General features: G+C 48.0%; 104 protein-coding genes, 1 pseudogene, 1 riboswitch and 2 other annotated features (2 of these 108 cut by a window edge). Of the genes and pseudogenes, 53 read left to right on the top strand and 52 right to left on the bottom strand.

The genetic code is table 11. The features are described from left to right. Window positions 1–711 carry the 3' portion of a murein tripeptide/oligopeptide ABC transporter ATP binding protein OppF gene (gene oppF / locus CEQ48_RS13280; protein WP_000110067.1) on the top strand. It extends 282 nt beyond the left edge of the window, so 711 of the gene's 993 nt are visible here — the last part of the coding sequence; the start codon falls outside the window, past its left edge; the stop codon is at window positions 709–711. Between the two features lie 150 nt (window positions 712–861). Continuing rightward, a complete protein-coding gene (locus CEQ48_RS13275) occupies window positions 862–1809 on the top strand; it encodes a glutathione S-transferase family protein (protein WP_089071576.1) in 948 nt (315 codons plus the stop codon). Between the two features lie 97 nt (window positions 1810–1906). On the opposite strand, the gene pta is transcribed toward CEQ48_RS13275, so the two are convergent. Both pta and CEQ48_RS13265 read right to left on the bottom strand, forming a co-directional pair. After that, window positions 1907–4054, bottom strand: a complete 2148-nt coding sequence (gene pta, locus CEQ48_RS13270; protein ID WP_089071575.1) for a phosphate acetyltransferase — start codon at window positions 4052–4054, stop codon at window positions 1907–1909. Window positions 4055–4189: 135 nt separating this feature from the next. Beyond that, window positions 4190–5386, bottom strand: a complete 1197-nt coding sequence (locus CEQ48_RS13265) for an acetate kinase (protein WP_089071574.1) — start codon at window positions 5384–5386, stop codon at window positions 4190–4192. A gap of 352 nt (window positions 5387–5738) precedes the next feature. Between CEQ48_RS13265 and yfbV the strand changes: the two genes are divergently transcribed. Continuing rightward, complete coding sequence (yfbV, locus tag CEQ48_RS13260) at window positions 5739–6191, top strand: terminus macrodomain insulation protein YfbV (RefSeq protein ID WP_089071573.1); 453 nt, start codon at window positions 5739–5741, stop codon at window positions 6189–6191. 120 nt (window positions 6192–6311) lie between these two features. On the opposite strand, the gene CEQ48_RS13255 is transcribed toward yfbV, so the two are convergent. Then, window positions 6312–6722 carry a VF530 family protein gene (locus CEQ48_RS13255; RefSeq protein WP_089072379.1) on the bottom strand — a complete coding sequence of 137 codons (411 nt, stop codon included), beginning with the start codon at window positions 6720–6722 and terminating at the stop codon, window positions 6312–6314. A gap of 432 nt (window positions 6723–7154) precedes the next feature. Here CEQ48_RS13255 and CEQ48_RS13250 point away from each other — a divergent pair, with 432 nt between their 5' ends. From CEQ48_RS13250 to CEQ48_RS13235, 4 genes are all read left to right on the top strand, one after another. After that, window positions 7155–8120: an ABC transporter substrate-binding protein gene (locus CEQ48_RS13250; protein WP_089071572.1), complete on the top strand. Its 966-nt coding sequence runs from the start codon at window positions 7155–7157 to the stop codon at window positions 8118–8120. Between the two features lie 114 nt (window positions 8121–8234). Continuing rightward, complete coding sequence (locus tag CEQ48_RS13245) at window positions 8235–9179, top strand: ABC transporter permease (RefSeq protein ID WP_181712621.1); 945 nt, start codon at window positions 8235–8237, stop codon at window positions 9177–9179. Then, window positions 9176–9970 (top strand): ABC transporter ATP-binding protein, encoded by a 795-nt coding sequence (locus CEQ48_RS13240; RefSeq protein ID WP_089071570.1) that lies wholly within the window; start codon window positions 9176–9178, stop codon window positions 9968–9970. Before CEQ48_RS13245 ends, CEQ48_RS13240 begins: the two co-directional genes overlap by 4 nt. Before the next feature lie 167 nt (window positions 9971–10137). Continuing rightward, window positions 10138–11607, top strand: a complete 1470-nt coding sequence (locus CEQ48_RS13235) for a GGDEF domain-containing protein (RefSeq protein WP_089072378.1) — start codon at window positions 10138–10140, stop codon at window positions 11605–11607. 3 nt (window positions 11608–11610) lie between these two features. Here CEQ48_RS13235 and dusC read toward each other — a convergent pair whose 3' ends face one another. Continuing rightward, window positions 11611–12573, bottom strand: a complete 963-nt coding sequence (gene dusC, locus CEQ48_RS13230; protein WP_089071569.1) for a tRNA dihydrouridine(16) synthase DusC — start codon at window positions 12571–12573, stop codon at window positions 11611–11613. A 165-nt stretch (window positions 12574–12738) separates the two neighbouring features. Here dusC and CEQ48_RS13225 point away from each other — a divergent pair, with 165 nt between their 5' ends. The 4 genes from CEQ48_RS13225 (at window position 12739) to serS (ending at window position 16836) form a co-directional block, all read left to right on the top strand. Further along, window positions 12739–13359, top strand: a complete 621-nt coding sequence (locus CEQ48_RS13225) for a YecA/YgfB family protein (RefSeq protein WP_089071568.1) — start codon at window positions 12739–12741, stop codon at window positions 13357–13359. A 95-nt stretch (window positions 13360–13454) separates the two neighbouring features. After that, window positions 13455–14051 (top strand): outer membrane lipoprotein periplasmic chaperone LolA, encoded by a 597-nt coding sequence (lolA, locus tag CEQ48_RS13220; RefSeq protein ID WP_089071567.1) that lies wholly within the window; start codon window positions 13455–13457, stop codon window positions 14049–14051. A 24-nt stretch (window positions 14052–14075) separates the two neighbouring features. Next, on the top strand, window positions 14076–15425 hold the full coding sequence (locus CEQ48_RS13215) for a replication-associated recombination protein A (RefSeq protein WP_000073977.1): 1350 nt from the start codon (window positions 14076–14078) through the stop codon (window positions 15423–15425). A gap of 103 nt (window positions 15426–15528) precedes the next feature. Beyond that, a complete protein-coding gene (gene serS / locus CEQ48_RS13210; protein WP_089071566.1) occupies window positions 15529–16836 on the top strand; it encodes a serine--tRNA ligase in 1308 nt (435 codons plus the stop codon). A 107-nt stretch (window positions 16837–16943) separates the two neighbouring features. On the opposite strand, the gene bioA is transcribed toward serS, so the two are convergent. After that, window positions 16944–18224: an adenosylmethionine--8-amino-7-oxononanoate transaminase gene (gene bioA / locus CEQ48_RS13205; protein WP_198301152.1), complete on the bottom strand. Its 1281-nt coding sequence runs from the start codon at window positions 18222–18224 to the stop codon at window positions 16944–16946. 132 nt (window positions 18225–18356) lie between these two features. Between bioA and bioB the strand changes: the two genes are divergently transcribed. From bioB to bioD, 4 genes are read left to right on the top strand one after another with little or no spacing between them, the layout of a single operon-like run. Then, a complete protein-coding gene (gene bioB, locus CEQ48_RS13200; protein ID WP_089071564.1) occupies window positions 18357–19409 on the top strand; it encodes a biotin synthase BioB in 1053 nt (350 codons plus the stop codon). Continuing rightward, complete coding sequence (gene bioF / locus CEQ48_RS13195; RefSeq protein WP_089071563.1) at window positions 19393–20547, top strand: 8-amino-7-oxononanoate synthase; 1155 nt, start codon at window positions 19393–19395, stop codon at window positions 20545–20547. Before bioB ends, bioF begins: the two co-directional genes overlap by 17 nt. Beyond that, window positions 20544–21347 (top strand): malonyl-ACP O-methyltransferase BioC, encoded by an 804-nt coding sequence (bioC, locus tag CEQ48_RS13190; protein ID WP_089071562.1) that lies wholly within the window; start codon window positions 20544–20546, stop codon window positions 21345–21347. The genes bioF and bioC overlap by 4 nt, the downstream gene beginning before the upstream one ends. Further along, on the top strand, window positions 21344–22039 hold the full coding sequence (gene bioD, locus CEQ48_RS13185; protein ID WP_181710752.1) for a dethiobiotin synthase: 696 nt from the start codon (window positions 21344–21346) through the stop codon (window positions 22037–22039). Before bioC ends, bioD begins: the two co-directional genes overlap by 4 nt. A gap of 66 nt (window positions 22040–22105) precedes the next feature. On the opposite strand, the gene CEQ48_RS13180 is transcribed toward bioD, so the two are convergent. Beyond that, window positions 22106–22276: a hypothetical protein gene (locus CEQ48_RS13180; protein ID WP_181710751.1), complete on the bottom strand. Its 171-nt coding sequence runs from the start codon at window positions 22274–22276 to the stop codon at window positions 22106–22108. Between the two features lie 264 nt (window positions 22277–22540). Between CEQ48_RS13180 and htpX the strand changes: the two genes are divergently transcribed. From htpX to CEQ48_RS13135, 9 genes are all read left to right on the top strand, one after another. Beyond that, window positions 22541–23404, top strand: coding sequence for a protease HtpX (gene htpX / locus CEQ48_RS13175; RefSeq protein WP_089071560.1), 864 nt, complete (start codon window positions 22541–22543; stop codon window positions 23402–23404). Window positions 23405–23622: 218 nt separating this feature from the next. After that, entirely contained in the window at window positions 23623–24042 is a 420-nt protein-coding gene (locus CEQ48_RS13170; RefSeq protein WP_198301151.1) for a nuclear transport factor 2 family protein, read from the top strand. Continuing rightward, window positions 24039–24764, top strand: coding sequence for an SDR family oxidoreductase (locus tag CEQ48_RS13165; RefSeq protein WP_089071558.1), 726 nt, complete (start codon window positions 24039–24041; stop codon window positions 24762–24764). The genes CEQ48_RS13170 and CEQ48_RS13165 overlap by 4 nt, the downstream gene beginning before the upstream one ends. Window positions 24765–24777: 13 nt before the next feature. Continuing rightward, the gene (locus CEQ48_RS13160; protein WP_181710750.1) at window positions 24778–26055 is read left to right on the top strand and encodes an NAD(P)/FAD-dependent oxidoreductase; all 1278 of its coding nucleotides are present in this window, start codon (window positions 24778–24780) and stop codon (window positions 26053–26055) included. After that, window positions 26055–26864 carry a DUF1365 domain-containing protein gene (locus CEQ48_RS13155; protein ID WP_089071556.1) on the top strand — a complete coding sequence of 270 codons (810 nt, stop codon included), beginning with the start codon at window positions 26055–26057 and terminating at the stop codon, window positions 26862–26864. Before CEQ48_RS13160 ends, CEQ48_RS13155 begins: the two co-directional genes overlap by 1 nt. Further along, window positions 26854–28095 carry an SAM-dependent methyltransferase gene (locus tag CEQ48_RS13150; RefSeq protein ID WP_198301150.1) on the top strand — a complete coding sequence of 414 codons (1242 nt, stop codon included), beginning with the start codon at window positions 26854–26856 and terminating at the stop codon, window positions 28093–28095. The genes CEQ48_RS13155 and CEQ48_RS13150 overlap by 11 nt, the downstream gene beginning before the upstream one ends. Before the next feature lie 2 nt (window positions 28096–28097). After that, window positions 28098–28637 (top strand): DUF2878 domain-containing protein, encoded by a 540-nt coding sequence (locus CEQ48_RS13145; protein ID WP_089071554.1) that lies wholly within the window; start codon window positions 28098–28100, stop codon window positions 28635–28637. Further along, window positions 28570–29136, top strand: a complete 567-nt coding sequence (locus tag CEQ48_RS13140) for a chalcone isomerase family protein (protein WP_089071553.1) — start codon at window positions 28570–28572, stop codon at window positions 29134–29136. Before CEQ48_RS13145 ends, CEQ48_RS13140 begins: the two co-directional genes overlap by 68 nt. Then, complete coding sequence (locus CEQ48_RS13135; RefSeq protein WP_089071552.1) at window positions 29133–29660, top strand: DUF3833 domain-containing protein; 528 nt, start codon at window positions 29133–29135, stop codon at window positions 29658–29660. Before CEQ48_RS13140 ends, CEQ48_RS13135 begins: the two co-directional genes overlap by 4 nt. A gap of 90 nt (window positions 29661–29750) precedes the next feature. Here the strand turns inward: CEQ48_RS13135 and purB are convergent, their stop codons facing one another. The 3 genes from purB to mnmA are packed head-to-tail and all read right to left on the bottom strand — an operon-like array spanning window position 29751 to window position 32934. Beyond that, on the bottom strand, window positions 29751–31121 hold the full coding sequence (gene purB, locus CEQ48_RS13130) for an adenylosuccinate lyase (RefSeq protein WP_089071551.1): 1371 nt from the start codon (window positions 31119–31121) through the stop codon (window positions 29751–29753). 57 nt (window positions 31122–31178) lie between these two features. Further along, window positions 31179–31796, bottom strand: a complete 618-nt coding sequence (gene hflD / locus CEQ48_RS13125; protein WP_089071550.1) for a high frequency lysogenization protein HflD — start codon at window positions 31794–31796, stop codon at window positions 31179–31181. A gap of 22 nt (window positions 31797–31818) precedes the next feature. Further along, entirely contained in the window at window positions 31819–32934 is a 1116-nt protein-coding gene (mnmA, locus tag CEQ48_RS13120) for a tRNA 2-thiouridine(34) synthase MnmA (RefSeq protein WP_000109995.1), read from the bottom strand. A 264-nt stretch (window positions 32935–33198) separates the two neighbouring features. Here mnmA and CEQ48_RS13115 point away from each other — a divergent pair, with 264 nt between their 5' ends. After that, entirely contained in the window at window positions 33199–34503 is a 1305-nt protein-coding gene (locus CEQ48_RS13115) for an inosine/guanosine kinase (RefSeq protein ID WP_089071549.1), read from the top strand. 50 nt (window positions 34504–34553) lie between these two features. Here the strand turns inward: CEQ48_RS13115 and CEQ48_RS13110 are convergent, their stop codons facing one another. Continuing rightward, entirely contained in the window at window positions 34554–34961 is a 408-nt protein-coding gene (locus CEQ48_RS13110) for an H-NS family histone-like protein (protein WP_001290200.1), read from the bottom strand. Between the two features lie 397 nt (window positions 34962–35358). Beyond that, window positions 35359–35541: riboswitch (Lysine riboswitch) on the top strand. A 115-nt stretch (window positions 35542–35656) separates the two neighbouring features. Here CEQ48_RS13110 and CEQ48_RS13105 point away from each other — a divergent pair. The 9 genes from CEQ48_RS13105 (at window position 35657) to hisIE (ending at window position 44806) form a co-directional block, all read left to right on the top strand. Then, window positions 35657–37258 (top strand): Na+/H+ antiporter NhaC family protein, encoded by a 1602-nt coding sequence (locus tag CEQ48_RS13105; protein ID WP_089071548.1) that lies wholly within the window; start codon window positions 35657–35659, stop codon window positions 37256–37258. A 218-nt stretch (window positions 37259–37476) separates the two neighbouring features. Continuing rightward, window positions 37477–37610 (top strand) — a sequence feature (His leader region). 55 nt (window positions 37611–37665) lie between these two features. Then, window positions 37666–38562 (top strand): ATP phosphoribosyltransferase, encoded by an 897-nt coding sequence (hisG, locus tag CEQ48_RS13100; RefSeq protein ID WP_001194701.1) that lies wholly within the window; start codon window positions 37666–37668, stop codon window positions 38560–38562. A 4-nt stretch (window positions 38563–38566) separates the two neighbouring features. Then, complete coding sequence (gene hisD / locus CEQ48_RS13095; protein WP_089071547.1) at window positions 38567–39862, top strand: histidinol dehydrogenase; 1296 nt, start codon at window positions 38567–38569, stop codon at window positions 39860–39862. A gap of 3 nt (window positions 39863–39865) precedes the next feature. After that, on the top strand, window positions 39866–40906 hold the full coding sequence (hisC, locus tag CEQ48_RS13090) for a histidinol-phosphate transaminase (protein ID WP_089071546.1): 1041 nt from the start codon (window positions 39866–39868) through the stop codon (window positions 40904–40906). A 51-nt stretch (window positions 40907–40957) separates the two neighbouring features. Continuing rightward, window positions 40958–42031, top strand: a complete 1074-nt coding sequence (gene hisB / locus CEQ48_RS13085; RefSeq protein WP_089071545.1) for a bifunctional histidinol-phosphatase/imidazoleglycerol-phosphate dehydratase HisB — start codon at window positions 40958–40960, stop codon at window positions 42029–42031. Beyond that, window positions 42031–42642: an imidazole glycerol phosphate synthase subunit HisH gene (hisH, locus tag CEQ48_RS13080; RefSeq protein ID WP_000193249.1), complete on the top strand. Its 612-nt coding sequence runs from the start codon at window positions 42031–42033 to the stop codon at window positions 42640–42642. The genes hisB and hisH overlap by 1 nt, the downstream gene beginning before the upstream one ends. Before the next feature lie 42 nt (window positions 42643–42684). Next, complete coding sequence (gene hisA / locus CEQ48_RS13075; RefSeq protein ID WP_089071544.1) at window positions 42685–43422, top strand: 1-(5-phosphoribosyl)-5-[(5-phosphoribosylamino)methylideneamino]imidazole-4-carboxamide isomerase; 738 nt, start codon at window positions 42685–42687, stop codon at window positions 43420–43422. Beyond that, a complete protein-coding gene (gene hisF / locus CEQ48_RS13070) occupies window positions 43404–44177 on the top strand; it encodes an imidazole glycerol phosphate synthase subunit HisF (RefSeq protein WP_089071543.1) in 774 nt (257 codons plus the stop codon). Before hisA ends, hisF begins: the two co-directional genes overlap by 19 nt. Next, complete coding sequence (hisIE, locus tag CEQ48_RS13065) at window positions 44174–44806, top strand: bifunctional phosphoribosyl-AMP cyclohydrolase/phosphoribosyl-ATP diphosphatase HisIE (protein WP_001067502.1); 633 nt, start codon at window positions 44174–44176, stop codon at window positions 44804–44806. Before hisF ends, hisIE begins: the two co-directional genes overlap by 4 nt. Before the next feature lie 133 nt (window positions 44807–44939). On the opposite strand, the gene rluE is transcribed toward hisIE, so the two are convergent. After that, the gene (rluE, locus tag CEQ48_RS13060) at window positions 44940–45665 is read right to left on the bottom strand and encodes a 23S rRNA pseudouridine(2457) synthase RluE (RefSeq protein WP_089071542.1); all 726 of its coding nucleotides are present in this window, start codon (window positions 45663–45665) and stop codon (window positions 44940–44942) included. 309 nt (window positions 45666–45974) lie between these two features. Between rluE and CEQ48_RS13055 the strand changes: the two genes are divergently transcribed. Next, window positions 45975–48200 (top strand): NADP-dependent isocitrate dehydrogenase, encoded by a 2226-nt coding sequence (locus tag CEQ48_RS13055; RefSeq protein WP_089071541.1) that lies wholly within the window; start codon window positions 45975–45977, stop codon window positions 48198–48200. A gap of 98 nt (window positions 48201–48298) precedes the next feature. Here CEQ48_RS13055 and cspD read toward each other — a convergent pair whose 3' ends face one another. Then, entirely contained in the window at window positions 48299–48520 is a 222-nt protein-coding gene (gene cspD, locus CEQ48_RS13050) for a cold shock domain-containing protein CspD (RefSeq protein WP_181710748.1), read from the bottom strand. A gap of 471 nt (window positions 48521–48991) precedes the next feature. Between cspD and clpS the strand changes: the two genes are divergently transcribed. Beyond that, window positions 48992–49312, top strand: a complete 321-nt coding sequence (clpS, locus tag CEQ48_RS13045; protein ID WP_000041728.1) for an ATP-dependent Clp protease adapter ClpS — start codon at window positions 48992–48994, stop codon at window positions 49310–49312. A gap of 38 nt (window positions 49313–49350) precedes the next feature. Beyond that, entirely contained in the window at window positions 49351–51621 is a 2271-nt protein-coding gene (gene clpA / locus CEQ48_RS13040) for an ATP-dependent Clp protease ATP-binding subunit ClpA (protein WP_089071539.1), read from the top strand. A 68-nt stretch (window positions 51622–51689) separates the two neighbouring features. Here clpA and CEQ48_RS13035 read toward each other — a convergent pair whose 3' ends face one another. Both CEQ48_RS13035 and CEQ48_RS13030 read right to left on the bottom strand, forming a co-directional pair. Next, window positions 51690–53366 (bottom strand): aspartate:alanine antiporter, encoded by a 1677-nt coding sequence (locus CEQ48_RS13035; RefSeq protein WP_089071538.1) that lies wholly within the window; start codon window positions 53364–53366, stop codon window positions 51690–51692. 201 nt (window positions 53367–53567) lie between these two features. Next, window positions 53568–53831 carry a GrxA family glutaredoxin gene (locus tag CEQ48_RS13030; protein WP_000498418.1) on the bottom strand — a complete coding sequence of 88 codons (264 nt, stop codon included), beginning with the start codon at window positions 53829–53831 and terminating at the stop codon, window positions 53568–53570. Window positions 53832–54138: 307 nt separating this feature from the next. Between CEQ48_RS13030 and CEQ48_RS13025 the strand changes: the two genes are divergently transcribed. Further along, entirely contained in the window at window positions 54139–55386 is a 1248-nt protein-coding gene (locus tag CEQ48_RS13025) for an iron-containing alcohol dehydrogenase (RefSeq protein ID WP_032473039.1), read from the top strand. A gap of 90 nt (window positions 55387–55476) precedes the next feature. On the opposite strand, the gene CEQ48_RS13020 is transcribed toward CEQ48_RS13025, so the two are convergent. From CEQ48_RS13020 to CEQ48_RS13000, 5 genes are all read right to left on the bottom strand, one after another. Next, window positions 55477–56331: a MurR/RpiR family transcriptional regulator gene (locus CEQ48_RS13020; protein ID WP_001093848.1), complete on the bottom strand. Its 855-nt coding sequence runs from the start codon at window positions 56329–56331 to the stop codon at window positions 55477–55479. Window positions 56332–56638: 307 nt separating this feature from the next. Further along, a complete protein-coding gene (gene panP / locus CEQ48_RS13015; RefSeq protein WP_000253193.1) occupies window positions 56639–58285 on the bottom strand; it encodes a pyridoxal-dependent aspartate 1-decarboxylase PanP in 1647 nt (548 codons plus the stop codon). Between the two features lie 109 nt (window positions 58286–58394). After that, a complete protein-coding gene (locus CEQ48_RS13010) occupies window positions 58395–58904 on the bottom strand; it encodes a hypothetical protein (RefSeq protein WP_000826868.1) in 510 nt (169 codons plus the stop codon). Between the two features lie 188 nt (window positions 58905–59092). Further along, window positions 59093–59998, bottom strand: a complete 906-nt coding sequence (locus CEQ48_RS13005) for a LysO family transporter (protein WP_044128134.1) — start codon at window positions 59996–59998, stop codon at window positions 59093–59095. Between the two features lie 20 nt (window positions 59999–60018). Next, window positions 60019–60939, bottom strand: coding sequence for an HDOD domain-containing protein (locus CEQ48_RS13000; protein WP_044128133.1), 921 nt, complete (start codon window positions 60937–60939; stop codon window positions 60019–60021). A 378-nt stretch (window positions 60940–61317) separates the two neighbouring features. Between CEQ48_RS13000 and CEQ48_RS12995 the strand changes: the two genes are divergently transcribed. Next, window positions 61318–61905: a TfoX/Sxy family DNA transformation protein gene (locus tag CEQ48_RS12995; protein ID WP_044128132.1), complete on the top strand. Its 588-nt coding sequence runs from the start codon at window positions 61318–61320 to the stop codon at window positions 61903–61905. A gap of 97 nt (window positions 61906–62002) precedes the next feature. Here the strand turns inward: CEQ48_RS12995 and CEQ48_RS12990 are convergent, their stop codons facing one another. The 3 genes from CEQ48_RS12990 to CEQ48_RS12980 all read right to left on the bottom strand — a co-directional run bounded on the left by CEQ48_RS12990 (window position 62003) and on the right by CEQ48_RS12980 (window position 65191). Further along, window positions 62003–62551 carry a hypothetical protein gene (locus tag CEQ48_RS12990; protein WP_044127304.1) on the bottom strand — a complete coding sequence of 183 codons (549 nt, stop codon included), beginning with the start codon at window positions 62549–62551 and terminating at the stop codon, window positions 62003–62005. A 190-nt stretch (window positions 62552–62741) separates the two neighbouring features. After that, the gene (locus CEQ48_RS12985; RefSeq protein WP_001031962.1) at window positions 62742–63239 is read right to left on the bottom strand and encodes a response regulator; all 498 of its coding nucleotides are present in this window, start codon (window positions 63237–63239) and stop codon (window positions 62742–62744) included. Further along, window positions 63236–65191 carry an ATP-binding protein gene (locus tag CEQ48_RS12980; protein ID WP_089071537.1) on the bottom strand — a complete coding sequence of 652 codons (1956 nt, stop codon included), beginning with the start codon at window positions 65189–65191 and terminating at the stop codon, window positions 63236–63238. Before CEQ48_RS12980 ends, CEQ48_RS12985 begins: the two co-directional genes overlap by 4 nt. A 222-nt stretch (window positions 65192–65413) precedes the next feature. Here CEQ48_RS12980 and CEQ48_RS12975 point away from each other — a divergent pair, with 222 nt between their 5' ends. Both CEQ48_RS12975 and serC read left to right on the top strand, forming a co-directional pair. Next, on the top strand, window positions 65414–66679 hold the full coding sequence (locus CEQ48_RS12975; protein WP_089071536.1) for a DUF945 family protein: 1266 nt from the start codon (window positions 65414–65416) through the stop codon (window positions 66677–66679). 121 nt (window positions 66680–66800) lie between these two features. Then, on the top strand, window positions 66801–67895 hold the full coding sequence (gene serC, locus CEQ48_RS12970) for a 3-phosphoserine/phosphohydroxythreonine transaminase (protein WP_198301149.1): 1095 nt from the start codon (window positions 66801–66803) through the stop codon (window positions 67893–67895). A gap of 80 nt (window positions 67896–67975) precedes the next feature. Here the strand turns inward: serC and CEQ48_RS12965 are convergent, their stop codons facing one another. From CEQ48_RS12965 to CEQ48_RS12940, 6 genes are all read right to left on the bottom strand, one after another. Beyond that, window positions 67976–68965 (bottom strand): alpha-L-glutamate ligase-like protein, encoded by a 990-nt coding sequence (locus tag CEQ48_RS12965; protein WP_000506956.1) that lies wholly within the window; start codon window positions 68963–68965, stop codon window positions 67976–67978. Further along, window positions 68965–70473, bottom strand: a complete 1509-nt coding sequence (locus CEQ48_RS12960) for an inactive transglutaminase family protein (RefSeq protein WP_089071534.1) — start codon at window positions 70471–70473, stop codon at window positions 68965–68967. The genes CEQ48_RS12965 and CEQ48_RS12960 overlap by 1 nt, the downstream gene beginning before the upstream one ends. Before the next feature lie 8 nt (window positions 70474–70481). After that, a complete protein-coding gene (locus CEQ48_RS12955; protein WP_089071533.1) occupies window positions 70482–71219 on the bottom strand; it encodes an ATP-dependent zinc protease family protein in 738 nt (245 codons plus the stop codon). A 119-nt stretch (window positions 71220–71338) separates the two neighbouring features. Next, window positions 71339–72310 (bottom strand): tRNA 5-methoxyuridine(34)/uridine 5-oxyacetic acid(34) synthase CmoB, encoded by a 972-nt coding sequence (gene cmoB / locus CEQ48_RS12950; RefSeq protein ID WP_089071532.1) that lies wholly within the window; start codon window positions 72308–72310, stop codon window positions 71339–71341. 111 nt (window positions 72311–72421) lie between these two features. Further along, entirely contained in the window at window positions 72422–73150 is a 729-nt protein-coding gene (gene cmoA / locus CEQ48_RS12945) for a carboxy-S-adenosyl-L-methionine synthase CmoA (protein ID WP_089071531.1), read from the bottom strand. A gap of 137 nt (window positions 73151–73287) precedes the next feature. Continuing rightward, window positions 73288–74157 (bottom strand): DUF72 domain-containing protein, encoded by an 870-nt coding sequence (locus tag CEQ48_RS12940; protein ID WP_089071530.1) that lies wholly within the window; start codon window positions 74155–74157, stop codon window positions 73288–73290. 288 nt (window positions 74158–74445) lie between these two features. Here CEQ48_RS12940 and aspS point away from each other — a divergent pair, with 288 nt between their 5' ends. Beyond that, window positions 74446–76221: an aspartate--tRNA ligase gene (aspS, locus tag CEQ48_RS12935; RefSeq protein WP_032477923.1), complete on the top strand. Its 1776-nt coding sequence runs from the start codon at window positions 74446–74448 to the stop codon at window positions 76219–76221. A 96-nt stretch (window positions 76222–76317) separates the two neighbouring features. Further along, on the top strand, window positions 76318–76896 hold the full coding sequence (locus CEQ48_RS12930; RefSeq protein WP_089071529.1) for a thymidine kinase: 579 nt from the start codon (window positions 76318–76320) through the stop codon (window positions 76894–76896). Between the two features lie 100 nt (window positions 76897–76996). On the opposite strand, the gene CEQ48_RS12925 is transcribed toward CEQ48_RS12930, so the two are convergent. The 8 genes from CEQ48_RS12925 to trpL2 form a co-directional block, all read right to left on the bottom strand. Beyond that, window positions 76997–78253, bottom strand: a complete 1257-nt coding sequence (locus CEQ48_RS12925; RefSeq protein WP_089071528.1) for a dicarboxylate/amino acid:cation symporter — start codon at window positions 78251–78253, stop codon at window positions 76997–76999. A 306-nt stretch (window positions 78254–78559) separates the two neighbouring features. Next, window positions 78560–79366 carry a tryptophan synthase subunit alpha gene (gene trpA / locus CEQ48_RS12920; RefSeq protein ID WP_089071527.1) on the bottom strand — a complete coding sequence of 269 codons (807 nt, stop codon included), beginning with the start codon at window positions 79364–79366 and terminating at the stop codon, window positions 78560–78562. Beyond that, window positions 79366–80556, bottom strand: a complete 1191-nt coding sequence (trpB, locus tag CEQ48_RS12915; RefSeq protein WP_055027193.1) for a tryptophan synthase subunit beta — start codon at window positions 80554–80556, stop codon at window positions 79366–79368. The genes trpA and trpB overlap by 1 nt, the downstream gene beginning before the upstream one ends. Before the next feature lie 40 nt (window positions 80557–80596). Continuing rightward, window positions 80597–82006 carry a bifunctional indole-3-glycerol-phosphate synthase TrpC/phosphoribosylanthranilate isomerase TrpF gene (gene trpCF / locus CEQ48_RS12910; protein WP_089071526.1) on the bottom strand — a complete coding sequence of 470 codons (1410 nt, stop codon included), beginning with the start codon at window positions 82004–82006 and terminating at the stop codon, window positions 80597–80599. Window positions 82007–82011: 5 nt separating this feature from the next. Continuing rightward, window positions 82012–83010 carry an anthranilate phosphoribosyltransferase gene (trpD, locus tag CEQ48_RS12905; protein WP_089071525.1) on the bottom strand — a complete coding sequence of 333 codons (999 nt, stop codon included), beginning with the start codon at window positions 83008–83010 and terminating at the stop codon, window positions 82012–82014. Between the two features lie 20 nt (window positions 83011–83030). Continuing rightward, window positions 83031–83636, bottom strand: a complete 606-nt coding sequence (locus CEQ48_RS12900) for an aminodeoxychorismate/anthranilate synthase component II (RefSeq protein ID WP_198301148.1) — start codon at window positions 83634–83636, stop codon at window positions 83031–83033. Window positions 83637–83638: 2 nt separating this feature from the next. After that, window positions 83639–85210 carry an anthranilate synthase component 1 gene (locus CEQ48_RS12895; RefSeq protein ID WP_033929579.1) on the bottom strand — a complete coding sequence of 524 codons (1572 nt, stop codon included), beginning with the start codon at window positions 85208–85210 and terminating at the stop codon, window positions 83639–83641. Window positions 85211–85294: 84 nt separating this feature from the next. Beyond that, window positions 85295–85397 (bottom strand) — a sequence feature (Trp leader region). Beyond that, window positions 85344–85481: a tryptophan operon leader peptide gene (gene trpL2, locus CEQ48_RS12890; protein ID WP_001880954.1), complete on the bottom strand. Its 138-nt coding sequence runs from the start codon at window positions 85479–85481 to the stop codon at window positions 85344–85346. It overlaps the preceding feature by 54 nt. 64 nt (window positions 85482–85545) lie before the next feature. Here trpL2 and rnm point away from each other — a divergent pair, with 64 nt between their 5' ends. The 3 genes from rnm to rluB all read left to right on the top strand — a co-directional run bounded on the left by rnm (window position 85546) and on the right by rluB (window position 88139). Continuing rightward, window positions 85546–86418 carry an RNase RNM gene (rnm, locus tag CEQ48_RS12885; protein WP_089071523.1) on the top strand — a complete coding sequence of 291 codons (873 nt, stop codon included), beginning with the start codon at window positions 85546–85548 and terminating at the stop codon, window positions 86416–86418. Between the two features lie 2 nt (window positions 86419–86420). Beyond that, window positions 86421–87041, top strand: a complete 621-nt coding sequence (locus tag CEQ48_RS12880) for an L-threonylcarbamoyladenylate synthase (protein ID WP_000077263.1) — start codon at window positions 86421–86423, stop codon at window positions 87039–87041. 132 nt (window positions 87042–87173) lie between these two features. Continuing rightward, window positions 87174–88139, top strand: a complete 966-nt coding sequence (rluB, locus tag CEQ48_RS12875; protein WP_089071522.1) for a 23S rRNA pseudouridine(2605) synthase RluB — start codon at window positions 87174–87176, stop codon at window positions 88137–88139. A 149-nt stretch (window positions 88140–88288) separates the two neighbouring features. Here rluB and cydC read toward each other — a convergent pair whose 3' ends face one another. The 3 genes from cydC to trxB form a co-directional block, all read right to left on the bottom strand. Beyond that, window positions 88289–90010: a heme ABC transporter ATP-binding protein/permease CydC gene (cydC, locus tag CEQ48_RS12870; RefSeq protein WP_089071521.1), complete on the bottom strand. Its 1722-nt coding sequence runs from the start codon at window positions 90008–90010 to the stop codon at window positions 88289–88291. Further along, window positions 90003–91790 (bottom strand): heme ABC transporter permease/ATP-binding protein CydD, encoded by a 1788-nt coding sequence (gene cydD, locus CEQ48_RS12865; protein ID WP_089071520.1) that lies wholly within the window; start codon window positions 91788–91790, stop codon window positions 90003–90005. The genes cydC and cydD overlap by 8 nt, the downstream gene beginning before the upstream one ends. A 119-nt stretch (window positions 91791–91909) precedes the next feature. Then, window positions 91910–92866, bottom strand: coding sequence for a thioredoxin-disulfide reductase (trxB, locus tag CEQ48_RS12860; RefSeq protein WP_000073135.1), 957 nt, complete (start codon window positions 92864–92866; stop codon window positions 91910–91912). Between the two features lie 614 nt (window positions 92867–93480). Between trxB and CEQ48_RS12855 the strand changes: the two genes are divergently transcribed. The 3 genes from CEQ48_RS12855 to CEQ48_RS12845 all read left to right on the top strand — a co-directional run bounded on the left by CEQ48_RS12855 (window position 93481) and on the right by CEQ48_RS12845 (window position 97000). Then, window positions 93481–94137: a 2OG-Fe dioxygenase family protein gene (locus tag CEQ48_RS12855; RefSeq protein ID WP_181710742.1), complete on the top strand. Its 657-nt coding sequence runs from the start codon at window positions 93481–93483 to the stop codon at window positions 94135–94137. Further along, window positions 94121–95374, top strand: a complete 1254-nt coding sequence (locus CEQ48_RS12850) for a cysteine desulfurase-like protein (protein ID WP_181710741.1) — start codon at window positions 94121–94123, stop codon at window positions 95372–95374. The genes CEQ48_RS12855 and CEQ48_RS12850 overlap by 17 nt, the downstream gene beginning before the upstream one ends. Before the next feature lie 294 nt (window positions 95375–95668). Further along, window positions 95669–97000, top strand: coding sequence for a GGDEF domain-containing protein (locus CEQ48_RS12845; RefSeq protein WP_089071517.1), 1332 nt, complete (start codon window positions 95669–95671; stop codon window positions 96998–97000). A gap of 104 nt (window positions 97001–97104) precedes the next feature. On the opposite strand, the gene CEQ48_RS12840 is transcribed toward CEQ48_RS12845, so the two are convergent. The 3 genes from CEQ48_RS12840 to CEQ48_RS12830 are packed head-to-tail and all read right to left on the bottom strand — an operon-like array spanning window position 97105 to window position 99905. After that, window positions 97105–97872, bottom strand: coding sequence for a SanA/YdcF family protein (locus tag CEQ48_RS12840; RefSeq protein WP_089071516.1), 768 nt, complete (start codon window positions 97870–97872; stop codon window positions 97105–97107). Beyond that, window positions 97845–98174 (bottom strand): DUF3392 domain-containing protein, encoded by a 330-nt coding sequence (locus tag CEQ48_RS12835; protein WP_181710740.1) that lies wholly within the window; start codon window positions 98172–98174, stop codon window positions 97845–97847. Before CEQ48_RS12835 ends, CEQ48_RS12840 begins: the two co-directional genes overlap by 28 nt. A 42-nt stretch (window positions 98175–98216) precedes the next feature. After that, entirely contained in the window at window positions 98217–99905 is a 1689-nt protein-coding gene (locus tag CEQ48_RS12830) for an NAD-dependent malic enzyme (protein WP_089071514.1), read from the bottom strand. A gap of 466 nt (window positions 99906–100371) precedes the next feature. Here CEQ48_RS12830 and CEQ48_RS12825 point away from each other — a divergent pair, with 466 nt between their 5' ends. Beyond that, window positions 100372–100722: a transporter gene (locus CEQ48_RS12825; protein ID WP_113597973.1), complete on the top strand. Its 351-nt coding sequence runs from the start codon at window positions 100372–100374 to the stop codon at window positions 100720–100722. A 277-nt stretch (window positions 100723–100999) separates the two neighbouring features. Here CEQ48_RS12825 and CEQ48_RS12820 read toward each other — a convergent pair whose 3' ends face one another. The 7 genes and pseudogenes from CEQ48_RS12820 to CEQ48_RS12790 form a co-directional block, all read right to left on the bottom strand. Next, complete coding sequence (locus tag CEQ48_RS12820) at window positions 101000–102106, bottom strand: phosphoribosylaminoimidazolesuccinocarboxamide synthase (RefSeq protein WP_089071512.1); 1107 nt, start codon at window positions 102104–102106, stop codon at window positions 101000–101002. 165 nt (window positions 102107–102271) lie between these two features. Beyond that, entirely contained in the window at window positions 102272–102670 is a 399-nt protein-coding gene (locus tag CEQ48_RS12815; RefSeq protein ID WP_089071511.1) for a helicase, read from the bottom strand. A 291-nt stretch (window positions 102671–102961) separates the two neighbouring features. Beyond that, window positions 102962–103145, bottom strand: a pseudogene (locus CEQ48_RS20625) (hypothetical protein). Between the two features lie 149 nt (window positions 103146–103294). Then, window positions 103295–104311 carry a J domain-containing protein gene (locus CEQ48_RS12805; protein ID WP_198301147.1) on the bottom strand — a complete coding sequence of 339 codons (1017 nt, stop codon included), beginning with the start codon at window positions 104309–104311 and terminating at the stop codon, window positions 103295–103297. Window positions 104312–104411: 100 nt separating this feature from the next. Further along, a complete protein-coding gene (locus CEQ48_RS12800; RefSeq protein ID WP_001927630.1) occupies window positions 104412–105080 on the bottom strand; it encodes a YiaD family glycine zipper/OmpA-like lipoprotein in 669 nt (222 codons plus the stop codon). Window positions 105081–105182: 102 nt separating this feature from the next. Then, window positions 105183–105866, bottom strand: a complete 684-nt coding sequence (locus CEQ48_RS12795; protein WP_181710738.1) for a DUF2786 domain-containing protein — start codon at window positions 105864–105866, stop codon at window positions 105183–105185. A gap of 130 nt (window positions 105867–105996) precedes the next feature. Beyond that, window positions 105997–106680 carry a DUF3334 family protein gene (locus CEQ48_RS12790; protein WP_181710737.1) on the bottom strand — a complete coding sequence of 228 codons (684 nt, stop codon included), beginning with the start codon at window positions 106678–106680 and terminating at the stop codon, window positions 105997–105999. Window positions 106681–106893: 213 nt separating this feature from the next. Here CEQ48_RS12790 and ydiJ point away from each other — a divergent pair, with 213 nt between their 5' ends. The 3 genes from ydiJ to CEQ48_RS12770 all read left to right on the top strand — a co-directional run bounded on the left by ydiJ (window position 106894) and on the right by CEQ48_RS12770 (window position 112265). Continuing rightward, window positions 106894–109929: a D-2-hydroxyglutarate dehydrogenase YdiJ gene (gene ydiJ, locus CEQ48_RS12780; protein ID WP_198301146.1), complete on the top strand. Its 3036-nt coding sequence runs from the start codon at window positions 106894–106896 to the stop codon at window positions 109927–109929. 56 nt (window positions 109930–109985) lie between these two features. Beyond that, on the top strand, window positions 109986–110447 hold the full coding sequence (locus CEQ48_RS12775) for a methyltransferase family protein (RefSeq protein ID WP_089071507.1): 462 nt from the start codon (window positions 109986–109988) through the stop codon (window positions 110445–110447). Between the two features lie 171 nt (window positions 110448–110618). Beyond that, complete coding sequence (locus CEQ48_RS12770) at window positions 110619–112265, top strand: trypsin-like serine protease (RefSeq protein ID WP_089071506.1); 1647 nt, start codon at window positions 110619–110621, stop codon at window positions 112263–112265. Window positions 112266–112339: 74 nt separating this feature from the next. On the opposite strand, the gene CEQ48_RS12765 is transcribed toward CEQ48_RS12770, so the two are convergent. The 3 genes from CEQ48_RS12765 to hutU all read right to left on the bottom strand — a co-directional run. Further along, window positions 112340–113065: a DUF3581 domain-containing protein gene (locus CEQ48_RS12765; RefSeq protein ID WP_089071505.1), complete on the bottom strand. Its 726-nt coding sequence runs from the start codon at window positions 113063–113065 to the stop codon at window positions 112340–112342. Window positions 113066–113213: 148 nt separating this feature from the next. Continuing rightward, complete coding sequence (hutH, locus tag CEQ48_RS12760) at window positions 113214–114749, bottom strand: histidine ammonia-lyase (RefSeq protein WP_089071504.1); 1536 nt, start codon at window positions 114747–114749, stop codon at window positions 113214–113216. A gap of 11 nt (window positions 114750–114760) precedes the next feature. Next, on the bottom strand, window positions 114761–115343 hold the 3' portion of the coding sequence (gene hutU, locus CEQ48_RS12755) for a urocanate hydratase (protein WP_089071503.1). The gene runs 1115 nt beyond the window's last position; 583 of the gene's 1698 nt are visible here — the last part of the coding sequence; its start codon lies beyond the right edge, outside the window — the gene reads right to left on this strand; its stop codon occupies window positions 114761–114763.

Below are 115343 nucleotides of genomic sequence, written 5' to 3'. Positions count from 1 at the left end.
GCAACGCGTAAGCAAATCCAAATGATTTTCCAAGACCCACTGGCGTCATTGAACCCACGTATGACGGTCGGAGATATCATTGCCGAGCCACTGCAAACCTTCTATCCCGAGCTTTCCAAGCAAGAAGTGAAAGATCGGGTAAAAGAGATGATGTCCAAGGTAGGTTTGCTGCCTAACGTGATCAACCGTTATCCGCACGAGTTTTCAGGCGGTCAGTGTCAGCGTATCGGTATTGCTCGCGCGCTGATCCTCAAACCTAAGATGATCATCTGTGATGAACCGGTTTCCGCTCTGGATGTGTCGATTCAGGCTCAGGTCGTTAACCTTCTCAAAGAGCTGCAAAAAGAGCTCGGTTTAAGTCTGGTGTTCATCGCGCACGATCTCTCGGTGGTAAAGCACATCTCAGATCGCGTGTTGGTCATGTATTTGGGCAATGCGGTAGAGTTGGGCGTTTCTAAAGAACTGTTTGCTAACCCTAAACACCCTTATACCAAGGCATTAATGTCTGCCGTGCCTATTCCTGACCCCAATATCGAGCGCAATAAGACCATTCAGATGTTGGAAGGGGATCTGCCTTCACCGATGAACCCGCCATCGGGTTGTGTGTTCCGCACTCGTTGCCCGCAAGCTACGGCAGAGTGTGCGAAGACAAAGCCAGTGATTAAAGGTTCGGATATTCACTCAGTATCTTGTTTGTACGCTGAGGCATAAATTCAGCCTGTGACGGGCCAAGCGCGATTCCTCGTTCGGATCGCGCTTTTTTTTGTATTCGAATATTTTGAACAACACGACCAATCGCCTTGGGTTAAGTGGCGTGCCCAGTTGCTTATAATGCCTAAAAGATGAGAATTTGGGGGCAAGATGGGCAAGCTAATTAAAGGCAAATGGCACGATGTTTGGTACGACACTAAACAACATGATGGCGAATTTATACGCGAAGATGCAGGGTTTCGTGACTGGGTGAAAGCGACGCCTGATGCGCAATTTGCAGCTGAATCTGGCCGTTATCATCTCTATGTCTCTTTGGCGTGTCCGTGGGCACATCGCACCTTGATTTTTCGTGCTCTCAAAGGACTGCAAGCGCATATTGATGTGACGATTGTCTGTCCGGATATGCTCTCACATGGTTGGCAGTTTGGCATACCAGAGCCGCTGTATGGCTACACTCAACTACATCAACTCTATACCCATGCTAAAGCCGATTACACCGGACGAGTCACAGTGCCTGTGTTGTGGGATAAAAAGCGGCACACTATTGTGAGCAATGAATCTTCCGAAATCATCCGCATGTTCAACAGTGCATTTAATGAGTTAACGGGCAATCAAACCGATTATTATCCTCAAGCGCTGCGCACAGCGATTGATGAGTGGAATGAATTCATCTATCCCCACATCAACAATGGGGTATATCGTTGTGGTTTTGCGACCACGCAAAAAGCCTATGAAGAAGCGTTTGAAGCGCTGTTTGCGGCGTTGGATAAAGTTGATCAGCATCTGGCAACGCATCGTTATTTAGCGGGAAACCAAATCACCGAAGCGGACTGGCGTTTGTTTACCACCTTAGTGCGTTTTGATGCGGTGTATGTCGGGCATTTCAAATGTAACCGTCAGCGTATTGCGGATTACTCACATCTGAGCGGTTATTTAAGGGAGTTGTATCAAGTCCCCAGCATCCAAGAGACGGTTGATTTTTACCACATTAAACGCCACTACTATTTCAGTCATACCACAATCAACCCCACTCAAGTTGTGCCAGTCGGGCCGCAAGTGGATCTACTCAGTCCACACCAGCGTGAACGAATTGGTTGAAAAGGGTAGATAGCAATCTATAAAGCGCATAAAAAAGCCCCCGAATTTCGGGGGCTTTTGCCTATCTGTCACCAGAAAAGATGACTGTGACTAGCGCTTATTTCTGCTCTTGACCCGCTTGGATAGCCGTCAGAGCGATGGTGTAGACGATATCGTCAACCAATGCGCCACGAGACAGGTCGTTAACTGGCTTACGCATACCTTGCAGCATAGGACCGATAGACACCAGATCCGCTGAACGTTGTACCGCTTTGTAAGTGGTGTTACCGGTGTTCAGATCTGGGAATACGAATACGGTCGCTTTGCCCGCGACTGGCGAGTTAGGCGCTTTAGAAGCCGCTACGTTTTCCATGATCGCCGCATCGTACTGCAGAGGGCCGTCAATGATGAGATCAGGACGTTTCTCTTTAGCAATGCGGGTTGCTTCGCGCACTTTATCAACGTCTGCACCTTGACCAGAAGTACCGGTCGAGTAAGAGATCATCGCTACGCGAGGCTCAATACCGAAGGCGGCTGCTGAGTCCGCAGACTGGATAGCAATCTCAGCCAGTTGCTCTGCGTTTGGATCTGGGTTGATCGCGCAGTCACCGTATACCAGTACCTGATCAGGCAGCAGCATGAAGAAGATTGACGAAACCAGAGACGCATTGGGCGCGGTCTTGATGATTTGGAGTGGTGGACGAATGGTGTTCGCCGTGGTGTGAACCGCACCTGAAACCAGACCATCAACTTCGTTACGCTCAAGCATCATAGTGCCGAGAACAACGGTGTCTTCCAGTTGCTCGCGCGCCACCACTTCGGTCATGCCTTTGCTCTTACGCAGTTCAACCAGACGTGCCACGTATTTCTCTTGCGCCACTTTTGGATCGATGATTTCGATGCCAGAGCCGAGTTCAACACCTTGCTGCGCGGCAACGCGTTTGATCTCTTCTGGGTTACCCAAAAGCACACAATGTGCAATACCGCGCTCAGCACAGATGGCTGCTGCTTTCACAGTACGTGGCTCATCACCTTCTGGCAGTACGATACGCTTGTTCGCGCTACGAGCCAATTCAGTTAGCTGGTAACGGAAAGCAGGTGGGCTCAAGCGACGAGACGCTTGCGCACCTTCAGTCAGAGAGTCTACCCATGGGCCATCAATGTGGCTTGCCACGTGCTCGCTGATGAATTCGATACGCTCTTTGTCATCGGCTGGCACTTCAAGGCTGAAGCTTTGTAGGTTCAGCGACGTTTGCCACGTGTTGCCTTGCGCTTTGAAAATGGGCAGACCCGTGTCAAAAGCGGGCTTACATAGATTCACCAGTTCACGCGGAATATCGTAACCGCCGGTCAGAAGTACTGCGCCGATTTCCACACCGTTCATCGCTGCGAGTGCCGCAGCTACAATCACGTCAGGACGATCAGCTGAGGTTACCAGTAGTGAGCCCGGTTTGAAGTGCTCAATCATGTTCGGGATAGAGCGAGCACAGAAAGTGATGCTCTTGATACGACGAGTATTGATCTCACCTGGGTTGATGATTTCAGCTTTCAGGTGCTTCGCCATATCGATAGCACGAGTCGCAATCAGGTCGATGCTCCATGGCACACAGCCCAGCACACGAATTGGGCTGGTGTTGAAGATCTGCATCACTTCAAGGTTAGCTTGTTTCGCATGGTCAGCAGCATCATCAAAGATCTCTGACAAGTCAGGACGAGTACGGCCCGCGTCATCAACCGGTGCATTCAGTTTATTGATGATAACGCCTGAAATGCTCTTGTTCTTGGTGCCACCAAAGTTAGAGCACGCCACTTCAATGCGCTCTTTCAGTTGCGTCGGGTTATCCGTACCTGGAGTGGCAACGAACACAATTTCCGCACCAAGAGTGTTGGCGATTTCCGCGTTCACTTGGTTAGCAAAAGGGTGTTTACGTGTTGGAACCAGACCTTCGATCAGCGTCACTTCTGCATCTTTGTTGATCTGGTTGTAACGCTCAACCACGGTTTCCAGCAGAACGTCCATCTTCTCGCTACCGATCAGCGTCTCTGCGGCAGACATGCTCATCGGCTGGCCGATCTTGATGTCGCTGTTGCGGCTCATGACAGTAGAAGTCAGGTCAGGTTGATCATCGCCAGTACGTGGCTGTGCGATAGGCTTATAGAAAGAAACGCTAACCCCTTTACGCTCCATTGAACGCAAGAGACCCATGCTCACGCTGGTCAGACCGACGCCAGCGCTGATTGGGATAAGCATAATAGTACGGGACATGGGTAAAGTACCTCAACACTATTGATACCAATCTAAGGTGCTTAGATTGAAAGTGACAAAGCTCAAACGCAGATTAGGCTTACGCTGAGCCCCTAAATGACACTGGCTAACCTGAGTTAGCCAGTGTAAGGCGTATTAGATGTTCGTTAAACGAGCAGTATCTTCTGCAATCACTAACTCTTCGTTAGTGGCGATAACCATCGCTGGGATACGGCTGTCAGCCGTCGTGATCACACCTTCGCCACCGAAACGGGCTTTCAGGTTTGCTGCGCTGTCAACCGTGATACCGAAGATCGCTAGGCGGTTCAGAACCATTTCACGGATTGGCGCAGAGTTTTCACCGATACCACCAGTGAAGGTGATCGCATCCAGACGGCCGTCTAGGCTTGCAGTGTAGCCAGCCACGTATTTCGCTAGGCGGTGGCAGAACACGTCCATTGCGCGAGTTGCTTCTTCCTTTTGACCGTAGTTGTCTTCAACGAAACGGCAGTCAGAAGTCACTTCAGTCAGACCTAACAGACCTGATTCTTTGGTCAGCATGGTGTTGATTTTCTCGACTGAGTAACCCAGCGTGTCGTGCAGGTGGAAGATGATCGCAGGATCGATATCACCACAACGAGTACCCATCACCAGACCTTCCAGTGGAGTCAGACCCATAGAGGTGTCAACCGATTGGCCGTTTTTGATCGCACAAACAGAAGCACCGTTGCCTAGGTGGCAGTTGATGATGTTCAGTTCGTTTGCAGGTTTGCCAAGACGCTCAGCCGCTTCACGTGCGATGAACAGGTGAGACGTACCGTGCATGCCGTAACGACGAATACCGTGCTCTTTGTACAGGTTGTATGGCAGAGCGTACAGGTACGCTTCTTCTGGCATCGTTTGGTGGAACGCAGTGTCGAATACCGCAACGTTTTTCAGCTCAGGGAACGCTTTTTGCGCCGCTTTGATACCGATGATGTGAGCTGGGTTGTGCAGTGGAGCCAATGCGGCACAGTCTTCGATACCTTTTAGTACAGCGTTGTCAATCAGTGCAGATTGAGTGAACTGCTCACCACCGTGTACCACGCGGTGACCGATCGCTTTCAGTTGAGCGGCCAGTTCTGGTTTAGAAGCAAGAATAGTTTCAACGATGAAAGACAGAGCTTCATCGTGTGCTGCGCCTTCGCCCAGTTGAGCTTCGTGCTTGCCGTCCAATTTCCACTTGATACGAGCTTCAGGAAGGTGTAAACATTCAGCAAGACCTGAAAGATGTTGTTCACCGCTTTGAGCGTCAACAACTGCGAACTTAAGTGAAGAACTACCGCAGTTTAAAACTAAAACCAGCTTAGACATGAGTGACTACCTGTAATAATCGGTTGAGATAAAAAAATCAGTACCAAGAGTAGATGACGCATCGATGAACGCGCCCTAATCTCGGTCAATAAAACGTCAATTTCCGTATCGTGGAGACGTGACAAAGTCAGTATAAATCGTCGATGCAATCCGTGCAGGAATCGTCCCAACGTTGCCTAAATTGTAAATAAGGGCAACAATGAGATTGAGAGTCCGCAGAGCATAGCGATAATGGGCAAATATAACAAAAAAAATTTGAATCAATATTAGCTTTTGTCAAATTTTTGCGTCTTTTTTTGAATCATTCAACTAGATTTTAGTGGCTTGAGCAAAGAGCAGCGAGGAAGTGGATATGAATAATAAAGTCGGCATAGTGCATAGCCTAAAAGATGGCCAGAAGTACATGGATATTTGGCCGATGCGCAAAGAGTTAAATCCACTGTTCCCTGAGCAACGCGTGATTAAAGCGACACGCTTTGCGATTAAAGTGATGCCAGCCGTTGCCGCGATCAGCGTACTGACACAAATGGTGTTTACGAATACCCAAGCCATGCCTCAAGCGATTGTGGTCGCTTTATTTGCCATGAGTTTGCCACTGCAAGGTATTTGGTGGCTGGGCAATCGTGCCAATACCCAATTGCCGCCGGCGCTTGCAAGTTGGTATCGCGAACTCTATATGAAGATCGTCGAAACCGGTTTTGCACTGGAGCCGATCAAAAGCAAACCACGTTACAAAGAGCTCGCGCAAGTGTTGAATCGCGCGTTTCGGCAACTGGATGATACAGCGCTAGAACGCTGGTTTTAAGGCCGCTGTGTAGACTGTTGTCCATCAGTGTGACCAACGAATATCGAATAGCATATCGAATAGTTGGTCACAGAAACTTGCCGTGTGCCAAGTCAACCTATCCCATTAGATCAAGATCAGTTAGCGCTGAGTGTAGCGATTGCGAGACGTTCTTTCTTTATGAGCAGAGGCCGCTTTCGCCTGAGATTTCAAAATAGAGTCTACCGTTAATGGCATCGGCTCTTTGGGCTGTAGGCCGTGAGGGAAAGTTCGTGCGCGTGGCGGGAGAGTAAACTCTTCACTGGAAGCGCGAGGCATTCGTTTAAAGCGATAGAGATAAAAATTTTCTAGTTTTTCTCGTGCCCACTCGGTCTTGTTTAAATATTTGACACTGCTGGCAATCGAAGGCTTGGTATGAAAGCAGTTAAAGCGCATTGCGGTATCTAAAATATCCCAGCCATAAAAATCCACCAGCTCTTGCAGTAAGGTTTCTAACTTAAGGCCGTGTAATGGGTTGTTTTTTTGTAGTTCGATTCTTTCTTGAACGGTCATCATCATCGGCTCCTAAGGATAAACGGTAGATAGGGTCGGTATATTAAGATTTGGCACCTGCACTTGTTGAATCCTGCAGAGGGGGCGCATTCTAGCAGAGTTGATCTTACATCCCTATGGTTATCTGTTATGGGGATCATCTTTTATGGGGTCACCTTAGTCACAGAGTCTATCTGGGCTCATGGGAGTGAACTGACCTACCATCCTCTGTCGCTCCACGTCGTTTGGGGAGATAGTTAACTTCACTTCCATTTTCGACATTGACCAAATTCTGCACTTTTTCTTGTTATTTAACTGTTAAATCCTACTTCCCTTTGCCTAAAGTTACTGGTAATAATGTTGTCAGAGACACCTTGAGTGTCCAATAACAACTATTAAAGCTACACCCACACACAACATCATAAAAACTATGCTTTATATCAAGGAGTTAAGATGAGAGCAGGCAAAGTTATTGCTACCGCCGTTCTAGCCGGAGCTGCACTACTGTCTTCCCAGAGTATCATGGCCAAAACAGCCAAAGTCGCGGTATCACAAATTGTGGAACACCCCGCTTTAGATGCGACACGTCAAGGGCTACTCGATGGATTGAAAGCCAAAGGCTATGAAGAGGGCAAAAATCTAGAATTTGATTACAAAACCGCGCAAGGTAATCCTGCGATTGCGGTCCAAATTGCCCGTCAATTTGTCGGTGAAAACCCAGATGTCTTAGTCGGTATTGCGACACCTACCGCCCAAGCACTGGTTTCTGCCACAAAAACCATTCCTATTGTGTTTACCGCAGTGACTGACCCTGTTGGTGCTAAGTTGGTGAAACAACTTGAACAACCGGGAAAAAACGTGACAGGTTTGTCAGATTTGTCTCCGGTTGAACAACATGTTGAACTGATTAAAGAGATCCTACCTAACGTCAAATCGATTGGCGTGGTGTACAATCCAGGTGAAGCCAATGCGGTCAGCTTAATGGAGTTACTCAAACTCTCGGCTGCAAAGCATGGTATTAAGCTGGTCGAAGCTACTGCGCTGAAAAGTGCTGATGTTCAATCAGCCACCCAAGCGATTGCTGAAAAATCCGATGTGATTTATGCCCTGATCGACAACACGGTCGCCAGCGCGATTGAAGGCATGATTGTGGCAGCTAATCAAGCCAAAACCCCAGTCTTTGGCGCAGCCACTTCTTATGTAGAACGCGGCGCGATTGCCAGCCTAGGTTTTGACTATTACCAAATCGGCGTGCAAACCGCTGACTACGTGGCGGCTATTTTAGAAGGTAAAGAGCCGGGTTCGCTTGATGTTCAAGTGGCAAAAGGTTCGGATCTTGTGATCAACAAAACCGCCGCAGAACAGTTAGGAGTCACCATTCCTGAAGCCGTACTTGCGCGTGCAACCAGTACCAAATAAGTAAGCTCTATCCAAATGACGAGGGGGTAACGCTTTACGCGCTAGCCCCTCGTCGGAAGCGTATATCCCAAGGAGTTGGGGTATTTCAACTTCTGTAAGCAGAAAGGAGTATGTATGTCTGCTTTTGCCTTTTTTGGCGCTTTGGAGCTTGGCTTGTTGTATGGCTTAGTAGCTTTGGGCGTGTATTTAACTTTCCGAGTGCTGGATTTCCCTGATTTGAGCGTCGACGGCAGTTTCCCAATGGGCGCTGCTGTGGCGGCTACTGCGATTGTGGCAGGAATTAACCCATGGGTGGCGACAGGCTTGGCCATTCTTGCTGGCGCCGCTACCGGTTGGGTCACGGCTTTTCTCAGTGTGCGATGTGGTATCTTGCATCTCTTGGCCTCGATTTTGACCATGATTGCTGCATTTTCCATCAATATCCGCATTATGGGACGTCCTAATCTGGCCTTATTAGGTGAAGATACTATTTTGACCCCGTTTGAAACCCTCGGTGATCCAGTGTTAATCCGTCCACTGGTGGTGGGTGTATTGGTTGTGATCTCTGCGTTGTTAGTGGTTCGGCTCTTAAACAGCGATTTCGGTTTAGGGTTGCGAGCCACAGGCGTCAACGCTCGTATGGTGGCAGCCCAAGGGGCAAGCACCGCGTTTTACACGTATTTCTGTTTGGCTCTGTCTAATGGATTTGTCGGTTTTGCAGGGGCTCTATTTGCGCAAACCAACAGCTTTGCGGATGTCACTTCTGGTGTTGGTACGATTGTGGTGGGGCTTGCTGCGGTCATTTTAGGGCAAACCCTGATCCCCGGTCGCAAAATCTGGGTCGCTGTTGTGGCGGTGATTGTCGGTTCTGTGCTGTACCGCTTAGCCGTTGCCTTCGCACTTAGTTCAGGCATGTTTGGCTTACAAGCTTCAGACCTTAACTTGGTGACTGCCGTGTTGGTGGCTCTGGCTCTGATCATGCCGAAGATTAAAAGGAATTTAAAATCAAAAAAGCGTAACGCACCTGCTCAGAAGATTGAAGTCTCTCAGCAGGGAAGCGTGTCAGGAGATGCAGCATGATCCGTTTACAAGATATTCAGGTGACCTTTAACCCCGGCACGATTTTGGAAAATCGCGCATTGCGCGGCGTATCGCTAGAAGTTCCGGAGCACCAATTTTTAACTGTGATCGGCTCTAATGGGGCTGGGAAATCGACCCTACTCGGCGCGGTTACAGGTGAAACTCCCATCGTGGGTGGTCAGGTGTTAATTGATGAGATTGATGTGACTAAACAGAGTGTGGATCAGCGTGCGAATCTGTGCGCGCGTGTGTTTCAAGATCCGTTAGCCGGAACGTGCGGTGCACTCACGATTGAAGAGAACATGGCACTCGCCTACATGCGTGGTAAGAAACGTGGCTGGAACTTGGCGCTTTCCAATCAGCGCCGCAAGTTGTTTCAAGAACGTATCAGCATCCTCGGTTTGGGGTTAGAAGATCGCCTCGGTGACAATATTGGTCTGCTCTCTGGCGGCCAGCGCCAAGCAGTAAGTTTGGTAATGGCGACACTGTCAGAAAGTAAACTTTTGCTACTCGATGAACATACCGCAGCACTTGACCCGCGCATGGCCGCATTCATCATCGATCTCACGAAAAAAATCGTTAAAGAATTCAATCTGACGGTGATGATGGTGACGCACTCGATGAAAGATGCTCTGGCTTGTGGTGATCGTACCGTCATGCTGCATCAAGGTCAGATTGTATTGGATGTCACGGGTGAACAACGGGCAAACATGGGAGTACCGGAGCTGCTTGAGATGTTCTCGAAAGTACGCGGAGAAGAGTTGGCGGATGACAGCCTTTTGCTGAGTTGATCGCTTTTTTTAACCGAAAACGGTGAAAACGGGGCTTGTTATTACCATCAAGCACTAGCACTTTTTAGTGTTTTTTGGGCATAATCGTCGCAACGCAATATCCTTACCCATCATAAGCGTTATCTGTTTATGGTGGGTTTTTCATTTCTAGAGGTTAGCAGGCAATGATGAATCAGCGCATGAGTTTAACTTGGATTATCTGCGCGCCACTGCTTGTCGTTTTTGTGCTGGTCGCTTCGTTCTCTCAGCAATATCTGGAGGATCTTAACCAAGAGATTGATGATGCATATGCGGATATGCAGCAGCAACTTGTTCGAGCAGAAAAAGTGGTGACAGCACTGGATTATACTTTTACGCATAATCAACGTCCCGCGGAGAATATATTGTTCAAACACTCCGCTCGTGTGGTCAATAATGTTTGTCAAATCAAACCAATAGATGGGCTGGTTCTTGCTCAAGGCTTTAGCTCCAATTTTGCCGTACCCAAATTAAATCTGAGTTATATGTTGATTGGGGATGCCTCATTATGTGACACCAAACCAAGCCACGATCCAAGTTTACAAACCAGGCTTTCTATGGCTCCCATGCTTTCATTTTTGCACGACATGGATGAGTACATTTATGGTGTGCACTATGTGGATACCAGCGGCTATATCATTTCATCGCCCGATACGTTAGGTGCAAATGTGACTTTTCAGCAAATTAGAGATTTTATCGAAGAGAGTCCTTTGTGGAGTCATGCGATTGCTGCACCAAATATGATCGCGGTGGATGGGCCTTATCGTTCGGTGATTAGAGAGGAGCATGAGTGGTTATTAACTTTGATTTTGCCCGTCTATTTACAATCGAACTATCAAGGGTTGGTCGCAGTCGATATTGGCATACGTGAGCTATTGGGGCGAATGCCACATTTAGCATCCGGTTTTGGGATTATCGACCTTGAAGAGCAGCCACTTCCCACTGAAGCTTACCGACCTTATCGATTAGTCAGCAATTACGTTGATTACCATCAAGTGATATTTTATCAACTGGATTTCAAAGCTGAGCTATACAGTTTCTTGCAACACAAAAGAGGCAATTTGCTCGTCGTGGCTTTAGTTTACTTATTCTTGACGGGGGGGCTGATTTATCTCAATACCCGTTGGGATCGTCAACACTATGCCGAGCTTGCGTCACGCGATCCGATGACAGGGTTGCTTAATCGCCGAGGTATGGAAAGCTTTCTGAAAGGTAAACGGCACAGCCAATATTTAGCCATTGCCGTGTTGGACATCGATGATTTCAAACAAGTCAATGACACCTATGGCCATGATGTAGGCGATAAAGTGATCTGCTACATTGGTGAGCAGATTGAAAACCATATCCGCAGCTCAGATGCCGTGGCGCGCTTTGGTGGCGAAGAGTTTGTGGTTTATGTGACGGCGAAAGAAAAAGAGCAGATTACGAGAATTATGCAGCGCATTTTTGATGCCGTTTGCCACGATTCGCCTTTGATAATTGAACCAGGCTTTACCATATCGGGTGGGATAGAGGTGGTTGAAAGTACAGCAGAGCGCAGTTTTGAAGATTTGTTTAAAGCCGCTGATGAGAAGTTGTATATCGCGAAGACCAGCGGCAAAAGTCAGTTGGTGTATTGATGATTAAGCTAGGGTGGTGCGATGCAATTGATCGCTATAACGCTGCAATTGATCAACGATCGGCTCGACTTGAGTCAAAGTACGTAATTCACCAAACAGATCATTAGCCTGAGGGTATGCGTGGCGCAGATAAGCAAACCACTGCTTAATACGGTTTGGGTAGTATTTGCCTTTGTCACCACGCACTTCAAATTGCGTGTAGCTCAGTAGCAAATCCACCACTTCATGCCAAGGCATGGCGACGTGATTGTGTTTGACCACATTGCCTAAATTCGGCACGTTGAGCGCGCCGCGGCACACCATGAGTGAATCGACACCTGTGGTTTGGATGCAAGCTTGACCATCGGCGTAATTCCACACTTCACCATTAGCAATCAATGGAATACTGCATTTTTGGCGGATCTGGTCAATGTAATGCCATTTGATTTCGCTGGCCTTGTAGCCTCCGGCTTTGGTGCGCGCGTGCACAGTGAGCTCATCGGCTTTAGCTTGCGCAACGGCATCGACAATCTCAAAACAATCTTCCGGATCTTCCCAACCTAAGCGGATTTTCGCCGAAACAGGAATGTGCGCAGGCACCGCGTCACGACACGCTTTGACTACCTGATAAATTAGCTCGGGATGCTGCAAAAGAGCCGCGCCGCCTTTGCTTTGATTGACCATTTTGGCAGGGCAACCGAAATTAAGATCGATGCCATAAGCCCCAAGCTCAGCAGCGCGGATCGCGTTTTCGGCCATCCAGTGTGGGTCTTGCCCAAGCAGTTGCACCTTGACTGGAACACCGGACGGGGTTTTAGAACCCTGTCGTAATTCAGGACAGAGGCGATAAAACACATGATCAGGCAGCAGCAGATTCACTACGCGCACAAATTCGGTGACGCAGAAGTCGTAGTCATTGATTTGCGTGAGCATGTCACGCATCAAATGATCTAACACGCCCTCCATCGGGCCTAAAATAACTCGCATAGTGATGAATACCGGCTAGCGCTGAAGAAAAGGGAGCGAGATTGTAGTAGTAGCATCAATAAATGTCACCCATCCTTTCTGATTCAAGTTCAGTGTGACGACCTGCCACTTCTTTAGCTTTGAGTATATAATGCGGCGCAACTTTCCTTGTATTAAGCGTTTTCTATGAATTATTCCCTGATCGATCTCAGCGCGATTGAATGCCCTGAGTCGGATCTGTTTATTGAAGGTGTGGTGCTCGCTGCTAATTTTGCGACTCGTCCGCTCGATCCTGAGCAGTGGCTCCCCGAGCTGTTTGTCGAGCAACATCAAGCGCTATTACAACCGGTGACCGAGCAAATTCATCAGCAATACCAGAAGCTTAAAGGCAACGGTTATGATTTGTTGGCATTGTTGGCCGAGCATGCACCCTCGCGTGAGCAAGGTTTGGCAGATTTTGCGGAAGGCTTTATGCAATTATGGCCACAGGTAGAACCCATGTGGCAGCAAGGCGCATTTGCAGATGGCTCGATTCGTATGCTGCAAGCATTATTGACCACCTTGATGTTGGCGATTGATGAAGCGCAAACCCAAGCGCAAATGCGCGAAGCGGGCTATGAACAAGTTCCAGCGCTCGCCGATTTGATCGAGCAACTGAATTTCATGGTGCATGAAGTCGCGCTTGCGGCGGATGAAGCCATGCTCGGCGCTAAAGCACAAAGTGTGAATCCGTTTAAAGGCATTGGCCGCAATGATGCTTGCCCTTGCGACAGCGGTAAAAAATTCAAACAGTGTTGTGGGCAATAGTTTATTACACATCACTGACACGTTAGAGAAGGCAAACGCTTAGGCTTTTGCTTTATTATCTTCCTCATCGCTAAATTTCTTGGAGCAGAGTCAGCATGAACAAATGGTTAGCCCTGTTATTTTGTAGTTTCTCGGCCATTGCGGCCCCTAAAGATACCTTAAGTGAGCGTTTAGCCATGAGTGAAGGCTTCAGCGCGACCTTTAATCAGCAAGTATTAAGCCCAGAGGGAAAAGTGATCCTGACCGGAAATGGTAAGGTGGATATTGCTCGTCCGAGCCTATTTCGTTGGGAAACCGAAACGCCGGATGAAAACTTACTGGTCTCTGACGGTACAACTTTATGGCATTTCGATCCTTTCGTGGAGCAGGTCACCTTGTACCGCGCCGAAGAAGCTTTAGAGCAGACGCCTTTTGTGCTGCTGACTCGTAATAAAGCCAGCGATTGGGATACCTATCATGTGGAAGAAAAGGGTGATGTATTTACCCTGACGCCTACTGCGCTGGATTCAAACCAAGGCCGTTTCCAAATCACCATCAGTGAGAAAGGGGTGGTGCAAGGTTTTAAAGTGATTGAGCAAGATGGTCAGCAGAGCGAATTTACCTTTAGTAAGGTGAAACAGCAGAAACCAAACGCTAGCGTATTTAACTACAAAGTGCCGAAAGGCGTGGAAGTTGACGATCAGCGTAACTAAATCAGCACCAAGGAAGCGAGTCGAGTGAGTAATTACAGCTTAGATTTTTCCGGCGACGAAGATTTTCGTCCGTTAGCTGCCCGTATGCGTCCGCAAACCGTGGAGCAGTATATTGGTCAGCAACACATCTTAGGGCCGGGAAAACCGCTGCGCCGCGCATTAGAAGCGGGGCATATTCACTCGATGATTCTTTGGGGGCCTCCGGGCACCGGAAAAACCACTTTAGCCGAAGTGGCAGCCAACTACGCGAATGCGGAAGTGGAACGCGTATCGGCAGTGACGTCTGGAGTCAAAGAGATCCGTGCCGCGATCGAAAAAGCGCGTGAGAACAAACTCAGTGGTCGCCGCACCATTTTGTTTGTCGACGAAGTCCATCGTTTTAATAAATCGCAGCAAGATGCATTTTTGCCGCATATTGAAGATGGTACGGTCACTTTTATTGGCGCAACCACGGAAAACCCTTCTTTTGAGCTTAATAACGCGCTGCTTTCCCGCGCGCGGGTTTATAAGCTTACCTCGCTCAATCAACAAGAAATTCTGCAAGCTTTGCATCAAGCGATTGCGGATACTGAACGCGGGCTTGGCAAAGTGGCGGCGGTATTTGCTGATAACGTGTTGGATCGCCTAGCCGAACTGGTCAATGGCGATGCGCGCATGTCGCTCAACTATCTTGAACTGCTGTACGATATGGCTCGCGAAGATGATCAGGGACGCAAGCAGATTGATCTGCCTTTATTGGCCGAAGTCGCTGGTGAAAAGGTGTCGCGCTTTGATAACAAGGGCGATATTTGGTATGACCTGATTTCCGCTGTACACAAATCGATTCGAGGCTCCGATCCCGATGCAGCGCTGTACTGGGCGGCGCGGATGATTTCCGCAGGCTGTGACCCTTTGTATATCGCGCGCCGTCTGCTCGCGATTGCCTCTGAAGATGTTGGTAATGCCGACCCGCGGGGCATGCAAGTGGCGCTTTCTGCTTGGGATTGCTTTACCCGTGTGGGGCCTGCAGAAGGCGAGCGCGCGATTGCTCAAGCGATTGTCTATTTGGCGTGCGCGCCGAAAAGCAATGCGGTGTACACCGCGTGGAAACAAGCGCTGTCGGATGCGCATAATCTGCCTGAGTTTGAAGTGCCGCCGCATCTGCGTAATGCCCCAACGCGATTGATGAAAGATCTCGGTTATGGCGAGGAATACCGTTACGCCCATGATGAACCGGGCGCTTATGCTGCAGGGGAGTGCTACTTCCCACCAGAAATGAGTGGAACTCGCTACTATCAGCCTACTCAACGCGGGCTAGAAACTAAGATTGCTGAAAAGTTAGCGTATCTGGCGGATTTGAACGCAAAAAGCCCACAAAAGCGCTATGAAAAGTAGTGCCTTTTGGTTATCTTTGGCAGGGTAAATTTCAATACGCGTGGCTTTGGCTAAAAAGGAAGCACACGCGCTTTCTCGCAACTCTTAAAGCATAGGATTAGCAATGCTGGATTCTAAATTACTTCGTACTGAGCTGGACGAAACAGCTGCAAAATTGGCACGTCGCGGTTTTAAACTCGACGTGGAGACTATCCGTACTCTTGAAGAACAACGTAAGTCCATTCAAGTAGAAGTTGAGAATTTACAATCCACGCGTAACTCCATCTCCAAGCAAATCGGTCAACTGATGGCGTCTGGCGACAAAGCGGGCGCAGAAGCGGTTAAGCAACAAATCGGCACCTTGGGTGACGATCTGGATGCGAAAAAAGTTGAACTGGATGCGGTTATGGCGCAATTGGATGCGATCACCCAAACCGTGCCTAACATTCCAGACGATGCAGTGCCAAACGGTAAAGACGACAGCGAAAACGTAGAAGTTTCTCGTTGGGGAACACCAAAAACTTATGATTTTGAAGTGAAAGATCATGTGGATTTGGGCGAAATGGGCGACGGTCTGGATTTCGCTAGCGCAACCAAGATCACGGGTGCGCGTTTTGTGGTGATGAAAGGTCAATTTGCTCGTTTGCACCGTGCTATCGCACAGTTCATGTTGGATCTGCACACCGATCAACACGGTTACACTGAGCTGTATGTACCTTACCTAGTGAACGCGGAAACGCTGTTCGGTACAGGTCAATTACCAAAATTCGGTCAGGATCTATTCCACACTGAGCCTCTGACTGAGAAAGCCAGTGATGAAGAGCCACGCCGTCTGTCACTGATCCCAACCGCAGAAGTGCCAGTGACTAACTTAGTGCGTGACACCATTTTGGATGAAGCTGAACTGCCTCTGAAAATGACCGCACACACGCCTTGTTTCCGCTCTGAGGCGGGTTCTTATGGTCGTGATACTCGTGGTCTGATCCGTATGCACCAGTTTGACAAAGTGGAACTGGTACAAATCACTCGCCCTGAAGATTCCATGGCGGCATTGGAAGAGCTGACTGGCCATGCAGAAAAAGTTCTGCAACTGCTGGAGCTGCCTTACCGCAAAGTGATTCTGTGTACGGGCGACATGGGCTTTGGCTCGTGCAAAACTTACGACTTGGAAGTTTGGGTTCCAGCGCAGAAGACGTACCGTGAAATCTCTTCTTGTTCAAACATGTGGGATTTCCAAGCGCGTCGTATGCAAGCGCGTTTCCGCCGCAAAGGTGAGAAGAAGCCTGAATTGGTGCACACACTGAACGGTTCTGGTTTGGCAGTGGGTCGTACCATGGTCGCGATTTTGGAAAACTACCAAGAAGCCGATGGTCGTATTGTGATTCCTGCGGTACTGCAAAAGTACATGGGCGGTTTAACCCATATCGGTTAATCCTGTTTCCCATCAAGGGAAAATCAGCGCCCAAAGCACATAAGAATGAAAAAAGCCGACGTGATGTCGGCTTTTTTATGCTTGCCGTTTGTTGCGCAGCGTATTGTCTATTGTTTAAAGCAGTCTGGTTGGCTTAACGCGGCTGCAATGGCATCCACCAGTTTTTGCAGATGTTCAGGTTGACTAATATAGGGTGGCATTAGGTAAATCAACCGACCAAAGGGGCGGATCCAAACACCATACTCTACAAAGAGAGCCTGAATCACCTCCATATTGACCGGAAAATGTGTCTCCACCACCCCAATCGCACCTAGCCAACGAGTCTGTTTCACCAGTGGAAAATTATTGAGTTTAGGTAGATGTTCGGCAAAAAACGCTTCAATGTTCGCGACTTGCTGTTGCCAATCGCCTTGCTCAATCAGCGATAAACTCGCACTCGCCACCGCGCAAGCCAGCGGATTGCCCATAAAAGTAGGGCCATGCATAAAACAACCCGCTTCTCCTGCGCAGACGGTATCGGCCACTTGTTGGGTAGTGAGGGTAGCGGATAGCGTCATGTATCCGCCAGTGAGTGCCTTGCCCACACAGAGAATATCCGGTTGAATTCCCGCATGTTCACAGGCAAAGAGTTTGCCTGTGCGGCCAAAGCCGGTCGCAATCTCATCCAAAATCAGCAGCACACCAAATTCATCACACAAAGCGCGCACTTGGCGTAAAAACTCAGGGTGATAGATGCGCATACCCCCAGCGCCTTGCACGATAGGCTCAAGAATTACGGCGGCAATCTGGTGGTGGTGTTCAGCAAGTTTGTCACGAAAATCGGCAATATCACGATCATCCCATGCATCAAAAAATCCACCTTCTGGCGAGTTAGAGAAAATATGCTCGGGCAGAAAACCCTTGTACAGGCTGTGCATGGAGTTATCCGGATCGGTCACTGACATTGCGGCGAAGGTATCGCCGTGATAGCCGTGACGTAGGGTGAGAAACTTTGCTCTCGGCTGACCTTTACTGTGCCAATACTGCAACGCCATTTTCAGGCTCACTTCTACGGCGACCGAACCTGAATCGGCGAGAAACACTTGCTGTAAATTGTTGGGCGCGAGTTTGAGCAGCTTTTTGCAAAGCTCAATCGCGGGTTGATGAGTTAACCCACCAAACATGATGTGTGACATCCGCTCAATCTGCTGGTGCGCCGCTTGGTTGAGTGTGGGGTGATTATAACCGTGGATCGCCGCCCACCAAGAGGACATGCCGTCAACTAAGCTGCGTCCATCCTCAAGCGTGATCATTACGCCATCGGCTCGGCTTACCGGATAACAGGTCAGAGGTGTTAGAGTAGAGGTGTAGGGATGCCAGATATGGCAACGGTCGAAGGCTAAATCCATCATCATTCCAAAATTAATAAAAGATTAATTAGTAATCACATGTAAACCTTGTGATTTTCTTGTTGTTGACAGTCTAACGCCTGTCAGTAGACTAGCCAAGCATAAAACCAATAACCCCAATAAGGATTACACGTGGAAGTTCGTCATAACTGGACGGTCGCTGAGGTCAAAGCGTTACTGGATAAACCTTTTATGGATCTGCTGTTTGAAGCGCAGCAGGTGCATCGTCTTCATCATCCGCACAACCATGTGCAGGTCAGCACGCTGCTGTCGATCAAAACCGGCGCTTGTCCAGAAGATTGCAAATATTGCCCGCAAAGTGCTCACTATCGTACGGATGTAGATAAAGAGCGTTTGATGGAAGTCGAGCGCGTATTGGATGCGGCGCAAAAAGCCAAAAATTCAGGCTCGACCCGTTTTTGTATGGGCGCGGCGTGGAAGAATCCGAAAGAGCGTGATATGCCGCTGCTCAAAGAGATGATCCGCGGCGTCAAGGATATGGGGCTAGAAACCTGTATGACGCTGGGTATGCTGACGCCAGATCAAGCGCAGCAATTGGCGCAAGCGGGGCTGGATTATTACAACCACAACCTTGATACCTCGCCTGAATTTTACGGCAGCATCATCACTACACGCACATACCAAGACCGCTTAGATACCTTGTCGCACGTGCGTGATGCTGGGATGAAGATCTGCTCAGGGGGGATTATTGGTATGGGTGAAAGCACCAATGACCGCGCTGGGTTATTGGTTGAGCTGGCGAACTTATCGACCCATCCTGAAAGTGTACCGATCAACATGCTAGTCAAAGTGAAAGGTACGCCACTGGAACAAGTAGATGATGTGGAACCCTTCGATTTTGTGCGTTTGATTGCGGTAGCACGCATTATGATGCCGAAATCCGCGGTTCGTCTTTCAGCCGGACGTGAGAAGATGAATGAGCAGATGCAGGCACTGTGCTTTATGGCCGGAGCCAATTCGATTTTCTACGGTTGCAAACTGCTGACCACCCCCAACCCAGCAGAAGATAGCGATATGCTGCTGTTTAAAAAGCTAGGTATTAATCGTGAACAAGTGGCGCAAAAGCCCGATGAAATCACGGAAAATGAACTGCTGGATCGTGTCGTTGAACGCGTAGCAGCGCGCCCAACCGCCAGCGATTTATTCTATGACGCTGCGCTTTAAGTCGCGGATTGAGCAAGCTCTGAATGAGCGTGAACATTCAGGGCTGACGCGCCGTCTTCAGCTTTTAGAGCGAAGCGCACAAGGGGAACTGATTCAGCAAGATCGTACTTACCTGAACTTCTCAAGCAACGATTACCTTGGTTTAGCCAGTGATGCTGAGTTAGTGCAGGCTTGGCAAACAGGTCTGGCGCGCTTTGGCGCAGGCAGTGGCGCTTCGCCGATGGTGACTGGTTTTAGCTCCGCCCATGCTGAGTTAGAGCATGAGTTGTGTCAATGGCTTGGTTACGAGCGGGCGATCTTGTTCAGTTCAGGCTTTAGTGCCAATCAAGCCCTGTTGTTTACTTTGCTCGAAAAAGAAGACTTGCTGCTGCAAGACAAACTGAATCATGCCTCCTTGATGGAAGCGGGTATGTTAAGTCCTGCCACCATGAAACGCTTTAAGCACAATGATACAGATCATCTTCGCCAATTACTGAATGAGCAGAGCAACAGCTTAGTGGTGACGGAAGGGGTGTTTAGTATGGATGGCGATTGCGCACCCTTGGCGCAAATTGCAACTTTGGTGAAACAGCGCGCGTGGTTGATGGTGGATGATGCGCACGGCATTGGTGTGCTTGGAGAGGATGGGGCGGGGAGCTGTCAAGCAGCAGGGATTCATCCCGAGATTCTGGTCGTTACTTTTGGTAAAGCTTTTGGGTTAGCAGGTGCGGCGGTGTTGTGTGATGCACACGTTGGCGATTATCTGACGCAATTTGCACGCCACCATGTGTATTCCACCGCTATGCCTCCGGCACAAGCGCATGCTCTGACTCATGCTGCGCGGATGATCCAAAGTCAGTCTTGGCGTAGAGAAAAACTGGCTGAGCTGATGGCGTGTTTTGATGAATGGTGTAGTGACACGCCGGGTTATGTGTCGACGTCAACGCCAATCAAACCTTGGCTATTAGGCAGCAGCGAGCAAGCAATGGCGGCATCCCATCAACTGAAACAGCAAGGTATTTGGGTGAGTGCAATCCGCCCACCGACTGTGCCAGTCGGTAGCGCGCGATTACGCATTACCTTGACAGCAGCACACTCAAAGCAACAAGTCCGCTATCTGGCTGAACAGTTACAAAGAGTGATGGAGAAGCGCGCATGAGTATGACCGCTTGCGAACTTTATACAGAGCTGAAAGATAAAAGTGCTATTGCTCAAGCTTTCGGCAAAGCCGCCGAGCATTATGATCGACATGCGGCCTTTCAACGCGATGTTGGATTACGTTTGCTCGATAAAATGCCGAGTCGAATGGATGGCTTGTTGGTGCTCGATCTCGGTTGCGGAACGGGGTATTTTTCTGCGTTACTGCGTGAACGTGGTGCGCAGGTGGTATGCGCCGATATTTCTTTAGCCATGCTTGAGCAAGCAAGGCAACGCTGTGGCGATGAGGGTATGCATTACCAGTTAGCGGATGCCGAGCAACTGCCTTTAACACCAGCCAGTTTCGATTTGGTGTTTTCTAGCTTAGCGCTGCAATGGTGTGAAGATTTATCTTTGCCTTTGCGTGAGGTACGGCGAGTGCTCAAACCACAAGGTCAAGCCTTTGTTTCGACCTTGCTCGATGGCTCCTTGTTTGAGCTACAAGAGGCTTGGCGAAGTGTTGATCACCATCGTCATATCAATCAGTTCATTTCCATCAATCAGGTAAAAATTGCGTTAGCGCAAGCCGAGTGTGCGCAACATCACTTAGACTTAGCGCCAATCACCGTTTGGTATGAGACAGCCTTCGCACTGATGCGCGATCTAAAAGGGATCGGTGCCAATCATGTCAATGGGCGTTCAACGGGGCTGATCAGTCGCCGAACGTTGGCAAAAGTTGAGTTGGCCTACCAATCATTTCGTAACCAACAGGGTCTTGTGCCTGCCACATATCAAGTTTGTTTAGGGGTTATTCACCGATGAGAAATGCAATTTTTATCGCAGGGACGGATACCGACGTTGGGAAAACAGTCGCATCAAAAGCGATTCTTCAGGCGCTAGCGGCGCAGAATATTGCCACGATTGGTTACAAACCAGTGGCGGCGGGTAGTGATAAAACGGAATTTGGCTATCGCAATTCAGATGCTTTGCATCTCATGAAAGCAGCAACAGTGACAATGCCGTATGACGATGTGAATCCTTACGCTTTGGCTCTGCCGACATCTCCTCACATTGCAGCTAAACATGAAAATGTGGTGATTGATTATGCGTTGCTGAGTAATAAGCTAGCGAAACATAAACAAAATGCGGAGTTGGTGGTAGTTGAGGGGGCTGGTGGTTGGCGAGTACCCACATCGGATTCTGATTGTTTATCCACTTGGGTTAAACAAGAGCGCTTGCCCGTGATTTTAGTCGTTGGAATTAAGTTAGGTTGCTTGAGCCATGCAATTTTAACGGCGGAAGCGATTCGTGCCGATGGCCTTGAGTTGATCGGCTGGGTTGCTAACCGGATTAACCCAGGGACTGAGCATTATGCGGAGATCATTGAGCATCTAGAGGGGCGGCTCGGTGCACCGAAATTGGGGGAAATCCCTTATATGCCGAGCGCGAAGCGTCAGGAATTGGGTAAGTATATCAATCTCGAGTACGTGCTAGAAACGACGCCTACCGCGTAAGTGATAACAAATGATAATACAAAAAGGCAGCTCATACGTGAGCTGCCTTTTTAGTATCCGAAGTGCTTACTTTTCTGTACTCAGTCCCATCAGGGATTGCTGAGTTTCGACAATCTGCTTTTGCAGTGTCTGCTCTTTGGCTTCCAATCCGAGTTGAGTACGAGCTTCTTGTTCACTGATACCTAAATGACAACAAAGTAAATCAATCGCCATTTGGTAGCTATGTGCTTCAGCCATGTGTTTTCCTTTGTTTATGGTTAAATTCCTTTGACTCACGCACTCTATGCCTTCGTTCACACTATCTCAATACGACCAAAGTCTAACCCTTCCACCTTCTTGCTTCCTCAGCGTTGGCTGAACAGAATCTGGACATTAAATGTTGCAATTTACTGCTTAACCTTGTTTTTCAAATGGCAGAACATATGTTGTAAATAAGAACAAACGATGTGTGGTAAAGTCGCGCATCGCATCAGCTGAGAAGTTTCCTTCGGAGAGTAAGTCATGAAACGTATATTGTTATTCTTAGCAACTAACCTTGCTGTCGTATTGGTGCTTAGTGTTGTTTTGAATATTGTTTATGCCGTCACGGGTATGCAACCAGGGAGTTTGTCTGGTCTGTTAGTGATGGCGGCTGTGTTTGGCTTTGGCGGTGCATTTATTTCACTGTTGATGTCGAAAAGTATGGCCTTACGCTCAGTGGGTGGTGTTGTCATTGATACTCCACGCAATGAGATGGAACATTGGCTATTGGAAACGGTACGTCGCCAAGCAAGCCAAGCGGGTATCGGTATGCCAACGGTGGCGATTTATGATGCGCCAGATATGAATGCGTTTGCCACGGGGGCTAAGCGTGATGATTCTCTGGTCGCGGTCTCAACGGGTTTGCTGCACAACATGACGCGTGATGAAGCCGAAGCCGTGCTGGCTCATGAAGTTAGCCACATTGCTAACGGTGACATGGTCACCATGACGCTGATGCAAGGGGTGGTAAACACCTTCGTGATCTTCTTGTCACGCTTTATTGCCAATATCGTGGCTTCACGTGATTCGGAAGAAGGTGAAGGCAGCAACATGATGGTCTATTTCGGTGTCTCTATGGTTTTGGAGCTGGTATTTGGTTTGCTGGCAAGCTTTATCACCATGTGGTACAGCCGCCGTCGTGAATTCTACGCTGATGCGGGGGCCGCGCAGTTAGTCGGTAAACACAAGATGATTGCGGCGTTAGAACGTCTGAAAATGGGTCAGGAGTCGCATCTTGAAGGTTCGATGATGGCGTTTGGCATCACAGGTAAACGCTCTCTATCCGAATTAATGATGACTCACCCACCCCTTGAAAAACGTATCGCAGCACTGCGCAATATGTAATCTCTTCCAACCAGCCTTCGGGCTGGTTTTGTTTATCTTGATTTATAGTTTTCTTGAGCTCGTTTTCTTAACGCTCTTTAGTGATCCCTTACATTCTGAGTTTCGTAACATGAAGTATAAAGTTGTACAGAAAAAATCTTGTACAACTTTACAAACTCAACTATGGTTGTAATGCATTATACGAATCTTAAATTTGTATAACTTTAGGGATGAGCATTATGGACGTACAACACGTCGCGCAGTTTTATCAACAATTAGATAAGAGCCAATTACATAGGCTGATTGAAATCTATCATCCTGATGTGGTGTTTGAAGATGCCGCACATCACATCGAAGGGTTTGACGCCCTTTACCAGTATTTTTTGAATCTTTACCAAAACGTTCATACCTGTACTTTTACCATTCATGAGCAGTATGCGGTCAATGAGCGCGCGTTTTTGGTCTGGACCATGCATTTACGTCACCCAAAATTAGCCAAGGGCGAACAGGTGGATGTGAAAGGCGTGAGCCACTTGCGCTTTGCCGAGGGCAAAGTGACCTACCATCGCGATTATTTCGATATGGGGGAAATGCTTTATGAGCAATTGCCTGTGTTGGGGCAAGTTATCCGCGCGATTAAGCGGAGACTAGGACAATGACCGCGGTGTTCATTACCGGTGCGACCTCCGGAATTGGTAAACAACTGGCATTGGATTATGCCATACAGGGTTGGCAAGTTATTGCGTGTGGACGTAATCAGCCGGTGTTAGACAGCTTGCAGGCACAACACGCCAATATTTTTCCCTTGGCGTTTGATGTCACCGATCATCCCGGTACAAAAGCGGCATTAGCGCAGCTTCCATGTCAGCCAGAACTCTGGATTTTAAATGCGGGCGATTGTGAATACATCGATGATGGCAAGATGGATGTCACACTGATGGCACGTGTGTTCAATATCAATGTGCTTGGCGTAGCGGCGGTGATTGAAGGTATACAGCCACATTTGTCGCGTGGTCACCGTGTGGCGATTGTCGGCTCGATTGCCAGTGAGTTGGTCTTGCCGCGAGCAGAAGCTTATGGCGCTTCCAAAGCGGCCGTCGCTTATTTAGCACGAACGCTTCAACTCGATTGGCGTCCGCTTGGTATCGAAGTTACCACCATTTTTCCGGGCTTTGTCGCCACACCACTCACGGATCGCAATACTTTTGCCATGCCGATGATCATCACAGTAGAGCGTGCCGCCCAGGAGATCAAAGCTGGCTTGGCGCGCGGTGTGTCACAACTCTATTTCCCTAAACGATTTACTTGGCTGATTCGGCTACTCGGTGCTTTGCCTTATGCATGGCAAGGTCGCTTAGTTCGACGTCTGTTGAAGGCTTAATAAGGATTTTTTGATGAAAATTGCAATCATTGGCTCGGGCATTTCAGGTTTAACCTGTGGTTACTATCTGCACCGTTATCACGATATCACCCTATTCGAAGCCAATGACTACATTGGCGGGCACACTGCGACGGTGGATGTTGAGCTTGCGGGTAAGCCATACGCAGTGGATACGGGCTTTATCGTTTATAACGACAGAACCTATCCTAATTTCATCAAAATGATGGATGAGATTGGCGTACAAGGTAAACCGACGCAGATGAGCTTCAGTGTGCGCAATGATGCTAACGGTTTGGAGTACAACGGGCATACCCTGACTACCTTATTCGCTCAAAAGCGTAACTGGCTGAATCCAAAGTTTTATCGTTTTATCGCGGAGATTTTACGCTTTAACCGTTTAACGAAAGCGTGCGTCGATAATCAATTGGCGAATGAGCAAACCTTAGGTGATTTTCTGGCTCAGCATCAGTTTTCTGAATACTTCTGTGAAAACTACATTCTGCCCATGGGGGCGGCGATTTGGTCTTCCTCTCTGGCTGATATGCGAGCTTTCCCTCTGATGTTTTTCGCGCGCTTTTTCCTAAACCATGGCCTACTGGATGTTACTAATCGTCCGCAGTGGTATGTGATCCCCGGCGGTTCGCGCAGTTATATTGCACCTTTAACCCAAGGATTTGGTGATCGCATCCGCCTCAATAGCGCGGTCACTCAAGTGAAGCGTTTACCAACTGGGGTAGACGTTGTGGTCAATGGTCAGAGTGAGCGTTTTGATGAGGTGATTTTTGCTTGCCATAGCGACCAAGCTCTTGCCATGCTCAGTGATGCAAGTTCCACCGAACAACAACTGCTGTCTGCACTCGCTTATCAGGCGAATGAAGTGGTGCTCCATACGGATACTCGTTTGCTGCCCCAACGTAAAGCGGCTTGGGCGGCTTGGAATTACTGGTTGAAAGGTGAAGCCAATCAAGAAACGCGCTTGCCATCTTTGACCTACAACATGAATATTTTGCAGCATATTGAAGCGCCAGAGACGTTCTGCGTCACACTCAATAGTAGTGAGGACATTGACCCGAGCAAGATACTGCGCCGATTTACCTATCATCATCCGGTGTTTTCTCGTCCTGCGATTGAAGCGCAGCAGAAAAAAGCGCAGATCAGCGGTGTCAACCATACTTGGTTTTGTGGCGCATACTGGCATAACGGTTTTCATGAAGATGGGGTACGCAGTGCGCTGGATGTGGTAACCCAATTGGAAGCTTACGCACAGCGCAGTGAGCAAGGAGCGGCCTAATGCCTGTGCCCCAAGATAGCGCCGAGTGGCAAAGTTGTTTGATGGTTGGACACGTCAGACACCGACGTTTTACGCCGGTCGAGCACGCACTCAATTATCCGCTGTTTATGCCTTGTATTGATTTAGATGAATGGCCACAGTTGGCGGATAAAGTGTGGGGATTGGGTGAGCGTTGGTGGCATTGGGCGCGTTTTCGCCGTGAGGATTACCTCGGGCAAGGCCCGCTCAAACAAGCGGTGCTTGATAAGGTCGAGCAACTGACGGGAGAGCGAATAGAAGGCGGCAGAGTGGTGGCTTTGCTGCATCTGCGCTATCTCGAAATCTATTTTAGCCCAGTCAACTTTTACTACGTCTACGATAGCGAAAAGCGTTGGCGTTATTTGCTGGCTGAAGTCAGTAATACCCCGTGGAACGAGCGCCACTACTATGCGGTTCCAGCACAAGCAGCATTAACCTTTGAAGAGGCTGCCGTGATTAAGTGGCAGCATGCGAAAGCGTTTCATGTTTCGCCATTCAATCCCATCGAACAGAGATACCACTGGAAAATTAAACCCTTAACTCGCGCGCTGATGATCCATCTTGAGTGTCATCGTAGTGATAAAGAGTTTGATGCTACCTTAGCGATGCAGGCTGAACCCTTGAGCGCAAGCAATTTATTACCTCGATTGATCAAAACGCCGATCATGGCAGTAAAAGTGGTATTAGGCATTTATTGGCACGCTTTCAAATTGTGGCGCAAAGGTGCCCCGTTTTATGCGCACCCAGACCAAACTCAGAACAATAATAAGGAGCAACCTCATGTTAAATAGCTCGTCGATGGAAATATCCGGCTCTCTAACCAGCTGGCAGAAAGGTGCCCGCAGCGTAATTCACCGTGCATTACAGTATCTCGAAGGCAATTTAACGGTGATAGAACATTTCCCCGACCAAACCCAAACCAAGCATGAACAATTTGGCCAAAATAAGCCCGATGCCATTCATGCCGTGATCGAGGTTAAGCACCCGGATTTTTACAGCCGAGTATTGAAGGGCGGCAGTATTGCTGCCGCAGAAGCTTACATGGAAGGGTGGTGGGAAAGCCCTAATCTGACGGCTTTGATGCAGTTGATGGCTGCCAACCTCGGTACGCTGGATAAGCTAGAAAGTCAAAGTAGTCCTGTGACTCAATGGTTAAACCGTTTCACTCACTGGCTCAAACGCAACACCATAGATCAAGCCAAAGATAATATTCACCAGCACTATGATTTGGGGAATGAGCTTTACCAACTGTTCCTCGATGAAGAGATGCTTTACTCCAGCGCGCTGTTTACCCAACCTGAGCTCTCACTAGAGCAGGCGCAGCAAGCCAAAATGCAGCGTTTGTGTGAGCAACTACAACTGAAACCGACCGATCACGTGTTAGAAATTGGTACGGGGTGGGGCGCGATGGCGATTTACATGGCGCAGCACTATGGCTGTAAGGTCACCACCACCACCATTTCTGAAGAGCAGTATGCTTACGCACAGCAAAAAATTACGGCACTTGGGCTAAATAACCAAATTACCCTGCTCAAACAAGATTACCGTTTGCTGAGCGGTCAGTATGACAAGTTGGTATCGATTGAAATGATTGAAGCGGTGGGTAAGGCCTACTTGCCGACGTTTTTGAGCCAATGCTATGCGTTACTGAAGCCGCGCGGCAAAATGGCGATTCAGGCAATCACCATTGCCGATCAGCGTTATGAAAGCTACAGCAATAACGTGGACTTTATTCAGAAATACATTTTCCCCGGCGGTTTTTTGCCTTCGATCAGTGTGTTGACCGAATTAGCCACCAAACGTACTGGGTTGGTGTTGCGTAACTTGCATGACATCGGCATGGATTACGCACTGACGTTGCAACACTGGCGTGACCGCTTTGAGCAGCAACTGCCGAAAGTGCGTGATCTTGGGTATGACGAACGTTTCATCCGTATGTGGCGTTATTACTTTTGTTACTGCGAAGGTGGCTTTTTAGCCCGTAGCATCAGTACCGTGCACATGACTTTTGAACGAGATTAATCATGGCGTTAGTGGCGATATCATTATGGTTTGACCTGCTCTGGGCACTGGCTGTCTTGGGGCAGCAAACCTGGTTATGGCTCACCGCATTACTGGTGGTTGCCACCTATGGCTTAACGGCAATCCAGCGTCATCCATTGTTAGAAAAAATGGTGTGGATGGCGCTGGTGGGCATCATGATAGACAGCAGCAATATGCTGCTTGGATTACTCTCCTTTGCCGACGATCAATTTCCACTTTGGTTGGTGGCACTCTGGTTTGCCTTTACTTGGTATGCAGGCCACTTACTGCCGCAGCTTAACCAATATTCCCATACTCTTCTGTGTCTCGCAGGAGGCGTTCTGGGTAGTTTAAGTTATTGGTTTGGTTTCCGAATAGGTGCGGTTGGTTGGGAATACCCCACCTTTATCGTCATGTTGGCACTGTTTTTGGAATGGATAGGTATCACTTGGTTACTGTTGAAGGTAATGAGGCATGAAAAAAGGACTTATAACCCTATTCGTTTTGCTCGCGAGCGGACTTGGTTACGCCGCCGTCGCTAATGCGGCGCAAGCGGAGCATAAAACTTTCCAGCGATGGGCAGAATGGCCAGTCGTTGGACAGGCAACCCTTTCATGGCTGTGGTTGGACATCTACTCCTCGCAGTTGCGAGCGCCTGATGGCCAGTATCATGAGTCGCAAGATGTCTCGCCACATCCAGTGGCTCTTGAGATCCGTTATTTGCGCGATATCAGCAGTAAACAGTTGGTGGATGCCACTGAGTATCAGTGGCGAAAACTTGGATTCACCGCGCCGCAAACCCAAGCGTGGTTGAAGCAACTGCAGCAAATACTGCCGGATGTCGCGACGGGAGATCGCCTAGTGTATGTCTCTGATGGGCAGCGCGGAGAGTTTTTCTTTAGTCGCCAGCAACAGACGGAACGTTCGGTAGGCAGCATTGATGATGAAGCGTTTAATGATGCTTTTCTCTCCATTTGGCTGTCGCCGCAAACGGAATATTTAACCTTGCGTAATCAATTGATAGGAATGAATCGACCATGAGATTGGCTAAATGTTGGCTATTACTACTCTGTATCTGGCTTAGTGGATGCTCGGCAGAGATTGATGATTATCGTGCGATGACGCCTAAGTTTGATCTCTTCAATTACTTTGTCGGAACGACACATGCGTGGGGTATGGTGCAAGACTATACCGAGAAGCAGACGCGCCGTTTTGAGGTGGTAATTGAAGGTCGAATTGAGAATAACCAACTGATTTTAGTCGAAGACTTCGTGTTTGATGATGGGGAGAAGGATCAACGGATCTGGACGATTAACCGAACGGCTGATGATGAGTACGAAGGACGAGCGGATGACATTATTGGAACGGCTCGCGGTAAAGAAGTGGGAAATGCACTGCAGTGGCAATACGATTTTGTGTTGCAACGCGACAGCGGCGATGTGCAAGTACACTTCGATGACTGGTTGTATCGACAAGATGACAAGCGGGTATTTAATTTAACCAAAATTCGCAAATTTGGTCTTGAAGTCGGTCGGATTACTCTGTTTTTTGAAAAGCAGGAGTGAAACGGTCTGGTATAAACCAAGTCGATAAGTCGTCGATAAGTAAAAGGGGAGCCGTTGCTCCCCTTCGTCATTTGGTCTCTCTTGTCGAGATTACAGCTTGTCCGTCAGCTCAATCGCATAGCCAATGTAGCTGGCTGGTGTCATGGCTTTCAAGCGCGTTTTCTCTTCCGCTGGCAGTTCTAAACCATCAATGAATTGACGCATCGCTTCACCATCTACTCGCTTACCACGAGTCAGTTCTTTGAGCTTCTCATAAGGCTTTTCAATGCCGTAGCGGCGCATCACAGTTTGGATTGGCTCTGCCAGAACTTCCCAGTTGTGATCCAGTTCTGCAAGTAGTGCGTCGCGGTTCACTTCCAGCTTGCTGATGCCTTTCAAAGTTGAGGTATAAGCGATGATGGCATAGCCGACACCCACACCGAGGTTACGCAGTACGGTAGAATCCGTTAAATCACGTTGCCAACGAGAGATAGGCAGTTTTTGCGCTAAATGGGTAAATACCGCGTTCGCCAGACCCAAGTTACCTTCTGAGTTTTCAAAGTCGATTGGGTTGACTTTGTGTGGCATGGTAGAAGAGCCAATTTCACCCGCGATGGTTCTTTGTTTGAAGTGGCCCAGAGCAATGTAACCCCAAACATCACGATCAAAGTCGATCAAGATAGTGTTAAAACGTGCTACCGCTTCAAACAGCTCAGCAATGTAATCATGCGGCTCGATTTGCGTGGTGTACGGGTTCCAGTCTACGCCCAAAGATTCAGTGATGAACTCTTCGCTGAATTTATGCCAATCTACCGTTGGGTAAGCAGAAAGGTGCGCGTTGTAGTTACCCACCGCACCGTTGATTTTGGCTAGGATTTCTACGTTAGCGATCTGCTTGTATTGGCGCTCCATGCGGTAGGCCACGTTCGCCATCTCTTTACCCATGGTCGATGGAGAGGCTGGCTGACCGTGAGTACGAGAAAGCAGCGGAATATCGCGGTACTCTTTGGCCAGTTTGCGAATTGCGTCAATCACGTTACGAATTTCAGGCAGGATCACCGTGTCACGAGCTTCTTTGAGCATCAACGCATGTGAAGTGTTGTTGATGTCTTCGGAAGTACAAGCAAAGTGAATGAACTCGTTGACGGCATGCAGTTCAGGCATGGCCGCTACTTTCTCTTTCAGGAAGTATTCCACGGCTTTTACATCGTGGTTGGTAGTGCGTTCAATCTCTTTGATACGCAGTGCATCCGCCTCATTAAAGTTGGCGGCAATCGCATCAAGGAATTGATTCGCTTCGGCACTGAATGCAGGCACTTCTGCGATTTCAGTAGTGGCGGCTAGCTTTTGTAGCCAGCGAATTTCAACGATAGTGCGGTACTTTAGGAGACCAAACTCACTGAAGATACTGCGTAACGCAATCGTTTTACTTCCGTAGCGGCCATCTACCGGTGAAACAGCAGTCAATGCTGACAGTTCCATGTTCTTCTCCTGAATATTGAGTTAAAGGTGTGAGTAATTCGAGTGGGTAGCCATCACTTAGATTCGCGCTAACAAAATCTGCGCTTGTTCGATCATCTTTTTACGACCGAAAATCAGGTGACGACGGCGTCCACCAACCTGACGCCACAATACGGCGCAGCGGATCCCTGACAGGAGTAGGGCGCGCACTTTGTGCTGGTTAGCGGTTTGCTGTAATACGGCTGGTGTGCCAGTGACTTGAATGCGTGGGCCAATTGGGCTAATCACATCAAGGTAAATGCTGGCGAGGTTACTGATCATCTGATCATCAAATAAGTCAAAATGCTCAAGCTGACGCTCAATCATTTGAATGCGGTCACCGAGTTGGCTCATGGTATCGCGGCGACCACTTAATTTACGCTCAAGCGCCATTAGGCTGATCAGGTAACGGGTGATTTCGCTACCTGATGGCGTGCTGTCAATCCCTTTGACCAAGCACTCTAAGCCGAGCTTGAGCTGACTTTCGTGACCGAAAACTTCAAGCGTGTTACTTGGATTGGTACAAGTAATCGCTTTGAGCGACGTTTCAAACGCATCAGAATCACAGTACCCATTTTTGGCGACTTGCTGCACAAGTGCCACTGCCTGACAAATGCCAGCGAAAGCGATGGTACGGTCGTAAATTGCGTTAGCCACGTAAATCTCCTAAAAATTGACTTTAAATGCGCTCTTCAATAATGCCGCCACCAAGGCAGATTTCACCTTGATAAAAGACGGCGGATTGTCCCGGAGTCACGGCCACTTGTGGCTCGTCAAACATCACTTTGATGCGATCATCACTGAGCGGAATGATGGTACAAGCGATGTCACTTTGACGATAACGCGTCTTTACGCTGCAACGTACAGGTTCAGTGATGGGGGTGCGATCAACCCAATGTAACTGAGCCGCCACCAAACCATGCGATTTGAGGAGAGGATGATCCGCGCCTTGTACCGCGATGAGTACGTTGCGTTTGAGATCTTTATCCGCCACATACCATGGCTGTTCGCTGCTCTCTTTCATACCACCAATGTGCAGACCTTTACGCTGTCCGAGAGTGTGGTACATCAAGCCTTGGTGCTCACCAATCACTTTACCTTCCGGGGTCTCAATTTTACCCGGTTGGGCTGGCAAATAGCGAGATAAGAAGTCGGTAAATTTGCGCTCACCGATAAAACAAATACCGGTTGAATCTTTCTTCTTCGCGGTAATTAAGCCTTGTTCTTCGGCAATGCGGCGTACTTCAGGTTTTTCTAGTTCACCCACGGGGAATAGGCTACGCGCCACTTGCTCATGACTCAGAGTATAAAGGAAGTAGCTTTGGTCTTTATTACCGTCTAAACCGCGCAGCATTTGCGGTTTTTCGCCATTCTGCGGGAAGGTGCGACGCACATAGTGCCCCATGGCAATGTAGTCCGCATCCAGCACTTCATCAGCAAATTCTAAGAAGGCTTTAAATTTGATCTCTTTATTACACAAAATATCTGGGTTAGGAGTCCGTCCCGCTTTATATTCCGCGAGGAAGTATTCAAATACGTTATCCCAGTATTCTGCTGCGAAGTTAATGGTATGCAGTGGGATGCCGAGTTTGTCACACACCGCCTGAGCATCGGCGAGATCTTCTGCCGCAGTACAATACTCTTCGTTATCGTCTTCTTCCCAGTTTTTCATAAACAGGCCTTCCACTTGGTAACCCTGTTGCTTGAGAAGATAGGCTGAAACAGAGGAATCAACCCCTCCAGACATACCGACAATCACTTTCTTTTGGCTGTTTGCGCTGTGCTCTACAGACATCACTTATCTACCACTTGAGGAACTTGGACGGGGATTCTAACAGAAAGAATTTTTCGAGGACAGATCCGAGACGCTAATCACACTTCCCCGAACCTAAGCGCTATGTTGCTAACCTATTGAATCACTTGCGCTCCAAGCGCTAAGAGAAGAGCGCGAAATAAAATCCTCAGCGTGCAAACGTTTGCTTTTTTTTCCTTTATTGCTGCACTAAAAGGTGCGCGGTAGAATCGGCGCTCCTTTCATCCTTGAACCCAAGTAACCTTTATGAAATTTCCTGGCCAACGCAAATCTAAGCATTATTTTCCGGTTCACGCGCGTGATCCTCTGGTCATTCAAGCGCAAGAAAATAAGAAGATGTCGCGCACCCACATTATCGGTATTGATCAAACCCTAGTGGATATAGAGGCCAAAGTCGATTCAGATTTGATTGAACGTTATGGTTTAAGTAAAGGACACTCATTGGTCATTGATGATCAGGCTGCAGAAGCGTTATACAACGAATTAAAAGAGCAGCGTTTGATTACCAATGAATATGCAGGTGGAACTATAGGGAATACGCTGCATAATTACTCCGTGCTTGCGGATGATCGCTCCACGCTACTGGGTGTGATGAGCCAAGATATTAAAATTGGCAGTTACGGTTATCGCTATCTGTGTAACACTTCTAGCCGCATGGATCTCAACTATTTACAAGGTGTAGAGGGGGCGATTGGCCGCTGCTTTGCCTTGATTACCGAAGATGGTGAACGTACTTTCGCGATCAGCGAAGGTCAAATGAACCAATTACAACCAGACAGTATTCCTGAAAAAATATTTGCTAGTGCTTCTGCATTAGTGATCACGGCTTATTTAGTTCGTTGTAAAGAAGGCGATCCAATGCCGGAAGCAACAATGCGTGCCATTGAATATGCAAAAAAATATGATGTGCCTGTGGTATTAACCCTAGGTACTAAATTTGTTATTCAAGATGATCCGAAATTCTGGCAAGAATTTTTACGTGATCATGTCACTGTGGTGGCAATGAATGAAGATGAAGCATTAGCTTTAACAGGAGAAAGCGATCCGCTGGCAGCCTCAGATAAAGCGTTAGATTGGGTTGATTTAGTACTTTGTACCGCAGGCCCAGTGGGTTTATTTATGGCGGGTTACACCGAAGATTCCGCTAAACGTGAAACCACATTACCGTTATTACCGGGATCGGTCCCAGAATTTAACCGTTATGAATTTAGCCGTCCTGCGCGTAAAGAGAGTTGTATAAATCCTATTCGTGTTTATTCACATATTTCACCGTATATGGGCGGACCAGAGAAGATCAAAAATACCAATGGTGCGGGTGATGCAGCATTATCGGCCTTGTTACACGATATGGCAGCCAATAAATACCACAAAGAAAATGTACCTAACTCAAGTAAGCATCAACATGAGTTTTTAACCTATTCATCTTTTTCTCAAGTGTGTAAATATTCAAACCGCGCGAGTTATGAGGTGTTGGCCCAACATTCTCCACGTCTTTCACGTGGTCTTCCTGAGCGAGAAGATAGCCTTGAAGAGGCTTATTGGGAAAGATAATAAAAAAGGCTCCTTAGGGAGCCTTTTTTATTTTGGGATTTCTAGCAGAATTACAGAGCGAATTCTTCCAGAGATTTACCTTCATCCAGTGCTTTTTGGATCACTGAAGGAGTACGGCCTTGGCCTGTCCAAGTTTTTTCTTCACCGTTGGTGTCGATATACTTGTATTTTGCAGGGCGAGGTGCACGTTTGCCTTTTGCTTTAGTTTTAGTTTCGCCTGATAGCGCAGAAATAAGCGCTTCGAGGTCGATACCATCTTTAGCAATTTGTTCAGCAATTGCGGCTAATTTCGCTTCTTGCTCTGCACGAGCAGCAATTTCTTCTGCTTCTGCTTCTTTACGCTCTTGAACGACGGTAGTTAATTTATCTAACGCTTCTTCAAGTTGCTCAATAGTCAGTTCGCGTGCATAAGCACGTAGGCTACGAATATTTAATAAAGTCTTAGTGATTTCCGACATTACCATTTCCTGTTCACAATTTGGATAACGAGTTAATACTAAACCTAGCTTATTATACTGACAAGTTTTCGCTGCAAATATTAAGTCAAAATAGTAAGAAAGTAAAAATATAAAATGATATTTATTTAATGGATTTACTTTTTAGAATACTGCTGAAGCATATAAAAGCATCTGCAGGAAACTTATCATACAGATAAATAATATTAGTTCTATATATCAAGTATTGTGGTGTTTTTTATGAAATAAGTATCAATGAAATGATTGATTTGTGAGCGGCGGCACTTGTTTTTCGTACAGAAAGCTAGTTGCATTGATATTTTTGTTAAGTAAAATGTATCTCACCTAATGCGAAAAGCAGACTAAATGAGCTAAATGAATTGGCTGATTAGGATGAAGTTTTCGCCGTAGAGGAGCGGTTACGAAGAGTATCCACAATTCGGGTGATGCCAATGAATTATGGAAAAAGGCGTTGTCGCCGAAGTCAACTTGCCCATCAACGCAGTTGGCTGGGGTTACATTCAATAGGTGTAACACTGCCATAGTCTATATTGTTGTTAAACTATGGAGCGCTACTGTAGGGTTGGGTGAAGTGTTCGCTTCCCTTTCGCTTAGTTCAACATAAATTAAGCTGACATGATGTCGCTTGATTTGTCTGCAGTAGATCTCTAACCATTTTTTACTGGTTTTGGAAGATCATGAATTTAATCGATTTTGCTTCTTCGCCATTCTCTGTTTTACCACCTCTGGTGGCATTGAGCTTGGCTATTGTGACTCGCCGTGTACTCCTTTCTCTTGGCGTGGGGATATTTTTAGGTGCTTTACTGCTGGCTGATTATTCTATTGGTCAGTCGTTGCAATATATCGCAACACAAGTCGGTAGCGTGTTTGTCAAAGAGGGCGCGATCAATGCTTGGAATATGAGTATTGTCGGCTTTTTACTGTTACTGGGTATGATGACTGCGCTACTGACGTTGTCGGGCGGCACTCGCGCTTTTGCTCAGTGGGCACAAGTCCGGGTGAAAAGTAAACGTGGCTCTAAATTACTGGCGGCATTTTTAGGCGTATTCATTTTTGTTGACGACTATTTTAACAGCCTCGCTGTCGGTTCAATTTCTCGCCCAGTGACCGATCGTTTTTACGTTTCGCGTGCCAAACTGGCTTACATTCTGGATTCCACTGCTGCGCCTATGTGTGTGGTGATGCCCGCCTCAAGTTGGGGCGCGTATATCATGACCATCATCGGTGGCATTTTAGTTTCGCACGGTATTGAGGAGTATTCCGCATTAGGCGCTTATCTGCGTTTAGTGCCGATGAACTTCTATGCGATCTTTGCGTTGCTGATGGTATTTGCGGTGGTGTGGTTCCAAATGGATATCGGCCAGATGCGCAAGCATGAAATTGCCGCTTCTCAAGGGCGTGGTTTTGATGAAGATCCAAGTACAGACGCACAAGAGGCTCACGAGCTCAATGAAGAGCTTGATATTCGTGAAAGTGAACGCGGTACAGTACTCGATCTCGTGCTGCCGATTGTATTTTTAGTCGTTGCGACGATTGGCGCGATGATTTGGACTGGCACAACTGCATTAGCAGAAAGTGGAAAGTCATTTGATATTTTTGGGGCGTTTGAAAATACCAATGTCGGTACCTCATTGGTGTATGGCGGATTAGTCGGCCTAGCTATCGCATTTGTGACCGTTCTTCGCCAAAAATTGCCGGCGACTGAAATCGTAAAAACCTTGTGGATTGGCGCGAAATCCATGTTTGGTGCGATTCTGATCCTGATTTTTGCATGGACAATTGGTTCTGTGATTGGTGACATGAAGACGGGTGCTTACCTTTCATCGTTAGTGCAAGGGAATATTGATCCACATTGGCTTCCGGTCATTCTGTTCATCTTGTCAGGCGCGATGGCTTTCTCTACCGGCACATCATGGGGCACTTTTGGCATTATGCTGCCGATTGCAGGTGATATGGCGGGCGCTACCGATATCGCACTTATGCTGCCGATGCTCGGTGCGGTGCTTGCCGGTTCCGTATTTGGTGATCACTGCTCGCCAATTTCTGATACCACGATTCTCTCTTCGACGGGAGCACGTTGTCATCATATTGACCACGTTGCGACTCAACTGCCTTACGCGTTGGCGGTTGCGTTAGTGTCAGCGATTGGTTATGTGGTGCTGGGAATTTTTGCTTCACTCGGGCTGGCTTTAGCAGCCGCATCCGTGAGCTTTGTGGTGGTTTGCTTAATTTTTGCAGCTCTGTCAAAAGCCAAAGTGAGCAAACAAGTGTCTGCGTAATTCGCATCGCTATAGAGATAAGAGGCCAGTCGGCCTCTTTTTTTATCGCTACCCTAAATTGCAGCTTTGAGTGGTGGTATGGTTTCTTAAAGCCGTCATAAAAAAATAACCAGAAAAGTGTCAATTTGTGGTTGAAAAAAAAACTTAGCTTAGTTAGTGTGAAGGCAGTTCTCAAACAGACAGAAACCACTAAGTATGCGTAATTTCGTAATGAACATTCATCACCATCATCATCCCTAAGGTGTCTTTCGGGAGATGTACGCATACCCGGGGGACAGGAATCTCCCGGAGTTGAAATCAGAGCCATAAAAAGATTCTAACCCTCGGGAGACCAAACCTCCCGAGGGTTTTTCGTTTTAAGCTTTGGAAAAATTATTAAATTCAACAAATTGCAAAGGAAGAATGACATGCAAACACAACGACTAAGAATCGCGATACAGAAAAAAGGCCGCCTCAGCCAAGAGTGCCAAGAACTGCTGAAAAAATGCGGTGTGAAATTCAACATCATGGGCGAGCGCTTGGTAGTTCATTCACTGAATATGCCGATTGATCTGTTGTTGGTGCGTGACGATGATATTCCAGGGCTGATCATGGATGGGGTGGTGGATTTGGGTTTTGTTGGTGAAAACGTGCTTGAAGAAACACGTTTAGATCGCCTCGCACTCAACCAACGGAACGAATTTATCACTCTACGCCGTATGGATTTTGGTGGTTGCCGTTTGTCGATCGCGATTGAAAAAGATGCTGAGTATCGTGGACCTCAAGATCTGAATGGTAAGCGTATTGCCACCACTTACCCACAACTGCTCAAAGCTTACATGGATCGCCAAGGTGTGGATTTCAGCACCTGCATGTTAACGGGTTCGGTTGAAGTTGCACCGCGTGCAGGGTTAGCGGATGCGATTGCGGATCTGGTCTCCACTGGCGCGACTTTGGAAGCCAACGGTCTTAAAGAAGTGGAAGTGATTTTTGAATCCAAAGCGACGCTTATTCAGCGCCCAGGTGCTTTTGCTGCCGATAAAGCCGCACTGATCGATAAACTCCTCACGCGTATGCACGGCGTACAACAAGCCAAAGAATCGAAATACATCATGCTGCACGCTCCGGTTGAGAAGCTGGCGCAAATCAAAACCTTGTTGCCCGGAGCGGAAGACCCAACCGTACTGCCTTTGTCTGCCGACAAATCCAAAGTCGCGGTACACATGGTGAGTTCGGAAAATCTATTCTGGGAAACCATGGAACAACTGAAAGCCCTCGGAGCCAGCTCAATTCTGGTGTTACCGATTGAAAAAATGATGGAGTAAGGCGATGAGAACCGTTGTTTGGCAATCGTTGAGTGAAGCTCAGCAAGAATCGATTTTAGAACGTCCTGCGATTACCGAAGGAGCAAACATCACTGCCGCAGTTGCGCAGGTGATTGCGAAAGTGCGCAGTGAGGGTGATGCCGCACTGTTTGAATTAACTGAAAAATTTGATCGCGTAAAACCTGCTTCACTGCGTGTTTCTCGTGAAGAGATGGATGCCGCCGCCTCGCGTTTGTCGGAAACAATGAAACAGGCGTTGGAGCAGGCATACAACAACATCAGCAAATTCCACAAGGCGCAAAAAGCGCAGCCAATCAAAGTGGAAACCATGCCCGGAGTGGTGTGTGAGCAAGTGACTCGCCCGATCAATAAAGTGGGTCTGTATATTCCGGGTGGCAGCGCACCGCTACCATCAACCGTACTAATGCTCGGTGTGCCTGCGCAAATCGCCGGTTGCCGTAAAGTGGTGCTCTGCTCACCACCGCCGATTGCTGATGAAATTCTCTACGTCGCTAAGCTGTGTAACATTGATGAGGTGTACAACCTAGGCGGCGGTCAGGCAATCGCCGCAATGGCTTATGGCACGGAAACGGTGACTAAAGTCGACAAAATCTTTGGCCCCGGTAACGCCTATGTGACAGAAGCAAAACGCCAAGTGAGTAACGATTTCCGCGGCGCTGCGATTGATATGCCTGCAGGACCTTCAGAAGTATTGGTGATTGCTGATGAAACGGCGGATGCCGATTTTATTGCCGCTGATCTCCTCAGTCAGGCAGAGCACGGCCCAGATTCTCAGGTGGTGTTGGTGACGCCATCTCCGGTGTTAGCCGATCAGGTAACGGATGCAGTGCAAAAGCAGCTTAAAGTGCTTTTGCGCGCCAGTATTGCTGAAAAAGCCTTGGCTTCCAGTCTGATCATTATTGCTGAATCACTCACCCAAGCAGTGTCAATTTCTAACTACTACGGACCTGAGCACTTGATTGTGCAGACGCGCAACCCGCGTGAGTTAGTTCCACTGCTCGATAACGCAGGCTCCATTTTCCTTGGCGATTGGTCGCCAGAATCGGTAGGTGATTACGCTTCAGGTACTAACCATGTGCTACCCACTTACGGATACACCCGCACCTATTCCAGCTTAGGTTTGGCCGATTTCAGCAAACGCATGACAGTGCAAGAGCTGACCGCTGATGGTTTGCAATTGCTCGCGCCCACCGTAGTCACGATGGCGGAAGCGGAAGGCTTAGACGCGCACAAACGTGCGGTTACGATTCGAGTAGAAAAATTACAGAAGGCTCAATAAATTATGGAAAAACTGGCTCGTCAACAAATTCAGGCGTTAACCCCATACCTTTCTGCGCGTCGTATTGGTGGTAGTGGTGATGTTTGGCTCAATGCTAACGAATCGCCTTTTAATAACGAATACAAAACCGATTTTGCGCGCCTTAATCGTTACAGTGATTGCCAACCTAAGGCGATGATCCAAGCTTACGCTAATTATGCCGGAGTACAGCCGGAGCAAGTGCTGACTTCGCGCGGCGCGGATGAAGGGATTGAGCTTTTGATCCGTGCGTTTTGCGAACCCAATCAGGACGCGATTCTTTTTTGCCCTCCCACTTATGGTATGTATGCGATCAGTGCAGAAACCTTTGGTGTTGAGCGTAAAAAAGTGCCGTTGACTGCCGATTGGCAACTCGATTTACCGAGCATTGAAGCCAATCTGGATCGCGTTAAATTGGTATTTGTGTGTAGCCCGAATAACCCGACTGGCAACTTGGTCAAACGAGCTGACATCATCAAACTGCTGGAGATGACCCAAGATCGCGCGATTGTGGTGATGGATGAAGCCTACATCGATTTCTGCCCAGAAGCGTCGACTGTCGATTTGCTCGCCCAATATCCGAACTTGGCGATTCTACGCACACTCTCTAAAGCCTTTGCTTTGGCGGGACTACGCTGTGGCTTCACGCTTGCCAATGCTGAACTCATCAATGTGTTGCTCAAAGTGATTGCGCCTTATCCGGTGCCGATTCCTGTTGCTGAAATCGCGGTGCAAGCCTTATCACCTGGTGGTCTCGCGCGCGCCAAATACCAAGTGTTGGATCTCGGCGCGAATCGAGCTTACCTGCAAGTGGGGCTTTCTATGGTTCCGGGTGTGCATGTTTTTGAGGGCTGGGGTAACTATCTCTTAGTGAAATTCCCTGATGGTAATGCGCTATTTAAAGCGGCGTGGGAGCACGGCATTATTTTGCGCAATTCACCGATTGAAAACTGTGTGCGTATTAGTGTTGGCAATCGTGAAGAGTGTGAAAAAACCGTCGCGTTTATTCGCAACTACTACCAGTAATTTTGTTTACAGCAGCTCGCAGCGCGGGCTGCTGATGAAAAGGACATTCTTGTGAGCAAACAACAAAAACTTCTTTTTATCGACCGCGACGGCACCTTAATTGTTGAGCCGCCAGTGGATTTTCAAGTCGACCGTTTGGACAAACTCAAACTTGAGCCTTATGTGATCCCAAGCCTGCTCAAGCTACAAGAGGCGGGCTATCGCTTAGTGATGGTGACCAATCAGGATGGTTTAGGCACTTCAAGCTACCCGCAAGCGGATTTCGATGCGCCGCATAACATGATGATGGACATTTTTGAATCGCAAGGCGTGAAGTTTGATGATGTGCTGATTTGCCCGCACTTTGAGCGTGATAACTGCTCGTGCCGCAAACCGAAACTAGGCTTGGTCAAAGAGTATCTGCAAGGTGGCAAAGTTGATTTCAAATCGTCAGCTGTGATTGGCGATCGCATGACCGATCTGCAATTGGCGGAAAATATGGCGATTCGCGGTATTCAATACCACCCGCAAACTATGGGTTGGCTGGATATCGTTAAAGATCTCACCACCAAGCCGCGTGTTGCCCAAGTGGTGCGTAAAACCAAAGAGACCGATATTCAGGTTCTAGTCAATCTTGACCAAACTGGCGGTAATCAGATCGAAACGGGTTTGGGCTTTTTTGACCACATGCTGGATCAAATCGCAACCCACGGCGGTTTCCAACTGCAACTGAAAGTGGTGGGCGATCTGCACATTGATGATCACCACACAGTGGAAGATACCGCATTGGCACTTGGGCAAGCACTGCGTGAAGCACTGGGTGACAAACGTGGTATTGGACGCTTTGGTTTCACATTGCCGATGGATGAATGTTTGGCACAGTGCGCGTTGGATCTCTCGGGCCGCCCGTATCTGAAATTTGATGCGAGCTTTAGCCGCCCGCAAGTGGGCGATCTGTCGACCGAGATGGTGTATCACTTCTTCCGCTCATTGACCGATACCTTGGCGTGTACTCTGCACCTTTCATCCAGTGGCGACAATGATCACCACATCATTGAGAGTCTGTTTAAAGCGTTTGGCCGCACGCTGCGTCAAGCCATTACGGTGCAAGGTAACGATCTGCCGAGCAGTAAAGGGGTGCTCTGATGACTCAGAATGTGGTGATTATTGATACTGGCTGCGCCAATATTTCCTCGGTCAAATTTGCCATTGAGCGATTAGGTTATGCGGTGACGATTTCGCGCGATCCGCAAGTGGTACTCGCGGCAGATAAACTGTTTCTGCCCGGTGTTGGCACCGCGAGCGAAGCAATGAAAAACCTCACCGAACGTGATTTGATCGAGCTAGTGAAGCGGGTTGAAAAGCCATTGCTTGGCATCTGTCTTGGCATGCAACTGCTTGGCAAATTGTCGGAAGAGAAAGGTCAGAAAGCCGATGAGATTGTGCAGTGCTTAGGGTTAGTCGATGGTGAAGTCCGTTTGCTGCAAACCGGCGATCTGCCGTTGCCACACATGGGCTGGAACACGGTGCAAGTGAAAGAGGGGCATCCACTGTTTAACGGTATAGAACCTGATGCGTACTTCTACTTTGTGCACAGCTTTGCCATGCCCGTTGGCGATTACACCATTGCCCAGTGCGAGTATGGTCAGCCGTTTAGCGCAGCGATTCAAGCAGGGAACTATTACGGGGTGCAATTTCACCCTGAGCGCTCTTCAAAAGCGGGCGCACGCTTGATTCAAAATTTTCTTGAGCTTTAGGGACAAGCGCTGGTCAAAGCTGGCGCAATACAAGGAACCACAATGATTATTCCCGCATTAGATTTGATTGAAGGTCAGGTTGTGCGTCTGTATCAAGGTGATTACGGACAAGTGACCGAATATAAAGTAGACCCAGCGGAGCAGTTTAATTTGTACCACCAAGCTGGGGCAGGTTGGTTGCACTTAGTGGATTTAACTGGCGCGAAAAATACCGAGGCACGCCAACTGGATTTGATTGCTCGCCTGCTCGCGAGCACACCCGCTAACATCCAAATTGGTGGTGGAGTACGCAGCGAACAAGACGTGGTGGATCTGCTTGAAGCAGGTGCGCAGCGCGTGGTGGTGGGCTCAACCGCGGTTAAACAGCCGCAATTGGTCAAAAGCTGGATGGAAAAATACGGCGCTGAGAAAATTGTTTTAGCGTTGGACATCAACATTGATGAACAAGGTACGCGCAAAGTCGCGATTTCTGGCTGGCAGGAAGATTCCGGCGTGACGATTGAAGCTTTGATTGATGACTACTTAACGGTTGGCTTACAGCACGTTCTGTGTACCGATATTTCCCGAGATGGCACGTTGGCGGGCTCGAACGTTGAGTTGTATCGCGATCTCTGTCGTCAATACCCACAAGTGCAGTTTCAATCGTCCGGTGGCATTGGTTCACTCGCCGATATTGAGGCACTGAAAGGCACAGGCGTTGCGGGTGTGATTGTCGGTCGCGCGCTATTGGATGGCAAATTTACCGCGCAGGAGGCATTCGCATGTTGGCAAAACGGATAATTCCTTGTCTGGATGTACGTGATGGACAGGTAGTGAAAGGCGTTCAGTTTCGTAACCACGAAATCATTGGAGACATTGTGCCACTGGCCAAACGTTACGCCGAAGAAGGCGCGGATGAGCTGGTGTTTTACGATATTACCGCTTCTAGTGATGGCCGCGTGGTTGATAAAAGCTGGGTCGCGCGAGTCGCGGAAGTGATCGACATTCCTTTCTGTGTCGCGGGCGGGATCAAGTCGGCGCAAGATGCTGCGCGAATCTTGGAATTTGGTGCAGATAAAGTCTCGATTAACTCGCCTGCTTTGGCGAATCCACAACTCATCACCGATCTTGCGGATCGCTTTGGCGTGCAATGTATCGTGGTTGGCATCGACTCTTATTTTGATAAAGAAACAGGTCAATATCAGGTTTATCAGTTTACCGGTGATGAAAGCCGCACCCGAGCGACGCAGTGGCAAACTTGTGATTGGGTGCAAGAGGTGCAAAAGCGCGGCGCTGGGGAAATTGTACTGAACATGATGAACCAAGATGGTGTGCGCAATGGTTACGATCTTGAGCAGCTCAATTTAGTGCGCTCGGTGTGCCGAGTTCCGCTGATCGCCTCCGGTGGCGCAGGCGCGATGGAACATTTCGCGCAAGCTTTTACTCAACCGAACGTCGATGGCGCTTTAGCCGCTTCGGTGTTTCACAAGCAGATCATCAATATCGGTGAACTCAAGCAGTATCTAAAACAACAAGGAATTGAGGTGAGACGATGAATCCAGCAAGCCCATTTGCCACGCTAACCGACCGTATTGATTGGCAGAAAGTCGATGGACTTGTGCCCGCGATTGTGCAGGATTTTCAGTCCAGCCAAGTCTTAATGATGGGGTATATGAACCCTGAAGCGTTGCAAAAAACCCTCGATACTCAACAAGTAACCTTTTTCTCGCGCAGCAAACAGCGTTTGTGGACTAAGGGGGAAACCTCTGGTCATGTGTTGCAACTGAAAAACATCGCGCTGGATTGTGACCAAGATACGCTATTGGTGAAAGTGAACCCGATTGGCCCAACCTGCCATACAGGCACCGTGACCTGTTGGGATGGCGATGCACAAGAAGAGTCACAAATGGTTTGGCTTCATCAGCTTGAACAACTGTTGGCTGAGCGAAAAAATGCCGATCCCAGTTCTTCTTACACGGCCTCTTTGTATGCGCGTGGCACCAAACGCATTGCGCAGAAAGTGGGTGAAGAAGGGGTTGAAGTCGCGCTGGCGGCGACGGCAGGGGATAAGGAGGAGCTGATTTGCGAATCCGCCGACTTGATGTACCACTTACTGGTGCTGCTGCAAGAGCAAGGCTTAGCCATGAATGATGTGATTAATAAGCTGAAAGAACGCCATAAGTAATTGGTAGAAGAGTTTATCCAATCCAACAATAACGCCCCATTATTGGGGCGTTATTGTCTTCCTACTTCAAGCTGCAGCGGTGTTGGCTGCAACTCCAAGTAGTTTGGCTATATATCGTTGATTAATCAGAGTGTTAAAGCGTCACTTCCCGCCACTCACCGGGCTGCAAATCTCCCAAGTTCCAATCGCCCATGGAGTAACGAATTAAACGTAGAGTAGGGAAGCCGATGTGCGCCGTCATGCGTCGCACTTGGCGATTACGCCCTTCCATCAAGGTAATGGCTAACCATGTGGTAGGAATCGCAGCGCGAAAACGCACCGGCGGATTGCGTGGCCAAAGCGTGGGTTCGGGCATGATGTCGACTTTCGCCGGTAAAGTCGGACCATCTTTTAAGGTCACTCCGTGGCGCAATGCCTCAAGGTCGCTCTCTTGTGGCGCACCTTCAACTTGCACCCAGTAAGTTTTTGGCGCTTTGGATTGCGGCTGAGTCAATCTGGCCTGCAAAATCCCATCATTGGTTAAAATGAGCAGCCCTTCACTATCGCGATCCAAACGGCCTGCTGCGTAGACATCCTTAATTGGGATGTAGTCGGCCAAGGTTTTTCTTCCATCCCCATCGGTAAATTGGCTTAAAGTGTCATAAGGTTTATTAAACAGGATCACTTTACGCTCAGCAGGAGAAAGGGGGCGCTTAGGTGACAAAGCCGTTTGAGTGGCATTTTTTTTCTTGTTAGCAACACTCTTTCGATTTGATCTCGTTGGTGGATGGCCAGCGTTTTTCGCGGCTCTTTGTTTAAAATGCGACTTTCGTTGATCGGAAGAAGAGGAGGTGGCATCGCTGGACAAGCGAGATGACATGTTAAGCACCTTGCAAAAATGTAAATAAACTGTGTTTGAAAGTTTTCCGCAGAGGCGAGATCGGCTATCATTTGCGCGCCCTGGAAAAGGTTTAACGAACAAGATAATAGACTATTGTCTTCAATTTGTTTAATTATAAATACCTTCACTCAAGGACGAGCTCGAAGGCGGCTCAACGTCATTCGAACACAGGATTTGCAAGAGTGAGAAGATCGTACTCAGGTTGAGGGGATGTCGCCGACTTGAGTACGGACAGTCACACAGTGTCATTGCATCCAATGGTGCTGTTAGAACAGATAGGGAAAGTTCATGCCTACCAATAAACCTACAATTATTTATACCATTACTGATGAAGCCCCAGCGCTGGCAACGTATTCATTACTGCCGATTATTCAATCATTTACTGCTTCATCAGGCATTAACGTAGAAACACGCGATATTTCATTAGCTGGCCGTATTCTGGCTAATTTCCCTGAGCATTTGACCGAAGAACAACGTATCAGTGATGCGTTAACTGAACTCGGTGAGTTAGCAAAAACGCCTGAAGCGAACATCATCAAACTGCCGAATATTTCGGCCTCTGTTCCCCAGCTCAAAGCGGCAATCAAAGAGCTGCAAGATAAAGGCTACGCACTGCCTGATTACCCAGAAGAGCCGAGCAGCTACGAAGAGGAAGCGATCAAAGCGACCTATGACAAAATCAAGGGCAGTGCGGTAAACCCTGTATTACGTGAAGGTAACTCCGATCGCCGTGCGCCAGCCTCGGTGAAAAACTACGCCAAGAAAAACCCGCACTCAATGGGTGCCTGGAGTAAGGATTCTAAATCCCATGTCGCGAGCATGAGCGATAAAGATTTCTTTGGTAGTGAAAAGTCAGTCACGGTCAGTGGCGCAACCAAAGTTGCGATTGAGTTTGTCGGTAAAGATGGTGCAGTGAAGGTGCTGAAAAAACCATTCGCACTGCAAGATAAAGAGATCATCGATACCAGCGTGATGAGCAAAAAAGCGCTGATTGCTTTCTTTGAAAAAGAAATCGCTGATGCGAAAGCGCAAGATGTGCTGTTCTCACTGCACATGAAAGCGACCATGATGAAAGTCTCAGATCCCGTGATTTTCGGTCACGCGGTGAAAGTGTACTACAAAGCCGTTTTTGACCAATATGGCCAACTGTTCGACCAATTGGGTGTGGACGTCAATAACGGCTTAGGTGATGTTTACGCGAAAATTCAATCGTTACCAGAAGCGCAACGCGCAGAGATTGAGGCGGCGATTCAAGCGGTATATGCCACTCAACCCGCTCTGGCGATGGTTGACTCTGATCGCGGCATTACCAACCTGCATGTACCAAGTGATGTGATTGTTGATGCCTCCATGCCTGCAATGATCCGTACTTCTGGCCAAATGTGGGGGCCAGATGGTAAGCAGAAAGATACCAAAGCGACGATTCCCGATCGCTGCTACGCGGGTGTTTACCAAACCGTTATCGATTTCTGTAAACAGCACGGCGCGTTTGACCCAACCACTATGGGCAGTGTGCCAAACGTTGGTCTGATGGCACAAAAAGCAGAAGAATACGGTTCACACGATAAAACCTTTATTCTTGATGCTGAAGGTGTCGTGCGTGTGATTGATGAAGCGGGTAAAGTGCTTCTGGAGCAAATTGTCGAAGCTGGCGATATCTTCCGTATGTGTCAGGTGAAAGATGCCCCTATCCAAGATTGGGTAAAACTGGCGGTAACTCGTGCTCGTGCTTCAGGTACACCAGCCGTTTTCTGGCTTGATCCAGAGCGTGCACATGATGCTGAACTGATCAAAAAAGTGAATCAGTATCTACCAAATCACGATACATCAGGCTTGGAAATCAAGATCCTGTCTCCTGTTGATGCAACGCAATACTCACTAGTACGCATGAAAGCAGGACAAGATACCATTTCCGTAACGGGCAACGTATTGCGTGACTATCTAACTGACTTATTCCCAATCCTTGAACTGGGTACTTCAGCGAAAATGCTCTCTATCGTTCCGTTGATGAACGGCGGTGGCTTGTTTGAAACGGGCGCGGGCGGCTCTGCTCCGAAGCACGTACAACAAGTACAAAAAGAGAACCACTTGCGTTGGGATTCACTGGGTGAGTTTTTGGCGTTAGCCGCATCTCTGGAGCACTTGAGTGTGGTCACTGGCAATCGCAAAGCACAAGTGTTGGCGGATGCGCTTGATAAAGCGACGGGTAAGTTCCTCGATATGAACAAATCGCCTTCTCGTCGTGTCGGTGAAATTGATAACCGTGGTAGCCATTTCTATTTGGCAACTTACTGGGCACAAGCGCTGGCTGAACAAACGGCAGATGCGGATCTCGCGGCTGAATTTGCGCCAATTGCCAAACAGTTGGAAGAAAATGAAGCACAGATTGTGGCTGAACTGAATGGTGCGCAAGGGAAGCCAGCCGATTTGGGTGGCTATTACGCCCCTGAGTTTGCTAAGGCTGCTCCGCTTATGCGCCCTAGCTCGACCTTCAACGCGATCATTGACCGTTAATCTGGCCTAACCGCCAAAATAAAACCCGCCCAAGTTGGCGGGTTTCTATTTTTGTGCTTTGCAAATTGCCAAAGCACGCTAGTATGGCAATTAATCCACTACTTTGCTGATTGTCCCTCGACCGGCACAACGCAGCTTGCGTGGTATCCCTTAGGACCTTGCTCAACCTGATAAGAAACCTGTTGACCGGCTTTGAGTGTACGGTATCCGTCCATCTGAATGGTTGAGTAATGAGCGAAAATATCTCCGTCTTCACCTTCTGGGCAAATAAAACCGAAGCCTTTGGCATTATTAAACCATTTCACTGTACCTGTAGCCATGCTATACATCCCTCATGCATTTTATAACTGATGTTTTAAGAGTAACTTCATTACGTCTATGACTTTAATGAGATCTCAAAAGTGAATAGCGATTCAGCCTATGCTTAACGTTAGTCACTAATTGACCAATTTAGACGATGATTGAACGCAGTCAATAGGACGAACGTATAAAAGCACACAGTTTGATATGAAAAATCAATTTTGCAATTGCAATTATATAAATTTGTCATTTGCAAATCGCGAAGCAAATTATTAACAAGCTTGCATATTGGTGTCGGTAAAGTAAGCAATCGCACTATTCGTGATCGTCATTCGCAATGTTTTATTTGCAGCGTTACAATTGCTGCATTAGTCTCTAAGTAAGAGGCGAAGTCCATTAAAGTGCGAATTCAATCAGCGAGTAAAAATGGCTAGTTTTACAGCACTTTATAGTTGAATTCTCTGTAAGAAGCCCTCAAATATTGAAGTGTCATGAGTAAAAACTTTGAATGGATCTCTCCAGACTTTGATTTGCTGGAGAAAGAAAAAACGGCGGTTAAGCCACCATCTATGTATCACGTGGTATTAAACAACGATGATTACACACCGATGGACTTTGTAATTGAGATTCTTGAGCGCTTTTTCTCTATGGATATAGAGAGAGCGACACAAGTGATGCTCAAAGTGCATTACGAAGGAAAAGCAATATGTGGCACGTTTACTGCAGAAGTTGCAGAGACGAAAGTCGCTCAAGTTACGATGTACTCAAGGGAAAATGAGCATCCACTTTTGTGCACGATGGAGCAAGCGTAAGCTTGCCAGACAACGTGGTTGTTCCTTAAGGAGGCCTTATGCTTAACAAAGAATTAGAGTCTAGTCTAAACGGCGCGTTCGCTCGGGCACGAGACAAAAGACATGAGTTTATGACCGTCGAGCACCTCCTACTTGCATTGTTGGACAACGATGCAGCGCGGGAAGCCTTGTTAGCCTGCCAAGCTGATATCGATGTGTTACGCCGTGAGCTGGATACTTTTATCGACCAGACCACGCCCCTTATCCCCAAAAATGATGACACTCGCGAGACGCAACCGACGTTGAGTTTCCAACGCGTACTGCAACGTGCTGTGTTCCACGTACAATCTTCTGGTCGTAGCGAAGTGACCGGAGCAAACGTGCTGGTGGCGATTTTCAGTGAGCAAGAGTCGCACGCGGCCTATCTGCTCAAGAAAAATGACATCAGCCGCTTGGACATTGTTAACTTTATCTCGCACGGCATTACCAAAGCGTCTAACCATAGCGAAGACTCTTCTTCCGATTCGTTTGGCAGCAGTGACACTTCTGAAGAGGTGAGTGCTGACGAGCGTTTGGAAAGTTTTGCTACCAATCTTAATCAGTTAGCAAAACAAGGCCAGATCGACCCACTGATTGGCCGTGACAAAGAGTTGGAACGTACGATTCAAGTCCTGTGTCGCCGTCGTAAAAATAACCCACTGCTGGTGGGGGAAGCGGGTGTCGGCAAAACCGCGATTGCGGAAGGCTTGGCATGGCGAATTGTTGAAGGCAATGTGCCGGAAGTGATTCAGCGCAGTGTGATTTATTCACTGGATATTGGTTCGCTGTTAGCGGGCACGAAATATCGTGGTGATTTCGAAAAACGTTTCAAATCGATTTTGAAACAGCTTGAGAAAGAGAAAGACGCGATCCTGTTTATCGATGAAATTCACACCATCATAGGTGCGGGTGCCGCTTCTGGTGGTCAAGTCGATGCAGCCAACCTGATTAAGCCTCTGCTCAGTAGCGGTAAACTGCGTTGTATCGGCTCAACCACCTATCAAGAGTACAGCAATATTTTTGAAAAAGAGCGTGCACTGTCTCGCCGCTTCCAAAAGATTGATATTGTTGAGCCTTCATTGGACGATACCACCAAGATTTTGATGGGATTGAAAACCAAATACGAAGCTCACCATGATGTGCGCTATACCAATAAAGCACTGCGTGCTGCGGTTGAACTTTCAGCCAAATACATTAACGAACGTCATCTGCCTGACAAAGCGATTGATGTGATTGATGAAGCTGGCGCTCGGGCTCGTTTGATGCCAGCAAGCCGTCGTAAGAAAACGGTCGGTGTGGCGGAAATTGAATCCATGGTCGCCAAAATGGCGCGGATCCCAGAAAAATCCGTCTCCTCTTCTGATAAAGACATCCTGAAGAATCTGGATCAGAAGATGAAAATGTTGGTGTTTGGTCAAGATGCGGCGATTGATGTCCTGACAGAGGCGATCAAGCTGACCCGTGCTGGATTAGGCGCAGAACATAAGCCAGTCGGTTCTTTCCTGTTTGCAGGCCCAACTGGGGTTGGTAAAACAGAAGTGACTCTGCAGCTTTCTAAGCTGCTCGGTATCGAACTGCTACGTTTTGATATGTCGGAATACGGTGAGCGCCATTCGGTAAGCCGTTTGATTGGTGCTCCTCCGGGTTATGTGGGTTATGACCAAGGTGGTCTGCTGACTGATGCTGTCATCAAGCATCCTCACTCCGTTGTGCTTCTTGATGAGATCGAAAAAGCGCACCCCGATATTTTTAACTTGCTATTGCAGGTGATGGATAACGGTACGCTGACGGATAACAACGGTCGTAAAGCCGATTTCCGCAATGTGATTCTTGTGATGACCACCAACGCGGGTGTGGCCGAAACGGTGAAAAAATCGATTGGTTTGATCCAGCAAGACAATAGTCATGATGCGATGTCGGAAATTAAAAAGGTGTTCACACCCGAATTCCGTAACCGTCTTGATCACATTATCTGGTTCAATAGCTTAGATGAGCGTGTGATTCATCAAGTGGTCGATAAATTTATCGTGGAACTGCAAGCTCAGTTAGATGCGCGTGGCGTTTCTCTGGAAGTTTCGGAAGATGCCCGCCACTGGTTAGCAGTGAAAGGTTATGACCGTGAGATGGGCGCTCGTCCGATGGGACGTGTGATCCAAGAACAACTGAAGAAACCACTCGCCAATGAGCTGTTGTTTGGATCGTTAGTCGATGGTGGCACAGTGAAAGTGACGCTGAGTGATGACAGACTGGCTTTCGAGTATTTCGGCACTCGCGAAGAAGTGGTTCACTAGACGTCTCACAATACGCAAAAGGCACCGCAAGGTGCCTTTTTTGATCCACAGTATTGGATAACTCAAATTTAACTGAGCAAGATAAAGATGGTGCCCGTTAAGGTCATCAGAATATTGGCGATTGCATAGGTACCCGCGTAGCCCAGTGCTGGAATGGTAGACTTAGCGTATTCATTAACCACATCCATCGCCGGAGCACAGGTTCGCGCGCCAATAATCGCACCAAACAATAGAGCGCGGTTCATCTTTAGAATGTAGGCGCCAACCAAGTAAGCGAACACGACAGGTATGACGCTCACTAAAAAGGCTAAGCCGATCACTTGCACACCTACTTCGGAGAGGTGCTGGAACATTTTGCTACCTGCATTAAGACCGATCCCAACCATGAAGATGGCCAGACCAAGGTCTTTGACCATATTGAGTGCGCCTTGCGGAACATAACCGAAAGTCGGGTGGTTGGCTCGCAAAAAGCCCAAAGTGATACCAGAGAGCAGTAGCCCCACCGCATTACCTAAGCTAAATGAGACTTGGCCAAAGGTCATGGTGACCAAACCAAACAGAATGCCAAGAATAAAAAAGCTACAGAAGGCAAGCAGATCAGCCATTTGGCTGTGTACTGAGATAAAACCGATTTTATCTGCCAGCCCCTTTACTTTGCTTTTCTCGCCGCTGACTTGCAGGACATCGCCTTTGGCGAGCACGATATCCAGATCCATCGGCATTTCGATTTGCGCACGAACGACTCGGTTAAGGAAGCAGCCGTATTCCGAAAGATTAAGATCGGAGAGACGTTTTCCCGCAATGCTGTCACTTTTTACTACGATCTCTTCTTCTGAAATTCGTAGGTCGAGTAAGTTACGGTCAAACACTTCTTTGCCGTTGCGAAAGCTCGGGTCAAGACGAGCGTGACTATCTGGGAAACCTACGAGAGCAATTTCATCCCCTTCTTGCAAAATGGCATCACCATCAGGATGAGCCAAAATACCATGTCGGCGGATCCGCTCAATATAACAGCCTGTTTGACGATAGATACCCAGCTCGCGCAGATTACGGCCGTCGATCCAGTTAATCAGTTCAGGTCCGACTCGATAGGCGCGGATGATCGGCAGGTAGACTTTACGCTGACTGCCTAACCCTCGTTCTTGCGCGATCTGTTGAGCCGAATCGGACAGGTTTTGCTTTTGCAACTTAGGGAGTAATTTAGCAAACATGATCATGCTGATAAGGCCGATCAAGTAGGCCATCGCATAACCGACCGAGACATTATCTAGAATCAGTGACAAATCCATATGTCTTGGTACCGCGGCAAGTCCAGAATTGAGCGCATCCTGAGCACCTACCAGTACGGGCGTTGAGGTTAATGCGCCCGCCATCATCCCAGCGGCTAAACCGTAATCCAGATTAAGATAGTAACCACCAAAGTAGGCAATCCAAGTTGCTGTGGTCAACACCACCAAGCTTAGAATTAAGTAGTGCTTACCATCGCGGAAGAAAATACCAAAGAAGTTAGGGCCAGCTTCAATACCGACACAGTAGATAAAGAGCATAAAGCCGATGGTGAGTGCTTCTGGTGTAAAGGAAAAGCCAAGATGCCCCATGATTAGAGAGGTGATGAGTACTCCTATCGAATTACCCAACTGGAAGCTGCCAAAGCGAATTTTCCCGAAAGAAAGACCAATGGCGAGGACAACAAATATCAGCAAAATTGGATTTTGCTCTAGCAATAAAACGACGTCGATGTTCACGATTTAACTCAATTCACGCGTGACAAGAGGGGAAATAATAAAATTTTGGGAATTGTATCTGAATATTGCAAAAAGATAAGTGAATTTTTGTGCAAATGTGCATTCTTTGGAGCGAAATAGCTAAAAAATCCTGAATTAGCAGAATCTCGCACTAACAAAAAAGCCTGCGATATTCACAGGCTTTTTCGACTTATCATTTTATTAGTCAAATAGACCTAGATTTTCTTTTGCGTACGCTTCGAAGTCTGTGCAGCCGCCGATGTGTTGTTCATCGATGAAAATCTGTGGAACGGTTTCGACTGGCTTACCGATGGTTTTTTCTAGATCGGCTTTAGTGATGCCTTCGGCGTGGATATCAACATAGCGGTAGTTAAAATCATCACGCTTTGCTTTCAATGTTTCAGCATGCTCTTTGGCACGAACACAGTAAGGACAGCCAGGACGACCAAAAATGACCACAAACATATCTTTCTCCTTCATTTTGTTTGCGGGTACTATGCCCGATTCAAAGGGGGAAATAAAGCGTGATTTTCCCTCTTGATTTAATAGATAAAAACAATGGTTTTACTCTATGCCTCGCTTTTTCTCACCACTCTTCTTGGCTCGCAGTTATCATGGAAGAGATTGAAAATACTCAATTTCTATGTGAGGCTGTGCAAGAACTAGCAGATTTTTTGTGGTTAATTTCGGCAAGTTGCACTGGGTCAAACAAATTTCTCCCATTTGGGCGCAAGCTTAGCACTATCGGATGTGTAAAGGCCTTGGAGGGAGCATGTTCCAGTTTATGACCGCGACACGGATTATCTTTGGTGAGGGGTCGCTAGAGAGCTCCCTTTCGATAATCAGCCAGTACGGATACAGCGTGCTACTGGTCTCGGGGAAAAACGCTGAGCGCTATGCTCCTCTAACGGCCTATCTACAACAGCAGAACATGCGTTACCAACATGTTGCAGTTTCTGGCGAGCCCAATATCACAATGGTTGAAGAAGCCGCGATGCTCGGTCGTCGCTTTAAACCTGATATGGTGATTGCGATAGGCGGCGGTAGTGTGCTGGATATGGGAAAAGCGGTCGCGGCGATTATCCCCAATCAAGGTAATGTGTATGACTATGTTGAGGTGGTTGGGCGCAGTGTGCCACTCAAAGCCAAACCACTGCCATTTATCGCGATTCCGACTACTGCCAGCTCGGGATCTGAAGTGACGCGTAATGCGGTGCTGAAATCGGCGCAAGACAGAGTCAAAATTAGCTTGCGCAGTCCTGAGATGTTAGCAGACGTTGCAATCATTGACCCCACTTTGACTTACGGTACGGATCCTGTGACGTCCGGTCGAGGAGCCATGGATGCGTTTACTCATCTTATGGAAGCTTACGTGTGTGGAGAGCCCAATCCTCTAACCGATATGATTTGTGAGGAAGGGTTACGGCGTTTAAGCCGAGCGATGATCGCGGGCTGCTTGCGCGATGATAAAAAAGCACGGAGTGATCTATCCTTCGCTGCCATGCTGGGTGGGATGGCGACAACCAATGCCAAATTAGGGGCCGCCCATGGATTGGCTTCTGCTCTGGGCGGCAAATTGGATGCGCCACACAGTGTGATTACCGCGCGACTTGCGCCGATTGTGATGCGAGAAAATATTGATGTGGCTAAAGAGGCTGGGCGCAGTGATATTCTACAGCGCTACAAGATCGTTTCGCGCATTCTGACTGGCCGTAAAAATGCCTGTGTGGAAGATGGCATCTTATGGGTCAATATGATGCTAGAAAAATTATCGATTCCTAATTTGACCGATTTTGGTGTCTGCGCGACCTCTTTTGAACGCGTTGCTGCAGATGCACTGAAATCGACGGCGATTAAAGGTAACCCGATCCCTTTGACCATGGAGCGCTTGACTCACATTCTGCATCAAGTCTGCTCTTGTCAACCACTTGCGGCGATAGAGCCCCGAGCATCACAAGGTGAGGTGGAGATTCGCCATTTGCTAAAAGAGGAAGGGAGCCGGTTGAGCGGGCAACATTGAGCCTATTCCTCCTTATTGGAAGCCATCGCTATTCTGACTCAAAATGAAAACGGAGCCACTGGGCTCCGTTATTCTGTCTTTGTGTGTGGCCTAGTAAGGCGGTAGTTTGTCGTAGCGAGAATCTTTCAGCACTTCTTTCACGCGCTTAAGATTTTCTCTAAAGCCTGAACCTCGGCGCAAAGTAAAGCCGGTTGCCAATACATCGATCACTGTCATTTGCACTACGCGACTTGCCATTGGCATATACACGTCTGTGTCTTCAGGCACATCTAAACAGATCGATAATGAACTGGCTTTGTCCAGTGGTGAATCTTTAGCGGTAATCGCGATCACCGTTGCTCCGTTTTCACGAGCAAGATTAGCGATTTCAACCTGACTTTTGGTGCGGCCAGTATGAGAAATCAGCACAATCACATCATTATCGGTGCAGTTGATACAGCTCATTCGCTGCATCACAATATCTTCAAAGCAGCTGATCGGGATATTGAAGCGGATAAATTTATTCTGTGCATCGCGAGCGACCGCAGAGGACGCGCCTAAGCCAAAAAACGAAATACGTTTTGCTTGAGTGAGCAGGTCAACAGCACGGTTGATTTGCACGGGATCCAAACTGTTTTTCGCCACATCCAGACACGCCATGGTCGATTCGAAAATCTTGTGGGTGTAAGCATCTGGGCCATCATCCTCTTCTACGTTACGGTTAACGTAAGGCGTGCCGTTTGCAAGGCTTTGAGCTAAATGCAGTTTAAAGTCCGGAAAACCTTTGGTATCAAGGCGGCGACAGAAACGGTTCACCGTAGGTTCACTCACGTCCGCCATTTTCGCCAGCGTAGCAATGCTGGAATGAATAGCGGTTTGTGGTGATGCCATAATCACTTCGGCAACCTTACGCTCAGACTTGCTAAAATTTTCCAGGTTTTTTTGAATTTTTTCTAATGTATTCATAGTGTTCACGCAGGCTAGAGAACAACTCGTTGGTCTGGGCTTTGGAAACAATAGGGGAGAAATCAATGGCTTCCAAATGCTAAACCCACCAACGCCAATAAGCCGAGTATAAACCTAAGCGTGATGGATCCAGAAACGAAACTCTCAGAAAGACCGTGAGAATATGACAAGCCTCAATTAAATTTTATAAAAACTACACTTTTGAGGTGTGGTGTTGCCCATATCTGGTGCTTCTAGCCCATGATTGACGCAAGAGTTACAGCAAACTGAAATTTTATTTCTGTTTGCTGTAACTCTTAGCGAAGGATTATTGGTTCAGAATGCATTGGGTCAGATGTTCGATTTGACGCATCAACTTTGGCGCTTGTTGCGCGATTTCTCGTTGTTCATCCAGCACGTTATGCAAAATTTCTTTGGTTGTCAGCGGGTTGGCCAATACCACTCGGAAGACTATGGTTGCCAATTTATCCCATTGGTGTGGATTGAGCTGGGTACGTGATACAAAGGATTTACCCGTTTCCCTCTGTTTCTTCTGAATAAACTTAGTGAGTTCGTTCAGTAGCTCATTCAACTGGGCACGTTGTACCCCTTGCGATTTTTCTAGCGCCATGCGGACATGCGCGGGTAAATATCGATAAGTCAACAAGCAGAGTTCTGGTTGCGAAACCAACTCAAAGTCAGCTTGTGCGTCAATCAGGTCGGCAAAATAACGCGCTTTTTCAATACTTTGGTCGATAAGTAACTGATAGCCTGGGCGGCTAATGATGTGCATGCTGGCGTAAACCAACATCGCCATGCCTGAGCGTGATCCTTCTAGGGTATGGCTACCCAAATCTTTAGAGCCTTGACGCAAAATGTACTGGGCATGATGCTCTATTGAGCGCATCGCATTCGGGTCTTTAAACAAGACCATACCCGCACCCATAGGGATGTAGAGCTGCTTATGAGCATCAATGGTCACTGAATCGGCCAACTCGACACCATCAAGCAACCCACGATACCGGTTTGACATTAACGTCGCGCCGCCCCAAGCCGCATCGATATGGAAGTGGATCTGTTCACGCTGACAAATCTGAGCAATGGTGCGCAGTGGGTCAATATTGCCGGTTTCTGTGGTGCCGGCGACTCCGACAACGGCAAACACTTTGATCTTATTGGCTTTTAACTCGGTGATTTTCTGCTCTAGATCGTGTGGGCAGATACGGTTATGCGCATCGGTTTTGACCGCGACCAAGCCTTCTTGGCCTATACCCAGCACATCGGCCGCTTTTTTCAACGAGTAGTGGCCTCGTTCGGAAACCAAAATGGCTAAACCTTCATGACCGTAGTGGCGCATGGCTTTGAAGAGCCCCGCTTTTTCAACGCCGGGGAAATCGCCTTCTGCTTTAAGCGCATTATTGCGAGCAACCCAAAGTGCCGTAATGTTGGCGATGGTCCCGCCTGAGCAGAAAGCGCCGAGTGAGTGCTCAGCACTGTGCATCCACTGTTGATAGAAGTGATCCGTCTCGCCATAAATCAAGCGATGGATCATGCCTAGCACCTGACGCTCTAGCGGCGTGAATGCCTTCGAGGTTTCAATTTTGACCAGATTCTGGTTGAGAGCGATCATGATTTTTGACAGCGGCATCAGGAAGTAGGGCAGTGCCGATGTCATGTGGCCAATAAAACTGGGCGATGCCGTGTGCACCGAGTGTGACACCAGAGTATCCAGTAAATGTTGGGTATGATCGGAAACGAATTGAGGCTGTTCGGGGATGTGCGCGTTGGAAAAATCTTTCTCAATCTCTTTGAGCGGCTTTTCTTCTGCCACAATGTGTTTGCGCAAGAAGTGGTTTAAATTGCGAGAAAGCTCTTCATCGATTTTGGTTAATGTTGAGTCTGGACCTTCCGGTACGGTGAAGATCTTGAGCAGAGAATCGAAGTTGACTTGCGCGGATTTGTGTTCTGATACCATACAGCGTCGTTATTATTCTGATTGATGGGCTTCAAGCGGGACAATCTAATTCAAAACGGGAACAATGTCCCGTCTTAATTCGGAAAGCCTTGATTGCATTGGTGTGTGATTATTGGCACTTCATTGCTTCGACTTTTTCAATCGCCTGATTATAGCGATTCAGCGCCGATTCGATCTGCTTAGGGTGACTGAGCAGGTCTGCCAACGCGGAGCGCAGTTCATAATTTTTCGGGTGAGGTGTGGCTTGTCGGTCGGCAAAGGTGACGCTGGCTAACTTGCCAAGCTCATCGCTGCGTGTCGCCAATTGTTTGATTTCTGGCTGTTCTAGTTTTAACCATGATTCAACATGTTGGGTGGTTGCGACTTTACTTGGGTCATGTTGTAAGTAGTAATGAACAGCCGCGCGATTCAAGGCAAAGTGGTGCTGTCTTCCTTCTAAAAACCATTGGCTCACTTCGGCTAAATCTGGGTTACGTTCACTGGTCAGTTTGGTGAGATCGGCATACCAGTTCAATGAAGCATCGATGTAGGCATCGTATTTTTGGCTGAAGCAGGTGTTATCCGCATAGGCTGAAGCGGAGACGACCGACATCAGTAAAACAGTGCTCAGGCGTTTCATAATCTTTCCTTTTGAATTGTTATTTTTAGTCGTTCTTGATGGGACTTCATTGAGATAAACCTTAACCCCTAACTCGAAGAGACTTGTTCTACCCAATCATTTAGGGGCGTTAGGTTAAAATATTGTTTACTAAATTGTAAATCTCAAGGCGAAACATTGTAAACGAGCTCAGAGGGAAATCCTGCGATCTAGCTTGCAAGAGAAACAAAGAACAGGATCAAAACCGGCACCAATAGACTCAGAATAAAGCCGCTAACAATCGCCACCGGAACACATTTTACACCGCCAGTGGTTTGAATGACGGGCAGAGTAAAATCCATGGCTGTCGCTCCGGCATAACCAATCGCGGTACAGGGTTTGCGCCGGATCAGCATGGGAATTAACACCAGTGCGACTAGCTCGCGCAGTAGCTCAATCATAAAAGAGGCTCCGCCGAGTACCGGGCCAAAAGCATCGCCGACTAAGATGCCGGCTAATGAGTACCAGCCAAAACCGGAGGCCATCGCCAGTGCTTGGTAAATGGGCATGTCAAGTAGCCACGCAGCAATCACGCCACCTAGCCAACTGGTTAGGATGATCACTGTTGCAATAACCATTCCGTGCTTATTTAGCAAGATCTGTTTGAGCGATAAACCACTGTTACGCAGTTGAATACCAATAAAAAACAGCAAAAGGAAGAGAATCCAGCCGCTCGCGGATTCGACCCAATGTAAGTCTTGATTCAGTAACACACCCGCCACCAGGCCTGCACCGACCACCAAAATAAGCTTCGCAGACTCCAACATCATGCTTGAGAGCGGGACTTTTTTATGAGTGATATCGGTACTAAGTGGCAGATAGCGATCAACTAAAGGTAAGACTAAGAGGTTGCATGTCCCTAACACCACGAAAAAAACGGCCGTGTATTTGACAATGGTCTGTAAGTTACTTTGTAGGTTATCTAAGCCCGCGAGACTGAGACCCATCAAGAATAAGATGACGTAAACGAGATGCGAGGTTGCTCGACTCAAACGATGGAGATGAGATGGGTTACGAAGAGTAAATAGATAACCCACCACGAGTGGTGCAAAAACAAATATCATCCCTGACAGCATAACATCCTCACAGTAGTACTTCAGATGCCACTGGCACTGATCACATCACTTAGCTTATTTTTAAATTCCATTTCAGTTAAGTTGCTGAGTTGGTAAAGCACTTCAGCCCCTTCAGAGTTGATTTCCACATTGTGATCGTCAATCGCATCGTCTTTCTTTCTGAACATCAGTAAGTGATGAGCAATACGCGCAATATCGAGGTAGCTGACTTCTTTTCGCTCAGACACCAGTTCTGAGTTACAGGCGACTTCCAAAAAGTCATGATCAAATCCCCATTGACGCAATACTAATTGACTGATTGGCGAACACTGAGATTGGAAAATTTTCAGCGCGATCGTTGGATCCAGATAATTACCGTTTTGCAGGTATAAATGGTACTCATTGACCAGACAGAATATTCCAATATCTGCTAGTAATCCGACTAACAACGCCTTTTCTAGCTCAAGGTACTGGTACTTTTTGGCATCTACACACTTAAATGTCTGGGTCACCAGTAACATGGTGGCTCCCATTTCGCGAGAAATAGTTGCGCTTTTCAATAAGATGCGGTTGCAATCTTTACTGAGGTTGACCGAATACTTCAACTGCTCAATAGCTTGCGCTGTCACAATATCACGAACTCGCAATATACCCAGTCGCGAAACGGCCGTAACAATATCGGTACAGGTGATGTTGCGACGGTTAAAAACTACTGAGTTGGCAACGCGAATCACAATAGCGGCGAGACCAGGATCTTCAATTAGGGTGTCAGCGATATCAGAGATTGACGTCGATTCCGCTACACAAAGGCGCTGAATTTTTAAAACCACATCCGGAATAGGGGGAAGAGAAATTTTTCCGGTACTGATAGAAAGCTCGACCAATTGCGCAAATTCACTTTCCAATCCTTGGATGAGTTTATGTTTGGTTTCGGGTAACCAGTAAAAAGATAGGTGACTCATAAAATATACGATCAAGCAAAGTTGGTAGCATTTTAACTATCGCTAAACTAAATAAGCAAACGGTTCCATGCATTTTACGGGTTAAACTGGCTTTTTCGTTGAACTATTGAGCAATTTAATAAAAATGGTTTAAGTATGAAAGCGCAAGAAAAAACCTGACGATGTGATACTTATCTCATAATGTAGCGTAGATGCGTTACATTGATGTGAGATAAGTCCAGACTTATTTCTCTTCGTTAACTATCATTAGCTTCACAAAATAAGCAAGCTCATACGAACGATTGAACAGACTTGCTAAATACTTTCATTATTTTCGCTTTATTGCTGCTATCTGGTGATCTTCCTTAATCGGGGAACGTGATTAAAGGATCAATGGATATGAATGAGCAACAGTTTTTCGACTACGTAACTAAGTTTGGCACATACCAAAAACGCTCAATGTTTGGTGGAATAGGTCTGTTTCAACACGATGCGATGTATGTGTTGGTCAGTGAAGACCGCATTTTTGTGCGTGGCGGTGAAGAGCTCGACCCTGAGCTCATGGCTTTAGGGTGCGAGAAATATCGCCATGTTAAAAAACAGACAACGGCAACCGTAAACTATTACGACATCACTGAACTGTATGAGCAACATCACCCTGAGCTAGACTCGATCATTGAACGCTCGATTCAGTTTTCTGTGAATCAACGGGAGTTTCAACGTTCAGCAGCCAGTCGTCGTCTACGTGATTTACCCAATATGCAACTGACTTTAGAGCGTATGGTGAAAAAAGCGGGCATTGACGATGTGGAAACCTTTATGAGTTTAGGTGCGCCAGAAGTGTTTAATAAAGTGCGCCAAGCTTATGGAAGTGATGTCGATGTGAAACTACTTTGGAAGTTTGCTGGTGCGATTGAAGGCATTCACTGGAAACTACTGCAAGAGCCACGTAAGCGCCAGCTGTTAGAAAGTTGCGAGCAGCGTTAAGTTAAAGCGTTACCCACGTTCTCAATCAATCATAAAAAGCCATAAGCCAGATTTCTGGCTTATGGCTTTTTACTGTATCGCGATGAACGCTAACGGATCAGAAGTTAAAGCGAGCTGTGAACATCAACTGATCGTCGTAAAAGTCGTTTATGCGAGCTTCTGCACCGAGAGAGAATAGCTCGGTTGCGTGGAAGCGTGCATACACTGAGCCTAGCCAATCATCATTGTTGTCGATAGAGACGTAACCCGCCTTACCGCCCACCTCAAGTTGAGGTCCTAGCCACTGGCGAATACCGATATTTAGTTCCATGCCGGTATCGGTGCTAGAGCGTTTGCGATCATCGACTAAACGAAACAGCATTTCACCGGTAAGATCTGCCCAGTTATTGACCGGCGCGTGGAATCCAAATCCGGCCGCGACATCGTAGTCACTTTCAAATTCAGAGTCGATTCGACCAATCAGGTGAGCATTAGGGTGAACAGAGCGGCTCATCGCAGCACCAAAAGTCATAGGGCTGGCGCCGATGCGCGCTTCTACATAGTCATAGCTAAAGTTGCTCATTACGGTACGGCTATCACGCTCACCTTCAGCCAGTGCCGAGCCAGCGACGAGAAGTAGTGCAGTTGCAACGATTGTTTTACGCATAATTAAGATAAACCTTTATCTTCTGATTAATTCCAAGGCCACTACCTGAAAGTTGCAGTGACTGAAGCCTTAAAATCGACTCCGGGTTCATGGTTTGACATCATAAAGCATTGATGTATCAAGCTACTATCAAAAAATGTCAGAGTTTTGTCGTTCATATGAAATTTAAGCAATTAGAGTGCCAAATTCCCTATTCGCCAAAGCTCATTCTTTTAGCGGCGATCGCATTTAGAATTTTTTCTGCATCGAGAATTTGAATCCAAGGCATTAAGTCCTCTTCGTTCTCAATCACGTAATGAGTCAATTGCTCTTTTACGGCTTGGCGCAGTTGTTCGCCATGCCAAGGCTTAGCGATGTAAAAGTGTAAACTGGCATGGTTAACGGCTTGAACGGTATCTTCCAGCCCGGCTTGGCCTGTGAGTAACATCTTGCGTGTTTTGGTGGTATCGGCTTCTTGGTTGAGCTCAATAAGAAATTGAATGCCAGTCTGCTCCGGCATGATGTGATCACACAGGATCAGTGCGAGAGGGATCGCCTCTTGGCGATAATCCTCAATCACGGATTTCGCTTCCGCAACCGATTCGGCCGCTTCAATAATGAAATGCTCTTCAAAACAGTCGAGATCTTGCACCACACTGTCGAGCACTTCTCGTTCGTCATCCACACATAAAATCAAAAATTTGTTCATGGCTTGCTCCTTGCCAAGGTGGGTGCGGATGCCATTAAAGGCAGCCACACCGTCATGGTGGTGTAGTGGTTAGGTTGGGAGTCGACATCAATCCAACCTTGATGTTGCATAATGATCTGTTGACAGACAGATAGGCCAATCCCAAGACCAAAGTTGCCTTCTCGTTTGGTGGTGTAGTTGAGGGCAAAAATCTGCTGCTGTAACTCTTGTGGAATGCCACAACCATTGTCGGTGAAGCGAATCACGGCGTAGTCGATATCTTGACGACGTTGCTGCTCGGTTTCAATTCGCAATACGCCATGTTCAGGAAAAGCGTCAATCGCATTTGAGATGAGATTGGTCCACACTTGCTGTAGCGCAATCGGCAAACAATAGATTAATGGTAATTGTGCGTACTCTTTTTCGACACTATGCCGTTTTAGGCGATTTTCAAAAATGACCAAGGTATCTTCTATCCCTTCATGAATATCGGAGAGTCGATAAGTTTCATCGTCAGGGCGTGCATAGCCTTTAAGGCTTTTCACCATGTCAGCAATCCGCTGGGCACAGACTTGGATTGAACGCAGAGTACTGCCGGTGATGTGATAGCTTTCCAGCTGTTCAAGTTGTTTTTGCGCTATTTCCGGTCGACTTTTGGCAAGTTGGATCATGGCCTCATCGTCATCCAAGCCCAATTTGACCATTTTTTTGGCGATTAAACGGTGATGAATAAGCTCTTCTAACTGTTTGGCTTTGTGACGCTCTTCGGAAGTGGAGATCGGTTTAGCCTGCATGGCTTTTTGCAATAATTGCGCACCTAATTGTTCGGTTGGTGCTCGCTCTTCACCCTCAATCAAGTGTCCAATATGGCTGGATAAGGTTTCAGTACCGCGCAAAATGGCAGCGACCGGATTATTCAACTCGTGGGCAACGCCTGCCACCAGTTGTCCTAACATCGCCATTTTTTCACGCTCCATCAATTGTTGATGGGCAGACTCTAAAGACTCCAACGTTTTTTGGAGTTCAAGTTTCGTGGTAATGCTGCGTTGCAATCGACGATTAAAATGGCGCAGAAGTAAGTTGGTAAACAGTGGCAGTAGGCTGGTGTCGTTATGCATGACTTTGGCGAACACATCACGATCAAGTTTTATCACTTCAGTCTGGGTTAGGGTGATCGCAGTCGAAAAAGAGGGTTCGCCAGTCACAAATGACATACCGCCGATAATATTGCCTTTTTTATGGCGTACCACTTCACGCTGTTGGCCAAGATCGTCTCGCTTATATAAAGCCACTTCGCCTTCGGTGATAAACCATAAGAAACGGTTAGGCTCGCCCTCTTCGGTCAGTAAATGCTGCGCGGAATAGGTTCGGCACGCTTGAGTCTCGTCTTTCTCATCAAAAAACTGGTACAGCGCACCAATCACTTTTTCGGCTAATTCACTATCGGATAAGCGGTGATAATCCGTGATGAATCCTTCACGGTAGCTGCGCATCTTGTTATCGATGTGCGCGCGTAACAGACGCTGCTGATCCAACACCGTGCTGTAGCTCAAGATATTGTCTTTATCGTGTTCAAGAACAAAGGAGGTCAGTTCTTGTAAAGCTGTTTTGCGTAGCACGTTATCTTGCAGTGGTTTAGTCAAGCAGTAGTCTAAGCGACCTTCGTTGACCGCGCTCAGAATGGCTTGGATATCTTGTCCACCACTCACCAGAACTTTGCGAGCGTGTTTGGTGTGCGCCACTTTATCTAATCGAATCAAAAAATCCGCACCATTGAGCGCTTCGTGATGACTGGCGATAACTAACGCGGCGATCTGTTCACGTTGTTCAATAAATTCAAGCCACTGCTGAGCTTCATCAATGGATTCAGCGCTGCATAGGTCGAATTTACTGGCAAAACCAGACAGTTCTTGACGCCATTGTTCAATACTGACCGGATTGTTATCTAAAATGAGCAGGGCGTAGCGATTCACAACCTTTTCTCTGGCAAGGGTTCACGCTGTTACTTTAGCAGGGATGGCGCTGATGAAGTGGGAGCAGAGTTGGAGAATTTCCAATCAAGACTGTTGCAATTCAATACTCTGATTTGATTCATACTTTTCCCGTTGTTTGCACAAATGTTGACAATTATTTGTATCTTGTACGAGTTTCGTCACCTAAACTAAGGAAACTCAATCCCAAGGAAATATTCGACTATGAAATCAATAAAAATGATCGGTGCAGTGGGTGGGGCTGTTGCGCTAGGTTTGTGTTGGCCACTCGCGGTGGGTCAAATCGGTGAATCTGCAATCAAAGATGGCCTCAACAATTTTGAAAGCTCATCAACCAAGGCTGAACTGGTTAACTATCAGCGCGGTTATCTGTCATCACAAATGCAGACGCGTTACAAAATCACAGACCCGACGATTGTGGTGCAGTTAGAAGCGGAAGGTATTCCGACCGAAATTTTAGTCGACAGTACACTGACTCATGGCCTGATGGGGGTGTCAGCGGTATCAACACTGCCGCAATTCCCTGAGTTTCCACTGCAGATTCTTTCGAATACCAAATTAAACGGTAACACCGATTACACGGTGAAGCTGGAACAGTGGAACTACGTATTCCAAGGTGAAGAGCCGGTCGCGGTGACCATTGAACCGGCGCAAATGAGCGGTTCTTTAACGACATTGGGTGAAATGACGTTCCAACTGAACGTACCAAAGATCATTTTGGATTTTGAAAACCAAGCACAAATGGTACTCAGCCAGATCATCGGTGACGGTCAAGGTAAAGAGAGTGATGGTTTGTGGCTAGGCGCACAGAATTTCAAGCTGGATAAACTGAGTGTCAACCAAGCGGGGCAAACGGAGTTTGATATGGGTGGTTTTACTTACCATTTCACTTCAGGATTGGATACCACACAGACTCGTTTTACTACAGCTCACAAGATGAAGATTGCCGATGCGAAATACAGCGGTGGCGAGTTTAAAGAGTTCGCTTTAGATTTCACGTTGGGGGATTTGGATACCACGGCCACCAAAGCGCTGTCTAAACTTTATCAAGGTGCGCCAGAGATGACCGAGCAGGATGTTGAGCAGATCTTGCCACAAGTGGAAGCACTGTTCAGGAAAGGATTTTTCGTTTCAGTGGATAACTTCTCGGCCAATATTTCTGGTGGTGATTTTGCATCGAACTGGCGACTGAATGTGCCTGAAGGGACGGAAAATCTATTGCAAGATCCGATGGCGGTCATCCCAGCGCTGACTGGGCAGACTAAAACGTATATTTCCAACCAGTTGGTGACGGCTTTCCCATTTATTGCACAAGGGATTGACCAGCTCATGATGATGGAAATGATGACTCAAGATGATAAAGGCTACACCCTACAAGCGGAAATCAAAGAGGGTAATGTGGTATTCCCGAACGGAAAAACCATGCCACTCGTCATGTTGTTAATGCCGCTGATGATGTCGCAAGGCTAAAAACTCGCGCGGTCGTTCGTTGCTTGGGGAAAGAGGCGTTAAGGCCTCTTTTCTCGCTTTTTATCTGGCGTAAAAAGTGGTATTAATCACAACACTTTTCGTTAGCAGGAGCAATGAACACATGGAGCACAACACCGATACGGTTTATAACTTTAGTGCGGGTCCCGCCGCCTTGCCTAAGGCTGTGATGCTGCAAGCACAAGCGGAGTTTGTAAACTGGAATCATCTTGGCACTTCGGTGATGGAAATTAGCCACCGTAGTAAGCCATTCATTCAAGTAGCCGAGCAGGCTGAGCGCGATCTGCGCGATCTTCTGAATATCCCAGATAATTACAAAGTACTGTTTTGCCAAGGCGGAGCGCGTGCACAGTTTGCGGCTGTACCGCTTAACTTGCTCGGGGATGCAGAGACGGCAACCTACATTGATGCAGGTTACTGGGCGATGAGCGCAGTGAAAGAAGCGAAGAAATATTGCACTGTCGATGTTTTTGACGCCAAAACTGAAAAAGAAGGCAAAATCGCCGTATTGCCTGCGAGCGAATGGCGCATTGCGAACAACGCTGCCTATGTGCACTTCTGCCCGAATGAAACGATTGATGGCATCGAAATCAACGATTTGCCTGTCACAGACAAACCGATCGTTGCCGATATGTCTTCGACCATTTTATCTCGTGAAATTGATGTATCGAAATTCGGCGTGATTTACGCTGGCGCGCAGAAGAATATTGGACCTGCGGGGATCTGTATCGCCATCGTGCGCGATGATTTGCTGGATTTGGCTAGCGATCTGTTACCGGGAGTACTGAATTACAAAATTCTTGCTGAGCAAGAGTCGATGTTTAATACCCCACCTACCTTTGCTTGGTATCTCTCCGGCCTTGTTTTCCAATGGTTGAAAGCACAAGGTGGCGTCAAAGCGATTGAAGAAGTGAACCGCGCAAAAGCGGCGCTGCTTTATGGCTATATTGATTCATCCGATTTCTACCGTAACGAGATCCATCCAGACAACCGCTCGCTGATGAACGTCCCATTCCAACTGGCGAAACCCGAGTTGGACGATACCTTCTTGGAACTGGCTGAAGCGCGTGGCTTGGTGTCATTGAAAGGGCACCGCGTTGTGGGGGGGATGCGTGCCTCTATCTATAACGCGATGCCGCTAGAGGGTGTGCAAGCGCTGGTCGATTTTATGAAAGAGTTTGAAGCGCAATACGCTTAATGGTATGTGGTTGATAGCTCACGAAAAAGGCTTCCATTCGGAAGCCTTTTGTCATGTTGGCGCGGTAAATAAAATCAGGATTACTGCGCTATCGGTGAGTGAACCCCAAACTTACGCACTGCATAGGCTACACGCTCGGCGGGTGTTGGGTAGATCAGTGAAGAACCTAAACTTTCAATGTGCTGCAAACGAGGCAAGAGTCCTGCGCCATTAGCAATCTGAATCGCGAGTCCGGGGCGCGCATTGAGTTCTAACACCATCGGCCCTTCTTCTTTATCCAGTACCATATCAGTTCCGAGATAGCCTAATCCAGTCATCTCCCAAGCGCTGGCTGCTAATGTCAGCAGCCTTTCCCAGTGTGGGACAACTAAGGTGGCCAGCTCTTTGTCTGTATCGGGGTGATGAGTAACGGGTTTATTAAATTGCACGGCACGCACCGCTTTACCGGTGGCAATATCAATTCCCACGCCGACCGCACCTTGGTGTAAGTTGGCTTTACCATCCGAAGCGGAAGTGGAGAGGCGCATCATCGCCATGACCGGATAACCTTTGAACACGATAATCCGCACATCGGGTACGCCTTCATAGCTGAACCCCTCAAAACAGTCATCAAACTGAATTAAGTTTTCGACCACTGCCACATCGTTTTTGCCGCCAAGAGAGAAAAGTCCGGCGAGAGCATTGCTGATGTGGCGTTCCACATCCTCTTTATTCATGGTCGAACCTGAGGGTTTGGTATACACACCGGCTTGATGGGAGGTGACGACCAAAATGCCTTTACCACCACTGCCGCGCGCAGGCTTAATCACAAACCCCGGCCAGTCTTTGACCATCTCATGGATGTGTTTCACTTCGGCTTGATTGCTGATCACGCCGATGAGCTTTGGAACTGTACACCCAGCCCGTTGAGCGATCAGCTTGGTTTTGAGCTTGTCATCCACCAAAGGGTACTTGGAACGATCGTTGTAACGTCCGATATAAGCGTGGTTACGCTTATTCATCCCCATGATCCCTTTGCGGCGTAGCTTAAAAGGGGAGGTGTAATCCGAGAACGAAAAGGAGAACCCCATTACTTCTCCTCCACCAAAGGCTTGAAGCGACGCAGCTCAGAAATTCGATAACCGGTGTAAGTTCCCAACAGTAGGATTGCCGCGAGAACAACCAACTGTAACCCAATGAAATTAAAGGTTAAGTGTTGTACATACGTGTTGGTCATCGCCAGATAGATCAAAATAGCGGTAAACAGTGAGCCACCGCCTTGCAGCAGCACCTCTTTAGCGCCTTCTTCTTCCCACAGAATGGACATCCGCTCAATGGTCCACGACAAAATAATCATCGGGAAGAAAGTTATGGTTAAGCCTTCGGTTAAACCGACTTTAAACGCCACCACAGTAAACACCGAAATAATCAAAATCACGGTTATGATCACGGCTGAAATCCGTGCAACCAGTAAGAGATTGAGCTTGGAGAGGTAGCTACGAATGATTAAGCCAGTGCCCACAATCAGTAGAAAGCCGACAATACCGGTGGTGAGCTGGGTTTGTACAAAGGCAACCGCGATCAATACGGGCATGAAAGTACCCGAGGTTTTGAGTCCGACAATCACGCGCAAAAAAACCACGATCAGCGCGCCAATCGGGATCAACATGATGGTCTTGAACATGGCCTGTTCTTCAAGCGGCAAACTATGGATTGAGAGATTGAGTAAGCCATCAGCCGCGGCCTTACTGTCAGTAGCGTGTTGGGGTGTCACTTTTTGCGAAATCATGCTGAACATGACTTGGCTATTTTGCCCACCAACCACATCAAGCAGAGAGATATTAGATTCATCCCAAACAAGCAAGTTAGGACGGGTCGGCTGTTTACCTGTTTCTGGGTTAAATAGGATCCACGTGTTGCCATTCCACACTTCATTCATATGTTGAATCGACTGGCGGCGGCGACCATCTTCCAACTGGATCACGCCGACCACTTTATTAGGCACTTGTGCGTAAGAAAGCAGTTTTTGCATGGCATCCACTTTACTCATCTTATTCAGCAGCAGAGAGGCGTTTTGGCTTTCGCTATCGTTGAGCCCTTTAATCAGCTCGCGAGTAAAAGTGATGTGGTCGGCTGAGCGCTGAGAAGCTCTGTCGATCAAGGCGGCAGCGGCTGACTCTTCTGGGCCATCAAAGGCCGGCTTTACAATAGGTTGCGTTGGCGGAATTTGCACTGCTTTGGCTTGCGGGTCGACCAGAAATTGCGCTTTGTAGTAGATGATTTGCGGGCCACTCGCTTGACGAATCGACCACTCAATACGGCGACCAGATTCAGTATCTAAGTAAGAAATGCCGTAACCCGGTGAGGATGCAGTTTCGTTGATCAGGGTATAGCCTTCTTGCGTGAGCGGTGCGGCAAGAGAAACTTTGGCCTCTTTCCCTTGCGCTGCAAACTCGATCCTCGCTTCAATATCCCATACTTGACGAGTTTCGCCGGGTGTCCATGGCACACCATAATCTTGATGGCGCAAAACACTCAATGTGATACCTGTAGCAAAGAGCAGAAAGACAGAAATATAAAAAGGAATTTTCGAAGTCATCATCTTGCCTATTTTTGTTCGGTCTGAATGTATTTGCGACTGACATCGACCAGTGCGATATCACGGATAAATTCTCGGCCAAGCAGTACGGGATGTGTCATTTGCGAACGGTCGGCGAGGGTAAACTGCGCTTTCTCATGAATAGATCCCAGTTTTACCCACAGCTCGACAACGGCGCGGCGTTCGGTATTTTCGTTGGTTGATTGGCGAATACGCACATAACGCAAGACGGGCGCTTCAATCCAGTTAGCCTCTGTTTTAGGGTTTTTCTCATCAGCAAGGTGGAAGCGCACCCAGTTTTTGCCATTGCGTTCGAACTCTTCAATATCGACGGCGTTCAGTGATGAGGTGGCGGCACCCGTATCGATACGAGCATCGAAGGTTTGCTTAATCGCATCAATAGTGACACTTTCAATTTCGCCCAACACCACATCGTGGCGAGGTTTGGTTATGGCCGCGTTCTTATCATTGGACGGCTTAGCGGTAGAGGCTTGTTTCGGAACAGGCGGTGGCGGCATTTTAATTTGGCTAACTTGAGTTTTTAACTCAAGAATCTGCTTTTCAAGGCTTTCAATATAATCATTTTGTAGACCCATTTGTGATTCTACGTTCGTCATTTTTTGGGTCATATTGGCTTCAGAGCTTTGAATTGCGGCGAGCGTCGCTTGATGGTATTCATCGCCATTGGTGAGTGCGCAGCCCGAGAGCAAACTCAATGCGGCAAAGGGTGCAATTCGCTTAAACATTTGCGACCTTATTATTTTCTAATGAGTGGTTGTATAAAGAAGTTATAGCAAAGGATGCTTAGCGCATCCTTTGCCAAGGGTAACGTTATACCCAGATATACGAGTTAAAACTGTGTCAATTATGGTTTTTTGGCAATCAGAATGGCGCGGCGTGGCGCAGGATAACCTTCGATGGTTTTGCTTGGGTCTTGTGGGTCAACGTAATCGGGCAGTGAATTGTGTGTCATCCACTCGGTGGTGCGCTGCTCGCCTAATGTTGTGGTGTTTTCATCCACAATACGCACATCGACAAATCCAGTCTTCTCTAACCACACTTTAAGAGCCAGTGCAGAAGGGAAGAAATAGACGTTACGCATTTGGGCGTAGCGATCAAACGGCACCAGTACCGTATTTTCATCCCCTTCCACCACTAAGGTTTCTAAGATCAGTTCACCACCAGAAACCAACTGATTTTTCAGTTGCAGCAAATGATCGAGTGGTGAGCGACGATGATAAAGTACGCCCATGCTGAACACGGTATCAAAGGCGTTCAACTCCGGCATCTGTTCAATACCGAGTGGCAAGAGATGAACGCGTTGGTCATCGCCCAGCAGTTTACGTACCGCTTCAAACTGGATCAGAAACAGCTCGGAAGGGTCAATGCCGAACACTTGCTGCGCCCCTTCACCCAACATACGCCACATGTGATAGCCGTTGCCACAACCCACATCAAGTACCAAACGGTTTTTCAGTGGCGAGATGTGTGGCAGTAAGCGATCCCATTTCCAATCGGATCGCCATTCGGTATCAATATGAATGCCGTGCAGATGGTAAGGACCTTTACGCCAAGGGTGAAAGGTTTTGAGCACCGCTTCCAATTTCTTCTGTTCACCTTGCGCGAGTGGCTGATGATTGTGTGCCGCTACCGCATTTTTCAGATCAATCACCTCCGGTTGACCGACCGGAATTTTCTTGAGGTTACGCATCCAGCGATCGAGATCACCGTGCTGCTTAGCTTGCCAATCCGTCAATTGCTGAGGCAGGGTGTTGAGCCACAACTGTAACTGCGGATGTTGAGCGATCTGTTGGTAAACGTTGGCAAAGTTGAACATGGGGCTAAATACCTAAACTATGCTCTCTGCACATGACTTCAGGATCATGCGTGGCGCAGAGAGTCGCTAACATGAAGATAAATGACAAAAATAGTCAACAAAATAAGCGATTTACTTAATGGCGAACATAGAGCCAAAGTTAAAGCACTGGAACCAAACTTCAAAGCTTGAAAAGCCGAGCGTGGCAAAACGCTGTTTGTGGGTCTGGATGGAATCTGGGCGCATCACATTTTCAATCGCGCTGCGCTTTTGGCTGATCTCCAGCTCGCTGTATCCGTTGGCACGTTTGAAATCGTGGTGCAAATCGATCAGCAGTTCGTGTGCTTCTTGATCTGTAAACACAAATTTTTCCGATAAGATCAAAATGCCACCCGGGCGTAATCCGGCGTAGATTTTTTCTAGCAACGCGTAGCGATCATCCGGCGCGAGAAACTGCAAGGTAAAGTTGAGCACTACGACGGAGGCGTTTTCAATCGCGATATCGCGAATATCCGCTTCGATTACCTGCACTGGTGTGTCAGAGCGATAAGCGTTGAGGTGCAGCTTGCAGCGTTCCACCATGGCCGCTGAGTTATCGACGGCAATGATTTGGCAGCCTTCTTGTTTGATATGGCGGCGCATAGAAAGGGTTGCCGCACCCAGTGAACAGCCTAAATCGTAAATCTTGGAATGAGGCTTTACAAAGCGCTCCGCCAGCATGCCAATCGCGGAGATGATGTTGCTGTAACCCGGCACCGAACGTTGGATCATGTCTGGAAAAACTTCAGCCACGCGCTCGTCAAAGGTGAAATCACCGATTTTATCGATGGGTGCGGAAAAGAGAGTATCTTTTGGGTTCATAGCAGACCTCATGGCAGCGTCTTGTACCTGATCCCGATGAACAGGCGCAATAAAAGGCGCGTATTTTATGAAAAATCACAGCGTCTGTCATTAAACACATCACCTTTAGGGGAAATCAGCTGTGCCGGCTCGTGAGTTCAAAACATGCTCAGTTGTGGCTGTTCGGGCATTGCGGGAAACGGCGCCAGATCAGGCAGCGCGATAGCCTGTTGTAATTGTTGGTAAAGTTGCACCGCCAGCTGAGGCGCGAAATCATTATCCGGTGTATGAATCATTAGATAAGGCTGCTTACCTTGCGCAATCCACTCGGGCAGTTTATGTAGCCAAGCACCGAAAAAGGGTAGGTTGGCCTCAATCTCAGGATGGCCGATAAAACGGATCATCGGATGCTTGGCGGTGGCAATCGCATGAACCGGCACTTTCGGTTTTTTCTGCTGCGCATCAATCACCGCTTCGGTATTCGGCAGCGCCGCAAAAACAGGGCGACTGTCCATAATGATGCGATCAATGTTTTGCTCAATCAGCCATTGATTGAGCGCTTTTTCCGCTTCACCTTTGCTAAAAAAGGCCAGATGACGCACCTCCACGCCCAGTGGAAAATCCGTTGGAAACCAGTCTCGAAAGTTTTTCAATTGCGCCAGATGTTCAGGCCCAAAAGCGGCGGGCAGCTGAATCGTCCACATGCCAATTCGGTCGTGCAAGGGCCGCATTAAACGCAAAAAACTCAGCAGCTCTTCTTTGCAATCGCGCAGTAAATGCTGGTGGGTAATGCTTTTCGGCAGCTTAAAGGTGAAGCGAAAGTCGTCATGAGTGGCCGCGCGCCAGTTGAGCACAGTACTGGGAGAGGGTGATGCATAAAAAGTGGTATTGCCTTCAACCGTGTGAAAAACGCTGGCGTATTTGGCAAGGCGTTCAGAGGCTTGCGTGCCGCTACCATAAAATTCACTCTGCCATGCAGGGTGAGACCACAGGGTTAAACCGAGTCGCAAGGGAAGAGAGGGCGTCACTCTGCTCGGGCTCCTTAAATCATCACGAGAGTTTTGAAGAATACGAGATTTTAGCGCTATAATCAGCGCCTATTTTTCCCTTCTGGTTAGCCTTTAACCTCTACTTAAGAGGATTATTGCGTTAAAAAGCAGCAAGGGGTAAGAAAAGACAACAAATTGTACGTGGGAAGGTCGATCTTAAATCCCTTTCGGCGTATAAATGGAACTTTGCTGAAATGGCAGTCTGCTAAGCACACCACGACCTTTCAGCGTTAAATTTGATGACTAATTGAGATTGGGAAATTCACTATGCGTAGCCATTATTGTGGTCACCTGAACAAGTCCTTGGTAGGACAAACTGTAGAGCTGTGCGGCTGGGTTAATCGCCGTCGTGATTTAGGCGGTCTAATCTTCATTGATATGCGAGATCGTGAAGGTGTTGTTCAGGTAGTAGTGGATCCGGATATGGCAGATGTGTTCGCCGTGGCTAACCAACTGCGTAGCGAATTCTGTATCAAACTGACCGGTGAAGTGCGTGCGCGTCCAGAAAGCCAAATCAACAAAGAGATGGCGACTGGCGAAGTAGAGCTGTTGGCGCGTAGCCTTGAGATCATTAACCGTTCAGACGTTCTGCCGCTCGACTTCAACCAGAAGAACTCAGAAGAGCAACGCCTCAAATACCGTTACTTGGATCTGCGTCGTCCTGAGATGAGTGACCGCATCAAACTGCGTGCCAAAGCTTCCAGCTTTGTGCGCCGTTTCTTGGATACACACGGTTTCCTCGATATCGAAACCCCAGTGTTGACCAAAGCAACACCAGAAGGCGCGCGTGACTACCTAGTACCAAGCCGTGTCCACAAAGGTAGCTTCTACGCGCTGCCACAATCACCACAGCTGTTTAAACAGCTACTGATGATGTCTGGCTTTGACCGTTACTACCAAATCGTAAAATGTTTCCGTGACGAAGATTTGCGCGCAGACCGTCAACCTGAATTTACCCAGATCGATATTGAAACGTCTTTTATGACCGCAGAACAAGTGCGTGCTGTGACGGAGAAGATGATTCGTGAGATGTGGCTTGAACTGCTGAATGTGGATCTGGGCGATTTCCCAATCATGCCTTACAGCGAAGCGATGCGTCGTTTCGGCTCAGACAAGCCAGATCTGCGTAACCCAATGGAGTTGGTGGATGTAGCGGATCTGCTGAAAGACGTCGATTTCAAAGTCTTCTCTGGTCCAGCGAACGATCCAAAAGGCCGCGTGGCTGCACTGCGCATCCCAGGTGGCGCAGCGCTGACCCGTAAACAAATTGATGAGTACACCGCATTTGTGGCTATTTACGGCGCGAAAGGCTTGGCATGGCTGAAAGTGAATGATTTGGCCGCGGGTATGGAAGGTATCCAATCTCCAGTGGCGAAATTCCTCACTGAAGAGATCATCCAAGCCATCATCGAGCGTACTCAAGCACAAACTGGCGATATCATTCTGTTCGGTGCCGATTCTGCCAAAGTGGTGGCTGAAGCGCTGGGCGCACTGCGTCTGAAAGCGGGTAAAGAGTTAGGTATCACCAACGAATCCGCGTGGGCGCCACTGTGGGTCGTGGATTTCCCAATGTTCGAAGGTGATGACGAAGGTAACGTGGCGGCAATGCACCACCCATTCACATCCCCTCTGAACCTCTCTCCTGAGCAGTTGAAAGCCAACCCAGAAGAGGCGCTGTCAAACGCTTACGATATGGTGTTGAACGGCTACGAAGTCGGTGGTGGTTCAGTACGTATCCACAACGCGGAAATGCAATCTGCCGTATTTGACATTCTGGGTATCACGCCAGAAGAGCAACGTCTCAAGTTTGGCTTCCTGCTCGATGCGCTGAAGTTTGGTACACCACCACACGCCGGTCTGGCATTTGGTCTGGATCGTCTGGTGATGCTGCTGTGCGGCACGGAAAACATCCGTGATGTCATTGCCTTCCCGAAAACGACAGCCGCCGCGTGTCTAATGACCGATGCACCAAGTTTGGCGAACCCAGCCGCTCTCGAAGAGTTGGCGATTGCGGTCAAGCTTGCAACGAAAGATAAAGCGTAATCAACGCCTTGCAAAGGGTGGCATTAGCCACCCTTTTTTTTAACCTGCGCAGCACGAGAGCGCAGACAGTAAAATGATACAAACAGGATTTCTTCTTTGGCTCAGATGTACTTTTATTACTCGGCAATGAATGCGGGTAAGTCGACTACCTTATTGCAATCGGCGTTTAACTACCAAGAACGTGGCATGAACCCACTGATTTTTACCGCCGCGATCGACGATCGTTTTGGTGTTGGCAAAGTGAGTTCTCGGATTGGCCTTGAGGCCGAAGCACACCTTTTCCATGCTGATAGCAACCTGTTCCAAGTGATCGCAAAATTGCATGAGGCCGAACCTCGTCACTGTATTTTGATGGATGAGTGTCAGTTTCTCTCTAAAGAGCAGGTTTACCAACTGACCGAAGTGGTGGATAAACTGAATATCCCTGTGCTGTGTTACGGCTTACGTACCGATTTCCTTGGTGAGCTGTTTGAAGGCAGTAAATATCTGCTCTCATGGGCGGATAAACTGATTGAGCTGAAAACCATTTGCCACTGTGGACGCAAAGCCAATATGGTGATCCGTACCGATGAGCATGGCAACGCCATCAGCGAAGGGGATCAGGTCGCGATTGGCGGTAATGATAAGTATGTTTCAGTCTGTCGCCAGCACTATAAAGAGGCGTTGGGACGCTAAGTAAACCCATCTCTTTCGCGGGATAATTTGCCCGTGACTCAATAAAGAAAAAGCCAGACGGATAATGTCTGGCTTTTTTATGAACAATCCTAATCAGCGATTAAGCTTCACGCTTTTCCAGCTCAGTTGCTGCTTCTTCCGTGATCATCGAATCTACAATCACTGCACAAGCGGCATCACCAGTGATGTTCAGTGCAGTACGGATCATGTCGAAAATACGATCCAGTGCAAACAGCAGTGGTAGACCTTCAATAGGAATACCGGCAGAGAGCAGTACCGCCACCACAAGGAAAGATGGCCCCGGAACACCGGCTTGACCAACCGCACCGAGAGTAGCAGTCACGATGATCGCAATGTAGGCACCCATGCTCAGGTCAATATTGAACAACTGAGCAAAGAAGATAGCCACCAGACCGTAGTAGATCGCGTTACCTGACATGTTGATGGTCGCGCCCAAAGGCAGTACGAAAGACGCCGTTGAGTTGCGCACACCCAGATCGTTTTTCACCGTATCCATAGTGACAGGCAGTGTCGCCATTGAAGAAGCGGTAGACAGTGCAACCGCTTGTGGCTTCTTCATTGCTTGAATGAATTTCTTCGCCGATGTTTTGCTAAACAGTTGGATCATGACTGGGTAAACCACAAAGCCAAAAATTGCAATTGCCGCTACGTAAACGACGAACAGTTTAAACACCACCATCAGCGCGCTGAAACCAAATGTACCCACGGCATCAGCCATCAAGCCAAATACACCAATAGGCGCAATCAGCATCACTTTGTTGATCATCCATACCATGGCATCAACAATGGTGTTCACCGCGTTGATCACTGGGTCACGTTTTTCTTTGGCTTGCTTAGAAATCGCAATGCCTAAAAACAGACAGAAAACCAAGATCTGTAGAATGTTCGCTTCGTTCAGTGACTGGAAAACGTTGGTTGGGATCATACCGATGATGGTTGCCCAGAAAGTGGGGAGTTCACCTTGCGCTGCGTATTCCGCAGAGAACATGCTCTCTACACCAGAAACATCGACTCCGACACCCGGTTGGAACAGTTCACCCATGATCAATGCCAGAGCTACAGCGGCGGCAGAGGTAATAGCAAAGTAACTTAACGTCACTGCACCGACCTTACCAGCAGAATGGCTATCACCCAGACCAGCTGCACCAGAAATCAGTGCCACAGCCACCAGGGGAATCACCAGCATTTTGATCAGATTAATAAAAATCGCACCCAGTGGGGCAAATAGTGTCGCATCGTGCCCCATTGCTGCACCGACTGCGGTACCCGCGAGCATGGCGATCACCACTTGCACGCCGATGTTGTTTAGTAAACCCTTTGTCTTTAACACTTCCATAACCTCTGTGCTAATAAATTGTAAATTCCTAGTGTTAGCCACTAGTGTCATATCACTAAATGGGCAAAAATTTTGCTCCTGCTTTTTACACGGAATGTTTACATTTAGCAATAAGCACATCGAGCGTTTTCTCAATAGCGGAGTAAAACGAGAGTAATTTGGCGTTTTTAGCCACAAGGGAAACGTTTGCTATTGATGTGGTGAATGGGTTTGTGTTGTTGGTGTGAGTTTGTTGGTGTTTTTTGGGTTGTTAATAAAATGATGCGGCACACCAAAGGATGCGCCGCTGATTTAAGACAATGCAAGTTAAATTTTTGTTGCTTGTTTCATGGCTTGAGTGAAGTTTGCCAGCTCAGTCAGCTGCTTAGCTGGATTATCCAAATGCGTTTCGATGATTTTTACCACCGCCGATCCGGAAATGGCTCCCGCTGCGCCAGCTTCAATCGCTTGTTTAACTTGAGCGGGCTCTGAAATACCAAAACCTAGCAGTGCTGGTGGCGCATCAAATTGTTGCAGACGTTCAAGCAGGGCATGCACAGGCATGTTGGCTTTGGTTTCAGCCCCAGTCACCCCAGCGCGTGATAGCAGATAGGTGTAGCCTTTGCCTAGTTGAGCCACTGCTTGTAAGGTTGCATCGGTTGCCGTCGGCGGCGCAATAAAGATTGGTTGAATGCCAAACTTCTCTGCGGCCGCCACAAAAGGCTGGCTTTCGTTGGTGGGTACATCGGCAATCAGTACCGAATCCACTCCAGCTTTTTGGCAGCGTTGATAAAAATCTTCGATTCCGCGTGCGTAAACTAAGTTGGCGTACATCAGTAAACCAACCGGAGTTTCAGGGTTGCGTTCACGGATCTGCGCGATCAGCTCAAAACAGACATCTGGCGTGGTTTTCGCCGCTAATGCACGTAAGTTTGCGCCTTGAATCGTCGGGCCATCGGCCAATGGATCGGAGAAGGGCATGCCAAGTTCAAGCGCATCCGCTCCTGCATCAATCAGGGTTTGCATGATGGCGAGTGACTGCTCGGGGTTTGGGTCACCAATGGTCACGAAAGGAACGAAAGCGCCTTGCTGCGCGGCGCTTAGGCGTTGAAATAGGGCTTGATAACGGTTCATTACAACGCTCCTTTGTCTTCAAGTAATTTGTGTACGGTGAAGATATCCTTATCACCTCGGCCCGAAAGGTTAACCACTAACAACTGCTCTTTGTCTGGCTCGGCATACGCCATTTTGATTGCATGCGCGAGAGCGTGTGAAGACTCCAGCGCTGGGATGATGCCTTCGTTTCGTGCTAACGCTTGGAAGGCATCGAGTGCTTCATCATCGGTGATGCTTTCATATTCCGCACGGCCAATGGCATTCAGGTAAGCATGCTGTGGCCCCACCGATGGGAAATCTAACCCTGCCGAGACAGAGTAAGACTCTTCTACTTGACCATGCTCATCTTGCATCAACGGTGCTTTCATACCGAAGAAAATGCCGGTTTTACCGTGTTTAAGTGGTGCGCCATGTTGATGGGTATCAATGCCTTTACCAGCTGGCTCAATACCGATCAAACGTACCGATTCTTCTTCGATGAAATCAGCAAACATACCAATGGCGTTTGAGCCACCGCCAACACAGGCGATCACCGCATCGGGCAAACGACCTTCACGAGCAAGGATTTGGTTTTTGGTTTCTTCGCCAATAATACGTTGGAATTCACGCACAATGGTTGGGAATGGGTGAGGGCCTGCCGCAGTGCCAAGCAGATAATGCGCGGTCTCGTAGCTACCAGACCAGTCGCGCAGCGCTTCGTTACAGGCATCTTTTAGAGTTGCTGAACCAGAATGAACAGGGATCACGGTGGCGCCCATTAAGCGCATGCGGAACACGTTCGGGCTTTGGCGTTCAACATCTTTCGCACCCATGTACACGCGGCACTTTAAGCCAAGCAGCGCACAGGCTAATGCGGTTGCGACACCGTGTTGGCCTGCGCCAGTTTCGGCGATGATTTCATGTTTGCCCATGCGCTTGGCGAGCAGGGCTTGACCCAAAACTTGGTTGGTTTTGTGCGCGCCGCCGTGCAGTAGATCTTCACGTTTCAAATAGAGTTTAGTTTTAGTGCCTTTGGTGATGTTTTGCGTGAGCGTCAGCGCGGTTGGGCGACCTGCGTATTCTTGCAGTAGGCTCATAAATTCAGCGCGGAAAGCATCATCCTGCTGGGCATCAATAAAGGCTTGTTCCAGTTGATCTAGCGCTGGAACCAAAATTTGTGGCACAAACTGCCCACCAAATTCGCCAAAATAGGCGTTTAATTTAGCCATGCTTACATTCCTTTTCTATGCATGTTGCCATGCTGATAATCTAATAATTCCGTAATTGTTGGAAAACCTGTTGTAACTGGTTGGCGTCTTTTTTACCCGGAGCGCTTTCCACGCCAGAGTTGAAATCGAGTCCGCGGCAGCCAAGTTGCGCCGCTTGGGCGACATTTTCGGCGCTCAAGCCGCCGGCGAGCATCAAGTCGCTATGTTTGGGCAGCAAGCGCCAATCAAAACTGTGTCCTGTGCCACCACTTTGTTCGCCGACTTTGGCATCGAGCAGGTGCCTATCGATGTGCTCTGGTAGTAGCTCAGGTAAAGCATTACTGACGCCATACGCTTTCCAAATTTCAATGGATTCTGGAAGGGAAGCGCGCAGTTCGCGTACATACGCAAAATCTTCATCACCGTGCAGTTGCACCGCAAATAAGCCCAATTGGGTCGCGATATCGGCGACTTGCGCGGCTGGGTGGTTTTGAAACACGCCGACATACTGTAGCGGCGCGCCGCTCATGATCAGGCGAGCTTGTTCTACATCGACAAAGCGTTTGGATTTCTCAACAAAAATCAGGCCACCAAAAACGGAACCTGCTTGGTAGGCTTTAACCGCATCATCAGGATGAGTCAAACCGCACACCTTGTGTTCGCCGAGCACAATTTTTCGCACCGCCAGTTCAAGATTGCTTTGCGCCATCAGCGAGCTACCAATCAAGAAACCATTGGCAAACTGAGCTAAATCACGCACCTGCTGGTGGGTGTAAATGCCGGATTCGGAAATAATGATGGTACCTTGTGGAATAAGCGGCGCCAACTGCTTGGTGCGATTTAGGTCGGTGGTCAAATCACGCAGATTGCGGTTATTGATGCCGATGACTTTCGCTTGCAGATCAACTGCACGTTTCAGTTCTTGCTCGTTGCTGACTTCGGTGAGTACGCCCATACCAAGGTCGTGCGCCACAGCGGCCAGTTCACGATATTGATCATCATTGAGCACAGACAGCATCAGCAAAATCGCATCCGCTTGATAATGACGCGCCAGATAAACCTGATACGGGTCGACCATAAAATCTTTGCACAAGACAGGCTGAGTTACCTGAGCGCGCACTTGTGGCAAAAATTCAAAACGACCTTGGAAATACTTTTCATCGGTCAGTACCGAAATGGCATTGGCGTACTCGCCATACACGGAGGCGATGTAATCGAGATCAAACGCTTCGCGGATCAATCCTTTTGAAGGTGAGGCTTTTTTGCATTCGAGAATGAATACGGTGTTATCGCCGCTCAAGGCTTGATAGAAATCGCGCTCTGAGCGAGTCAGTAATGGATGAAAGCTCGCAAGAGGTTGCTTGGCTTTGCGCTCCTCAATCCATTGGTATTTATCGTTGACGATTTTGACCAGCACTTGCGCCATTTGCGCGGTTTGTACGGAAATATGCTCAGACAACTGCTCGGACATTCTGCTTAACCTCGTTGTGCTAACTGCTGAACCAATCCATAGGCTTGGCCCGATTTCATCACGGCGATCGCTTGTTGGGTGTTGGCTTTCAGATCTTCTTGACCAAATAGACGCAGAAGAAGTGCAACGTTGACGGCCACTGCCGCCATTTGTGCTGCTGTACCATTGCCCGTTAGGATCTGGGTGATGATGGCGCGATTCTTTTCTGGCTCTCCACCACGGATCGCATCCAGTGGGTAACGGCTAACACCAAAATCTTCCGGAGTGAGCGTGTACTCAATCAATTCGCCTTGGCGAATTTCCGCCACTTGCGTTTCGCCATGAATTGCGACTTCATCAAGACCTGAACCATGCACCACCGCCGCGCGTTTCAGACCCATTTGTAACATGGTTTGCGCAATAGGACGAACCAAATCCTTGCTGTAGACGCCCATCAATTCAATATTGGGACGAGCAGGGTTAATCAGGGGGCCTAAGATGTTGAAAATGGTGCGAGTTTTCATGGTTTGACGCACCGGCATCGCATGGCGCACACCGCTGTGATACTGAGGGGCAAACAAGAAAGCGACACCGAGATCATCCAAGGCTTGACGCGAATCTTGCGCGCTCATCGCAAGGTTGATCCCAAATGAGCTGAGCAGATCGGAAGAGCCGGATTTGCTCGATACCCCACGGTTGCCGTGTTTGGCGACTTTCACGCCACACGCTGCGGCGACAAATGCGGCGGTGGTTGAGATGTTGATGGTGTTTGAGCCATCGCCACCGGTACCGACGATATCGGCAAAGTCATAATCAGGACGCGGAAATGGATTGGCGTTGGCAAGCAGGGCTTTAGCCGCACCCGCGATTTCATCTGGCGTTTCGCCTTTGATTTTCAGTGCAGTCAGTACCGCCGCCATCAATACAGGATCCATTTCACCGCGAATAATTTGGTCGAAAAGCAGTTGGCTCTCGGCTTGCGTAAGCCCTTGCTGTTCATAGAGTTTATTAATAATGGTTTGCATAACATTCTCTCCCTGTGCGGTTACGCGAATTGAGTCTGTGCTGGCGTTGCAGACAATGCCCAATCAATGGCATTGGCCAGCAAGGTAGCGCCGTGGGTGGTCATGATCGATTCTGGGTGAAATTGAAAGCCGCACACCTTGTCAGTTTCATTAACCACCGACATTACCAAGCCATTCACTTCTGCCGTCACGGTCAGTGTTGCCGGTACTTGCGTTGCGACCAGTGAGTGGTAACGCGCAATCGCCAGTGGTGAAGGGAGGCCGCGATAAATCGCGTGGCTTTGGTGCTCCATCATCGACACTTTACCGTGGATGATTTCACCCGCGCCAGCAACTACACCGCCGTAAGCTTCAACGATGGCTTGATGCCCTAAGCAGATACCAATCATTGGCACCTTGCCTTTCAGACGTTGCAGCAACTCTGGCATGCAGCCCGCTTCAGACGGCGCACCTGGGCCGGGGGATAAGACAACCACAGGATTATCCAGTTGCTGCAGCGCTTGCTCGATAGCATCTGCAGAAAGGTTGTTGCGATAAATCGTTACCACATGACCGAGTGAGCGAAACTGATCCACCAAGTTGTAAGTAAAGGAATCAAAGTTATCGATAAACAGAATATTAGCCATGATCATTCCTTCCCTTGATGAGCATATAAAATGGCGGAGATTACCGCTTGCGCTTTGCCGCGCGTTTCATCGGCTTCGGCTTGTGGGTCAGAGTCGTAAACGACACCCGCGCCGGCTTGGACTTGGGCGATACCGTTTTCCACATAAGCAGAGCGGATCACGATACAGGTATCCAAATCGCCTTCACCCGTGAGATAGCCCACCGCGCCGCCGTAGCTGCCGCGACGCGCTTGTTCAACGTCGCGAATTAACTGCATCGCGCGAATTTTCGGTGCGCCAGTCAGCGTACCCATATTCATGCAAGCTTGATAAGCGTGTAGCGCATCCAGATCTTCACGTAACTGACCCACCACGCGTGACACCAAGTGCATCACATGGCTGTAGCGATCCACTTGCAGCAAGTCAGCGACATGGCGAGTACCGGCTTGGCTAATGCGCGCGACATCGTTGCGTGCTAAGTCAACTAGCATCATGTGCTCGGCGTTTTCTTTTTTATCCGTGCGCAGTTCAAGCTCAATGCGGCCATCGAGGTCAAAATCAATGCTTCCATCGGCGCGTTTACCGCGGCGGCGAGTCCCTGCAATCGGGTAGATTTCCACTTGGTTGGTGTGCATTTCATACTTGAGCGCGCTTTCGGGGGATGCGCCAAACAGGGTAAAGCGTTCATCTTGCATGTAGAACATGTAAGGGCTTGGGTTACTCTGTTTCAGCCGTTGATAAGCAGCGAGTGGTGAAGGACAAGGTAAGCGAAAACGGCGCGAAGGCACAACTTGGAACACATCGCCTTTGACCACGTACTGCTTGAGGTCACGCACGATATCGCAAAACGCTGCATCGCTAATATTGGTGGTCACTTCCACATCAGATAAAGATTGCGCACTCGGCAAAGGCAATTTTTGATTCACTTGCGCACGAATTTCACGCATCCGGCTTTTGAGTTGGCTGTGCAGCGCATCGCCCGGTTGGAATTGGGTCGCCTGCAGTTGGCAAGTTTCACGCTGATGATCAATCACCATCAGAGTTTCTGCTACATAAAACACGTAATCAGGGCATTGATTGTCGGCAGGTGCTTCACCCAGCGGCTCAAAGTTAGCCACTAAATCGTAGGCAAATAAGCCACCTAAAAACAGCGCAAATTTACCGTGGTCAGTGAGATCAAAACTGTGCTGCACTAAACGTAGCGCATCGAAAGAAGACGCTTCGCGCAATCGTGAGTCTTCATCCAACGTATCACAGGGTGTAGAGAAGGTGAGGGTAAGTTTCGCTTTCTCTACTTTGCAAGGAATCCGATCGGTGAGGTTGCCATGAATGATGTTGAGCAGCGCTTGGCCGTTTGCACTGAGCGCATGATAGGTCACTTGATGGCCTTCACACACAATGCGCACGGCAGCATCCACTAACAGAAGGCTCTTCAAATTTTGCTTGGAGTCGATTTCTGCAGATTCCAGTAGTAGGCAGTCGCTGCGCCCAGCGCAAAGAGCATGAAATAAAGCCGTAGGATCTTGCGTATAAGGCAGTTCACTGTGTAGCACCTCAAGCGGCGCGGTTTTCTTTATGTTGATGGCCTTATTCATAAGACCTCCTTAACCATGATTCGATTGTGCACTGATCACCGCGATGAGAAAGTAGCTAAACAGCAGTGATAGGTGGAAAAAACCAATAAAAAGCCCGCTCAAGTTGGCGGGCTAGGTGTGTGAGTATCTAAACTTAGAAATACACGTGAGCCCACCAAGAACTTGTCCAAGTGCGCCACCAAGCCAGTTCAGCATCTGCTGGACTGAAATTGGGTTTATGGTTTGGGTTAAATTCTTGTAACATAGTGAGCCCTAACAGAGAGTCTTGCATTTGCGTACTAGTTAACTAGTGCGACGATAAAAAGTCAAGCTTAAAAATCAGGCAAATAAAAAATATGAGAATTGACCTGCATAGTCATACGACCGCTTCTGATGGACGGTTTACTTATCAACAATTGATCGATCGCGCCGTCAGCTTTGAGATTGATGTTTTGGCGATCACAGACCACGATACCGTGGCTGCGTTGGCGGATGCTCGTGCTTACATTGCACAGCAGCAATATCCGCTACAATTAGTGAACGGCATTGAGATTTCAACGGTTTGGCAAAATAAAGACATTCATATTGTCGGTTTAAACATCGACCCAAACAGTGAGGCATTGGGGCAGCTGATTGCGCGGCAACAGCAACGTCGAGTTGAGCGTGCTGAACTGATCGCCCATCGTTTACAAAAAGCGACGCGTGAGGGAGTGTTAGAAGAGGTTCAACATATTGCCGATGGTGCGCCGATCACGCGTGCCCATTTTGCCAAATGGTTGGTGGATAATGGTTACGCAACCAACATGCAGCAAGTATTTAAGAAATACCTCACTCGTGATAATCCGGGTTATGTACCGCCTAACTGGTGTTCAATGAGTGAAGCGGTGAACGCGATTCACGCCGCAGGTGGACAAGCCGTATTAGCGCATCCGGGACGATATGACTTGACGGCGAAATGGCTTAAGCGCTTAATGACCGCGTTTGTTGAAGCGGGTGGCGATGCCATGGAAGTCGCCCAGCCGCAGCAATCACCACAGGAAAAACGAACCTTGGGTGATTACGCAATGGAATACCAACTACTCGCCTCCCAAGGCAGTGACTTTCACTATCCTTCTCCTTGGATGGAGTTGGGACGAAATCTTTGGTTACCTGCCGGAGTAGAACCTGTATGGAAAGATTGGGGCTTATCCCCAAGCAATAGAGTCGAGAGACTCGATGAAGAGGAATAACCATGAGCCAGTTTTTTTATGTTCATCCTGAGAACCCTCAAACCCGCCTGATCAATCAAGCGGTCGCGATTATTCGCAATGGTGGGGTAGTGGTTTATCCAACCGATTCTGGTTACGCCGTCGGTTGTCAGCTAGAAAATAAACACGGGATGGAGCGTATTTGTCAGATCCGTCGTCTGGACGATAAACACAACTTCACCCTGTTGTGCCGCGACTTATCTGAGATATCTCTGTATGCCCGAGTGGATAACACCGCGTTTCGCTTACTGAAAAACAACACCCCGGGACCTTACACTTTTATCTTTAAAGGAACCAAAGAGGTTCCCCGTCGTCTGATGAACGAAAAGCGTAAAACCATCGGGATCCGTGTACCAGATAACAAAATCGCGTTGGATCTTCTAGAAGCTTTGGGTGAACCGCTGATGTCTACATCACTGATTCTGCCGGGCAACGATTTTACAGAGTCTGATCCTGAAGCCATCCGCGATAGTTTAGAGCACGCGGTGGATGTTATCCTCAACGGTGGTTATTTAGGTCAGCAGCCGACCACAGTGATTGATTTCAGTGATGATGAGATTGTTGTGGCTCGTGTCGGAGCTGGTGATCCAACCCCCTTTCAGTAGTTGAATGAGGTGGTCGCGAATCGCTGACAAAACGGATGCTTTTATCCACAAAATTTGCGATACTACGCGGCCGCGATTTTAACATCGCAACCCGTCATTCGACGTCTGAGAAGACGACACATAGGTAGATAAATGAGCGAAAAGTTACAAAAAGTTTTAGCACGTGCTGGTCATGGTTCTCGTCGTGAGCTTGAAGCTCTGATCCGAGCTGGGCGTGTAAGTGTTAATGGCAAGGTAGCTGTACTGGGTGAACGCCTAGAAGATGATAACGCTGTCGTGCGCGTCGATGGACATGTTGTGTCTGTGAAAGCGCAAGAAGAGGTGATCTGCCGAGTTCTGGCTTATTACAAACCAGAAGGCGAGCTGTGTACCCGTCATGATCCAGAAGGTCGTCGTACGGTATTTGACCGTCTGCCGAAAATTCGTGGTTCACGCTGGATTTCTGTTGGCCGGTTGGACGCCAACACGTCAGGTTTGCTGCTGTTTACCACCGATGGTGAACTGGCTAACCGTTTAATGCACCCAAGCCGTCAGGTAGAACGTGAATATCTGGTTCGCGTCTTTGGTGACGTGACGGAAGAAAAAGTTCGCAATCTAGTGCGTGGTGTGCAGCTAGAAGATGGTATGGCGCGTTTTGAAGATGTGATGTACGCCGGTGGCGAAGGCATCAACCATACTTTCTACGTGGTAATCAATGAAGGTCGTAACCGTGAAGTGCGTCGTCTGTGGGAATCACAAGGTACGACAGTAAGCCGTCTGAAGCGCGTACGTTACGGTGATATTTTCCTCGACAAAAAACTGCCTCGCGGCGGTTGGATGGAGCTTGATCTCAAGCAAGTGAACTACCTGCGTGAGTTGGTAGAACTGCGTCCAGAGAAAGAAACGGTGCTGAACATGGCGCCTGATGCCGCAACGCGTAAGCGTGAGCGTACCCGTAGCCAGAAAATTCGTCGTGCAGTACGTCGTCACGAAGAGCGAATTTCAGCTACTCCGGGTCGTAGCGGAAAAGCCCCTGCGCGCCGTAAGCCGGGTGGTGAATCGAGCACGCGCAATAAAGTGGCTAACCAGCAACAAAGCTCGCGTAAGCCGCGCGGATAAGTGCCCGCCTTTCTTAGAGCGATGTCGCTTATAAAAAAGCCAGTCATGTTGACTGGCTTTTTGCTGTTTATTGTTTGATGCTGTTTATTGTTTGACATGGTGCTCTGCGCTGCATACTTACGCCCCTCAGCGAAGAGAGGCGGGAAGCGTTACAGCTTTTGTGTCAGCTTGTGATAACGACCGTGCTGGGCGAGGAGAGTATGGTGATGACCATATTCGACCAACTGGCCCTGTTCAATCAGCGCAATCGCATCCATCTCTTCAAGGTTGACCAGACGATGAGTGATAAACAGCACGGTTTTGTGACCGAAATGACCATGCAACAGTTGCATGATGTGCTGCTCGGTTTGCTTGTCCAACCCTTCGGTCGGTTCATCAAGCAGTAAGATTGGAGCGTTATGCAGTAGTGCTCGCGCAATGCCGATCCTACGTTTTTCTCCACCGGATAACTGACGGCCACCTTCGCCAAGCCAAGTATTGAGCGCGGCGTCTTGTAGCAATTTCTCTAGACCGACTTGCTGCAGAATATCACTGAGCGCTTCATCGGTTGCGTCCGGTTTCGCCAATTTCAGGTTATCGCGCAGCGTGCCATTGAGAATATCCACCCGTTGACTGACCACGCTGATGGCGGCACGAAGATCGCTCTCTCGCCATTCTCGAATGTCTGTTCCACCAATCGTGATCTGACCCTGCTGTACATCCCAATAACGGCAAAGGAGTTGAATTAAGGTCGATTTCCCTGAGCCGGTTTGGCCGACAATCGCCACTTTCTGCCCTTGAGCGAGAGCCAAAGTAAAGTCATCAATGGCCTTGGGTTTATTCGCTTGGTAAGCAAAGTGGACGCCGTTGAATTCAATGTTGTATTGGCCATTATGCGCGGTTGGTTGCGCGGTAAATTCGACCTCAGTTTTGGCTAGAATAATCTCATTTAAGCGGCGAGCCGAGGTGAGAGTCTGCCCCAAATGCTGGAATGCGCCGGCAATAGGCATCAATAACTCGACGCTGGCCATGGTTGCAAAAGCCACCAGTGCAATCAGCGGATCCGGAGTTTGCCCACCCACGCCATCGGCGGCCAGCCAGATCATCAGTACCAGTGTCCAACCATTGGCAAGTAACAGTAACGATTGAGCCAGTCCTGAGACTTGTGCGTTAACGTATTGGTTACGAAGCAGTTTGTCTTGCGCCGTTAAGATTGCCTGACGATAGGTTTGTTCTGCGCCGAAAATGGTTAGTTCACTGTAACCTTGTAACCAATCTAGCGTGCGAACGCGCAATTCCGCTTTATTCTGCGTTAAGTGTTGACCATTCTTTTTCCCCAAGCGGTAAAAAAGCGTGGGCCACACTAGCAGAACCAGTAGCAAGATAGCGCCTAAGGTCATGCCAAGCTGCAGATCAAACCAAGCAATCAGTGTGGTGAGAGCCGCAATACCCAGCACGCCGACCGTGACTGGATTGATTAAACGTAAATACACATGGTCCATGGCATCCACATCGGCCACGATGCGGTTGAGCATATCGGCATCGCGCACCGCGCTCAGACGTCCCGGGATAAGCGGTGTCAGTTTCTCAAAGAAAAACACTCGCAAATCAGTGAGCAGCTTGAAGGTGGCGTTGTGAGTAACGACACGCTCGCCCCAACGACCTGCGGTGCGTCCCATGGCAAAACCGCGCACAAAGGCGCCGGGTAGCATGTAGTTAAAGGTTTCTCGGGCAATACTGAGTCCGGCCACGGCGGCCGCAGACAAAAACCAGCCGGATAACGTCAGCAGTCCAATCGAAGCGAGAACGGTCAGCATCGCCAGCAGCATGCCAAGGGTAAGACCGAACCAGTGTTTTTTATACAGTTTTAGGTAAGGCAGCAGGTCACGCATCGAGATCCCCTTTGTTGGCAGCTTGTAGCGCTTGGTTAGCGGCTAACATAGTGGCAAATAAACCAGATTGCTGGCTTAAGTCTTCAAAATGTCCTGCTTGTACCAGCAAGCCATTTTCCATCACTAAGATCTGCTCGACCGATTGCAGCGGTTGCAACTGGTGAGTGACAAATAACGCAGTGCGTTGCTGAATGCTTTCGGTCAGTCCACGCATCACATATTGCTCACTGCGCGCATCTAAGCTTGCCGTGGGTTCATCGAGTAACCAAAAGCGGCCATTTTGCAAAATAGCGCGAGCGAGGGCGATGCGTTGGGCTTGACCCACGGAAAGCCCCGCAGAGCGATCACTGATCGGGTAATCCAAACCCTGCTGCTCAACAAACTCTTGGGCATAAGCTGCTTGCAGAGCCTGTGTGACTTGCTCATCGGCGATATTGTGTTTGCCTAGCGTCACGTTGTCGCGAATGGTGCCGTGCAGCAGCAGAGGATTTTGCCCAACCCAACTGATGGTTTGTCGCCACTGCGCATGATCTAACTCGCGCAATTCAATGCCGTTAATGGTTAAGCTGCCTTGGTAGGGCATAAAGCCTAATATGGTATTGATTAAGCTGGTTTTGCCTGCGCCACTTGGCCCGACGAGAGCGGTGGTTTTGCCGCTTTGCAACGTAAATGAGAGCGGGCCTGCTAAGCGTTTGCCTTGTGGACTAAGAATGACCAGATCATTGGCGATAATTTCAATATCGTCATTATCGGTGAGATGACGCTCGCCGCTGTGTAAGGTATCCACTTCGGTTTGCAGAAAATCGACGATCGATTCGGCTGCGCCCACCGCGAGTTGTTTCGCGTGGTAATAGGTTCCGAGATCGCGCAGCGGCTGATAAAACTCCGGAGCAAGGATTAACACAAATAGCCCAGCAAACAGAGTGACACTCGCGCCGTAATAACCGAAGTTGAGTTCACCAATGTAGCTAAAGCCAAAGTACACGGCGGTCAGTGCAATGGAGATCGAGGTGAAAAACTCTAATACTGCAGAAGAGAGGAACGCGATCCGCAGTACATCCATAGTGCGATGGCGAAACACTTCTGAAGCGCCGCGCATGTGCTCGGTTTCTGCTGTGGTGCGATCGAATAGACGAATGGTGGTCAGAGCTTGCAAGCGATCATAAAAATGACCGGATAAACGCTGCAGAGCTTTAAAGTTTTTCCGGCTGGCATCGGCGGCTTTAATGCCGACTAACGCCATAAAGAGTGGCACCAATGGCGCCGTGATCAAAAAAATCAGTCCTGCCGCCCAGTTCACTGGGAAGACGACTGCAAGGATCACAAACGGTACCAAAACCGAAAGAGACATCTGAGGGAGATAGCGAGCAAAGAAGTCGTGCATGTTTTCGACTTGCTCAAGCATTAAGGCTGCCCATGAGCCAGCCGGTTTGCCTTTGATATAGGCTGGCCCTAAGTCGCGTAACTTGTCTAGGATTAGCTGTCGAATATAACGGCGGATCTCTTCTCCACAACGAAAACCAGCGATTTCGCGTCCCCAAGAGCAGAACGCACGCACGGCAATGAGTGCACCCAAGCCAAGGAAGTGTGGAATGAGCAGATGTTTATCGACCTGTTCAATAATCAGCTGATGCAGAATTGATGCAAGGAGTGCGGCTTGCGCCACCAGAAATAGGCTTGATAACACACCCAACCCAACAGCTATTGCGAGCCAGCGCTTAGCCAGTTTGCTTTGCTGCTTGAGCCAGAGATTCAAGCTACGCTGTTTTTTCTTGTCCATTTTGAAAAGGCTTAATGAGAATAATAATTGTAATAGGCCGCCAGTATACAAAGAAAAGCCCGGCGGTTATACCCGTCGGGCTTGGCAAAAATAAAAACTGGCGTTACGCGAAGCGTAAGTTATTTACCCTGGCTATCTAGGTAACGTTCAGCATCGAGTGCTGCCATACACCCGGTTCCGGCAGAGGTAATCGCTTGACGGTAGTTATGATCCATCACATCACCTGCGGCAAACACACCTTCAATGCTGGTCTGGGTTGCATTACCTTCAAGGCCAGATTTGACGACTATGTAGCCGTTTTTCATTTCAAGCTGACCTTCGAAAATTTGCGAGTTTGGCTGATGGCCGATGGCAATGAATACCCCCATCACATCCAAGTTTTCCGTCATATCTGACTGGGTATCTTTCAAACGTACGCCTGTCACGCCCATCTCATCGCCCAGTACTTCATCCAAAGTGCGGTGCGTGTGCAGAACAATGTTGCCATTCGCCACTTTATCCATCAGACGATCGATCAGAATTTTTTCACTGCGGAAGCTGTCACGGCGGTGGATCAGATGCACTTCTGAGGCGATATTCGATAGGTAAAGAGCCTCTTCAACCGCAGTATTACCACCACCGACTACTGCCACTTTTTGGTTGCGATAGAAGAAACCATCACAGGTCGCACAAGCGGATACACCGCGACCTTTGAACGCTTCTTCTGATTCTAAACCGAGGTATTTAGCAGAGGCACCAGTAGAGATGATGAGGGCATCACAGGTGTACTCTTGGCTATCGCCTGTCAAACGAAATGGGCGAGAAGAGAGATCAACCGAGTTAATGTGATCAAAAACAATTTCAGTATCGAAACGCTCAGCGTGCTCTTTCATGCGCTCCATCAGTGCTGGGCCAGTTAAGCCTTCGGCATCGCCTGGCCAGTTCTCGACTTCTGTCGTCGTGGTGAGCTGACCACCTTGCTGCATTCCAGTGACCAGCACGGGTTTTAGGTTGGCGCGCGCAGCGTAAACCGCGGCTGTGTAACCCGCAGGGCCGGAGCCAAGGATAAGAAGTTTGCTGTGTTTCACGTTACTCATGAAGTACTCCGATAAGGACGAAAGGGAGTTAACTCATGGCTTGAATTCGGAACTAAGACGCAAGCCAATGAAAATAATTGGACTCGATTGTAGGGAATATGGATGGCGAATAAAAGTGGTTCGCTGAGCATAAATCGTAATTGTTTATGCTCTTACGACGTGAAGCTATCTCGGCATATATCCTTCCTACTTGAAGTTGCAGCGGTGTTGGCTACGTTCGTTCACCCCAATCACATAGTGTATCTATGCTCATGGGGATGAACTCACTTGCCACCTACCTGCAACTCCCAAGTTGTTTGGTTATAGCTCGTGTCGGTTCCACCTGATTCTCATGTTAGAGCGGGATCCATGATGCATGGTTTTATGCTAATAGGCTGTCAATCTTCCTTATTTTCCATAAGGTAGAGAAAGCCTCTGGTTTTGCCTATCTTCAGGTTGCGCTTTTGGATGTAGACACTGCTATTTTCAATTTATAAAGAATATAAAAACAAAATTTCAATCCTGATGGTTGATTGAGTCAAAAAATATTGTTTTTGCAAAATAATCGATTAGTCTTAATTGTAAATAAAATGTGAAATTTATGGTGGTATGACTAACCCATTAAGGAGTCGATGATGTTACGTTCTCACCACAATACCCTACATATCACTAAACTGAGTCATTCAGCGATTCATCAACTCGCTCCCTCTTTTGCGCAGTTACCGCATACCAATCATGCGGACGGGCAGTATCGGCTACGTCGTTACTCCGTGATCCGCTTTATTGATGGGCAAGTGGTTGAGTTGGACAAGCATGACTTTATGCAGACCGATCAAATTAACCATTTTCAAGGCAATGTGGTACGCCGTTTCGAACCGTTACTCAGTACTACTTTAAAAAGTGACGGTATGCGTGAGTTGTGCGCGCTGTTTATGGAAGCCAACACACTTCCCGATGGGCAGGAAATTGAGATCCATCAGATGCGGATCGCTGCGGTATTCGATGAAACCTTAGTGGCGCCGGAAGGGGTACATCAAGATGGGTTTGATCATATTGCGATTGTTGGCATTGATCGCCACAACATTGTGGGTGGCGAAATCATGCTCTATCTCAGTAGTCATGAAGCGCCATTTTTCCGTAAAGTATTGGAAAATGGCGAAGTTGCGATGTTGGCCGATAGCCAACTGTGGCACAACGCTTGCCCGATCCGCACAGTGGATCATCAACAAGAAGGGCATATGGATGTCTTTGTTTTGACTGCGAAGGATGGCCGCCATGCGCTTCACTCCTGAGTCAGTGCGTCAGCAGTTTCCTGCGCTGGCGCAAATCGTCAATGATAAGCCAGTGGTGTTTTTCGATGGACCAGGTGGTTCACAAGTGCCACAGTCGGTGCTGGATGCCATGGTGGCTTATTTAGGTCGTTACAATGCCAACCTTGGTGGGCACTATTTTTCGAGCCAGAAAACCGTGGAGTTAGTGCAAAGCGCCCGTGAGCATGTGCAAGCGCTGCTCAATGCCCCCACCCCTGAGTCGATTGTCTTTGGGGCAAACATGACGTCGCTGACTTTCCAGTTTAGCCGTGCGATCAGCCGTGATTGGCGAGTGGGCGATGAAATGATCGTCACGGCTTTAGATCACTATTCGAATGTCTCTAGCTGGCAACAAGCGGCTCAAGACAAAGGCGCAATAGTGCATCAGGCTCGCGTCAATACGGCGGACTGCACCTTAGATCAAGCGCATCTGCTTTCGTTGATTAATCCACGCACCCGTTTAGTAGCGGTGACTTTTGCTTCCAATACCACGGGATCATTGGTTGAACTTGAAGCTATTATTGAGGCGGCGCATCAGGTCGGGGCGATGGTGTATGTCGATGCGGTGCACTATCTGCCGCATCACCTGCCGGATGTGCAGGCGCTGGGCTGTGATTTTCTGGCCTGTTCGGCCTATAAATTTTTTGGCCCTCACGTCGGGATTGTGTATGTAGCGCCGCAGTGGCAAAACACGATTCTGCCTTATAAAGTCGAGCCAGCAACCAATCAAGGGCCGGGACGTTTTGAAACCGGAACGCTCAATTTTGAAGGACTGGCTGGCGTTATTGCTGCGGTGCAATATTTGGCGCAGTGGGGTGACCCGAATTCTCGATTACGTGAACGTTTGGTTGAGAGCTATCAGCAATATCAGCAGCATGAACAGCGCCTCAGTGAGTATTTCTTGCAAAAGCTCAGTGATATACCTGCGCTGAAACTGCATGGTTTGCAACTGGCAGATGCCGCGAAGCGAACACCGACATTTGCGCTGACGTGTACAGATTGTACGCCGCAGTCTATGGCTAAAATGCTCGGCGAACAGAATCTGTGCGTATGGAATGGGCATTTCTATGCACTTGGGGTGGTTCGTCAATTAGGGCTTGAGTCAAGCGGTGGAGTACTACGTATCGGTCTGATGCACTACAACACCACAGAAGAAATTGACCATCTATTTGCTCTTCTACGTGATGGTTTGCCACAGCTTGCTCATTCTTTTCAGTAAGTCGCAAGCCCCTTCTAGACATCCTTCACTTCTAGCGATATGCCTTTTCTACTGATGTTGATTCAGTAGGAAGGGCATCAGTCGTTTATTCCCTCTCTCTTTATATACCTATTTAGTGGTGTGCGGTCATTACTTTAGCAAAAGGTGAAATGCCTCTGAAAAAGAAACCTTGAAATACTCTAGTCGATGACAAAACCGCATCTAACCGCTATTTTTTGGAAGCAATCTCTCTTTATTGAGCATCTTGTATTAAGAGAGTGCTTGTTATGATGTGGTTTGACGCTGGAGTAGGTTGTGAAAGTGCTGCCAAGAGTGCTATTAGGATTAGTCGCGGTCACTATTGTGACTGTATTGCTTTATTGGCAGTTTGGCTCTGCGAAGCGAGTCTTGATTTCTCCCCAGCACTATGCCTATTTCACCACCAATGATCAAACCGCCGGTGGTACATCAACCAGCGCCTTATCCCTCAATGGCAATACCGTCAAAGTGGACTGTGAATTGAATGCCAGTCGTTACGCATGGCCATATTGTGGCATCTCTATTCACCTCAATCCCGATCCTCAATTTGGCCTCGATTTGAGTGATATCCATACCATACGTCTTAACGTGGACTTACAAGGTCCCGCTGCAGAGCCTGCGGCAATGCGTCTGTATTTACGTAATTTCAATCCGATCTACTCTCAGCTTGATGAGGAATATACTCATAAATACAACGGATTAGAGTTTGTGCCAGGCGTTGGGAAAGGTGTGATTGATATTCCCATTCGCAGCTTGCAAGTGATGACGTGGTGGTTGGTTGATAATCGTATTGCCATTGAACACTCCGCTCCTGAGTTTTCCAACGTCAACAAAATTGAATTTGCCACAGGCTCAGGAAGCCCATTAGGACAATATCAATTGACGCTGCATCAAGTGGAATTGATTGGGGATTACGTAGCAGGAGAAAAACTGTTTCTCGGCATGTTGATCATGTGGGCGGTGGCGGGGGCATGGCTCTCTGCGCTCGAAATTCGTCGTAATCGTCGTGAGGTTTTACGTGCGCGTATGCGCCAAGAGCACTTACAGCGTTTGAATCACTCACTGCATGAGCAAAACATAAAATTTGTTGAAATGGCGCATCGTGATGCATTGACGGGAGCCATTAATCGGCATGGAATTCGTGATTGGTTGCAAGATCAAGCGCGCTTAGTGCGCTGGCAACTCAATCACGTTAGCGTACTGTTTATCGACGTTGATTACTTCAAACAAGTGAACGATGTGTACGGACACACTCTAGGGGATGACCTATTACGTGAATTTGCTTTAGTGATCAGCCGTGAAATTCGGGAAAATGACAAATTAGTGCGTTGGGGTGGTGAAGAGTTTGTGGTGTTTTGTGCGCAGACAACGCTTGAGCAAGCGATTGAGCTCGCTGATCGCCTTCGGGCTAGAGTCGAAAGCCACCGTTGGATACATGGTGGAAAGATAACCTGCAGTATCGGCATTGCCCAGATGGGAGAAGAGCGGGTTACGGAAACCGTTTCACGCGCCGACGAAGCGTTATACCGGGCCAAACGGCTTGGTCGCAATCGAATTGAAGTTCACTATGGATTAATGGCAAAAAGCAGTGATGGAGAAAAGGGGTAATGACGACATCAAGTCGTGCCTATCTAGCTTAAATCTAATCACAAGGGATGAGTGTCGCTACAAGATGAGCGGCAACATTCCGAGGTTTACTTATCAAGTCTGATTTATTCAGGTGTATTCGTCGATGTGTCATTTGGGGTTGAGTCGGTATCACTGCCCTCAACGATGATCGGCTCTTTGGGGCCGAGAAACTTAGGTTGAGTGTCCCAGACAAACAGATCAAAGACTGCATAAGCGCGCGCAAACACTTCTCGTAACCGTACTTTAAAACCAGAATGGCTGCTTGGACCCGGCACGGCTAAGCATGACGCTTGAATATCTTGATGGCGGGCAATAAATAGAGCGCGCTCGCAATGAAAACGTTGAGTGATGATCAAAAAATTGTCGGTATCGAAAATTTCCTTCGCGCGCACAATCGAATCAAGAGTACGAAAACCCGCATAATCTAACGAAATGTTCTCCGCCGGAATGCCCGCTCGTAATAAATCGCGTTTCATGGTCCACGGTTCGTTGTACGAACGGTGTGCGTTATCACCACTGAGTAGAAAGTTACGTACCTTTCCTTGTTGATAAAGCTCTATCGCTGCATCAATGCGGTTGGTGTAGTACTCATTGAGAGTCTTGCCTATGTATTTGCTGGTGCCCAATACCACGGCCACCTGAAAAGGCGGAGTGTTTTGCGCATCATTAATAATGTTATTTTGCGTTTGCCAAGTCACCCAGCGATCGATCGCGAGTAACCCTGAGACAACCCCAATAGCCAGCCATAGCAAAGTTTGGCTTAGTTTACGCCAAGGTAGTCTTCGCAGGTGAACCTGCGCAGAGAAAACGACGGCGCGCAGAGTTAGATTTGATGGTTTCTTTGTGCCCATAGGCCTATCACAACAAAGCAGCTTACGATAAGGGTCAGCATCATGCCGGATTCCAGTTGCGCGAGTGTCCGAGCAACGTAAGGGCTGGCCTTGACGATGATTAAACCGTATCCAAACGCGTTAATAAAGATAAACGCTAACGTGCGCACCAGAAAATGTTGATTCCGTAATACTCTACGCAAAAAGGCATTGATCTCGCCACCGAGCATGACCAAAGTGCATGCGACCAGTGCAATCGAGATTTCGCTCAGGTAGGGGAGCATTGCCTGACCTGCAGGAGCAAGATAAGTAAATAGTTGCATGAGATTAGAAAGCCCCTGATTGCAGGGGCTTCTCCGCATAAATTAAAACGCAGTGCGCTTATAACGGCGGTAAACTGGTTGCCAGAAATGTTGTTCAATTGAGGCTTCCAGCGCTTCATCGGTGACTTCTGGAGCCACACCCTGTTCAATCGCTTTTTTCGCTACTGCGAAAGCAATCTTCTTCGAAACAGAGTGGATAGATTCCAGAGGCGGCAGTAATGGTCCATGACCATTGATGGCCAACGGTGAGCAACTTGCCAGTGCACGGCTCGATTCCATCAGCATTTCGTCGGTAACGCGGCGTGCGTTTGCTGCCAAAACCCCTAAACCGATACCCGGGAAAATGTAGCTGTTGTTACATTGCACAATTGGGTAAGTTTTGCCTTCATGCAGCACAGGGTCAAACGGGCTACCTGTCGCGACCAAAGCCTCACCGTTAGTCCAACGGATAATATCGCTCGGCAGAGCTTCAACACGGCTTGTTGGGTTCGATAGCGGGAAAACAATAGGGCGTGGACAGTGCTGATGCATCTCTTTGATGACCTCTTCACTAAACAGACCGGGCGCACCAGACACACCAACCAGCACGGTCGGTTTGGCATTGCGGATCACATCATGCAGCGAGTAGCCGTTGTTTTCCGTTGTCCAATTTTGCGTGTTGGCTTTTTTCTGCACTAGGCGCTGTTGGAAGTCGAGCAGATTTGGCATGCCTTCTTCGAGTAGGCCCCAGCGATCCACCATGTAAACTTGTGAGCGCGCTTGCGCATCGCTGATGCCTTCAGACACCATTTGTGCAATGATCGCTTCCGCGATACCGCAGCCTGCAGAGCCCGCACCCAAGAAGGTAATGCGCTGATGTGAAAGCTGGCTACCCGCCGCTTTACAGGCAGCAAGCAGTGAGCCGACGGTGACCGCCGCTGTGCCTTGAATATCATCGTTAAAACAGCACACACGGTTTTTGTAACGCTCAAGCAGTGGCATGGCGTTCTTTTGGGCAAAGTCTTCAAACTGGATCAATGCATCTGGCCAGCGACGTTGCACGGCTTGCATAAACTCTTCAACGAAGTTGTCGTAGTCAGGTCCAGTGATACGTGGATGACGCCAGCCCATGTACATAGGGTCAGCAAGACGTTGCGGGTTATTCGTACCCACATCCAGAACCACAGGAAGCGTATACGCTGGGCTAATGCCACCACAAGCGGTGTAAAGTGACAGTTTACCGATGGGAATACCCATACCGCCGATGCCTTGGTCGCCAAGGCCGAGAATACGCTCGCCATCGGTCACCACGATCACTTTGACGTTGTGGTTGGCGGCATTGTTCAACAAGTCATCGATACGATCACGGTTAGCGTAAGAGATAAACAGGCCGCGGCCACGGCGATAAATGTTAGAGAAGTTCTCACACGCCGCACCCACTGTCGGGGTGTAGATGATTGGCATCATCTCGGAAATATGGTTCTGCACTAAGCGGTAGAACAGGGTCTCATTGGTGTCTTGAATATTGCGCAGATAAATGTGTTTATCCATGTCACTTTCAAAACCACGGTACTGTTGGTATGCGCGTACCACTTGTTCTTGAATGGTTTCCGTCGCTTCGGGCAGTAAACCTTCTAGATTAAAAGAAGCACGTTCTTCCGCACTAAAGGCACTACCTTTGTTGAGCAGAGGAGTACTGAGAAGAGCTGGGCCTGCGTAGGAAATATACAGCGGACGTTTATCGTTATTCATGTTCGGCCTATTGATTGGTAGGGTAGAAGTGAAACGCGAAAATGATACCGACTTGCTGGTTGGATTGTAAATAGACAAACGGCTTGCCTCTGTTGATTATCCTGCTTCTGTGCGCAAGCACAGTGTTTAAAACAGGTTTATCGGTTTAGGGTGGGGGATTTATGTGCAACGAGTTAAGCAAGGGAGTAACAGCGTCTAGCGCTTCATCGAATAAGAGGGAATCATTGTTCGGCAGCACGATTTTGTTTGAATAGGAAAATATTAATCAACAAGGCACATATCATTTTAAAAATGTAGGTACAGTGTTATCAGATTGGTTTTTATATAGCCTTTGTAACCGATTGCGCATCATAAAAGACTGTTTTTTTATATCGTATTGCTATATAGCAAGGCTTGGTCAATAGTTACAGCACTGTGTTACCAATTGTGTCGGGGGACAAAAATGGAAAAAGTAAGGATTAGCGCAGTGTTCGATTACACCACCTTTTTGGGCGCTTCTTGTGCGAAAAAATGGACTTTCGCTGAAGCAATCAGTTCCTTTGCCCCAGTGTTTGGGATTGCTTGGTTTGATGCGATCAAAACGGGGCAGAGCCCGGAAGAACGCTTGTGGGATGTGGCGCTCAAAGAGCTTTCTACCCGCTCAAGCGATGAATCTAATGTGATCGCTTTAGTGAAATTGGCCAAACAGGAAGGCATTGATGAATTAACGTTAGTCATGCCTTATGCCTTGGATGAGCAGCAGTTAACCACGATTCAAAGCAAAAGTGCTGCGCATATTGAATCTACCAGCCAAGAAGAGTTTTTGATCAAGTTTTAAAAAACTTACTTGGTGTCGCGAGTAGAACATCACTAAATATGAGTACAACTCAGGGGCTATCGCCTTCCTACTTAAAGCTGCAGCGGTGGTGGCTACGTTCGTTCACTCCAATCATAGAGTCTGTCTATGCTCATGGGGATGAACTCACTTGTCGCCTACCTGCAACTCCAAGTCGTTTGGATCTATAAGCCCCTTAGTTTTTATCCGTGGATCTCTCTTGCTTACCACTTACTTATGATTCTAAGCTGCGAGGTATAGCAAAAACCGCAGACAGGGTTTATCGATCGATCAATCCGTATTTTTTATCTAGGATCTCGATGATCTCTTGTTTTGGCTGGTTACTCAGATGGATAGGTTGTCCCGTTATTTTTTCGGCAATACCCAAATAGGTGCGTGAGATATCAAGTAACGCTTCCAGTGGTAAAGCATTATCACGTGCGAGAGCTTCACGTTCAGGCATGCGATCTTTGTTGAGTAAAATGTCTGGGTCTGGGAAGTAGTTCAGCAAAAATTGGCGGAATCCCTCTTTGGAATTTTCGACAATCTTGCCTTGCTGATATTGCTGCGCATCCCAAATACGTGATGAGTCAGGGGTGCCCACTTCATCCATATAGATCAGTTTTTGCTGTCCTTGCTGATCTGCCACGTAACCAAATTCAAATTTGGTATCGACAAATATTTGTCCCACATTTTTTAGCGCTTCGCTGATCACAGTAAAACCTTGCTTGAGCAGAGTTTCGTAATGGTCAATGTCTTGTGGTTGACTGAAGTTGAATGCTGCGTAATTGGCTTCAATATCTTGGCGCGAGATGTTCACGTCATCGGCTTCTGGCACACCGGGAATACCACGTAAAATACCTTTGGTGGAGGGTGTCATTAACAGTTCTGGGAGTTGACTATCTTTCTCTAAACCTTCTGGTAGGGTAATGCCACAAAACTCGCGCTCACCTTTGGTGTAAGCGCGCCACATTGAACCGGTAATATATTGACGGCAGATGGCTTCAATTTTGATAGGGCGGGCTTTTTGTACAATCCACACAAAAGGATGAGGAATATCGAGAATATGACTCTCCGCCAAACCATGCTGTTTGAACAGTTTGAACCAATGATTCGAGATGGCATTGAGCGCTGCACCTTTACCCGGTACACCATGGACACCGCCTTCCGCGTGCCAAATGCAATCGAAGGCTGAAATACGATCACTGATGACCATAATGGCCAGCGGGGCATCTTCAGCAACTGGATAATCTTTCTCTTTAATTAGGCGGCGGCTGTCTTGCTCCGTCAACCAGTATACCGAGCGAACTTTGCCGCTGTGTACTGGCTGATGGGTACGAATGGGTAGGTCGTCATTGACGGCAAGGACTTGATCTGCAAGGCTCATTGAGACATTCCTATCTGAATTCAAACATCATTTTTGCGATTTAGCTGAACATAAAATCGCGGGCTGAGCGCATGATACCAGAACTAATTTATGCTGCCAGATAAAAAGCAAACGTTTGCTTAAATTTGTTCCTGCCAGATTGTTTAAGTAAAGGTGGTTTAAGGATCAGTGTAGTGAATGCGTGGTTTGCTTAATAAAAAACAGCTCACAGCCATGCTGTTGGGCAAAGTGCATCAATTGCTTTTGAGTCACGCTATCTATCGCATTGGATGCCACAATCGCGCTGGCAGTACGGCAAGCAATCGCCTTCGCAACAATTTCTGCTTCAGAGTGGCATGTTGATGTTTTGAGATGGATAACTTTGCCACAATCGATCTGGTGCTCGTGGAGTGATTGACGGTTTGGACGTCGACATTGAGCCGTATAGAGAATCCATTGTGAGCGCTCTGACAAACTGGCCAGTCGCAGCATCAGGTTTGCCTCGCCCAGATCATTCTTTGTACGTAATGTGCTGAGTGTGTGCGAGTTATGTAAGCCAAAATGTTTGAATTCAGTGTGTAGCATAATACTGTCCCTCCATACATGCTGTATGTAAATACAGTATTATTGGTTGGTTGTTTTTGCAACTTATTTTTGGATAAAAAAAGCACAATAATTCGTTTTATTACACGACGCTTCTTATTATCCATCTGATTTTTATTAATTTTATTTCTTGTTGATAAAGGTGGAAAAAAATAAGGATTTGTGGTTTTTGTGAGCAATGCCACGTAAGCCGTGTCGCGGCGTATACAGGTATGTGCGGATAAAACAGAAAAAGCGCCATAAGGCGCTTTTTCAAGTTTAAGGGGATGCAGTTTATCGAGCTGCTTGTTGTTTTTTCTCGGAATGCCATCTCAGCTAAATTAAATTGCCTTACATCCATTCGGGCAAACTCATTGCAGTTTTCACATGAATGATGGGCTTTACCATCCACATATTCATGTCTTGTCAGTAGTTTTGGCTGTTTACACCAATCACAGATGCCTTCTACGCTAAACATTGTCTTCTCTCCCACCTAAATCAGGCGCAAATTTCGCGCGGATTATGGCACGGCTAAATAAAAAAAGTTAACTATTTGTAATTGTGGATGAGAAGGAGATCGATTGCGTACGCCTTGGTTTTTCAAGTCTTGGATACGGAGTTTCAGGTTTATGCTTGTTTTTGTAACGTTTTGTTAACTGAGTCAATCACGATTTTTACCGCGCTATTTAAGCGCTTCATTTCTTCTTCGCTGCCATGCAGGTCAGGGTGATAAATTTTCGATAACTGTTTGTAACGCAGCTTGATCATTTTGACGTCAGGGCGTTGGTGTTGGTGGAAGCCCATTAAGGCGTAAGCTATCGCGACTTTTTGGCCGTTAAGATCGCTGGTTTGGTTCTGTTGTAGCCGTTTACACTCTTGATAGAGATGGTCTAACTGCTGTTTTTGCCTTTTGATTATGAACTGTTGCTCTTTCCATTTCCCTTCGTAGTCAAGGTGTTTTACCGCGACGATATGGTTGCGTTGTCTGCGCCATATCATGCGGATAGTGATAATCGTCAGTAATAAGATGAGCGCCACCAAGGTCGGCAATAGCCAATCACTGGTGATGGTTTGGCTCTCTTTTATAACGGGAATTGTGGTGCTTGGTCGTGCAAGATCTTGATCAATTAGGTTATCCAACTGGCCAATGCTATTGAGCTGTTTTTCACGTTGCTGATTGAATTTTTGTTCCAGTAAACGCGCGTATCCTTGCTCAGATTCTGGATCTTGATTGGCGTTGACTCTATACCAAATCTCAGCCAGATCGAGCGCAGTAATCGCGGCGGGATGTTGCTCATACCATTTGGCTAAGGTAGTGCCTGCTTGAGTGTTACCAGTCAATGCCAGCTTGATTAGCCAGTATTGGGCTTGCTGTGGATCTTTTTCCACTCCTTGGCCTGTCAGATATGCGTTGGCGACTTGGGCCATGGCGGGCGGATGGTTCAATTCAGCGGCTTGTAAAAACCAGTAAAACGCTTCATTCAGGTTTTGCGGGGTACTACTTCCGGTTTGATAAGCCAAAGCGAGTTGATATTGAGCTTGCGGATTTTGCTCTTGGGCAAGTTGGGTGAGTTTCGTGACATCATCAGCGGCTGCCAGTGGCAATGAAAACAGCAAAAACAGCCATAAACTCCGCAAACGCATGATCTTTCTTTCCCTGAAAATGAAACGCTCGGTCAATTCGCTGTCTAGTTGAAGTTGCAGCCGTTGTTGCTGCAACTTCAAGCTAATGAGCGTGTAAACACTATTTGAGTGGCAGAATTTGAATTTCGACGCGGCGGTTACAAGCGCGGCCTTCTGCGGTGTTATTTGAGCATAGAGGGAAACGCTCACCATTACCACGAGCAATTGCACGTCCCGCTGCAACCCCTTGAGAAAGCAGGAATGAACGCACTGACTCGGCACGCTTCTCTGAAAGCACTTGATTGGTGGTATCACTGCCAGTGCTATCGGTATGGCCTTCAATCACTAAGCTGGTATCAGGGTATTCGACCAGAATACGCGCGACACCACGTAAAGTTTTATGGATATAGCTATCAAGTTGGTAAGAGTTGCTGGTAAAGCCAATGCCGTTTTCCATGCGTAGCATCAGTTGATTTTCACCAACGCGTACCACTTGGACGCCAGAATCCAACAAAGCTTTGCGTAACTCTGCTTCTTGTTGATCAAAGTAGTATCCGATACCGCCGCCGACCGCTGCGCCACCTGCCGCGCCAATTAAGGCGTGCTTACGGCGCTCTTTGGCATCGTCACCTGTCGCTAAACCAACGGCTGCACCTGCTAAGGCACCTAATAAGGCTCCTTTAGTGGTGGCGTTGGTTTCTGTTTCTCCGGTCGTCGCATTTTGGCGCTGGGTAGCCTGACAGCCAGATAAAGCGACGACTGCGGCTAACAGCAAAGTGGTTTTGTTCAACACATTCTCTCCGTTTATTGAATGATATTTCGCGCAATAGACGAGATTTCTCGTTCCCCGTCAATCAGTAGGGGGCGCATTTTACCAATCTCTTACAAATGTTTATTTGAGTAATTTTGGGGCTTGCGCGCCGTGAATCGGGCGATTGACTGAGACTCGGCGTCCTTTTTTGAGTCCGGTCTCATAATCTTCCGTCAGATTTTTCATCGCTTCACGCAATTGCTGTTTGAAGGTTTCACGGTCGATATTCTCAAATTCCTTATCAATATAACTATTGATTTTGTTCATGGAGTCTTCGTCCGGAGTGATGATGGGTAATTTTTCTAAAGCGCCTTCAATCCAGCCAGAAACAAATGAGTTAACTCGACGTGTCACCTCCAGCGAAGAGGTTCCGGTCCCAGCAAAACTGTTACGGAATTGTCCCGTTTGCTCGTTCATTTCACGATAGATAATGTCAAAAGCAAAAGCCGCGAAGATGGCGCGATCCGCTTCGCCAATAAATTCAACGCGTTTTAAGCCTTTATGGTTGATCAATACCGCTTCCACACCGAATCGGGTATTGATGCCTCGGATAACTCGCAAAATCCCAGAAGAAATGGCTGTCGGAAGTAAATGGGTCGACTGCGTTTTCCCCATTTTGATGAACTCGATATCATCTTTGTCGAGGCCATACTTGAGCATGAGGTTATGTGCCATTTTGATCGCGTTTGCGGCCTCATTTATATTGGCAGAATTACCTAGCTCAAGGCATTTGGCGATTTTTTTAAGGGCTTTTTGTTTATCCATTAGCAAGCAAAATAGATTCGGTACGGCTTAAGAAAAGTCCGACATTCTAGCGTTTTTGACTGCTAAGGAAAAGGGAAGAGGTCATCTCTTACAAGATGACCTGAAACGGTAAACGATTTTTGAAAAGGAATTAGATGCCAAGCTGATCCAGTAAATCAGCAGCAGCGTTATCTTCTACTGAGCGGTTGGTGACATCCTGAGATTTTTTCTGTTTCTGTGTGGCGGCCAAAATGTCGTCAGGACTTTCGTCTTCCTGAACATCAAACTCTTCGAGTTGGATAAACTCGGTTTTGTCCATCGCCAGTTCAAGATAAAAGATGTTGTTACTGGCTGTTGAAAATGTCACACGGCGCGCTTGTGGGCGATCTAGGTTGGTATCTACAGATAAGATCACCTGCTTGTTCAAAGAGAGCATTTTAGGCTGGTTCTGGGTGATGTTGGTTTGCAGCTCTTTGCGCACCTTGTTGGTGAAGTCACCGACAAGCTGGTTCATCAGCTCACCAAGAACATCGCCAACTTCATCTGACGTGTGTAGTACCGCGAGTTCTTCTTCCGGCATGCCCATATTGCGCATGTAATTGGTGTAAACCTCAAGTGCAGCTTTGGCAGTAAAGTTGATCACCACGAGACCGGTAAATCCACCATCAAACAACACAAAGCACCCGAAGTCTGGTTTGAGTGAGGTTTTATTAATCTTTTGCACCATCGCGGAGTAGTTGATGGATGAGTTAGTTGCCGAAGTGAGAACCGTAGAAACCGATTGGCACAGCATAAGTAGGATATCTTCCGTTGTTACTATTTGATTTTTTTTCATCGTTTTTTCCATACAGTTCTAAATAAGCGAAATAACAGAATATGTCAGTCATAAACAAAGTTGAAAAAATTCTGTTTCACCGCATTCTGGCACTCAGATTCTGATTTGATCACCATTTTAAATGTTGTAAAGTGACCGAATTCAAAGATTACTCTTTAAAATCTAACAATAACCCAAAGCTGATTGGATCAGCGTAGTAGGGGCAGGAAGCAAATGTTACCAAGACTCCATCACCAATCCGACGTTGATCCGGTGGTTTTAACTTTTTTACACGAGTTAAAAACCGCAGGATTTACCGGCGATATTGAAACCCAATACTCTAGCCGTCTTGCGGTAGCGACGGACAACAGCGTCTACCAACAATTGCCTCAAGCGGTCGTATATCCTAAATCCACCGCTGATGTTGTTCTTATAGGAAAGATTAGTTCAAAACCAGAATTTGAGAGAGTGACTTTTTCACCTCGTGGTGGCGGTACCGGCACGAATGGTCAATCGCTCACTAAAGGTGTGGTCGTTGATTTGTCGCGGCATATGAACCGTATCCTAGAAATTAACCCGCAAGAGGGATGGGTACGAGTGCAGGCGGGGGTTATTAAAGATCAACTCAATGATGCGGTGCGCCCACACGGTTTTTTCTTCTCTCCCGATCTTTCGACCAGTAATCGCGCGACGCTTGGCGGCATGGTTAACACCGATGCTTCAGGGCAAGGGTCGCTACAGTATGGCAAAACATCAGATCATGTACTCTCACTGCAAGCGGTATTTGCCGATGGTTCTTTGCTGGAAACCGATCTTTCGCAAGGTTTGCCTGCTCCCCATACCTTTGCCGCGCAAGCAATGCAGGTGACTGAGCAGGTTTGCCGTACCAAACGTGAACAAATTGTCGCGAAATTTCCGCCGCTTAACCGTTTTCTCACCGGCTACGATTTAAAAAATGCTTTGAATGAAGCCGAAGATCGCTTTGATATCACACGGGTATTGTGTGGCGCAGAAGGTTCACTGGCATTTATCACCGAAGCCAAACTTAATTTAACGCCAATCCCCAAAGCACGCACGTTAGTGAATGTGAAATACGACAGCTTTGATTCTGCACTGCGTAATGCCCCTTTAATGGTTGAAGCGAAAGCTTTGTCGGTAGAAACCGTTGACTCGAAAGTGCTCAATCTTGCCAAAGAAGACATTATTTGGCATAGCGTAAAAGACTTGCTGACCGATGTGCTGGGAAAAGAGATGCAAGGCATCAATATGGTCGAATATGCAGGCCAAGACAGCGTGCAGATTAATCAGCAAGTCGCACAATTAACCGCGCGCCTTGATGAGATGATGGCTAACCAACAAGCGGGAATTATTGGCTATCAAGTCTGCAGTGATTTAGCGAGCATCAACCGCATTTACAATATGCGTAAAAAAGCGGTGGGCTTGCTCGGCGCAGCCAAAGGCCGAGCTAAACCGGTCGCCTTTACCGAAGATACCTGTGTGCCGCCAGAGAACTTAGCCGATTTTATCGTTGAATTTCGCGCGCTGCTCGATTCCAAAAATCTGGCTTATGGCATGTTTGGGCATGTGGATGCGGGTGTATTGCATGTGCGTCCTGCGCTTGACTTGTGCGATCCCAAACAAGAACTGTTGATGCGTGAAATCTCCGATCAAGTGGTCAAGCTGGTCGCAAAATATGGCGGCTTGATGTGGGGAGAACACGGTAAAGGTTACCGCTCGGAATACGGTCCAGAATTTTTTGGTGAGGAGCTGTTCACTGAACTGCGTCGTGTGAAAGCGGCGTTTGACCCGCACAATAAGATGAATCCGGGCAAGATTTGTACTCCGCTTGATACGCCGTTTGAACTGGTCAAGGTATCGGATACCAAACGCGGCTTTTACGATCGCCAAATCGACGTCAAAGTGCGTGACAGCTTTAAACAAGCGATAGAGTGTAACGGTAACGGTTTGTGCTTTAACTACGAAACCAGCTCTCCGATGTGTCCTTCAATGAAGGTGACGGCGGATCGTCGTCACTCGCCGAAAGGGCGCGCAGGATTAGTGCGGGAATGGTTACGCCAACTGACAGAGCAGGGCATTGATATTCTCGATCTTGAAAAAGCCACGCTCGAATCCTCGCCAACGGTAAAATCCATGCTGGATCGGGTTCGTCATGCTTTTAGCAAAGATAAAGAATACGACTTTTCGCATGAAGTGTATGAGGCGATGAATGGTTGCTTGGCTTGTAAGGCGTGTGCAAGCCAATGCCCGATTAAGGTTGATGTGCCAAGTTTCCGCTCGCGTTTTCTGAATATCTATCACAGCCGTTATCCGCGCCCAGTCAAAGATTATTTAGTCGCGAATATCGAAACCTTATTACCTGTGATGGCGAAGGCTCCGCAACTGATGAATAGCGTTTTAGCACAATCTGCGGTGCAGAAGTTAACCGCGAAAACGGTGGGTTATGTCGATGCGCCACTCTTGTCGGTACCGACACTCGCACAGCGTTTGCGCCGTCATCCCGTCGTCCTGTTTGATATGCAGCGTTTGGCGGGGTTATCGCAAGAAGAGCGCGAGCAACATGTGTTGATCGTGCAAGATCCGTTTACCAGTTATTACGATGCGGATGTGGTCGAAGATTTTGTCGCCCTGCTGCTTAAGTTAGGCAAAAAACCAGTATTGCTGCCGTTTAAACCCAATGGCAAAGCGCAACATATTAAAGGCTTTCTACGCCAATTTCGTTCGACGGCAGCGAATACCGCGGCATTTCTGACTCAAGTGGCGGATCTCAATATTCCGCTCGTGGGTGTCGATCCTGCTTTGGTGCTTTGCTATCGCGATGAGTATGTTGAAATATTAGGCAAAGAGCGCGGTGAGTTTTCGGTTCTGACGGTTCATGAATGGCTCAAACCACGCCTGTCGCAGTTTACGCCTCAAGCAACCGATGCACAGCCTTGGTATTTATTGGCGCACTGTACGGAGAAAACTAAGCTGCCGAATGCGGAAAAAGAGTGGGTGGAGATCTTCCACCACTTTGGTACGCAGCTCACTGCGGTGGCGGTAGGGTGCTGCGGTATGGCGGGTACCTTTGGTCATGAGGTGGATAAATTGGCGATGTCTCGCGATATTTACGATTTGAGTTGGCAGCCCGCGTTAGCTTCGTTACCGAAAGAGCGCTGTCTGGTCACCGGGTACTCGTGTCGTAGTCAAGTGAAACGGTTTGAGCAAATCAAGCCTAAGCATCCGTTGCAGGCTCTGTTACACTTGCTATAAACAGAATGCCCAGTGACTCCACTGGGCTTTTTCATTCAGTTGAATTGAGGTGAATTATGACAAATTTAGAATTAAAGGTTCCTCCAGTCGCGGTTTTTCTGGTGGCCTTGGCGTTGATTCATCTCTCTTCCATTCTCTTTCCTACCTTAACTCTTGTGTTACCTTGGCCAAACTTAGTTATGGCGCTCTGTTTTTGCAGTTCAGGTTTTTGGGGTATTGCTGGTTTGCTGGAGTTTCGCCGTTTTAAAACCACGGTGAACCCCATGGCTCCGGATCTCGCGGCAACCGTGGTAGACAGTGGCGTTTTTGCACTTAGCCGTAACCCTATGTATCTCGGTTTACTGCTCCTGCTCTTTGGGCTTGCTTACTGGCAAGAAAACGCTCTCAGCTTAGTGATAGTCGGCGGCTTTGTGTTGTACATGAATCAATACCAAATTGAGCCTGAAGAGCGGATTTTAGAAGCCAAATTTGGCGAAGCCTATTCGCATTATAAACAAAGAGTTAGACGTTGGTTGTAAAAGATATCCCCTTCTTATTTGAAGCTGCAACGCCAAGTCTGGGGGTATGACTATTTAGGTTTCGGTCACAATCTAATAAGAATTAATTGCATTTCTTTTCATGAGATTGAATTTATTGGAATAATATATCGACGCAAAATAATATCCACAGTTAATTAGAAGGACTAGGTTGTGAAAAAGGCTTATACGTTGTTGGCGTGCTCTATCGCGTCAGTGTTTTTTTCTTCAATGATTCATGCTGAATCCACAGCGCAAGTGTCGCCACGTATTATCAATGGTTCTGATGCCACTTTAGGTGAATGGCCTTCGATTGTTGCTTTAGTAAAGCGTGGTCAAAATGCTCTCAATGGGCAGTTTTGTGGCGGGAGTTTCTTAGGTGAACGCTATGTGTTGACCGCTGCTCATTGTGTTGAATTTATGGACCCCACGGCTCTGGATGTCGTCATTGGGATCAATAATTTGAACAATGAAGCTAGTGAAGGTATTCGTGTTCCAGTACGTCGTATTTATGTTCATGAAGACTACCTCAATACTAACTTGGTCAATGATATCGCGATTTTGGAACTGGAGCGTGAAGTCTCAGCTCCTAAGATAGACATCGCTGATGCTGCAACTAGAACCTCTACTGCAGTAGGCGCTCGCTTGAGCGTTGCCGGTTGGGGGACGACTGCACCATCAGGTAGCGCTGTCTATCCTTCTGTGTTACAGAAAGTGGATGTCAACTTACAAGACCAAAAAGTTTGTTACGATGCGATGGGGTACTCGAATCCATCAGGGATATCTTCCGATCCCAATTCAAGCAACTTCTGTGCAGGAACAGCAAATAATCAAGATTCCTGTCGTGGCGATTCTGGCGGCCCAATTATTGTTGCGGATACTAGAGTGCAATTAGGTATTGTCAGTTGGGGTTCAATGGTATGTGCAATGAATGGGACTTATGGTCTGTATACCAATATTAGTCACTTTACTAACTGGATTACTCAAAAAACCAATGGTTTCAGCTATGAGCAATATGTTGATGAACGACAAATGCCATTAGCTCCATTTACTCGTACTTTTACCTACAATAACTTTGGCAACAACTCGATGATGTATTCTGGAGTTCGTATTAGCGACAATCCAAATTACCCAAGCCATTTAGTGTCGGTAGTATCGAATAGTTGTATCGGTCAAACGCTCAATTCTAATGAGAGTTGTGATATTACTCTCCAATTTTCTCCACAAGCTTACCAAACGTATCAATACGAAATGGATGTTGATTTTTCGGAAAATGGCGTGACTAGAACTGCCGATACGACGGTGAAATTTAAAACGATGAGAAGCGCAAATTCTGAGGTGATCAATGCACTTTCTGCATTACCTAAAACGGATGTTTTAAGTAGTGAGCAAGGCTGGAGTGTGGCTGGAAATGAGCTTAGATCTGGTGCTATCGGTGACTTACAACGGTCTGAACTGGTGATTAAAGGTATACCTCGTGGGACGATTTCCTTTAACTATCGAATTTCATCGGAAAGTACCGACATGCTAGAACTTTATCTGAATGGCGAATTCAGAGGCCGAGTTTCAGGTTACTCAGCCAGTAAGGTAAGCCTATCATTATTAAATACGAATAATATTGTCGAATTCCGTTATGTGAAGGATAACAGTTTCGCTTCAGGTGAAGATGCGGCGTTTATCTCTAATCTTCGTTATTCTTCTAGTGCATCGACAGTCAGTGAGACGACATCCGCCGTAACCACCTCTTCTTCTGGCGGTTCAATTGGTTGGTTTAGTTTGCTGCTTTTCGCCCCGTTGTGGATGAGACGGAAAACCGCGTGATTACCAATGCGAGATAAAAAATAACCCGCTGTGCGCGGGTTATTTTTTTGCATTAGATTTAGATGCTCTGCGAATTATGCCGCTTGCTCAATCTGGCTAAGGAAGGCTTCTTTGCGCTCATTGAAACGGTTGACGAGATCATCGATTTCCGCTTGGTCGTAAGGCTTTAAACCGCTGGCGACCATACGTTTTAGCCCTTTACCGACCACTTGTCCTTCATCTTTAAATACGAAGTTGAGTGTCACTAAGCCACGTTTGCCATCCACATCAAAAGTCGCGCCCGCAAACTCTACTTCTGGATGAGTGAGATCAAGGCGGGTAAATTCCACTTCCATCGATTCATAAATCACCAGTGGACGCTGGCAGTTGATCATCATCTGCTGCTCTTCCATCAGCGGCACCATGATGTGCGGGAAGTTCATGCCAGAAAACTGTACATAGCTGGTCACCACATGCTCAATAAAAGCAGGGTTGCGGTTGACTTCACCTTCACGTGACATGTGCAGATACTCTTTGCCGCTGGCATCCACGACTGCGCTTTCACGCTGACACTTATTTTCAATGTGCAGAGCAACGCCATCACTCACCATGCCAGAGAAATCAAAACGCATCTTTTGGCTAATGCCTTCTTTTTGCAACAGTACGGCAAACAGCAGATCGCCCGGTACGCAGAAGCGCTTGCTATCTTCGTCATGGATGGGGTTGAAATCACCCGCGACCAATTTTGCAAAGTGGCTAGCCTGTTGGCGAGTAAATTGAAATTGGTGCTGTTGATTTGAATGGTATGAAGTCAGGAACATGGTTATCGCTATCTCAACTAAACTGCGCGCATTATAGGACAGAATCTTGCGATGATTGGTCTATCCAGTGGAGATGTTCTTTTGCCACTTCAAGTGATTTAAGCATAAGAGCCCCGTAGGGCTCTTGAAATGTTGATTTGTCAGTCACTTAGTGCTGGCTTGGTAGCAGCTGTTCGGGCATTAAACGGTTGTGTACGGCAAGTTGCAGCAGAGCATTGGCTTTTTCGATATCCGGTGCAAAATAGCGGTCTTTATCGTAAAACGGTACTTTTTCACGCAGTATCTGCCTTGCTTCCTCAATGCGTGGTGAGGACTTCAATGGCGCACGAAAATCCAATCCTTGCGCGGCTGCAAGGTATTCCACCGCCAAAATACCACGAGTATTTTCGCCCATGTCACGCAGTCTGCGTGCGGCAAACGTCGCCATGGAAACGTGGTCTTCTTGGTTGGCTGAAGTGGGTAAACTGTCGACTGACGCAGGATGCGCGAGGGTTTTGTTCTCACTGGCTAAGGCAGCTGCCGTGACTTGCGCAATCATAAAGCCGGAATTAACCCCACCATTGTCGACCAAAAAGGGCGGTAGTTTGCTCAGCGCACTGTCAATCAGCAGTGCCATACGTCGCTCGGAGAGACTGCCAATTTCAGCAATCGCCAGCGCCAAGTTATCCGCTGCCATGGCCACAGGTTCAGCATGGAAGTTGCCGCCAGAGATGATGTCGCCATCCTCGGCAAAAACGAGTGGGTTATCAGAAACCGAGTTGGCTTCGACTTCCAACACCTCTGCTGCACTTCGAATTTGCTGCAAGCAAGCGCCCATCACTTGCGGTTGGCAGCGCAGAGAGTAAGGATCTTGCACTTTTTCACAATTGCTGTGGGATTGGCCAATTTCACTGCTGACATCCAGCAGGTGACGATACGCCGTTGCAGCATCCATTTGGGTTCGGTGCCCACGCACGCGGTGGATACGCGGATCGAAGGGGCGACGGCTGCCCAGCGCGGCTTCGACCGACATCGCACCGCACACGGTGGCGGAGGTAAACAGATCTTCAGCCACAAACAGTCCTTCGAGCGCAAACGCGGTCGAGGCTTGAGTGCCATTGAGTAGCGCGAGCCCTTCTTTAGGAGCGAGGGTAATTGGCTCAAGCCCCGCAATTTTCATCGCTTCCAGACCGGAGATGATTTTGCCGTTGTAACGTGCTTGGCCTTCGCCGAGCAACACTGTGCTCATGTGAGCCAGCGGCGCAAGATCGCCCGATGCGCCAACCGAGCCTTTTTTCGGTACGCAAGGATAAATCTGGTTATTGACGAGCTCGATCAAAGCTTGGATGACTTCAAGACGGATACCAGAATAGCCACGCGCCAAGCTGTTGATTTTAAGTAGCATCATCAAACGAACGGTTTCATCCGACATCAGCTCACCGATGCCCGCAGCATGAGAAAGCACGATGCTCTTTTGCAGCGTTTCCAAATCTTGCGGGGCAATTTTGGTGTTGGCGAGTAAACCAAAACCAGTATTGATACCGTAAACGGTACGTCCTTCGCTGATCACTTGTTCCACCACTTGGGCGCTTTCGGCAATCGCCGGAATCGCTTCCGGATCGAGGGATAACACCACGGGTGAGCGGCTCACTTGACGCAACTGTTTTAAGCTGAGTTGGCCGGGTTTGATCATCAGGTGCAACATGGTTTCTTTCCTCACTTGAGTTTGGCCAGCTCAGCGTTGAGCGTAGGTAAATCGAGCTTTTGCTGCTGCGCGCAGCGTTTGGCGATGTCATAGCCCGCATCGGCATGGCGCATCACGCCGGTCGCCGGATCATTATGCAGTACGCGGGCAATACGTTCGGCGGCATCATCACTGCCATCACAGCAAATCACCATGCCGGAATGTTGTGAGAAGCCCATGCCGACGCCACCACCGTGGTGCAGCGAAACCCAAGTAGCACCACCTGCGGTGTTGAGTAGCGCATTGAGTAGCGGCCAATCAGAGACCGCATCTGAACCATCGAGCATGCCTTCCGTTTCGCGGTTCGGGCTAGCGACTGAGCCTGAATCGAGGTGATCACGGCCAATCACGATTGGCGCTTTGAGTTCGCCATTTTTCACCATTTCGTTAAAAGCTAAGCCTAAGCGAGCGCGATCTTTTAAACCCACCCAGCAAATACGAGCCGGTAAACCTTGGAAGTGGATTCGCTCACTTGCCATATCCAGCCAGTTGTGCAGATGTGGGTTGTCAGGGATCAGCTCTTTGACTTTTTGATCGGTTTTGTAAATGTCTTCC

It is taken from the genome of Vibrio tarriae (genome assembly GCF_002216685.1).
In the GTDB taxonomy this organism is placed as follows: domain Bacteria; phylum Pseudomonadota; class Gammaproteobacteria; order Enterobacterales; family Vibrionaceae; genus Vibrio; species Vibrio tarriae.
The sequence above is the reverse complement of the archived record's forward strand: the minus strand, read 5'-3'. Positions and strand labels throughout refer to the sequence as shown.

Excerpts from the sequence above, each read along its gene's own strand:
- CEQ48_RS13275 (WP_089071576.1), top strand. The coding sequence starts at position 862 with ATGGGCAAGCTAATTAAAGGCAAATGGCACGATGTTTGGTACGACACT.
- pta (WP_089071575.1), bottom strand. The coding sequence starts at position 4,054 with ATGTCCCGTACTATTATGCTTATCCCAATCAGCGCTGGCGTCGGTCTG.
- CEQ48_RS13265 (WP_089071574.1), bottom strand. The coding sequence starts at position 5,386 with ATGTCTAAGCTGGTTTTAGTTTTAAACTGCGGTAGTTCTTCACTTAAG.
- yfbV (WP_089071573.1), top strand. The coding sequence starts at position 5,739 with ATGAATAATAAAGTCGGCATAGTGCATAGCCTAAAAGATGGCCAGAAG.
- CEQ48_RS13255 (WP_089072379.1), bottom strand. The coding sequence starts at position 6,722 with ATGACCGTTCAAGAAAGAATCGAACTACAAAAAAACAACCCATTACAC.
- CEQ48_RS13250 (WP_089071572.1), top strand. The coding sequence starts at position 7,155 with ATGAGAGCAGGCAAAGTTATTGCTACCGCCGTTCTAGCCGGAGCTGCA.
- CEQ48_RS13245 (WP_181712621.1), top strand. The coding sequence starts at position 8,235 with ATGTCTGCTTTTGCCTTTTTTGGCGCTTTGGAGCTTGGCTTGTTGTAT.
- CEQ48_RS13240 (WP_089071570.1), top strand. The coding sequence starts at position 9,176 with ATGATCCGTTTACAAGATATTCAGGTGACCTTTAACCCCGGCACGATT.
- CEQ48_RS13235 (WP_089072378.1), top strand. The coding sequence starts at position 10,138 with ATGAATCAGCGCATGAGTTTAACTTGGATTATCTGCGCGCCACTGCTT.
- dusC (WP_089071569.1), bottom strand. The coding sequence starts at position 12,573 with ATGCGAGTTATTTTAGGCCCGATGGAGGGCGTGTTAGATCATTTGATG.
- CEQ48_RS13225 (WP_089071568.1), top strand. The coding sequence starts at position 12,739 with ATGAATTATTCCCTGATCGATCTCAGCGCGATTGAATGCCCTGAGTCG.
- lolA (WP_089071567.1), top strand. The coding sequence starts at position 13,455 with ATGAACAAATGGTTAGCCCTGTTATTTTGTAGTTTCTCGGCCATTGCG.
- serS (WP_089071566.1), top strand. The coding sequence starts at position 15,529 with ATGCTGGATTCTAAATTACTTCGTACTGAGCTGGACGAAACAGCTGCA.
- bioA (WP_198301152.1), bottom strand. The coding sequence starts at position 18,224 with ATGGATTTAGCCTTCGACCGTTGCCATATCTGGCATCCCTACACCTCT.
- bioF (WP_089071563.1), top strand. The coding sequence starts at position 19,393 with ATGACGCTGCGCTTTAAGTCGCGGATTGAGCAAGCTCTGAATGAGCGT.
- bioC (WP_089071562.1), top strand. The coding sequence starts at position 20,544 with ATGAGTATGACCGCTTGCGAACTTTATACAGAGCTGAAAGATAAAAGT.
- bioD (WP_181710752.1), top strand. The coding sequence starts at position 21,344 with ATGAGAAATGCAATTTTTATCGCAGGGACGGATACCGACGTTGGGAAA.
- CEQ48_RS13180 (WP_181710751.1), bottom strand. The coding sequence starts at position 22,276 with ATGGCTGAAGCACATAGCTACCAAATGGCGATTGATTTACTTTGTTGT.
- htpX (WP_089071560.1), top strand. The coding sequence starts at position 22,541 with ATGAAACGTATATTGTTATTCTTAGCAACTAACCTTGCTGTCGTATTG.
- CEQ48_RS13170 (WP_198301151.1), top strand. The coding sequence starts at position 23,623 with ATGGACGTACAACACGTCGCGCAGTTTTATCAACAATTAGATAAGAGC.
- CEQ48_RS13165 (WP_089071558.1), top strand. The coding sequence starts at position 24,039 with ATGACCGCGGTGTTCATTACCGGTGCGACCTCCGGAATTGGTAAACAA.
- CEQ48_RS13160 (WP_181710750.1), top strand. The coding sequence starts at position 24,778 with ATGAAAATTGCAATCATTGGCTCGGGCATTTCAGGTTTAACCTGTGGT.
- CEQ48_RS13155 (WP_089071556.1), top strand. The coding sequence starts at position 26,055 with ATGCCTGTGCCCCAAGATAGCGCCGAGTGGCAAAGTTGTTTGATGGTT.
- CEQ48_RS13150 (WP_198301150.1), top strand. The coding sequence starts at position 26,854 with ATGTTAAATAGCTCGTCGATGGAAATATCCGGCTCTCTAACCAGCTGG.
- CEQ48_RS13145 (WP_089071554.1), top strand. The coding sequence starts at position 28,098 with ATGGCGTTAGTGGCGATATCATTATGGTTTGACCTGCTCTGGGCACTG.
- CEQ48_RS13140 (WP_089071553.1), top strand. The coding sequence starts at position 28,570 with ATGAAAAAAGGACTTATAACCCTATTCGTTTTGCTCGCGAGCGGACTT.
- CEQ48_RS13135 (WP_089071552.1), top strand. The coding sequence starts at position 29,133 with ATGAGATTGGCTAAATGTTGGCTATTACTACTCTGTATCTGGCTTAGT.
- purB (WP_089071551.1), bottom strand. The coding sequence starts at position 31,121 with ATGGAACTGTCAGCATTGACTGCTGTTTCACCGGTAGATGGCCGCTAC.
- mnmA (WP_000109995.1), bottom strand. The coding sequence starts at position 32,934 with ATGTCTGTAGAGCACAGCGCAAACAGCCAAAAGAAAGTGATTGTCGGT.
- CEQ48_RS13115 (WP_089071549.1), top strand. The coding sequence starts at position 33,199 with ATGAAATTTCCTGGCCAACGCAAATCTAAGCATTATTTTCCGGTTCAC.
- CEQ48_RS13110 (WP_001290200.1), bottom strand. The coding sequence starts at position 34,961 with ATGTCGGAAATCACTAAGACTTTATTAAATATTCGTAGCCTACGTGCT.
- CEQ48_RS13105 (WP_089071548.1), top strand. The coding sequence starts at position 35,657 with ATGAATTTAATCGATTTTGCTTCTTCGCCATTCTCTGTTTTACCACCT.
- hisG (WP_001194701.1), top strand. The coding sequence starts at position 37,666 with ATGCAAACACAACGACTAAGAATCGCGATACAGAAAAAAGGCCGCCTC.
- hisD (WP_089071547.1), top strand. The coding sequence starts at position 38,567 with ATGAGAACCGTTGTTTGGCAATCGTTGAGTGAAGCTCAGCAAGAATCG.
- hisC (WP_089071546.1), top strand. The coding sequence starts at position 39,866 with ATGGAAAAACTGGCTCGTCAACAAATTCAGGCGTTAACCCCATACCTT.
- hisH (WP_000193249.1), top strand. The coding sequence starts at position 42,031 with ATGACTCAGAATGTGGTGATTATTGATACTGGCTGCGCCAATATTTCC.
- hisA (WP_089071544.1), top strand. The coding sequence starts at position 42,685 with ATGATTATTCCCGCATTAGATTTGATTGAAGGTCAGGTTGTGCGTCTG.
- hisF (WP_089071543.1), top strand. The coding sequence starts at position 43,404 with ATGTTGGCAAAACGGATAATTCCTTGTCTGGATGTACGTGATGGACAG.
- hisIE (WP_001067502.1), top strand. The coding sequence starts at position 44,174 with ATGAATCCAGCAAGCCCATTTGCCACGCTAACCGACCGTATTGATTGG.
- rluE (WP_089071542.1), bottom strand. The coding sequence starts at position 45,665 with ATGTCATCTCGCTTGTCCAGCGATGCCACCTCCTCTTCTTCCGATCAA.
- CEQ48_RS13055 (WP_089071541.1), top strand. The coding sequence starts at position 45,975 with ATGCCTACCAATAAACCTACAATTATTTATACCATTACTGATGAAGCC.
- cspD (WP_181710748.1), bottom strand. The coding sequence starts at position 48,520 with ATGGCTACAGGTACAGTGAAATGGTTTAATAATGCCAAAGGCTTCGGT.
- clpS (WP_000041728.1), top strand. The coding sequence starts at position 48,992 with ATGAGTAAAAACTTTGAATGGATCTCTCCAGACTTTGATTTGCTGGAG.
- clpA (WP_089071539.1), top strand. The coding sequence starts at position 49,351 with ATGCTTAACAAAGAATTAGAGTCTAGTCTAAACGGCGCGTTCGCTCGG.
- CEQ48_RS13030 (WP_000498418.1), bottom strand. The coding sequence starts at position 53,831 with ATGTTTGTGGTCATTTTTGGTCGTCCTGGCTGTCCTTACTGTGTTCGT.
- CEQ48_RS13025 (WP_032473039.1), top strand. The coding sequence starts at position 54,139 with ATGTTCCAGTTTATGACCGCGACACGGATTATCTTTGGTGAGGGGTCG.
- CEQ48_RS13020 (WP_001093848.1), bottom strand. The coding sequence starts at position 56,331 with ATGAATACATTAGAAAAAATTCAAAAAAACCTGGAAAATTTTAGCAAG.
- panP (WP_000253193.1), bottom strand. The coding sequence starts at position 58,285 with ATGGTATCAGAACACAAATCCGCGCAAGTCAACTTCGATTCTCTGCTC.
- CEQ48_RS13010 (WP_000826868.1), bottom strand. The coding sequence starts at position 58,904 with ATGAAACGCCTGAGCACTGTTTTACTGATGTCGGTCGTCTCCGCTTCA.
- CEQ48_RS13005 (WP_044128134.1), bottom strand. The coding sequence starts at position 59,998 with ATGCTGTCAGGGATGATATTTGTTTTTGCACCACTCGTGGTGGGTTAT.
- CEQ48_RS13000 (WP_044128133.1), bottom strand. The coding sequence starts at position 60,939 with ATGAGTCACCTATCTTTTTACTGGTTACCCGAAACCAAACATAAACTC.
- CEQ48_RS12995 (WP_044128132.1), top strand. The coding sequence starts at position 61,318 with ATGAATGAGCAACAGTTTTTCGACTACGTAACTAAGTTTGGCACATAC.
- CEQ48_RS12990 (WP_044127304.1), bottom strand. The coding sequence starts at position 62,551 with ATGCGTAAAACAATCGTTGCAACTGCACTACTTCTCGTCGCTGGCTCG.
- CEQ48_RS12985 (WP_001031962.1), bottom strand. The coding sequence starts at position 63,239 with ATGAACAAATTTTTGATTTTATGTGTGGATGACGAACGAGAAGTGCTC.
- CEQ48_RS12975 (WP_089071536.1), top strand. The coding sequence starts at position 65,414 with ATGAAATCAATAAAAATGATCGGTGCAGTGGGTGGGGCTGTTGCGCTA.
- serC (WP_198301149.1), top strand. The coding sequence starts at position 66,801 with ATGGAGCACAACACCGATACGGTTTATAACTTTAGTGCGGGTCCCGCC.
- CEQ48_RS12965 (WP_000506956.1), bottom strand. The coding sequence starts at position 68,965 with ATGGGGTTCTCCTTTTCGTTCTCGGATTACACCTCCCCTTTTAAGCTA.
- CEQ48_RS12960 (WP_089071534.1), bottom strand. The coding sequence starts at position 70,473 with ATGACTTCGAAAATTCCTTTTTATATTTCTGTCTTTCTGCTCTTTGCT.
- CEQ48_RS12955 (WP_089071533.1), bottom strand. The coding sequence starts at position 71,219 with ATGTTTAAGCGAATTGCACCCTTTGCCGCATTGAGTTTGCTCTCGGGC.
- cmoB (WP_089071532.1), bottom strand. The coding sequence starts at position 72,310 with ATGTTCAACTTTGCCAACGTTTACCAACAGATCGCTCAACATCCGCAG.
- cmoA (WP_089071531.1), bottom strand. The coding sequence starts at position 73,150 with ATGAACCCAAAAGATACTCTCTTTTCCGCACCCATCGATAAAATCGGT.
- aspS (WP_032477923.1), top strand. The coding sequence starts at position 74,446 with ATGCGTAGCCATTATTGTGGTCACCTGAACAAGTCCTTGGTAGGACAA.
- CEQ48_RS12925 (WP_089071528.1), bottom strand. The coding sequence starts at position 78,253 with ATGGAAGTGTTAAAGACAAAGGGTTTACTAAACAACATCGGCGTGCAA.
- trpA (WP_089071527.1), bottom strand. The coding sequence starts at position 79,366 with ATGAACCGTTATCAAGCCCTATTTCAACGCCTAAGCGCCGCGCAGCAA.
- trpB (WP_055027193.1), bottom strand. The coding sequence starts at position 80,556 with ATGGCTAAATTAAACGCCTATTTTGGCGAATTTGGTGGGCAGTTTGTG.
- trpCF (WP_089071526.1), bottom strand. The coding sequence starts at position 82,006 with ATGTCCGAGCAGTTGTCTGAGCATATTTCCGTACAAACCGCGCAAATG.
- trpD (WP_089071525.1), bottom strand. The coding sequence starts at position 83,010 with ATGCAAACCATTATTAATAAACTCTATGAACAGCAAGGGCTTACGCAA.
- CEQ48_RS12900 (WP_198301148.1), bottom strand. The coding sequence starts at position 83,636 with ATGGCTAATATTCTGTTTATCGATAACTTTGATTCCTTTACTTACAAC.
- CEQ48_RS12895 (WP_033929579.1), bottom strand. The coding sequence starts at position 85,210 with ATGAATAAGGCCATCAACATAAAGAAAACCGCGCCGCTTGAGGTGCTA.
- trpL2 (WP_001880954.1), bottom strand. The coding sequence starts at position 85,481 with ATGCAAGACTCTCTGTTAGGGCTCACTATGTTACAAGAATTTAACCCA.
- rnm (WP_089071523.1), top strand. The coding sequence starts at position 85,546 with ATGAGAATTGACCTGCATAGTCATACGACCGCTTCTGATGGACGGTTT.
- CEQ48_RS12880 (WP_000077263.1), top strand. The coding sequence starts at position 86,421 with ATGAGCCAGTTTTTTTATGTTCATCCTGAGAACCCTCAAACCCGCCTG.
- rluB (WP_089071522.1), top strand. The coding sequence starts at position 87,174 with ATGAGCGAAAAGTTACAAAAAGTTTTAGCACGTGCTGGTCATGGTTCT.
- cydC (WP_089071521.1), bottom strand. The coding sequence starts at position 90,010 with ATGCGTGACCTGCTGCCTTACCTAAAACTGTATAAAAAACACTGGTTC.
- cydD (WP_089071520.1), bottom strand. The coding sequence starts at position 91,790 with ATGGACAAGAAAAAACAGCGTAGCTTGAATCTCTGGCTCAAGCAGCAA.
- trxB (WP_000073135.1), bottom strand. The coding sequence starts at position 92,866 with ATGAGTAACGTGAAACACAGCAAACTTCTTATCCTTGGCTCCGGCCCT.
- CEQ48_RS12855 (WP_181710742.1), top strand. The coding sequence starts at position 93,481 with ATGTTACGTTCTCACCACAATACCCTACATATCACTAAACTGAGTCAT.
- CEQ48_RS12850 (WP_181710741.1), top strand. The coding sequence starts at position 94,121 with ATGCGCTTCACTCCTGAGTCAGTGCGTCAGCAGTTTCCTGCGCTGGCG.
- CEQ48_RS12840 (WP_089071516.1), bottom strand. The coding sequence starts at position 97,872 with ATGGGCACAAAGAAACCATCAAATCTAACTCTGCGCGCCGTCGTTTTC.
- CEQ48_RS12835 (WP_181710740.1), bottom strand. The coding sequence starts at position 98,174 with ATGCAACTATTTACTTATCTTGCTCCTGCAGGTCAGGCAATGCTCCCC.
- CEQ48_RS12830 (WP_089071514.1), bottom strand. The coding sequence starts at position 99,905 with ATGAATAACGATAAACGTCCGCTGTATATTTCCTACGCAGGCCCAGCT.
- CEQ48_RS12820 (WP_089071512.1), bottom strand. The coding sequence starts at position 102,106 with ATGAGCCTTGCAGATCAAGTCCTTGCCGTCAATGACGACCTACCCATT.
- CEQ48_RS12815 (WP_089071511.1), bottom strand. The coding sequence starts at position 102,670 with ATGCTACACACTGAATTCAAACATTTTGGCTTACATAACTCGCACACA.
- CEQ48_RS12805 (WP_198301147.1), bottom strand. The coding sequence starts at position 104,311 with ATGCGTTTGCGGAGTTTATGGCTGTTTTTGCTGTTTTCATTGCCACTG.
- CEQ48_RS12795 (WP_181710738.1), bottom strand. The coding sequence starts at position 105,866 with ATGGATAAACAAAAAGCCCTTAAAAAAATCGCCAAATGCCTTGAGCTA.
- CEQ48_RS12790 (WP_181710737.1), bottom strand. The coding sequence starts at position 106,680 with ATGAAAAAAAATCAAATAGTAACAACGGAAGATATCCTACTTATGCTG.
- ydiJ (WP_198301146.1), top strand. The coding sequence starts at position 106,894 with ATGTTACCAAGACTCCATCACCAATCCGACGTTGATCCGGTGGTTTTA.
- CEQ48_RS12775 (WP_089071507.1), top strand. The coding sequence starts at position 109,986 with ATGACAAATTTAGAATTAAAGGTTCCTCCAGTCGCGGTTTTTCTGGTG.
- CEQ48_RS12765 (WP_089071505.1), bottom strand. The coding sequence starts at position 113,065 with ATGTTCCTGACTTCATACCATTCAAATCAACAGCACCAATTTCAATTT.
- hutH (WP_089071504.1), bottom strand. The coding sequence starts at position 114,749 with ATGTTGCACCTGATGATCAAACCCGGCCAACTCAGCTTAAAACAGTTG.